General features: G+C 46.9%; 100 protein-coding genes, 18 tRNA genes, 2 pseudogenes, 2 CRISPR repeat arrays and 4 riboswitches (1 of these 126 running past the window's edge). Of the genes and pseudogenes, 47 read left to right on the top strand and 73 right to left on the bottom strand.

Features of this window, described 5'->3' with window-relative positions; all coding sequences use genetic code 11:
- Nucleotides 1-392, top strand: partial view of a hypothetical protein gene (locus ACIFO6_RS14640; RefSeq protein WP_430041379.1) — the 3' portion only. It extends 118 nt beyond the left edge of the window; 392 of the gene's 510 nt are visible here — the last part of the coding sequence; the start codon falls outside the window, past its left edge; the stop codon is at nucleotides 390-392.
- Between the two features lie 9 nt (nucleotides 393-401).
- Here ACIFO6_RS14640 and ACIFO6_RS14635 read toward each other — a convergent pair.
- Both ACIFO6_RS14635 and ACIFO6_RS14630 read right to left on the bottom strand, forming a co-directional pair.
- Nucleotides 402-674, bottom strand: a pseudogene (locus ACIFO6_RS14635) (ADP-dependent NAD(P)H-hydrate dehydratase); the annotation flags it as partial.
- A gap of 51 nt (nucleotides 675-725) precedes the next feature.
- Complete coding sequence (locus ACIFO6_RS14630) at nucleotides 726-1,358, bottom strand: NAD(P)-dependent oxidoreductase (protein WP_430041377.1); 633 nt, start codon at nucleotides 1,356-1,358, stop codon at nucleotides 726-728.
- Nucleotides 1,359-1,654: 296 nt separating this feature from the next.
- On the opposite strand from ACIFO6_RS14630, the gene ACIFO6_RS14625 reads away from it, so the two are divergent.
- Together ACIFO6_RS14625 and ACIFO6_RS14620 are read left to right on the top strand one after the other, a co-directional pair.
- Entirely contained in the window at nucleotides 1,655-2,623 is a 969-nt protein-coding gene (locus tag ACIFO6_RS14625) for a hypothetical protein (protein ID WP_430041375.1), read from the top strand.
- Between the two features lie 273 nt (nucleotides 2,624-2,896).
- Nucleotides 2,897-3,853, top strand: a complete 957-nt coding sequence (locus tag ACIFO6_RS14620; RefSeq protein WP_430041373.1) for an ArsR/SmtB family transcription factor — start codon at nucleotides 2,897-2,899, stop codon at nucleotides 3,851-3,853.
- A gap of 119 nt (nucleotides 3,854-3,972) precedes the next feature.
- Here the strand turns inward: ACIFO6_RS14620 and ACIFO6_RS14615 are convergent, their stop codons facing one another.
- Together ACIFO6_RS14615 and ACIFO6_RS14610 are read right to left on the bottom strand one after the other, a co-directional pair.
- A complete protein-coding gene (locus ACIFO6_RS14615) occupies nucleotides 3,973-5,031 on the bottom strand; it encodes a lactonase family protein (protein WP_430041371.1) in 1,059 nt (352 codons plus the stop codon).
- Nucleotides 5,032-5,200: 169 nt separating this feature from the next.
- On the bottom strand, nucleotides 5,201-6,400 hold the full coding sequence (locus tag ACIFO6_RS14610; protein WP_430041370.1) for an MFS transporter: 1,200 nt from the start codon (nucleotides 6,398-6,400) through the stop codon (nucleotides 5,201-5,203).
- 324 nt (nucleotides 6,401-6,724) lie between these two features.
- Between ACIFO6_RS14610 and ACIFO6_RS14605 the strand changes: the two are divergent.
- The 3 genes and pseudogenes from ACIFO6_RS14605 to ACIFO6_RS14595 form a co-directional block, all read left to right on the top strand.
- Nucleotides 6,725-6,889: pseudogene (locus ACIFO6_RS14605) on the top strand (phage holin family protein); the annotation flags it as partial.
- A 24-nt stretch (nucleotides 6,890-6,913) separates the two neighbouring features.
- The gene (locus ACIFO6_RS14600) at nucleotides 6,914-7,312 is read left to right on the top strand and encodes a peptidoglycan recognition protein family protein (protein ID WP_430041394.1); all 399 of its coding nucleotides are present in this window, start codon (nucleotides 6,914-6,916) and stop codon (nucleotides 7,310-7,312) included.
- A 32-nt stretch (nucleotides 7,313-7,344) separates the two neighbouring features.
- Nucleotides 7,345-7,413: a hypothetical protein gene (locus tag ACIFO6_RS14595; RefSeq protein ID WP_430041393.1), complete on the top strand. Its 69-nt coding sequence runs from the start codon at nucleotides 7,345-7,347 to the stop codon at nucleotides 7,411-7,413.
- 84 nt (nucleotides 7,414-7,497) lie between these two features.
- On the opposite strand, the gene ACIFO6_RS14590 is transcribed toward ACIFO6_RS14595, so the two are convergent.
- Nucleotides 7,498-7,992: a hypothetical protein gene (locus ACIFO6_RS14590; RefSeq protein ID WP_430041368.1), complete on the bottom strand. Its 495-nt coding sequence runs from the start codon at nucleotides 7,990-7,992 to the stop codon at nucleotides 7,498-7,500.
- A gap of 241 nt (nucleotides 7,993-8,233) precedes the next feature.
- On the opposite strand from ACIFO6_RS14590, the gene ACIFO6_RS14585 reads away from it, so the two are divergent.
- The gene (locus tag ACIFO6_RS14585; RefSeq protein WP_430041366.1) at nucleotides 8,234-9,646 is read left to right on the top strand and encodes a transcriptional regulator; all 1,413 of its coding nucleotides are present in this window, start codon (nucleotides 8,234-8,236) and stop codon (nucleotides 9,644-9,646) included.
- 410 nt (nucleotides 9,647-10,056) lie between these two features.
- Nucleotides 10,057-11,103: a CRISPR direct-repeat array (repeat unit 32 nt; unit sequence ATTTCAATCCACGCACTCATATAGAGTGCGAC).
- A 214-nt stretch (nucleotides 11,104-11,317) separates the two neighbouring features.
- Here the strand turns inward: ACIFO6_RS14585 and cmr6 are convergent.
- The 10 genes from cmr6 to ACIFO6_RS14535 all read right to left on the bottom strand — a co-directional run bounded on the left by cmr6 (nucleotide 11,318) and on the right by ACIFO6_RS14535 (nucleotide 22,979).
- Nucleotides 11,318-12,142, bottom strand: coding sequence for a type III-B CRISPR module RAMP protein Cmr6 (gene cmr6 / locus ACIFO6_RS14580; protein WP_430041365.1), 825 nt, complete (start codon nucleotides 12,140-12,142; stop codon nucleotides 11,318-11,320).
- A 1-nt stretch (nucleotide 12,143) separates the two neighbouring features.
- The gene (cmr5, locus tag ACIFO6_RS14575; RefSeq protein ID WP_430041364.1) at nucleotides 12,144-12,530 is read right to left on the bottom strand and encodes a type III-B CRISPR module-associated protein Cmr5; all 387 of its coding nucleotides are present in this window, start codon (nucleotides 12,528-12,530) and stop codon (nucleotides 12,144-12,146) included.
- The gene (gene cmr4 / locus ACIFO6_RS14570) at nucleotides 12,527-13,429 is read right to left on the bottom strand and encodes a type III-B CRISPR module RAMP protein Cmr4 (protein WP_430041363.1); all 903 of its coding nucleotides are present in this window, start codon (nucleotides 13,427-13,429) and stop codon (nucleotides 12,527-12,529) included. The genes cmr5 and cmr4 overlap by 4 nt, the downstream gene beginning before the upstream one ends.
- A 34-nt stretch (nucleotides 13,430-13,463) precedes the next feature.
- Complete coding sequence (gene cmr3 / locus ACIFO6_RS14565) at nucleotides 13,464-14,717, bottom strand: type III-B CRISPR module-associated protein Cmr3 (protein WP_430041362.1); 1,254 nt, start codon at nucleotides 14,715-14,717, stop codon at nucleotides 13,464-13,466.
- Nucleotides 14,686-16,518, bottom strand: a complete 1,833-nt coding sequence (gene cas10 / locus ACIFO6_RS14560) for a type III-B CRISPR-associated protein Cas10/Cmr2 (protein ID WP_430041361.1) — start codon at nucleotides 16,516-16,518, stop codon at nucleotides 14,686-14,688. Before cas10 ends, cmr3 begins: the two co-directional genes overlap by 32 nt.
- Nucleotides 16,488-17,852 carry a type III-B CRISPR module RAMP protein Cmr1 gene (gene cmr1 / locus ACIFO6_RS14555; RefSeq protein WP_430041360.1) on the bottom strand — a complete coding sequence of 455 codons (1,365 nt, stop codon included), beginning with the start codon at nucleotides 17,850-17,852 and terminating at the stop codon, nucleotides 16,488-16,490. Before cmr1 ends, cas10 begins: the two co-directional genes overlap by 31 nt.
- 28 nt (nucleotides 17,853-17,880) lie before the next feature.
- A complete protein-coding gene (locus ACIFO6_RS14550; protein WP_430041358.1) occupies nucleotides 17,881-18,900 on the bottom strand; it encodes a DUF6602 domain-containing protein in 1,020 nt (339 codons plus the stop codon).
- 355 nt (nucleotides 18,901-19,255) lie between these two features.
- Nucleotides 19,256-19,630, bottom strand: a complete 375-nt coding sequence (locus ACIFO6_RS14545) for a hypothetical protein (protein WP_430041357.1) — start codon at nucleotides 19,628-19,630, stop codon at nucleotides 19,256-19,258.
- Complete coding sequence (locus tag ACIFO6_RS14540) at nucleotides 19,623-19,871, bottom strand: hypothetical protein (protein ID WP_430041356.1); 249 nt, start codon at nucleotides 19,869-19,871, stop codon at nucleotides 19,623-19,625. The genes ACIFO6_RS14545 and ACIFO6_RS14540 overlap by 8 nt, the downstream gene beginning before the upstream one ends.
- A gap of 262 nt (nucleotides 19,872-20,133) precedes the next feature.
- Nucleotides 20,134-21,853: a CRISPR direct-repeat array (repeat unit 32 nt; unit sequence ATTTCAATCCACGCACTCATATAGAGTGCGAC).
- Between the two features lie 364 nt (nucleotides 21,854-22,217).
- Nucleotides 22,218-22,979, bottom strand: a complete 762-nt coding sequence (locus ACIFO6_RS14535) for an AAA family ATPase (protein ID WP_430041355.1) — start codon at nucleotides 22,977-22,979, stop codon at nucleotides 22,218-22,220.
- Nucleotides 22,980-23,191: 212 nt separating this feature from the next.
- Between ACIFO6_RS14535 and mprF the strand changes: the two genes are divergently transcribed.
- Nucleotides 23,192-25,834 (top strand): bifunctional lysylphosphatidylglycerol flippase/synthetase MprF, encoded by a 2,643-nt coding sequence (gene mprF / locus ACIFO6_RS14530; RefSeq protein ID WP_430041354.1) that lies wholly within the window; start codon nucleotides 23,192-23,194, stop codon nucleotides 25,832-25,834.
- A 117-nt stretch (nucleotides 25,835-25,951) separates the two neighbouring features.
- On the opposite strand, the gene ACIFO6_RS14525 is transcribed toward mprF, so the two are convergent.
- Nucleotides 25,952-26,578 carry a nitroreductase family protein gene (locus ACIFO6_RS14525; RefSeq protein ID WP_137061387.1) on the bottom strand — a complete coding sequence of 209 codons (627 nt, stop codon included), beginning with the start codon at nucleotides 26,576-26,578 and terminating at the stop codon, nucleotides 25,952-25,954.
- Between the two features lie 239 nt (nucleotides 26,579-26,817).
- On the opposite strand from ACIFO6_RS14525, the gene ACIFO6_RS14520 reads away from it, so the two are divergent.
- On the top strand, nucleotides 26,818-27,294 hold the full coding sequence (locus tag ACIFO6_RS14520; protein ID WP_430041353.1) for a disulfide oxidoreductase: 477 nt from the start codon (nucleotides 26,818-26,820) through the stop codon (nucleotides 27,292-27,294).
- 169 nt (nucleotides 27,295-27,463) lie between these two features.
- A complete protein-coding gene (locus tag ACIFO6_RS14515; RefSeq protein ID WP_430041352.1) occupies nucleotides 27,464-27,949 on the top strand; it encodes a CcdC family protein in 486 nt (161 codons plus the stop codon).
- A 243-nt stretch (nucleotides 27,950-28,192) separates the two neighbouring features.
- On the opposite strand, the gene map is transcribed toward ACIFO6_RS14515, so the two are convergent.
- Nucleotides 28,193-28,939, bottom strand: coding sequence for a type I methionyl aminopeptidase (gene map / locus ACIFO6_RS14510; protein WP_430041351.1), 747 nt, complete (start codon nucleotides 28,937-28,939; stop codon nucleotides 28,193-28,195).
- Nucleotides 28,940-29,303: 364 nt separating this feature from the next.
- On the opposite strand from map, the gene gntK reads away from it, so the two are divergent.
- Both gntK and ACIFO6_RS14500 read left to right on the top strand, forming a co-directional pair.
- Nucleotides 29,304-30,857, top strand: a complete 1,554-nt coding sequence (gene gntK / locus ACIFO6_RS14505; protein WP_430041350.1) for a gluconokinase — start codon at nucleotides 29,304-29,306, stop codon at nucleotides 30,855-30,857.
- Between the two features lie 12 nt (nucleotides 30,858-30,869).
- Nucleotides 30,870-31,043 carry a hypothetical protein gene (locus ACIFO6_RS14500; protein ID WP_430041349.1) on the top strand — a complete coding sequence of 58 codons (174 nt, stop codon included), beginning with the start codon at nucleotides 30,870-30,872 and terminating at the stop codon, nucleotides 31,041-31,043.
- Here the strand turns inward: ACIFO6_RS14500 and ACIFO6_RS14495 are convergent.
- Both ACIFO6_RS14495 and ACIFO6_RS14490 read right to left on the bottom strand, forming a co-directional pair.
- Nucleotides 31,032-31,148 carry a YjcZ family sporulation protein gene (locus ACIFO6_RS14495; protein WP_430041348.1) on the bottom strand — a complete coding sequence of 39 codons (117 nt, stop codon included), beginning with the start codon at nucleotides 31,146-31,148 and terminating at the stop codon, nucleotides 31,032-31,034. The genes ACIFO6_RS14500 and ACIFO6_RS14495 overlap by 12 nt on opposite strands.
- A 150-nt stretch (nucleotides 31,149-31,298) precedes the next feature.
- Entirely contained in the window at nucleotides 31,299-32,120 is an 822-nt protein-coding gene (locus ACIFO6_RS14490; protein ID WP_430041347.1) for a MerR family transcriptional regulator, read from the bottom strand.
- 593 nt (nucleotides 32,121-32,713) lie between these two features.
- Here ACIFO6_RS14490 and ACIFO6_RS14485 point away from each other — a divergent pair.
- Nucleotides 32,714-33,670, top strand: coding sequence for an L-lactate dehydrogenase (locus ACIFO6_RS14485; protein WP_430041346.1), 957 nt, complete (start codon nucleotides 32,714-32,716; stop codon nucleotides 33,668-33,670).
- A gap of 95 nt (nucleotides 33,671-33,765) precedes the next feature.
- Here the strand turns inward: ACIFO6_RS14485 and ACIFO6_RS14480 are convergent, their stop codons facing one another.
- Nucleotides 33,766-34,380 (bottom strand): sensor histidine kinase, encoded by a 615-nt coding sequence (locus ACIFO6_RS14480; RefSeq protein WP_430041345.1) that lies wholly within the window; start codon nucleotides 34,378-34,380, stop codon nucleotides 33,766-33,768.
- A 444-nt stretch (nucleotides 34,381-34,824) separates the two neighbouring features.
- Nucleotides 34,825-35,565 (bottom strand): LytR/AlgR family response regulator transcription factor, encoded by a 741-nt coding sequence (locus ACIFO6_RS14475; RefSeq protein WP_430041343.1) that lies wholly within the window; start codon nucleotides 35,563-35,565, stop codon nucleotides 34,825-34,827.
- A 496-nt stretch (nucleotides 35,566-36,061) separates the two neighbouring features.
- Between ACIFO6_RS14475 and ACIFO6_RS14470 the strand changes: the two genes are divergently transcribed.
- On the top strand, nucleotides 36,062-36,796 hold the full coding sequence (locus ACIFO6_RS14470; protein ID WP_430041342.1) for a YiiX/YebB-like N1pC/P60 family cysteine hydrolase: 735 nt from the start codon (nucleotides 36,062-36,064) through the stop codon (nucleotides 36,794-36,796).
- A 149-nt stretch (nucleotides 36,797-36,945) separates the two neighbouring features.
- Complete coding sequence (locus ACIFO6_RS14465; protein ID WP_430041341.1) at nucleotides 36,946-38,133, top strand: hypothetical protein; 1,188 nt, start codon at nucleotides 36,946-36,948, stop codon at nucleotides 38,131-38,133.
- Nucleotides 38,134-38,458: 325 nt separating this feature from the next.
- Here the strand turns inward: ACIFO6_RS14465 and ACIFO6_RS14460 are convergent, their stop codons facing one another.
- From ACIFO6_RS14460 to ACIFO6_RS14440, 5 genes are read right to left on the bottom strand one after another with little or no spacing between them, the layout of a single operon-like run.
- A complete protein-coding gene (locus ACIFO6_RS14460; RefSeq protein WP_430041340.1) occupies nucleotides 38,459-39,187 on the bottom strand; it encodes an ABC transporter permease in 729 nt (242 codons plus the stop codon).
- Entirely contained in the window at nucleotides 39,187-39,903 is a 717-nt protein-coding gene (locus tag ACIFO6_RS14455; RefSeq protein ID WP_430041339.1) for an ABC transporter permease, read from the bottom strand. Before ACIFO6_RS14455 ends, ACIFO6_RS14460 begins: the two co-directional genes overlap by 1 nt.
- Nucleotides 39,900-40,817, bottom strand: coding sequence for an ABC transporter ATP-binding protein (locus ACIFO6_RS14450; protein ID WP_430041338.1), 918 nt, complete (start codon nucleotides 40,815-40,817; stop codon nucleotides 39,900-39,902). Before ACIFO6_RS14450 ends, ACIFO6_RS14455 begins: the two co-directional genes overlap by 4 nt.
- Nucleotides 40,818-40,876: 59 nt before the next feature.
- Nucleotides 40,877-42,268: a sensor histidine kinase gene (locus ACIFO6_RS14445; RefSeq protein WP_430041337.1), complete on the bottom strand. Its 1,392-nt coding sequence runs from the start codon at nucleotides 42,266-42,268 to the stop codon at nucleotides 40,877-40,879.
- Nucleotides 42,268-42,942 carry a response regulator transcription factor gene (locus ACIFO6_RS14440; protein ID WP_430041336.1) on the bottom strand — a complete coding sequence of 225 codons (675 nt, stop codon included), beginning with the start codon at nucleotides 42,940-42,942 and terminating at the stop codon, nucleotides 42,268-42,270. Before ACIFO6_RS14440 ends, ACIFO6_RS14445 begins: the two co-directional genes overlap by 1 nt.
- Before the next feature lie 151 nt (nucleotides 42,943-43,093).
- On the opposite strand from ACIFO6_RS14440, the gene ACIFO6_RS14435 reads away from it, so the two are divergent.
- The 3 genes from ACIFO6_RS14435 (at nucleotide 43,094) to ACIFO6_RS14425 (ending at nucleotide 46,229) form a co-directional block, all read left to right on the top strand.
- Nucleotides 43,094-44,857 (top strand): alpha-glycosidase, encoded by a 1,764-nt coding sequence (locus tag ACIFO6_RS14435; RefSeq protein ID WP_430041335.1) that lies wholly within the window; start codon nucleotides 43,094-43,096, stop codon nucleotides 44,855-44,857.
- A gap of 98 nt (nucleotides 44,858-44,955) precedes the next feature.
- Nucleotides 44,956-45,435 carry a hypothetical protein gene (locus tag ACIFO6_RS14430; protein WP_430041334.1) on the top strand — a complete coding sequence of 160 codons (480 nt, stop codon included), beginning with the start codon at nucleotides 44,956-44,958 and terminating at the stop codon, nucleotides 45,433-45,435.
- On the top strand, nucleotides 45,396-46,229 hold the full coding sequence (locus ACIFO6_RS14425) for a hypothetical protein (protein WP_430041333.1): 834 nt from the start codon (nucleotides 45,396-45,398) through the stop codon (nucleotides 46,227-46,229). Before ACIFO6_RS14430 ends, ACIFO6_RS14425 begins: the two co-directional genes overlap by 40 nt.
- A gap of 73 nt (nucleotides 46,230-46,302) precedes the next feature.
- On the opposite strand, the gene ACIFO6_RS14420 is transcribed toward ACIFO6_RS14425, so the two are convergent.
- The 3 genes from ACIFO6_RS14420 to ACIFO6_RS14410 form a co-directional block, all read right to left on the bottom strand.
- Nucleotides 46,303-46,455 (bottom strand): hypothetical protein, encoded by a 153-nt coding sequence (locus ACIFO6_RS14420; RefSeq protein ID WP_430041332.1) that lies wholly within the window; start codon nucleotides 46,453-46,455, stop codon nucleotides 46,303-46,305.
- A 193-nt stretch (nucleotides 46,456-46,648) separates the two neighbouring features.
- Nucleotides 46,649-47,314, bottom strand: coding sequence for a methionine ABC transporter permease (locus ACIFO6_RS14415; RefSeq protein WP_430041331.1), 666 nt, complete (start codon nucleotides 47,312-47,314; stop codon nucleotides 46,649-46,651).
- Nucleotides 47,311-48,333, bottom strand: coding sequence for a methionine ABC transporter ATP-binding protein (locus ACIFO6_RS14410; RefSeq protein ID WP_430041330.1), 1,023 nt, complete (start codon nucleotides 48,331-48,333; stop codon nucleotides 47,311-47,313). The genes ACIFO6_RS14415 and ACIFO6_RS14410 overlap by 4 nt, the downstream gene beginning before the upstream one ends.
- Nucleotides 48,334-48,601: 268 nt before the next feature.
- On the opposite strand from ACIFO6_RS14410, the gene pdaA reads away from it, so the two are divergent.
- On the top strand, nucleotides 48,602-49,399 hold the full coding sequence (gene pdaA, locus ACIFO6_RS14405) for a delta-lactam-biosynthetic de-N-acetylase (protein ID WP_430041328.1): 798 nt from the start codon (nucleotides 48,602-48,604) through the stop codon (nucleotides 49,397-49,399).
- Between the two features lie 120 nt (nucleotides 49,400-49,519).
- Here the strand turns inward: pdaA and ACIFO6_RS14400 are convergent, their stop codons facing one another.
- Nucleotides 49,520-51,220: a glycoside hydrolase family 13 protein gene (locus ACIFO6_RS14400; RefSeq protein ID WP_430041327.1), complete on the bottom strand. Its 1,701-nt coding sequence runs from the start codon at nucleotides 51,218-51,220 to the stop codon at nucleotides 49,520-49,522.
- A gap of 273 nt (nucleotides 51,221-51,493) precedes the next feature.
- Here ACIFO6_RS14400 and ACIFO6_RS14395 point away from each other — a divergent pair, with 273 nt between their 5' ends.
- Entirely contained in the window at nucleotides 51,494-52,585 is a 1,092-nt protein-coding gene (locus ACIFO6_RS14395; RefSeq protein WP_430041326.1) for a hypothetical protein, read from the top strand.
- A 104-nt stretch (nucleotides 52,586-52,689) separates the two neighbouring features.
- On the opposite strand, the gene ACIFO6_RS14390 is transcribed toward ACIFO6_RS14395, so the two are convergent.
- The 5 genes from ACIFO6_RS14390 to ACIFO6_RS14370 form a co-directional block, all read right to left on the bottom strand.
- Nucleotides 52,690-52,851, bottom strand: coding sequence for a hypothetical protein (locus ACIFO6_RS14390; protein WP_430041324.1), 162 nt, complete (start codon nucleotides 52,849-52,851; stop codon nucleotides 52,690-52,692).
- Nucleotides 52,852-52,868: 17 nt separating this feature from the next.
- Complete coding sequence (locus ACIFO6_RS14385) at nucleotides 52,869-54,026, bottom strand: SMP-30/gluconolactonase/LRE family protein (protein ID WP_430041323.1); 1,158 nt, start codon at nucleotides 54,024-54,026, stop codon at nucleotides 52,869-52,871.
- Between the two features lie 541 nt (nucleotides 54,027-54,567).
- Nucleotides 54,568-55,629 carry an EAL domain-containing protein gene (locus tag ACIFO6_RS14380; RefSeq protein WP_430041322.1) on the bottom strand — a complete coding sequence of 354 codons (1,062 nt, stop codon included), beginning with the start codon at nucleotides 55,627-55,629 and terminating at the stop codon, nucleotides 54,568-54,570.
- A 219-nt stretch (nucleotides 55,630-55,848) separates the two neighbouring features.
- Nucleotides 55,849-57,894: a bifunctional 2',3'-cyclic-nucleotide 2'-phosphodiesterase/3'-nucleotidase gene (locus ACIFO6_RS14375; protein ID WP_430041391.1), complete on the bottom strand. Its 2,046-nt coding sequence runs from the start codon at nucleotides 57,892-57,894 to the stop codon at nucleotides 55,849-55,851.
- 279 nt (nucleotides 57,895-58,173) lie between these two features.
- Nucleotides 58,174-58,608, bottom strand: a complete 435-nt coding sequence (locus ACIFO6_RS14370; protein ID WP_430041321.1) for a pyridoxamine 5'-phosphate oxidase family protein — start codon at nucleotides 58,606-58,608, stop codon at nucleotides 58,174-58,176.
- 209 nt (nucleotides 58,609-58,817) lie between these two features.
- Nucleotides 58,818-58,927: riboswitch (TPP riboswitch) on the top strand.
- Between the two features lie 204 nt (nucleotides 58,928-59,131).
- On the opposite strand from ACIFO6_RS14370, the gene ACIFO6_RS14365 reads away from it, so the two are divergent.
- The 5 genes from ACIFO6_RS14365 to ACIFO6_RS14345 all read left to right on the top strand — a co-directional run bounded on the left by ACIFO6_RS14365 (nucleotide 59,132) and on the right by ACIFO6_RS14345 (nucleotide 63,363).
- Nucleotides 59,132-60,178, top strand: coding sequence for an ABC transporter substrate-binding protein (locus ACIFO6_RS14365; protein WP_430041319.1), 1,047 nt, complete (start codon nucleotides 59,132-59,134; stop codon nucleotides 60,176-60,178).
- Nucleotides 60,179-60,444: 266 nt separating this feature from the next.
- On the top strand, nucleotides 60,445-60,738 hold the full coding sequence (locus tag ACIFO6_RS14360) for an MTH1187 family thiamine-binding protein (protein ID WP_014279449.1): 294 nt from the start codon (nucleotides 60,445-60,447) through the stop codon (nucleotides 60,736-60,738).
- Entirely contained in the window at nucleotides 60,735-61,511 is a 777-nt protein-coding gene (locus ACIFO6_RS14355; protein WP_430041317.1) for an ABC transporter permease, read from the top strand. The genes ACIFO6_RS14360 and ACIFO6_RS14355 overlap by 4 nt, the downstream gene beginning before the upstream one ends.
- Nucleotides 61,512-61,556: 45 nt before the next feature.
- Nucleotides 61,557-62,516 carry an ABC transporter ATP-binding protein gene (locus ACIFO6_RS14350; RefSeq protein ID WP_430041316.1) on the top strand — a complete coding sequence of 320 codons (960 nt, stop codon included), beginning with the start codon at nucleotides 61,557-61,559 and terminating at the stop codon, nucleotides 62,514-62,516.
- Nucleotides 62,509-63,363 carry a TatD family hydrolase gene (locus tag ACIFO6_RS14345; RefSeq protein ID WP_430041389.1) on the top strand — a complete coding sequence of 285 codons (855 nt, stop codon included), beginning with the start codon at nucleotides 62,509-62,511 and terminating at the stop codon, nucleotides 63,361-63,363. The genes ACIFO6_RS14350 and ACIFO6_RS14345 overlap by 8 nt, the downstream gene beginning before the upstream one ends.
- Nucleotides 63,364-63,538: 175 nt before the next feature.
- Here the strand turns inward: ACIFO6_RS14345 and nfsA are convergent, their stop codons facing one another.
- The 7 genes from nfsA to ACIFO6_RS14310 form a co-directional block, all read right to left on the bottom strand.
- A complete protein-coding gene (nfsA, locus tag ACIFO6_RS14340; RefSeq protein ID WP_430041314.1) occupies nucleotides 63,539-64,282 on the bottom strand; it encodes an oxygen-insensitive NADPH nitroreductase in 744 nt (247 codons plus the stop codon).
- 306 nt (nucleotides 64,283-64,588) lie between these two features.
- On the bottom strand, nucleotides 64,589-65,173 hold the full coding sequence (locus ACIFO6_RS14335) for a DUF3226 domain-containing protein (protein ID WP_430041387.1): 585 nt from the start codon (nucleotides 65,171-65,173) through the stop codon (nucleotides 64,589-64,591).
- A 178-nt stretch (nucleotides 65,174-65,351) separates the two neighbouring features.
- Entirely contained in the window at nucleotides 65,352-66,452 is a 1,101-nt protein-coding gene (locus ACIFO6_RS14330; protein WP_430041313.1) for an AAA family ATPase, read from the bottom strand.
- Between the two features lie 196 nt (nucleotides 66,453-66,648).
- Entirely contained in the window at nucleotides 66,649-69,114 is a 2,466-nt protein-coding gene (locus tag ACIFO6_RS14325; RefSeq protein ID WP_430041312.1) for a heavy metal translocating P-type ATPase, read from the bottom strand.
- 110 nt (nucleotides 69,115-69,224) lie between these two features.
- Nucleotides 69,225-69,425 carry a copper ion binding protein gene (locus tag ACIFO6_RS14320; RefSeq protein WP_025683234.1) on the bottom strand — a complete coding sequence of 67 codons (201 nt, stop codon included), beginning with the start codon at nucleotides 69,423-69,425 and terminating at the stop codon, nucleotides 69,225-69,227.
- Between the two features lie 57 nt (nucleotides 69,426-69,482).
- Nucleotides 69,483-69,833 carry a metal-sensitive transcriptional regulator gene (locus ACIFO6_RS14315; protein WP_283654317.1) on the bottom strand — a complete coding sequence of 117 codons (351 nt, stop codon included), beginning with the start codon at nucleotides 69,831-69,833 and terminating at the stop codon, nucleotides 69,483-69,485.
- Between the two features lie 111 nt (nucleotides 69,834-69,944).
- Nucleotides 69,945-71,180: a multidrug effflux MFS transporter gene (locus ACIFO6_RS14310; protein ID WP_430041310.1), complete on the bottom strand. Its 1,236-nt coding sequence runs from the start codon at nucleotides 71,178-71,180 to the stop codon at nucleotides 69,945-69,947.
- 201 nt (nucleotides 71,181-71,381) lie between these two features.
- Between ACIFO6_RS14310 and ACIFO6_RS14305 the strand changes: the two genes are divergently transcribed.
- The 5 genes from ACIFO6_RS14305 to ACIFO6_RS14285 all read left to right on the top strand — a co-directional run bounded on the left by ACIFO6_RS14305 (nucleotide 71,382) and on the right by ACIFO6_RS14285 (nucleotide 78,371).
- On the top strand, nucleotides 71,382-71,975 hold the full coding sequence (locus ACIFO6_RS14305) for a DUF5317 domain-containing protein (protein WP_430041309.1): 594 nt from the start codon (nucleotides 71,382-71,384) through the stop codon (nucleotides 71,973-71,975).
- Nucleotides 71,976-72,260: 285 nt separating this feature from the next.
- Entirely contained in the window at nucleotides 72,261-74,108 is a 1,848-nt protein-coding gene (locus ACIFO6_RS14300; protein ID WP_430041307.1) for a bifunctional diguanylate cyclase/phosphohydrolase, read from the top strand.
- A gap of 252 nt (nucleotides 74,109-74,360) precedes the next feature.
- Nucleotides 74,361-76,088, top strand: coding sequence for a copper resistance CopC/CopD family protein (locus tag ACIFO6_RS14295; RefSeq protein WP_430041306.1), 1,728 nt, complete (start codon nucleotides 74,361-74,363; stop codon nucleotides 76,086-76,088).
- A 48-nt stretch (nucleotides 76,089-76,136) separates the two neighbouring features.
- Entirely contained in the window at nucleotides 76,137-76,877 is a 741-nt protein-coding gene (locus tag ACIFO6_RS14290; protein ID WP_430041305.1) for a YcnI family protein, read from the top strand.
- Between the two features lie 246 nt (nucleotides 76,878-77,123).
- Nucleotides 77,124-78,371: a stalk domain-containing protein gene (locus ACIFO6_RS14285; RefSeq protein ID WP_430041304.1), complete on the top strand. Its 1,248-nt coding sequence runs from the start codon at nucleotides 77,124-77,126 to the stop codon at nucleotides 78,369-78,371.
- A gap of 124 nt (nucleotides 78,372-78,495) precedes the next feature.
- Here ACIFO6_RS14285 and ACIFO6_RS14280 read toward each other — a convergent pair whose 3' ends face one another.
- Entirely contained in the window at nucleotides 78,496-78,879 is a 384-nt protein-coding gene (locus ACIFO6_RS14280; RefSeq protein WP_430041303.1) for a winged helix-turn-helix transcriptional regulator, read from the bottom strand.
- Nucleotides 78,880-79,066: 187 nt separating this feature from the next.
- Between ACIFO6_RS14280 and ACIFO6_RS14275 the strand changes: the two genes are divergently transcribed.
- Nucleotides 79,067-79,741 carry an NAD(P)H-dependent oxidoreductase gene (locus ACIFO6_RS14275; protein WP_430041302.1) on the top strand — a complete coding sequence of 225 codons (675 nt, stop codon included), beginning with the start codon at nucleotides 79,067-79,069 and terminating at the stop codon, nucleotides 79,739-79,741.
- 132 nt (nucleotides 79,742-79,873) lie between these two features.
- Here ACIFO6_RS14275 and ACIFO6_RS14270 read toward each other — a convergent pair whose 3' ends face one another.
- Both ACIFO6_RS14270 and ACIFO6_RS14265 read right to left on the bottom strand, forming a co-directional pair.
- The gene (locus ACIFO6_RS14270; protein ID WP_430041301.1) at nucleotides 79,874-80,296 is read right to left on the bottom strand and encodes a TIGR02328 family protein; all 423 of its coding nucleotides are present in this window, start codon (nucleotides 80,294-80,296) and stop codon (nucleotides 79,874-79,876) included.
- 41 nt (nucleotides 80,297-80,337) lie between these two features.
- On the bottom strand, nucleotides 80,338-81,594 hold the full coding sequence (locus ACIFO6_RS14265) for a DUF445 domain-containing protein (RefSeq protein WP_430041300.1): 1,257 nt from the start codon (nucleotides 81,592-81,594) through the stop codon (nucleotides 80,338-80,340).
- Nucleotides 81,595-82,320: 726 nt separating this feature from the next.
- Here ACIFO6_RS14265 and ACIFO6_RS14260 point away from each other — a divergent pair.
- The 6 genes from ACIFO6_RS14260 (at nucleotide 82,321) to ACIFO6_RS14235 (ending at nucleotide 93,508) form a co-directional block, all read left to right on the top strand.
- Nucleotides 82,321-83,208 carry an AraC family transcriptional regulator gene (locus ACIFO6_RS14260; protein ID WP_430041299.1) on the top strand — a complete coding sequence of 296 codons (888 nt, stop codon included), beginning with the start codon at nucleotides 82,321-82,323 and terminating at the stop codon, nucleotides 83,206-83,208.
- Nucleotides 83,209-83,307: 99 nt separating this feature from the next.
- A riboswitch (cyclic di-GMP riboswitch) is annotated at nucleotides 83,308-83,388 on the top strand.
- 41 nt (nucleotides 83,389-83,429) lie between these two features.
- A riboswitch (cyclic di-GMP riboswitch) is annotated at nucleotides 83,430-83,511 on the top strand.
- Between the two features lie 13 nt (nucleotides 83,512-83,524).
- The gene (locus tag ACIFO6_RS14255; RefSeq protein ID WP_430041298.1) at nucleotides 83,525-84,331 is read left to right on the top strand and encodes a transglutaminase domain-containing protein; all 807 of its coding nucleotides are present in this window, start codon (nucleotides 83,525-83,527) and stop codon (nucleotides 84,329-84,331) included.
- A 214-nt stretch (nucleotides 84,332-84,545) separates the two neighbouring features.
- Complete coding sequence (locus tag ACIFO6_RS14250) at nucleotides 84,546-88,193, top strand: collagen binding domain-containing protein (protein WP_430041297.1); 3,648 nt, start codon at nucleotides 84,546-84,548, stop codon at nucleotides 88,191-88,193.
- 103 nt (nucleotides 88,194-88,296) lie between these two features.
- A complete protein-coding gene (locus ACIFO6_RS14245) occupies nucleotides 88,297-88,923 on the top strand; it encodes a class D sortase (RefSeq protein WP_430041296.1) in 627 nt (208 codons plus the stop codon).
- Between the two features lie 214 nt (nucleotides 88,924-89,137).
- The gene (locus tag ACIFO6_RS14240; RefSeq protein ID WP_430041295.1) at nucleotides 89,138-92,728 is read left to right on the top strand and encodes a collagen binding domain-containing protein; all 3,591 of its coding nucleotides are present in this window, start codon (nucleotides 89,138-89,140) and stop codon (nucleotides 92,726-92,728) included.
- Between the two features lie 66 nt (nucleotides 92,729-92,794).
- Nucleotides 92,795-93,508, top strand: a complete 714-nt coding sequence (locus tag ACIFO6_RS14235) for a diguanylate cyclase domain-containing protein (RefSeq protein ID WP_430041294.1) — start codon at nucleotides 92,795-92,797, stop codon at nucleotides 93,506-93,508.
- 89 nt (nucleotides 93,509-93,597) lie between these two features.
- On the opposite strand, the gene ACIFO6_RS14230 is transcribed toward ACIFO6_RS14235, so the two are convergent.
- On the bottom strand, nucleotides 93,598-94,062 hold the full coding sequence (locus ACIFO6_RS14230) for a cupin domain-containing protein (RefSeq protein WP_430041293.1): 465 nt from the start codon (nucleotides 94,060-94,062) through the stop codon (nucleotides 93,598-93,600).
- 307 nt (nucleotides 94,063-94,369) lie between these two features.
- Between ACIFO6_RS14230 and ACIFO6_RS14225 the strand changes: the two genes are divergently transcribed.
- The 4 genes from ACIFO6_RS14225 to ACIFO6_RS14210 are packed head-to-tail and all read left to right on the top strand — an operon-like array spanning nucleotide 94,370 to nucleotide 97,333.
- On the top strand, nucleotides 94,370-95,128 hold the full coding sequence (locus tag ACIFO6_RS14225; RefSeq protein ID WP_430041292.1) for an amino acid ABC transporter ATP-binding protein: 759 nt from the start codon (nucleotides 94,370-94,372) through the stop codon (nucleotides 95,126-95,128).
- A 31-nt stretch (nucleotides 95,129-95,159) separates the two neighbouring features.
- A complete protein-coding gene (locus ACIFO6_RS14220) occupies nucleotides 95,160-95,990 on the top strand; it encodes a transporter substrate-binding domain-containing protein (RefSeq protein ID WP_430041291.1) in 831 nt (276 codons plus the stop codon).
- Between the two features lie 18 nt (nucleotides 95,991-96,008).
- A complete protein-coding gene (locus ACIFO6_RS14215; RefSeq protein WP_430041290.1) occupies nucleotides 96,009-96,668 on the top strand; it encodes an amino acid ABC transporter permease in 660 nt (219 codons plus the stop codon).
- A gap of 14 nt (nucleotides 96,669-96,682) precedes the next feature.
- On the top strand, nucleotides 96,683-97,333 hold the full coding sequence (locus ACIFO6_RS14210; protein WP_430041289.1) for an amino acid ABC transporter permease: 651 nt from the start codon (nucleotides 96,683-96,685) through the stop codon (nucleotides 97,331-97,333).
- A 76-nt stretch (nucleotides 97,334-97,409) separates the two neighbouring features.
- Here ACIFO6_RS14210 and ACIFO6_RS14205 read toward each other — a convergent pair whose 3' ends face one another.
- Nucleotides 97,410-97,616: a hypothetical protein gene (locus tag ACIFO6_RS14205; protein ID WP_430041288.1), complete on the bottom strand. Its 207-nt coding sequence runs from the start codon at nucleotides 97,614-97,616 to the stop codon at nucleotides 97,410-97,412.
- Nucleotides 97,617-98,039: 423 nt separating this feature from the next.
- Nucleotides 98,040-98,153: riboswitch (glycine riboswitch) on the top strand.
- Nucleotides 98,154-98,364: 211 nt separating this feature from the next.
- Here ACIFO6_RS14205 and sdaAB point away from each other — a divergent pair.
- Complete coding sequence (gene sdaAB / locus ACIFO6_RS14200) at nucleotides 98,365-99,054, top strand: L-serine ammonia-lyase, iron-sulfur-dependent subunit beta (protein ID WP_430041287.1); 690 nt, start codon at nucleotides 98,365-98,367, stop codon at nucleotides 99,052-99,054.
- Nucleotides 99,044-99,943 (top strand): L-serine ammonia-lyase, iron-sulfur-dependent, subunit alpha, encoded by a 900-nt coding sequence (gene sdaAA, locus ACIFO6_RS14195; RefSeq protein WP_430041286.1) that lies wholly within the window; start codon nucleotides 99,044-99,046, stop codon nucleotides 99,941-99,943. Before sdaAB ends, sdaAA begins: the two co-directional genes overlap by 11 nt.
- A gap of 90 nt (nucleotides 99,944-100,033) precedes the next feature.
- Here sdaAA and ACIFO6_RS14190 read toward each other — a convergent pair whose 3' ends face one another.
- The 7 genes from ACIFO6_RS14190 to ACIFO6_RS14160 form a co-directional block, all read right to left on the bottom strand.
- Nucleotides 100,034-102,370, bottom strand: a complete 2,337-nt coding sequence (locus ACIFO6_RS14190) for an Ig-like domain-containing protein (RefSeq protein WP_430041285.1) — start codon at nucleotides 102,368-102,370, stop codon at nucleotides 100,034-100,036.
- Nucleotides 102,371-102,504: 134 nt separating this feature from the next.
- Nucleotides 102,505-102,966, bottom strand: coding sequence for a pyridoxamine 5'-phosphate oxidase family protein (locus tag ACIFO6_RS14185; RefSeq protein WP_430041284.1), 462 nt, complete (start codon nucleotides 102,964-102,966; stop codon nucleotides 102,505-102,507).
- Between the two features lie 203 nt (nucleotides 102,967-103,169).
- Nucleotides 103,170-104,354: a response regulator transcription factor gene (locus ACIFO6_RS14180; RefSeq protein WP_430041283.1), complete on the bottom strand. Its 1,185-nt coding sequence runs from the start codon at nucleotides 104,352-104,354 to the stop codon at nucleotides 103,170-103,172.
- Nucleotides 104,335-106,131, bottom strand: coding sequence for a cache domain-containing sensor histidine kinase (locus tag ACIFO6_RS14175; RefSeq protein ID WP_430041282.1), 1,797 nt, complete (start codon nucleotides 106,129-106,131; stop codon nucleotides 104,335-104,337). The genes ACIFO6_RS14180 and ACIFO6_RS14175 overlap by 20 nt, the downstream gene beginning before the upstream one ends.
- Before the next feature lie 30 nt (nucleotides 106,132-106,161).
- Entirely contained in the window at nucleotides 106,162-106,977 is an 816-nt protein-coding gene (locus ACIFO6_RS14170) for a carbohydrate ABC transporter permease (protein WP_430041281.1), read from the bottom strand.
- 22 nt (nucleotides 106,978-106,999) lie between these two features.
- Nucleotides 107,000-107,890 carry a carbohydrate ABC transporter permease gene (locus ACIFO6_RS14165; protein ID WP_430041280.1) on the bottom strand — a complete coding sequence of 297 codons (891 nt, stop codon included), beginning with the start codon at nucleotides 107,888-107,890 and terminating at the stop codon, nucleotides 107,000-107,002.
- Between the two features lie 109 nt (nucleotides 107,891-107,999).
- Entirely contained in the window at nucleotides 108,000-109,331 is a 1,332-nt protein-coding gene (locus ACIFO6_RS14160) for an extracellular solute-binding protein (protein ID WP_430041278.1), read from the bottom strand.
- Between the two features lie 292 nt (nucleotides 109,332-109,623).
- Between ACIFO6_RS14160 and ACIFO6_RS14155 the strand changes: the two genes are divergently transcribed.
- Nucleotides 109,624-109,785, top strand: coding sequence for a lysine-specific demethylase (locus ACIFO6_RS14155; protein ID WP_014279404.1), 162 nt, complete (start codon nucleotides 109,624-109,626; stop codon nucleotides 109,783-109,785).
- A gap of 257 nt (nucleotides 109,786-110,042) precedes the next feature.
- Here the strand turns inward: ACIFO6_RS14155 and ACIFO6_RS14150 are convergent, their stop codons facing one another.
- A complete protein-coding gene (locus tag ACIFO6_RS14150) occupies nucleotides 110,043-110,783 on the bottom strand; it encodes a Crp/Fnr family transcriptional regulator (protein WP_283654271.1) in 741 nt (246 codons plus the stop codon).
- A gap of 300 nt (nucleotides 110,784-111,083) precedes the next feature.
- Between ACIFO6_RS14150 and ACIFO6_RS14145 the strand changes: the two genes are divergently transcribed.
- From ACIFO6_RS14145 to ACIFO6_RS14135, 3 genes are all read left to right on the top strand, one after another.
- Nucleotides 111,084-111,533, top strand: coding sequence for a GAF domain-containing protein (locus tag ACIFO6_RS14145; RefSeq protein ID WP_283654270.1), 450 nt, complete (start codon nucleotides 111,084-111,086; stop codon nucleotides 111,531-111,533).
- A 143-nt stretch (nucleotides 111,534-111,676) separates the two neighbouring features.
- Nucleotides 111,677-112,330, top strand: a complete 654-nt coding sequence (locus ACIFO6_RS14140; RefSeq protein WP_044647721.1) for a response regulator — start codon at nucleotides 111,677-111,679, stop codon at nucleotides 112,328-112,330.
- On the top strand, nucleotides 112,323-113,426 hold the full coding sequence (locus ACIFO6_RS14135; protein ID WP_430041276.1) for a PAS domain-containing sensor histidine kinase: 1,104 nt from the start codon (nucleotides 112,323-112,325) through the stop codon (nucleotides 113,424-113,426). The genes ACIFO6_RS14140 and ACIFO6_RS14135 overlap by 8 nt, the downstream gene beginning before the upstream one ends.
- 104 nt (nucleotides 113,427-113,530) lie before the next feature.
- On the opposite strand, the gene ACIFO6_RS14130 is transcribed toward ACIFO6_RS14135, so the two are convergent.
- From ACIFO6_RS14130 to ACIFO6_RS14045, 18 genes are all read right to left on the bottom strand, one after another.
- A tRNA-Gly gene (locus ACIFO6_RS14130) sits at nucleotides 113,531-113,601 on the bottom strand.
- 9 nt (nucleotides 113,602-113,610) lie between these two features.
- A tRNA-Pro gene (locus tag ACIFO6_RS14125) sits at nucleotides 113,611-113,684 on the bottom strand.
- A 22-nt stretch (nucleotides 113,685-113,706) separates the two neighbouring features.
- Nucleotides 113,707-113,783, bottom strand: a tRNA-Arg gene (locus ACIFO6_RS14120).
- 26 nt (nucleotides 113,784-113,809) lie between these two features.
- Nucleotides 113,810-113,881, bottom strand: a tRNA-Cys gene (locus tag ACIFO6_RS14115).
- Between the two features lie 10 nt (nucleotides 113,882-113,891).
- Nucleotides 113,892-113,966 (bottom strand) — tRNA-Gly (locus ACIFO6_RS14110).
- 6 nt (nucleotides 113,967-113,972) lie between these two features.
- Nucleotides 113,973-114,059, bottom strand: a tRNA-Leu gene (locus ACIFO6_RS14105).
- A 14-nt stretch (nucleotides 114,060-114,073) separates the two neighbouring features.
- Nucleotides 114,074-114,149: transfer RNA gene (locus ACIFO6_RS14100), tRNA-Lys, on the bottom strand.
- 4 nt (nucleotides 114,150-114,153) lie between these two features.
- Nucleotides 114,154-114,228, bottom strand: a tRNA-Gln gene (locus ACIFO6_RS14095).
- Between the two features lie 16 nt (nucleotides 114,229-114,244).
- Nucleotides 114,245-114,317 (bottom strand) — tRNA-His (locus tag ACIFO6_RS14090).
- A gap of 20 nt (nucleotides 114,318-114,337) precedes the next feature.
- Nucleotides 114,338-114,423, bottom strand: a tRNA-Tyr gene (locus ACIFO6_RS14085).
- 4 nt (nucleotides 114,424-114,427) lie between these two features.
- A tRNA-Thr gene (locus ACIFO6_RS14080) sits at nucleotides 114,428-114,503 on the bottom strand.
- Between the two features lie 25 nt (nucleotides 114,504-114,528).
- Nucleotides 114,529-114,601: transfer RNA gene (locus tag ACIFO6_RS14075), tRNA-Phe, on the bottom strand.
- 81 nt (nucleotides 114,602-114,682) lie between these two features.
- Nucleotides 114,683-114,759: transfer RNA gene (locus ACIFO6_RS14070), tRNA-Asp, on the bottom strand.
- 24 nt (nucleotides 114,760-114,783) lie between these two features.
- A tRNA-Met gene (locus ACIFO6_RS14065) sits at nucleotides 114,784-114,857 on the bottom strand.
- Nucleotides 114,858-114,883: 26 nt separating this feature from the next.
- Nucleotides 114,884-114,959: transfer RNA gene (locus tag ACIFO6_RS14060), tRNA-Val, on the bottom strand.
- Between the two features lie 6 nt (nucleotides 114,960-114,965).
- Nucleotides 114,966-115,037, bottom strand: a tRNA-Glu gene (locus ACIFO6_RS14055).
- 95 nt (nucleotides 115,038-115,132) lie between these two features.
- Nucleotides 115,133-115,208: transfer RNA gene (locus tag ACIFO6_RS14050), tRNA-Asn, on the bottom strand.
- A gap of 4 nt (nucleotides 115,209-115,212) precedes the next feature.
- Nucleotides 115,213-115,288 (bottom strand) — tRNA-Ala (locus ACIFO6_RS14045).
- Nucleotides 115,289-115,343 lie beyond the last annotated feature (55 nt).

Raw genomic sequence — 115,343 nt, 5'->3', positions numbered from 1 at the left:
GCTATATAACAGAGGCAATGACGGGGATTCCTGTAGCCATAGCAGGCAATAGCGGTGAGCTGACCGCGCAGCTGTGGGCATATGGTTTTGCCCTCCCGGCAGCTCTTACCGCCGATGCGCTGCACGATCTCTTGCCCTGGCTGCGGAAGCCGGAGCGGCTCACCCTGTACCTTGCCGCAGGATTCAGTATTTTCCTCCTGCTTGGTTCTTTTATATCCCCTGAAGGAACGGGTGTCTTATGGAGCAACGGCATCGCGGGTATCGTGATTACGTTACTGTATTATCGGGGAAGGCATTATGCGGGAAGACTCTGGCTGAGTCGTGGATTTGGGGTACAGATCATCCTGGCCTTCCTCCTGCCCTTGCTGTTTTGGTCTATAGGGCTTCAATGATATCCCCCGCAATGACCGAGACAGCAAGCCTGCGATGATCCCTGTCAGCACATCACCTGCGCCGCCTGTCGCCATCCCGGCGTGGCCTGTCGTGTTGACATAGGCCGTTCCGTCCGGGCACGCAATGACGGTACGCGCTCCCTTGAGCACCAGCGTGACCCCGCGTGTCCGGGCGTACAGCCGGGCATGGGCGATGCGGTCACGCTGCACCTCGGCCGTAGATAGGCCCAGCAGACGAGCCATCTCGCCGGGGTGCGGTGTCAGTACAACCGCCGCGCCTCTCGGCGGTCACAATATACATGCTTCTTCGCCTCCCGTAGTGCCATCCCTTTTTTAATACCCGACCGTAAAACGGGAATTTACAAATTCCCCTTCTACCAGCTCATCAATCAGGGCAACTGCATAATCCTCAACCGAGATGCGGCTGTGACCCAATTCATCAACAACTACATGGTCCAAGCCAATGCGAAACTGCCCTGTACGCCGTCCCGGCTCAATGATTGCGGCAGGACTGCAATATGTCCAGTCCACATCCGCAGCACGATACAGCTCCAGTGCATCGGCATGTACGGCAGCCAGTGGCTTGACTTCCTCTGGAAACTCGGCGGTATCCATCAGGCGTTCACCGTTTTCCGTTTTCAGGCTACCAGCTCCGCCAACCACCAGTATGCGCTCTGCGCCGGAACGCCGGGTTCCTTCCAGTAAAGAACGGGTTGCTTCGAGCAATTCTTCCTCAGCTCCAAACTTGGGACCATAAGCGCTGATCATGGCATCATGTCCTTTGGCCACGGCTGTTACGGAATCGGGGTTCAAAATATCCGCTTGAACGACCGTCAAATACTCACTTTGCTCCGTTACACGCTGCGGATCACGCACCGCCGCCGTCACCTGATACTTGCGCTTGATGGCCTCCTTCACCAATGCTTGACCAATGGTTCCTGTTGCTCCAAAAATAATGACTTTCATCTGTACTTGCCTTCTTCCTGTCTATGATTTACTTACTATTACTTATCCGCTTTAGCCTCAGCTTAAACCTGCTTCTCTTACAGCCCGTCCGGGTGATTCGATCCTCTATGATGTTCTGCGGTACTTTCTATATGCTCGTATTGCTCGTTCATGCTGAATCTCCCCTCCCTGCTTGTAATCTTGTCTATTTTACCAAAAAATACTTCATATATCTCTGTCAGACGTGACCAAGCCCTTGAAATGCCTGTGTGGTCTGTGCAATAGTGTAGAAAGAACAATGGAAGGAGGGATTGCGGGTGTCCCCGACGGACTTCGCGGCATTGGCCGCATATATCTCACCCGGTCTGATTGCCGTCCTGCTGGCATTGTCCTTGCTGGTATGGCTGTATGCTCACAGCGCAGCCCAGCTTCGCAATTCGCGTCAGCAGCGGCTGAATGAATTACAGGAATCGCTACGTATCTACGGACGGCTGGCAGGCTTTCTCCAGACCTCTACTCAGTACAGCTTAAGCAGCCACGAAACACGCCAGCATCAGAGTGGACTGATTCATGCCCTTCAGGAAGCGAAGGTTGCTCCCTATTTAACCCCTCACCTTCAGGAACAGGTTCAGGCATCTCTAAGAGAATGTGACGCATTCCGCAGGGAGCTGCTTCTCAAATCACTGGAGCGCGAAATGAGCAAGCTGATCGACGAGCGTCGGCTTGTTCTGCTGGAATCACATGCTCCGGGCTGGGGTACGGCTTTATGGAAGCTGCTGCGTCCCGCTGCCGGGCCGTTGGCTCTGGCGGGTATCGTGTGGCTAATCTCACGGCTGATTGTAGAACTAATGTCGTATAGTACTATCCATTCTGGTCTGTCCGCAGCTGTGCCATCTGCGTCCTGGCTCATAGGGTGTACATGGATGAGATTTGTTTCCGGCTTGATCGCCCTGTTGTACGTATATCGGTTGATGACCCTGCGCAGACAAAATGATCTGGATGTGACGGCATCCCATTTTCCAACGAGCCTGTTATCCATGGTGATCGCTGCCGTTGCCCTGTTTCAATGGAGCGGACCAGAGGCTTCTCCCTACATATTAACTGTGCAGCTTGTCCTGTTTGTGATCGGCTTCCGGCTCACCCGGGGCCGCTCACGGAGTGATCGCCCTTATGTCGGTCATCCCGGCTTGATGAAGGTCGATCCTTCTCAACATCAGGAAATGCACACGACAGACAAAGACAGAACGTCCGACTCTTCTTTGGCGGAGGAACATAACCGTTCCTAGACGCCAAGCGATGCAAAATCGTTTACAGCATGAACGTTAAAACCACATCCCATCACAGGACATCCCGACAGACGCCGAATGGTTTTATGGGGTGTCCTGTTTTTTGAACAATTTTTGACTTTTTCAAGGGTTAAGCTTGTGCCAGCAATCAAGGAAAGGGTATATTGTTTATATAAATGTAAATCATATCGTTTTTTATGTATGAATATTGAAAAAAATCCATATATGTTAAACTATCATCAATTGTTGATGTACGTTAGAATTGGAGGAACTATGCAACTGGACATTTCTGAAAAATCACTTCCCGTATATGAAGCACTGGCCAGTGAGGTTCGGCTGAACATGATTGTTCTGCTTGCGGAGAAGCCTATGAATATACGCGAGCTGGCGGAAGCACTGGGACTCAGCAGTGCCATCATGACCATGCATGTCAAAAAGCTGGAGAGAGCATCCATTATTTCGACCAAAATGCTGCCCGGTCGCGGTGGCGTTCAGAAAGTATGCTCACTGGCTACGGACAAAATTGAAATAGCTATGCCCCGCTATCAGCAGGATGTACGGCAATTTCATCAGACGGAGATTTCCGTCGGGCACTTTACCGATTTTGAAATTCAGCCAACCTGCGGGCTGGCTACCGTCGAGAAAATTATCGGAGAATTCGACGAGCCTCGTTCGTTTCTGGACCCTGAGCGCTTCAATTCCAAAATTCTGTGGTTTAGTCAAGGATATATGGATTATAAAGTACCCAATTTCCTCCTGTCCAGCCAAAAGGCCGAGGAGCTGGAAATTTCGATGGAGCTATCCTCCGAGGCCCCTTTTACCAACGACAACTGGCCTTCGGACATTACCTTTTTCCTGAACGATGTGAATCTGGGGACTTGGACCAGCCCGGGAGATTTCGGCGATAACCGTGGGAAATACACACCTGCATGGTGGCCTGATTTTATCAACCAATACGGTCTGCTCAAAAGACTTCGTGTTACGTCTAAGGGTACCTTTATGGACGGCAAGCAAATATCCGATGTGACCTTAAGCCAGCTGGTGATAGATCAGAAGCAATGGAAATTCCGCATTGCCATTCTGGATGATGCCCAGCATGTTGGAGGGGTTACCCTGTTCGGTACTGGATTCGGTAACTACAATCAGGACATTCTGTTCCGCTTGTACTACAAGCCTGCGGAAAACCATACGAAAACAGCAACAGTAGAAGCTGGCGACAGCAGCAAATAAACTTTCAGAGCCTGTTCTCCTCACACCCTAAAACACGCCCCTTTGCCCCATGCGTTCATGGCAAGCAAAGCGCCGTGTTTTTATTTTTCATCTTCTTTTAACGTGCCTTTTTGCATACGCTATGACTGCCGCACAGGCTCAATGCATACAGGTAAAGGAACTTCCAGCACATATCCTGTTCGAGTCAATCGTCCGTCTTCGCTATGAATAGCAAAGGATACGATGTTATTTCCGTCCTGATTCGCGACAACCAGATACCCGGACAGGATGTTGAAGTTACGCGGCGTGCTGCCAAAAGTCTCCACCCATTCAACCGTCTCCAGCTTACCGCTGTCCAGATCGACATGGTACAGCACGATGCTGTTATGCCCTCGGTTGGACACATACAGATAGCGTCCACAAGGCGTAATCCGAATGTCTGCGACTGTGTTTTCCACATCTATGCTGCCCTCCGGCAGCGTGGACAAGCTTTGCAGCCATTGAAGCTCCCCGTTGCGTTCGTTGTAGCTAAATACAGCGACCGTATTATTTAGCTCGTTAGCCACAAAGGCATAGGGACGCGAAGGATGAAAAACCAGATGACGCGGACCGGAGCCGGGCGGCAGCTCTGCCTCACGATGGGTCACCAGCTTCCCATCTTCCGTCAAACGGTATACCACAATCTGATCCAGCCCCAAATCACATACCATTGCGTACTGCCCTGAAGGATCAGAAATAATCGAATGCGGATGTGCCGCATCCTGACGGTCCTGGAGAATACCTGAGCCGGTATGCTGGACCTGCCCCGACATTTCCCCCAACCCGCCAGCTTCCGTCACCGGGAATACAACGGCATTCCCGCCTGAATAATTGGAAGCCAGCACATACCGTCCATCCGCTGTCACTGAGACATAGCAAGTGTGCGCTCCTTCGGTCCCTTTTCGATCCAATGGGTGCAACTCTCCCGTCTGCGCATGCACCTGATACGCATACAGCTCGCCTTCCTCTGTCTCACTGGCAGCATACAGCTTGGTCCCATCTGGATGCAACGCCAGAAATGAAGGACGCTCTATTCCTTCCACGCCTCCAATGATACGCATATCACCATTTTCCGCATGTAAAGCGCATACATAAATTCCTCTCTCATGGCGATGTGCATAAGTTCCTGTATAAAATAACTGTTCATTCCACTCTTTCATCGGCTCTCGTCTCCTTTGTAAACTTACCATGCATTATTACCCACGATGCAGTCGTTTCATTAACCATTTCTCTATGTATACCAAAAATAGTCTCCTTCGGCGCGACCTGTGGTTCACAAGAACGTCACAGATCGCACCAAAAGAGACTATGTTTACAAGAAAAATAACATTAAACCGCTGTCGTTTGTGTACCTTTGCTGTTCCATTTTACAGCCAGTCCCAAACTAAGGATGAGAATAACCGCCCCGAAAATGTATGGCAGATTGATATGCACCTCAAACAACGTACCCGCCAGCGCAGGTCCTAAAATGTTACCGATACTCATATAGGCATTATTCATCCCGGCTGCAACTCCCTGTTCATCCCCGGCCATTTTGGATAAAGCCGTATTAATGGCTGGTCGCAGCAGCGACGTAGCAGTAAAGAAGATGAGCGATACCCCGAGTACATAATAAAAGTTGCCAGAGAGCAGCATAAGCACAAGAGAAATCGCGGAAAACAGAAAGGAGCCGATAATAACACCTTTTTCACCAAAACGATTCAACAGCGGACTGATCACAACCGCCTGAATCACCGTTCCGACCAGTGCCCCTACCGTAATAATGATCGCAATATCGCGCTCATTGTAATGAAACTTGCCTGTCACAAAGAAAGGAAACATGGTTTCAAAATGCGTCAGCCCAAAGGTTAGGGTGAAAATCATAATCAACAGCATGAAATACGGCTTGCGAAAAGAAAGTGCAAACTGCTTAATGACATTGTCGCGTTTGGCTTTGACATTCCGGAACTTCAACTGTTTCTCCATCGACAAGGTTTCCGGCAGCAAAATCAACGAAACCAGGGCAGCTACACCCGATACTCCAGCCGAAGCGTACAAAGGCGTGCGTATCGAAATATCTGCCAGCAAGCCGCCCACACCAGGGCCGATAACAAACCCGAGAGACATGGCCGCGCCCAACAAACCCATTCCCCGACCGCGATTGTGTACCGTCGTAATGTCGGCAATATAAGCCATCATCGGAGGAATCATAAAGGCAGCCCCTGCGCCTCCGAGCAAACGGGATATATACAGCATCGTCAACGAATGCCCTATAGCAAATAGTACTGAAGAAATCGTCATGATCACCAAACCGATAATGATCATTTTTTTGCGTCCGTATTTATCGGACCATTCACCAGCTAACGGTGAAAACAGAAACTGGGTCAAGCCGAATACGGCAACCAGGTAGCCTCCCGTTTCACCAGTACCTCCGAGGGAACCCATGAATTTGGGGAGGATCGGAATGATGAGACCAATTCCCAGCATGGCAATAAACATATTAATCATCAAAATGACCAACGGTCCCATTTTCAATTGTGACTCTGACATGTTGCGTGTTGTCCTCCCAGATTATATATTTCGCATACGAAAATCTTATTTTGCAACTATTAGTTCAAAACTCTTCACTATATTAATAGACCCACGAGTAAATAACAACCATAAATTACACTAAAATGTTATCAGTAATCTGAAGCCGTTATAAGATTCTTGAAAAATAGAAAAGCAGTCTTAGCAGCTCGCATTGGGCATTGTGGAGCACATAGATAACGCTTCTGCATTAATTATATACAAACATGCGTTCTATATTCAATACACAAAAAAAGGAACTAAAAGCATAACACTGGCAGAACCCTACACGCACTCATATAGAGTGCGACTTTTTATATGGCAAACGAGCTATTGTCGATTATTGAAAACGGTGGGAGACTGGGCGCACCTATCCCTTCGGTTATCCGGCAGGCGGTCGAAGTGTTGAAGGGTAAAGGCGGTTTGGATCAACAAGCAAAAAAGGGAGTTGACGAGTATGACATACCGTAAAGATCACATACCACAAGACACGGCCTGCAACCGTCGTCCGAGGCTTCCGCTGTCCGCTACTACTATTATACCATTCATAATACAGGGAACCCGTCCAGCACGGCAGCGAATGAGCGTGCGTGGCTAACGAACTCTACTAACAAACGAACGGCATCTTTTCATATTGCAATTGATGATCATGAAGCCGTGGAATGTATTCCATTGACAGAAAATGCTTGGCACAGCGGAGACAGGGGCAAACCGGGAAGCGGCAACCGTTCCAGCATAAGTATTGAAATTTGCGAAAGTGGGAACTACGCTAAAACGCTGACCGATGCTGTTGCGCTGGTAGCTGGTATGCTGCGGGAACGTGGCTGGGGGTGTGGATCTGCTGCGGCGACATTACGACTGGAGCGGCAAGATTTGCCCGAGATTAATGTATAATTAACGGTAAAACCTATGTACCGCTGCGTGCTGTGGGCGAGGCATTGGGTGCTGCTGTTGTGTGGGATGGTAAGACCAATATGGCTACAGTTACAAAGTAAATCCTATTGAATAGCAAATCCCCTGCCAGCATATGAATTGGCAGGGATTTTTTTGTTAGGAGTCGTTAACCTTAGCTCTTAAAATTAGAGTTCATCTGGGTTAGTGGCTGATATAGCCCATGCTGAGGCGTCAACATAAGCTCCGCCAGCGCGCCACTGTATTTCATAGTTTCCTGAGCGCAATCCGCTTGAAAACCCATCCGTGCTGTACCAATTAAATGTATCACCAGCACCCACATACTTGGTAAAATAATCTCTCCCACTGTCGACATGCTTTAAGGTAAAAGTAAGCGTCGCCCTGGTGTTGTTTTTTACACGTAGCTTAACATGACCATATCCAGGAGATATGGAGAACTCTGTTAATGGCGACTTGCCGTCAAGGTTCACATTAAAAAGATCTTTTGTTCTAAAAAGACTCACTCTGTCATGATTAACAGGTGTTGTCACCTCATTTTGGGTCGCGTAAGTCGATGGACTTGCAGAATTAGCACCTGAATCCGCAAAAATCGCACTCGGCACGGCAACAGCCCCTAACAAACTCAAAGATAAAGCTGTTGTAATTACTTTTTTCTTCTTCATGGATTATTCCTCCTTATATTATACTACCACCTCAATATACTAAAAGATTCCATATTTTATATATATTCTAAAAAAGAAATCATGAAATTACAATTAATAATTTTTTATTGTAATGTATACTATTTCAAGCGAATACCTCACAATAAGTTACAAAAATTATTGACAACTGTTAAATTGTGGTCAACAATAGAACGCAAGAATATAAAAATCTTGGAATTTTTATGTGAAGGGTGGATATGACATGAAGCATACACCTACGATTCGGACGGAATTAGACAGTTACCTCCAACAGGAAGGTTGGAGCTTAGCACGATTTGGGCAAATTGCAGGCATGAATCGGGGAGCAGTAAGTGCTATCTTGACAAGAAACAAACCTATGTCCGTTAACCAACTGGACCGAATTACTGAGACGATGGGTTTACCGGAAGGCCACTTGTATGACTTGTTTATAGATAACTATATCATCGACTTACCACCGAATATGAGGCGGATCGAGCCATTTTTGTATCGCTGTGCGGAGTTGGACAAGTTGGATGCAATCCGTCGAGTGGTGGGGATCATCATGGACAATCTACTTTACTCGCCCAGACTATATGATATTGCGGAAACTTTATTTGCACAGGGAAGACATGCTGCTGCATTACTACTCTATGAAGGTGTAGCAGAAGCGGAAAAATACCAACATTCGGAACGTTTGGCAATCTGCCATTATCGTATATTCACGATTCAGATTGGAGACGATCAAAGTCGAAACCTCAAAGCTGGTACACGATTTGAACCCTTTGTCGAACGTCTGGATGAGATAGACCAGCTTGACGCATTGAAGGATTTGGCTAACGTGTATAGGTCTTTGCGTCTATGGGACGATGTTGATGAAACAGCGAGAAAAATGAAGGAGAAAGCAAAAATTCAATATTCGATGAAACATCAGGAGAAGCGCAAGAATAGAACGCATGCAAAGAAAACAAAGAGTCCATTATTTGGTTACGTTGCTTATGCTGACCTGTTGTGTGCAAGTGTCTGTGAAGCCCGAGGCAATTACCAACAAGCTCTACAGTATACATACGCCTACGCTGATTTAGATTGGGTCAAAGAGACGGACGAGGATACTCAGCATTGGGTCAACTTGTTCAAGCATTGGTCACACGCTAATGTTATTGTGAATAAGCTTTTATCTGGAGATATAAGTGTGCTACACGAATATCTTAACTATATAGATGCATCGACAGATACAACTCAAGAAGATAGGGTTACTCAATTACTGAACATTATGATAGCGGCTAACCTATATGCAATAGATGTAAATGATATACTTAAACAGTTTGAAACAGAGATTGAGTCTTTTTCACAGCAACCATCGGGTGATATATATGCGCAACAAGTGATGCCGGATTATTTCGCGTGGTTTGGTTACGAATTGGCTTACTATTATTTACATCAAGGGATGTACAGTGATGGTTTTAAATATTTAATGAATGCATTGTTAAAAGCGAATACACTAAATAATGAGACATATTTTATAAACTGTATGGGATTGTTTGCTCGTTTTCAAGCCCATGCGGTTCCTGAAACCAAAGCAGAGTTTTTCAATTTCATTGAGAGGGTGTGGATAAACAATGTTGAGAAAAATGATTCTTCTGATCGTCGCGACTAGCTTTTTGTTTATCTTAGGTATGCCTGTTCAGCCGCATAATCGTCATGAAGGTATTAAACCTCTTGTACAACATGGAGGGTACTAAACGGATAGGAATAACAATCCCCGCTAACCTTAACTGGTCGGCGGGGATATTTTTTTGCTCAATACGGAGAACTATTGTACACCCGTTTTGCATCCTCGACGGATTTAAAATCAAACTTCCTTGAGGTAAAGCTAGGCGAGATACTGGAGCATGTAGAAGAGCAGGAGAAATGATGATGCTAAAAAAATACCAAGAAGAGTGGTTATCCTATAACACACATAAACGTATCGACTGCGTGCTTCGGGGTATAATTGCAGCAGCATTATGGGGATATATCATTTTAATCATTTGTGGGCATCAATTCTAATCAAAAAAGGAGCAGGAGATTTCAATCCACGCACTCATATAGAGTGCGACTGTATGACCTCATTTTCAAGTGTCGATTGGTTGGACAATTTCAATCCACGCACTCATATAGAGTGCGACGGTTGTTCCCCCGGCATTCAACAGTTTTCCAGAAATTTCAATCCACGCACTCATATAGAGTGCGACTGGAGATGGCGCTATACTAGCCGCCACCTCGCAAAGATTTCAATCCACGCACTCATATAGAGTGCGACAAGTGCAGTCATGGCGTCAATCACCTCCTTTGCAATTTCAATCCACGCACTCATATAGAGTGCGACTTTCCATTCTATTAGTAGAGGACAACGCATGGTGACAATTTCAATCCACGCACTCATATAGAGTGCGACAATCGTAGTGACCGTGAACGGGGCAAGCGTTAACGCATTTCAATCCACGCACTCATATAGAGTGCGACCCGTGATTTATGCTGTGGCATCCGATGAAGAAACATTTCAATCCACGCACTCATATAGAGTGCGACCAGCTCTAATAGCTACCCAAGGAGAGGGGATAGAGATTTCAATCCACGCACTCATATAGAGTGCGACATTGGGATGAGCGAATTACACATTCTGCTCCCAGCTATTTCAATCCACGCACTCATATAGAGTGCGACTGTTATTTTCGGGGATTGCAACTACAAGTCAGAAGCGATTTCAATCCACGCACTCATATAGAGTGCGACTAAAGATATACGCTCCTTCATTTGTAATAAAATCTTAATTTCAATCCACGCACTCATATAGAGTGCGACTTAAACCAGAAAAAATCTTTCGATCAATACATTAGAATTTCAATCCACGCACTCATATAGAGTGCGACCCAGGGCGTGCTGGCTGGAGCGTTCGCCGTATACGGATTTCAATCCACGCACTCATATAGAGTGCGACTGAGCTTTACTATGAGGCAACTTTTGATTTAGAAATTTCAATCCACGCACTCATATAGAGTGCGACCTTTTAGCGTAAACAGTCTAAGAGGTTTTTTAACTGATTTCAATCCACGCACTCATATAGAGTGCGACAGCGAAAAGTGGGGTAAATTAATCTTTCGCAGCCCTATTTTATCATAAATTTTAACAATAGGTATCAACTAATGAATTTGCACGCCGCACACGTTCACACTTCATTCACATTCGACATATTTTCGACAAATTTCGAGGTGCGAAGGATCCGGGGTTTTTATGTGAGCTTCACATTCGCACTTCTACGATTTCATTGATTTCTATTTGCGTGTGCTTATTTACCCGCTTTCTCATCACTTATCTGTTCAATTTCCAGCAGTCTACCGTACCCTGCGTTGGTCTTCCCACCGATCCCCTCCGTGTTTAACGCTCCAAGCAGGATCGTCTTGGCCAAGCTTAGCCACTTCGTTGCCTGTTCCGGCTCTCCCTCACAGGTTAATACGATTTGGAAGCAGGCTGACGCTGTAAGAAAGGGAACGGGGATAGGAGAATCATCGTCACGTGGAGCCTTATAATCCAAGCCCTTGTGATAAGGCTCTACTATAATTCCGTTGTAATCCTGATGATGGGGTGTAAGCACATCCTGCCTGAGAGCATGTTCAACACTTTTTGGCGTGGGAAGTGCATCGTGAAATTGAACAAATCCGGCAGACGTCGGTGTACCAAATAAAATGCCAAAGTCATCCCCTGTACGCTTCAATGTCGGATATTGGTCGCCCAGTTGCCGATGTACATAATGTGAGGCTACACCCTTTAATGCAGTTGCTGGCAGGTAAGGAACTCCGTATATGCGGTGCAGAGCCAAGCTTGTCTCCAGCACAGAATGTCCATCTCCAATGACAATCGGTGTTTGTGATTCAACTATGAATGACAACCTTGTAGCTGCTACAAAATGCTCAGGCTTGTAGTATTGGTTAAAATAATGCTTATACCAGTCCATTTTCGCCGTGGTCCAGTTCTTTTGATATTCACAGATCCGTTCATAGAACGCTGCCTTGGTATTGTCTTTGTTGCCCTTTTCCTTCAACACTTGTTCTAAATTTATTTTTTCTCCATGCCAATGCTTGTTACTCTTCGTCATAGCTAGATAGGTATTCATTTTAGAAACTCTCCTGTTCCAGCGTATCCGCTCCTTGCTCAATTTTCAGAATGGCCTCCGCATAACGCTTAAACCAGACAGAAGCACTCAGCACCTGTCGCGATAAATGAAGGTAGGCAGCATTTTGTACTTTGAGCGCATCTTCCCATGTTTGATTCAGAGCGAGCGCATTGTGCAAATGCTTCAAATATACCGTATGTGGATTTTTTTCATCTCCCGCTCCCTTTGACTGAAAAAAAGTAACAGCCAAGAGCAATCCATTGGTCAGGACGAGCGAGGGAAAACGGTGGCAGAGCTGTCCGTATTGCTTGGCAACAGCGGAGTCCGCCTCCAGTGATTTTATTCCTTCAAAAGCGACCCGTGCATACTCATGCTGCGATGATTTCATTGATCCCCGCCTCCCGAGCGTCGGCAACGCACACGTCCTTTGCCAATACTTGCGTTGCCTCCGAGCTGTACGAATATTTCTTTCTCTAATTGTTGAAGATGGGCGGCCCGTTGGGATACATCTGACGATCCATTAACCCGATCACACCAGATCATCCCATAAAAAATGGCTTCCGTGGGGACATACTCCTCATACCATAGCGCGCCTTCTTTAGTTGTTTTCGTCTCTTCCTGTATACGAATACGAGGATTCACTTCACAACACATCGTAGTAAAGTATCTAAATGTGTCATCTGATACTAACACCAACCGCTCAGTGAACAGCTTTTTTGAATCCGTCTCACTTGCTTTGAACAGTTTATTCGCCAGCAAAATTGCCCATTCGGCAAATTCCTGCGATTTTTTAATTTTTCCATAGAACTCATCCATAAAAATCTGCTGCTCATGATCCACTACACCCTGTGTAGTTACCCAAGCTACCTCACCTTTTTTTATATCCTCCTCAAATAGATTCAAATCGGGTATCCCAAAGGACAATCCCATCGCTTCTCCATCACGTGCCAGACGCTTCAAGACCATAGGAGAAGTCACATAAGCAAAGGTTCCATATCGGCTAGCTACTGGAAAAGCAAGGATTCGCCCATCCGAGAAAACAAGCGCCCCAGCCTCTGCTCCATTACTGTTAGATTGACCAAATGCCTGCTTGCACCAAAATTCCTTTTCCTTTTGTGCATGATAATAATCTCTGTTTACTCCTTTCATGCTGCTGCCCGGAATCATGGGCCACTCCGTCACCTTCTCGCGCATGATAGGCAGGTCAATCGCTCCTAGTCCTTCTCCCGAGCCGATATGTAGTGGGGACAAACAGTGAATCCAGTACCACTGGCTTACATTTTCCATTTTTTCTACTCCTTCATGATTAGGTTTATTGATTTTAAGAGAGGTTATCTGTCAAGTTCCAGTTCCCCCATAAAGCCAGCCCATAGCCGTCTTCTTTGTCAAAAGCCTCTTTACGGCGATTCGTGTCAGACACGGATTGCAGCCACATCTCCTTCGCCAAATCAGACGGATTTCCCTCGATAACCTCAAAGAAATATACGCTGCCTGCCGGAACCATACGCCGGACTGCCTTTTCCTTGTATAAAGCATCCTTCGAGTAGCTCCATCCCGAAATCGGCTGCCAACGAGGGACACAAGCCCAGCGCAGTTGAAGCTCTACTCCGCACTTCCATGGATGCTTGGTACGAAGATTTTCGTCTAGCCAGCCAGGCAGCCAGCCTTTGCGAAAATAGGCAGGAGTCGCTAATATCATACGAATATAGGGCGCTCCCTGCATACTTTCTTGAATGGCCTGTGGACAATCCCATGATGAATCTGCTTCCACTTCGCTAAAGTAAGCCAGTCTGCGCTTGCCACCCATGGAATGTATTTCAGATACGGTATCTTCCAAGCTGACTGCTTCCTCTTTCCACTCCATTTCGGCCTCCAACGTAAGCTCCGCGGGAAAAACCAGCGATTCTGTCGAGAACAACTGCTGATCCCTGGCGGTATGTGTCTTGGGATCAATCGCTGTATGTGTGCGTTCCTCGCGGCTAAATGCAGCCATAAAAGGGGACGTTTCACCAGCTACGGGCAGCGGATTGTTTTTTTGTTCCTTGCGCCACTTTGCAAGAGACTGCATCCAATCCTCTTTGGATAGGGAATCTGTCAGCCAACGCTCCATCCATTCCCTGGAGATATACGCAGGTGCATTCTTCATCTTTTTCTGTGTTCCCGCTCCAAGTGGCGGCCAAAGTACATCTACCAGCCGCCCTTCCTGCCCTGTGCCAAAAAAGCCCTGCTCGCCCTGTGATCCATTTGTCAAATCAACAGGTTTAATGTTTTGCACACTAGCTCCGTTTTGCTCTTCATATATTTCGACGTCCTGCGGCATCGCAAAATACAAGCTGCCCTGGTGTTTATATAACGGACCTCGGACGCTCAATTTGGCAAAATGGTTAAGCCCAAGCGACGAATTCCCTGTCTTGGCCTGCTCTCTTTTAGCCAGCACCGTGCGGATCGTGCCTGCAAGCACACTTGGCGTGATATCACTTAAGGTATGCGCCCGAATCCCCGGTGTAGCGTTGAACGGCCTTCCGTCACGCACCATTACAGGGTCAAGGGGTTTTACTTGCAGCCGTTTCTTCATGAACCATTCCCACCTTTTCCAGATGAATCGTTAAAATAAGCTGCTCCGCTAATGTCCGCAACCGTTCCAACGGTTCTTTGTCAGTATCGTATAGCTCCTTCAATTTTGGAATCCAGTTCTGCTGGAGCAAGTCCTTGTCTTTCCCTTCCGGCTTCTTTTTGAACGCCAGACGCTCGATCTCCATCCACAATAAATCCCCAAGCAGCTTACGGTCACGAAGCCACGAAGAGCCTGTATCCATCTCCTTGTAGCTTTGATACATGCTACGCAGCTCATAGGCAAATTGGGATGAAAAATACGATCTGTGCTCGCTTAAAATCTTTATTTTTTCCACCGGATTCTCTCGAAACGGCAGAGCTACTTTCATCAGGCTGCCACCGCCGCGCTTGTAGAAATGAACCTCCAATGCATCACGCGTTTGCTTGGCCCGACTCTCTGCTTCATGCGCCATTTTACGTACCTCTTCCAGCGGCTCGAGCATATGAGTAATCACAATCCCCACAGACAACGTAGGAGCTGTAATCACAGAGCCCATTACATCTATAAAAGCTTGTCGCAATGCATGGGCTGCATTCAGACAGGTGTGGACTGGCAAATAAGCCATCACATCATCGCCGCCACTATACACTAGCTGCCCCTGATGATCTTTCATTATTTGGGCTGCCCGGACAGCGAAGCTGGAGAGCGCCTTGGAAAAACGAATATGGCTCTGTTCATCCTTGATGTCACGAAGATGCTGACCCATACGATCACCATCTGCAACCAGAAAAGCATAATAGGGGGTGGGGCGAACAAAATCCAGTCGATCTTCCCGTGATTTTTTTTCCAATTGGCTATACATATTTTCCAATTCCTTGGAAATTGAATGTTGAAGGCTCTCTTTGTGTTCTCCACCAACCTTAACGCATTCCTCCAGATAGTCCTCGATTCGACGTTCATAAAACAAGCGCGCATCATAGCTATCAGCATGTGATTTACGTGGTGGTTTAATCTTTTGTTCGCCAAGCAACGTATTCACCATACGCAAATAATCGTCCACTGCCGAGCGGATATTTGCCTTGTCGTGAATTTGATTTTCAAAGGGCAGAAAAGCCGTTTCACATACGGAATAAAAGCGTTCCTGTTGCGGATGAAGTAATAAGGACAAACGTTTAATGACAGAAATGGCATCCAGGCTCTCGTTTTTCTTAATTCCCAGTGTGGACAGTCGTTCTTTATCCCTGTCCTGATTGATCCAGACGGACTCACGACCGCCATCCAGTGAAGATTTTTTCTCGCCGTACATGGCCCCTGGATCGTTCTGCTTGAAATCCCGCAGTGTTTTTCGGGCCGCTAATAATTGTTCTGTTTTCGCTAATGCCATGTCGTAGTCAAGCCCTTGCGTTGCAGTCCAGGCCGCTTGAAACTCCAGCAGATCGCTGACCTGACGATCCCATGTGCGTATATTAATAATGCGCCCGAGTTGCTGCTCAGCCGCTCTGGCATACTCTTTCCATTTCCCCTGAATAGCTCTTCTGACCTGCCAAGCTACCTTGTTCGGCTCATTCGTATCTATTAACCCCAAAATTTTGTTGGGTGCGCTGATCTCCTGTTCTTGCTCAGTTGTCGTCTCTGAACCCATTGCAGGAAAAACCAATCGTCCTCCCTGCTCTATGAACTCTTTTGCTCCAGCTTTGCTTAATTCAGAGAGCAGGTGTGAGCCAAACCACAAGTCCCGCGTTCTACGTGCCTGAGCGATGAACTCCTGCACGGGCCCGATAGAAAAGATCATCATGATTTCTTTCGATTCGTGCTGTCGCAAAATTTATTGACCTCCTCACTGTGCAAAAAAGCCTCAACGGCTGATTGATAGTTTTGCATCGGGTTATGCTCGTATAAAGTTTCAGGATAAATTTCTTCAGCTCGCAATTTTTTTATAACGTTATCTTTTTGATTCAAATGAACTTCTTCCAGTGCAGGCTGATTCAGGATAGCGATTATTCCAAGCGACCTATCCAGATTACATGCCAGTGGCTTTACGATGACAGGAGACGCAAGGCGTTCCTTATCTTTTGGAACAAGTTGTGTATCATAGGGCTCTTTTTCCCAAGGTTTTCTTTTGCGGAGTTCTGTAGTTGGCAATTTTTTGTCTTCATCCATCGTTTGCTTAAATTTAAAAATAATAGGCATTCCGAGTTGTGCTCTTGGAAAAGCAAGTAGCTTATCCGGTTTACTAGCAGGGTATTTTTTTATATGTTTAGGATGCTTCATACCTGTAATGTTACGAATAGAATCCGCTTCGGGCCATTGGCTTCTTCCAGGTCGGCTGCTGCTTTTTCCCTCATTCGCACGTCTCCGGAACAAGCGATAGGCCTCAATTGCTTCATCCCAAGCATCAAACATCCCCTCTATACGGGGGCGGAACCTTATTTGTCTACTAAGCGTCGGCCATTCACGACTTTGCTTCTCCTGCAATAATTTCAACTCATACTTTTGAATGTGTTCTTCAAACCAAGCCTGAAATTTTTGATGAGTACAGTGATCTGAGGTAGGAGAGATTCCTTTGCAGTATAAACTCCCGCATCCTCTACGTGTCCTTGCTCCGACTCCACCGAAGTTAATCCAGGCCCATAGTGCAGGTGCTATTTCTGTGCGTTGTATTTCCTCAAGATTAATAGATTTTGTGATATCATCAGTCGGTTGTTTGTAGATAATATGAAGCTTGAATGTATGCCCTATAGTGTAGTCAATGGATTTTCTTTGAGCTTTCTTCACCTCTTCATCCGCTGAAACCAATGAATACTTTGGAAATCTGGCCCTGCGGTTAACATTTTCTACAGCACGCGATTGCTCAATGCGAATTTGTATACAGCTCGGGCGACTGGTGTCTCCAAAAATCTCTGCTTCTCGTTTGCGTAGTTCATACACGTTGTCAAATGCTGCACCCCGTGTTGCTCGCCACCAGAAACGCAGCTGTCCTCGCACTGTGCTGGTACGAACCAAACGGTCTGTATCAATTTTTCCTGCAAGATATCCTCCTCCAAACATAGGCGTTACGATAGTGATGTCATATAGCTTATGTTGCGCTGGAATTTGGGCAATGCTTCTTTCCAGATTGGCGACTATCGTTGCAGGACTTTTCAGCGTTCTTCCCATACGAATCTCCTTTCCTCATCCTTTTAATTTAATCCGCGGTTTGTTCATTCTGGTCTTTCTTAGCTGTTGCAATGTCTCTAAAAGCCTGAGCATACGCCAAATGCGGAAATAACATGGGGTTATTAATCAGCATAAGCAACTGGTTAAGCTGAAAGTTCAAGGTGAGAAGGGGGTTTTCTGGTATTTTCAGATCGCACAGCGTGTTTGCAAGAGATATATCCGAAAATTTCAATTCCTTATACTTATTACTGTCGACTATGCTCTTTTTAAAATTGTTTCTATCTACATCCTTCCAGTATGAAGGTGTCACATCCATAGGACAGTCACGATTTATTTCGGCTTCATTTGCGCCCATATTCAATCGCTTTCCCCACCAGCCAAGCGTCTGCTTCTCATGTTCTACCAGCAAATCAAATGCCCTGTGCGCCCCTTGAGTGCCTGATTCAGCTCTTTTGAACAGAATAAAATCGAATACACCTTCTAGCTTCTCCCCGACATTGTCTATGGCTGTCTGTTGTTCGCGCTGAAGGTTACTGGCGAGAATCAAAATAGGTCGGGTGCGTTGCTGTGATACATTTGTAATTCCTGTTACGTACCCTTGTACCATTCGCGCAATGCCAGTTGGTCGCGGTTGTAATTTTTTAATACTATCTGCCCAATCCTTAATTTTTTTTTCATCCCACTTTGTACTCTTGCACTCAATTGCTACTGCTACAGCCTCAATGGGAATGAACTTGAGCGTATTGTACTGGAACACATAAGGCGTAAATTGCTCATCAAAGACAGCGATATCCACTTCCATAGATCGCTTTTTCTCCGAGTCAATAATAATCACTCCTTGGGCTAAAGAGTATTTAAGCGGGATAATGCTGCGGAAAAATTTGATCCACATCTCCTCGCGATAGTTTCCGCTAAGAGTGCCATGCTCAGAAGCAATGTCGATCTCTTCCACCATCATCTGATTCAAGTAGCGGTAATTATGATGAATGCGCTCAAAAACATTTCCAACCTTTCTATTTTCACCAGCTTCATCTGTAGTTTCGCTCATGTCTTACACCCTTTCTTTCATTTGAATTCGCATTTTCATGAATCTTTAGTCCTATAAATAGGTTAAATCAGATTCAAAAAAGGAAAAAAGTTCAGAACCACATAGGTATTTATATTCATTCTAATTATAATTATCTTTGTATGTATTTTACAAGGATAATTTTTCATAGATCGTGACACCAAAGTAAATAACCGTGCTACATCAGTCATCTGTACTATATACGAAGCCCAAAAAAACAGCCCCCTGTAAATCTCAAACAAGAGATTACCAGGAGGCCACTAGCTTCATTTCGTCACTATGTTTTTTGAACTCTACTTAGAGAGATACGTCGCTGTTTCGGCATGAAATAGGTAGCTTACTTCTCGTCACCATTTATTGTAATGTACTTTGCATTGATTTCAGGAATCGTTACATCACTGCGCAGAATTGTTTTATACGTCTTCAAACCCTCTACAGTCCCCCATAACGTAACAATATCGTTCTCCAGAAGCCTTCCTTCGCCCTCTGACCTACGGTAATTCACAAAAATAGTATCTTGCCAAATACCGTACTTGCCTTTACTAACATTGACCCTCAGAGCAACAGTATGACCTGACTCAAGCGTTTGAATTACCTTCCCAGTAAAGGTGACTTCTTTCGACTTGTAGTTGTCAGGGTTTCTTGCCAAATCAATGTATTTTACATGTTTTGCTGAATTTTTGAATTGTTCTGGTGTTTTTTCTTTAGCCAACAGGTTCTCCGCTTGTGAAAATAGCAATAGCGCCAAACAATGAAATAATACTAACAAGGATATACATGACGACCCGAAAGAATTTAACAAAAGGACTTAGCTTGATCTTTCCGTTTCCGTCCGAATAGTATCCCTTTACGTGCTCATCATGAACGTAACTGTATACCTCTTGTTGCTTGGATTGTTCCTTTTGAATCTTTTCCATTTCTTTTTTGAATCGCCGTTGACTACTGTTCAGCAAGTCCTTCTCCTCCTAAAGTATAAAGGCCAAAATTAACAGCATTATTCTATAGATCAATGAAAAAATCCCATTATTAAAGAAAATGAAATATTCACTATTCCGATTTTTGGCTTTTCGTGGCCGAAGCGTATATTGCAGAAGATCGAGTGAAATTCTTTAAACTGTAGTTTACGTTTGTTACTTTGTGTAATCCCCATCTACATACCACGACTCGCGTGGGGCGTAGCAAAGAAATGGATTATAATGTTATTTATGTAATCAAATTTAAATCCTTTCACTCATATAGAGTGCGACTTGATAAACAGACATCCGAAACCGTTTTTTCAATTTCAATCCACGCACTCATATAAAGTGCGACCTTCCAAGACTTAGCTAAAGAGTTTACAGTATTCCTATTTCAATCCACGCACTCATATAGAGTGCGACGTGGCAGGTGTCTGGTGAGGCAATGGCAGGCAAAGAATTTCAATCCACGCACTCATATAGAGTGCGACGGAATAGTCGTCCGATCACAATGTATTTGGGTAAAATTTCAATCCACGCACTCATATAGAGTGCGACGACATATAATCATCCTTTCAAGATTTTTCCTTCTCGGTTAAATTTCAATCCACGCACTCATATAGAGTGCGACTCAGCAGACTCAGTCTAAGCGCGTAAAGCTTACACAATTTCAATCCACGCACTCATATAGAGTGCGACGGGCACGCTGTACATCAAAGTCATCGTCGGTAACGGATTTCAATCCACGCACTCATATAGAGTGCGACGTGAAACGAAACAATGGATGGGGCACGTGCTTCACAATTTCAATCCACGCACTCATATAGAGTGCGACTACACGGTACGTGGAGTCCTTAGATGACGAATACATTTCAATCCACGCACTCATATAGAGTGCGACTGTATAGCAGCCGCGGCCCGACAAAAGGCAAACTATTTCAATCCACGCACTCATATAGAGTGCGACGTCCGGCGATGCTCGGGTGTCCGGCGATGCTTGGGTGATTTCAATCCACGCACTCATATAGAGTGCGACGATGCAGATAAGCTAATAAGCTGGCTTGAAGCAATTTCAATCCACGCACTCATATAGAGTGCGACTTGGAGTGCATCATTGCTTCGAAGGATGGAGAAAAAAGAAATTTCAATCCACGCACTCATATAGAGTGCGACTGTGTTAGGTGGAGATATCGGAAAACTACCCGTTATTTCAATCCACGCACTCATATAGAGTGCGACGGGGCCGTAGCCCCGTTTTATCTCTCTCTAATTTCATTTCAATCCACGCACTCATATAGAGTGCGACCAAAGAAGGGAGCTGACGAGTAATGCGGAAAATCTCAATTTCAATCCACGCACTCATATAGAGTGCGACTTAGGGACATGTGGCGTAGGGGATTTAGCATTGAGATTTCAATCCACGCACTCATATAGAGTGCGACGGAGACATCTGGAGTACGTCAATGCTGATAGTCGATTTCAATCCACGCACTCATATAGAGTGCGACGGTGTTGTTACTCCCAGCCATGTCCGCATTTGCAGAAATTTCAATCCACGCACTCATATAGAGTGCGACGAATGGTCGCTTTTTAGCAGACATCTTCGGTAAAATTATTTCAATCCACGCACTCATATAGAGTGCGACTATACAATTGGCGGCGGCCTTACGTGGAGGTAATATTTCAATCCACGCACTCATATAGAGTGCGACCATACTAGATTCGTGGTAGACTTTTCTTACAAAAAAATTTCAATCCACGCACTCATATAGAGTGCGACTAATCCCACTTCTCACCACATCCTATAAAACTAGAATTTCAATCCACGCACTCATATAGAGTGCGACAGTAAGCCCATCGACCATATCACTTTCAGTAATAATTTCAATCCACGCACTCATATAGAGTGCGACAACGATAGATTATTACCAAAGTCACTATGAAGAAATTTCAATCCACGCACTCATATAGAGTGCGACAGCGAAAATGCAGTCATTCATACCTTATTGATATAAATTCCATACATTTTAGCAAAAAACGATGCCAAAAAGGCTTGAATCAACCATTGACTTCTACTGAAGAAAGCTGATTTAATGTTTTTCGACAAATTTCGAGGTGCGAAGGATCCGGGGTTTTTATGTGAGCTTCACATTCGCACCTCATGATAAGAGCAGCATGCTCATTTTATTTACCCTTATACATATACCATACATGAGCATGATAACCAATAATAAGGTGTAGAGCCGGTGAATATTTGGGCAAAAGACAAGCTTCGATCTCATCTGCTTAGACCAACGTATAGCTATATGAGTATGGAAAGCCCTCTTGAGGTTCACCCATTCCTTATTGGGGATCTTCGAATAGCTCCTGCATCATCTTTTCTTTATTGTTCAGAAATTGTTTCATGATGATGAAATGATCGGTTTCCTCCAGCGTCCGGGTGTCTATTCCTTCATGTGTCAGGTGGTACAGAACAGAGTCGGGATAGGCCATCAAAATGGGGGAATGCGTAGAAATGATGAACTGTGATCCCTGCTGTACCAGCTCGTGGATACGTGCAAGCATGGCCATCTGGCGCAGGGGCGATAGCGCGGCCTCTGGCTCATCCATGATATACAGCCCCTGACCGCCAAACCGATGCAAAAACGCGGCAAAAAAAGACTCGCCATGCGACTGCTCATGCAACGATTTTCCTCCATAGGAGTCTCGAATGGGGCGGCCACCGTCTTCCCGATCCAGCTCGTCGATATGACTCGCCAGATTGTAGTAGCTTTCTGCACGGAAAAAGAAACCGTCCCGCGGCTTGCGGACCCCTCTCACCAGCCGAACATACTCATGCAGCGAGGAATGCGTGGCCTGTGTAGAGAAATTAAAATTTTGGGTGCCACCCTCCGGATTAAATCCCCACGCGACCGCTATCGCTTCCATAAGCGTTGATTTACCCACACCGTTTTCTCCAACAATATAGGTAACAGACGGGTGAAATTTCAGCTCATTCCATTGATGCATGGCTTTTAAATTAAAGGGATATCGGCTCTCGTCAGCATCCTGCGGCCACATCAGCTCCAATCGGCGTACAAAAAGATCACGATCCCATATACTCATGTCCGTTCAGCTCCATTACCAAGCAAATGACTGGATTTTCCATCATTATATTGGAATTATTTACGGCAATCAATCTGAAATTCGGCTTTCGTAACCCTTCTGTTGTTATTCAGGCGTTTATTACAGGTATAATATATAGTAGCCTTTCATTGGGCATGATATCTCCGTGTATCATTCAGAATCTATTTTATTATTTTCAGGCAGGTGAATCTATGAATTCAAATCACAAACCCATTCAATCCTTTAAAATCGTACAGTTCATGATGACCATCTACAGGCAGCGGCTGACACGTATTTTGCTTCCGCTGGCTGTATTGGCTTTTATTATATGGGAGGCTGGACGAGAGCTGAAAGGCTTCAATCTGGCACGTATGCTTCATGAGCTGCGGCGAATGGATGCTACCTTTCTCATCGAAATCGGCGTGTTCTCACTGATAGCGGTGGCCGCCATGAGCGCATACGATTACGTGATCAGGCATCATTTCAAGCTACAGGTCAAGCCCGGAGCCACATTCCGGTACGCCTGGATTTCGAATACCTTCAATAACGTCTTTGGCTTCGCTGGCTTTACAGGAGCGGGATTGCGTACGGTACTGTACAAAAAAAGCGGCGTGCCGCTGGGGATCATCACCTCTGCGGTTGTGTTCCTTTCGCCTGTAGTCATTACCGGGCTTTCCTTGCTGGCCTGGGGCGGGATTGCCCATCTATATCCGGTACAACCCGTGCTGAATGCTCATCCGTGGCTTCATTGGGCGTTATGGGGAATGGCGCTGTACCTGCCACTGTTCCTGATTATGCAGCGCTCCAAACGGTACGCCACATGGTTCAACAAGGGAGCAGGCCAGCTTTCCTGGTCCACCATCTCCGCCTCCATCGGCGCTTCGCTGCTGGAATGGCTGCTGGCTGGCCTTACCTTTGCATGGATCGGCTCGCACTTGCTGCATGAGCTGCCGATGAATGCCGTGTTCGGCATTTATGTCATTGCCGCGATTGCCGGGCTGATCAGTCTCGCGCCGGGTGGAGTCGGTGCCTTCGATATTATTGCCCTGCTCGGGCTGCAAATGGCAGGCGCCAACTCGGATCGGGCATTGGCTGTGCTACTGGCCTTTCGCGTCTTTTATTACATCCTTCCGTGGCTGATCGGCCTCGTGCTGGCTGCGCTGGAAATGATTCCGCGCAGCGAGCGTCTGAGCCAACTGGCAGAAACAAGCTGGGAAACCTCACTCAACGCTTGGCAAAAGGTATGGGGCTGGCCCGGTCAATTCCGCTTTCTGGCCGACCTGGGGGTATGGGCACTTGGCAAGCTGGTGCTCATCTCCGGCGTAGTGCTCCTTCTGTCGGCGGCTACGCCCGGTCTGCTCTATCGGCTGCGTTTTGCTGAGCATCTGCTCAGTCTGCCCGTCATGCGCCTGTCGCACGAAATTTCCGTCGTCATCGGAATTATGCTCGTGGTGCTGTCTCACGGAATATCCCTGCGCATTCGCAGAGCCCTGCGGCTGACGCTTGTACTGCTGCTTGCAGGGTCCATTTTTACCTTCATTAAAGGTCTGGATTTCGAGGAAGCTTTATTCCTGCTGTTCGTAGCGCTGATGCTGTGGATCTCACGCTCGCGGTTTTATCGGGTTAGTGCGCCGCTGAATCGGCACAATATTTTAATCTGGGGCGGATTGTCTCTGCTCGTGACTGGAGCTTATTTTGTCATCGGGGCAGGCTCCAATACTGCGTTTATGCGCAATCTGCACGCCAAGGTCCATCTGGACTTTTTTATGAACCGAAGCGATTACGGGGTTACAGCGGTGTTCAGCCTGATTTTGGCGTGGGTGTTCCTGACAGTGTATCTCTTCCTCCGTCCCCAGCGTGAAATTGGCAATCTGCCTGACTTGCAAGAGCTGGATAAGTTAAAAGCATTTTTGGACAAGCAGGGCGGCAATTTGGTGTCACATATGCTCTTTCTCGGCGATAAGTATCTGTACTGGACCAAGAACGAGCAAGTGGTTATTCCCTATGCCCGCAGTCGGGACAAACTGATTGTGCTAGGTGACCCGCTCGGTCCGAAAGAACGTGTGAGCGAAGCGATTCAAGAATTTCAGCGCTTCGCAGACCGATATGCGTTAACGGCTGTATTTTATCAGGCATCACCAGAGTATTTGTCCATCTACCACGAGAACGGCTATCGGTTTTTCAAGCTGGGCGAGGAAGCGCTGGTGCCGCTGGAGTCCTTTACACTGACAGGTAAAAGCAATCAGGTGCTGCGCAGCGCCAAAAACCGCTTTGACCGCGAGGGGTACACGTTCGAGATAATCCAGCCGCCTTTAGATGGAGCATTCATTGAGGAGCTTCGTCACATTTCGAATATCTGGCTGGATGGACGGAAGGAGAAGGGCTATTCGCTCGGCTGGTTCAAAGAGCCTTATCTTCAGTTAGCCCCGATTGCGCTGTTAAAGGACACTGAAGGAAAGATCATCGCCTTCGCGACGATGGCCCCTGCCTATGATCGTGGACAAACGGTCTCCATAGACCTGATGCGTCATCTGCCCGATACACCGAATGGCACGATGGACTACTTGTTCACACGAGTGATCGAGTGGGCCAAGGACAGCGGATATACGACCTTCAATCTGGGCATGGCTCCGCTGTCCCAAGTAGGACAAAGCGAAAAAGCGTTGCGCGAGGAAAAGCTGGCTCGGCTCGTTTTCCAATACGGAGGACATTTTTACGGCTTTCAAGGGCTTCGCCGCTTCAAGGATAAGTTCAAGCCGCAATGGGAGCCACGCTATCTGGCCTATCCGGCTTCTGTCTTTTTACCTATTCTGACGCTGGAGCTGGTATATTTGGTCTCCAAACGATCAGATTAGGTAGAAGCATTTCTTGCAACGAAAGCATAACAAAAGGGTGTTCCCCCAACCACGACGGTTGCAGGAACACCCTTTTTATGTGAGGATTTTGCAAAATCCTGATGTTAAAAATTCTTCTTAGAAGCTACCTTTTACAACAACTTCAGACAATGGGAAACGTCCGGATGGACGTGCTGGTACTTGTGCTTTACCTACCGTAATCAGCATCGTTGGCAGGTAACGTGCAGGAATGTTGAATTGCTCAATCAATTGCGCAGGAATGAAACCACCCATAGCGCAAGTATCATAGCCCAGAGATTTGGCAGCCAGCATAATGTTTTGTGCCGCAAAAGCAGAGTTCAGGATCGCTGCATCGCGAGCTACTTGTGCGTTTTGGTAAGCACCGTTGATTTGACCTACCAATGCGTCACGGATTTCCGCAGGCATTGTACCAGCGTCTACCGCTTGATCATAAATCACAGCGTTACGGTTCGCTTCCAGATCACCCAAAACGGCAATGGTCACAGAGCTTTCGGCTACTTGCCCCTGATTGTAAGCGATAGGCAGCAACTTTTGCTTGTCAGCTTCGGTTTCAATCACGAGGAATTTCCAGTGTTGAAGGTTCCAGGCGGAAGGAGCTTCTATCGCAGCTGTCAAAATAGCTTCCAGGTCTTCCTCTGGCAATTTAAAATCCTTAACATAACTTTTTACCGCATGTCTTTCACTAATGACAGACAGAGTTTCGTTTTTTTGGATACTTGACATTCTGGACACACTCCTACATTTCTCATAGTATATATATCTGATCTTGAATCCTTATTAACTTCCTAAACTACTGTAATTATAAAAACGGTAGTGAATGATGTCAATATATTTAAGTATGATCCTGCACTCAAAATACAGTACAATATGGATAAGACATCCATATCAGCAGATAACTGCTGATCGGACAAGACACGGTGAGTTCATTTTGTTCTCATTTGAATCGAAAAAGGAGCGTTACTATGATTGGATCGTTTAAAAAAACAGATATAGCTTTGTTTGCCGCCTGGGTTGTGGCTTGTGTGGCCACATTAGGCAGTCTGTATCTCAGCGAGATTTTGGGGTACGAGCCTTGCAAGCTGTGCTGGTTTCAACGCATTCTGATGTATCCCCTGACCCTCTTGCTCGGAATCGCTTATTTTCGGGGAGATACGGGAATACGTCGTTATGTCATGCCGCTGGCTATTATTGGAGGCGCCATTTCGGCCTATCACTTTACGATTCAGCGTATCCATGCAGCCGCCAAAGCAGCTACGCAAGCTTCAACCTCCTGCGGCAGAGTATCCTGTGAACAGGATTATCTGAACTGGTTTGATTTTATTACCATTCCTTTTCTCGCACTCATCGCTTTTATCCTTATTATTGCAGCCATGGGGTATATCATGCGTCAGGAGAAAAAATCGGTGCAAGGAGAGGTACAAGCAGAGCATCTTGCATAAGTATGAAAGAGGCCCGAGGACGTGGGATCAGTCACCACAATCGAGCGTATAATCCGCTTGCCGGAGGAAAGACTGTAACTAAATATATCCATTACATATGTGGTATAATGAAAAAATATTTGCAGTCTGGCCAATAACGCTTACATTTCTGATAGAGGGGGCCCCGTCCATGATTCATATCAGCACCCCAATTCTGCAATATGGCGCAACCTTCGGCATGATCTTGATCGCTGTTTCGGCTATTTTCATCCGTATGAAGACAGGTCATCGCCCGGTTAACGCCAAAAAGATTATTATCCCTCCGCTCGGTATGAGCACCGGCTTTATGATGTTTATCGTGCCAGAGGTACGAGTTCCCTCGCTTTGGGCAATGGGCGCTTTTCTGGTCGGCTGGTTTATTTTCTCGTACCCGCTGATCCGCAGCACCAAGTTTGAGATGCAAGAAGGATTAGTTTTTGTACAACGCTCACGCACCTTCTTTTTTATCCTGATCAGTCTGCTGATCGTTCGCTTGCTGCTGCATGAGTTTATCCAGCGCTACATTACCATTCCACAGACGGCAGGGCTATTTTTTATCCTTGCCTTCGGGACATTGCTTCACTGGCGACTTCGTATGTATTTTCAATATCGTCAGCTTAATCCTGAAACGGTTTAGTTCGTCTATCTATTGTACTTTCTACCGTCGGGAATCGAATGTTGTAAAATGCTGAACCCAAAAAGACACGATCTTCCAACAGGAGTCGTGTCTTTTGTACTTGTTGTAAAGCTGCATTACACCTGCCCGGAAAAAGCTACCCGATTGCCCCCTCCATCTTCACAGTATACATAACAACGAGGTGCCTATGCTAAAAGAGACTGCCCTCTGGACAGCCCCTTTTCTGTAATACGCCTACCTGGTTTATTGCTGTGTCAAAATGATCGGGCCGTCCGCTGTAATCGCCAGCGTATGCTCGTATTGCGCCGACAAACCGCCATCCAGTGTACGCGCCGTCCAACCATCCGCATCCACCTTGCTGCGGTAGGTGCCTGTATTCAGCATCGGCTCAATCGTAATGACCATGCCTTCCTTCAAGCGCGGTCCGCGATGCGGTGGTCCATAATGCGGCACCTGCGGTTGTTCATGCATATCTTCCCCGATGCCGTGACCAATAAATTCGCGAACAACCGAGAAGCCTTCTGCTTCCGCATACGTTTGAATCGCATGGGAAATATCTCCGATCCGGTTACCGATTACAGCCTGCTCAATCCCTCTGTACAGGGATTCCTTGGTAACGTCCAGCAGCTTTTGCGCCTGCTCGGAAACATGACCCACTGCATACGACCAAGCGGAATCCGCCAGCCACCCGTTCAGGTTTACAACCATGTCAATCGTCACAATGTCCCCGTCCTTCAACGGTGTCTTGTTCGGGAAACCGTGGCAAATGACATCGTTAGGCGATCCGCAAGTCGCAAACTGATAGCCGTTATAGCCCTTTTGTTCGGGCGTTGCGCCATGCTTTTTCATAAATGATTCCGCAAAGGCGTCAATTTCCAGCGTTGTAATTCCCGGCTTGATCATTTTGGCAATTTCCCGGTGGCAAGCAGCCAAAATGTCGCCAGCTTTCTTCATATTTTCAATTTGTTCTTTGGTTTTAATAATAATCATTAAACGGTCTCCTTCTTTTCCGTGTTCGTTCCACTTTTCACTGCTGCTTTTTTCTGCTTCTATTGTAACGCTAAAAGCATTGAAATGAAACCGATGTCCAATGACACCGTTTACAAGCATCTTTTACGGGGTTTATAATACGAAATGACTTGTGACCGCTTTAAACCGAATGATTGACAAAATGAAAGTCGCTCTCAAGCACAGAGACGTCGTTGAATTTTCTCTGCAGGACTTCAATTTCCATGAGGCTTTGGTTCTGGAAGAACCATCGCACCTTTGCAAACGCTTTAAATAAGATTATGCTGCTGAGTGTGTTAATTTAACGATAATGAGCTAATAACGGTAAGTGAAGGGGAGATTGAATATGGCAGACACCCGATATATGATCGGAGTCGATATTGGCACGACCAGTACCAAGGCGGTGCTTTTCGAAGAAAACGGCAATATTGCTGCTCAGCATCATGTGGGCTATCCACTACATACACCTGAGCCGGATGCGGCGGAACAGGACCCGGACGATATTTTCAAAGCCGTCGTGACAACGGTGCAGGAGGTCATGAAACAAAGCGGAGTAGCAGCCGAGCATGTGCTGTTCGTCTCCTTCAGTTCGGCCATGCACAGCGTGCTGGCGGTGGACAAGAACGGCAAGCCGCTGACCGCCTCGATCACATGGGCAGATAACCGCAGTGCCAAATGGGCTGAAGCGCTCAAGCACGAATACAACGGACATGATATTTACTTACGCACCGGGACACCCGTTCATCCCATGTCTCCACTGACGAAGCTGATGTGGATTACACGGGATTTGCCGGATATTGCGACTCAGACGTACAAATATATTTCCATTAAGGAATATGTATTTGCCCGGTTGTTCCAGCAATATGTCGTGGATCATTCGATTGCATCCGCTACGGGTCTCATGAATTTGCAGCAACTGGATTGGGACGAAGAAGCGTTATGTATTGCTGGTGTCACAAAGGAGCAGTTGTCTGAACTGGTGCCGACAACTCATGTCCTGAAGGGACTGGACTCGACCTGTGCACATGATATGGGCTTGCTGGAGACGACTCCTTTTGTCATCGGAGCCAGTGACGGTGTCTTGTCCAACCTTGGTGTGAATGCCATCAAGCCGGGGGTTGTCGCTGTCACGATCGGTACCAGCGGAGCCATCCGTACCGTGGTTGATAAGCCGTTGACCGATGACAAGGGACGCTTTTTCTGCTACGCATTGACGGAAAAGCTGTGGGTGATCGGCGGCCCGGTGAATAATGGCGGCATTGTGTTCCGCTGGATTCGCGATGAATTTGCAGCCTCCGAGGTGGAAACCGCCAAACGATTGGGGCTTGATCCGTACCATGTGCTGACCCAAATCGCGGAACAGGTACGCCCCGGCTCGGACGGCCTGCTCTTTCTCCCGTATCTGTCCGGTGAACGTGCGCCCCTGTGGGACCCGAATGCCCGCGGCTCCTTCTTCGGCTTGTCCCTGCGTCACAAAAAAGAGCATATGATCCGCGCCGCTCTGGAGGGTGTGTTGTTCAATCTGTACACGGTTATGCTGGCCATGGAAGAGGTCATTGGCAGACCTTCGGTCATTCACGCCACTGGCGGATTCGCACGCTCGGAGCTGTGGCGACAGCTCATGGCGGATATTTTCGATCAGGAGGTCATTATCCCGGAAAGTCTGGAAAGCTCCTGCCTTGGCGCAGCTATTTTGGGCTTGTACGCATTGGGACGGATTGATTCGCTGGATGCTGTATCCGGTATGATCGGCACCACTCACCAGCATAAGCCCGTGGCGGAGCATGTGGATATTTACCGTGATTTACTGCCGATCTATATCCGTATTTCGCGTAAATTTGAAGAGGAGTTCAAGGATATTGCCGAGTTTCAGGCCAAATCCTTAAAGCCTTTAAACTAGTGGAACCTGCCTATGTCAGAAAACGATCTAACAGGCATTAAGGAAGCCATTGGCTCCTTCAAACCCTATAAAGCGAAGACCCTTCTCATCAAGGGCCTTCGCTTTATTGTTGTACGCCTGACGTTATGCAAGGCAACATCTGTGCATTTTACGGGAAGCCGTCTATCACCGGAATTACAGAAATAGAGTCTTGGATATGATTACCAGCAAAATAAACAGAACCAGAATTGCTCCTATGGAAGTCCAACCTCCGCCGCACCCCATACCGCCCATTCCACACATATGACTCATTTACAACACTCCTTTCGCTCATTTACAGGATCATTGTATGTAGATATGGTCAGATGCGTAAGGGGGGCATTCCCCCATTTTTACGGCGAATGCCCGTTACCGATATAAGACCACCAGAACCGGGAAGAAGGTCTGATGGTCTTATCATGCCTATGCCTCTCTTCGTCTGCGTGGTGTCAAACCGAGCCAGGACAGCAGCGAACCGCGTGACTTACGCTGTCTACCCTGATAGGTACGCAAATTGGTGATTAACTGCCGATCCCGTTCCTCTTCCACCCGTTCTTTCATCCAGCGCTTTTGGTCCTCCAACTGATTGGAAAGGCTGGTGTTCTTCTCCACCAAACGGCTATGCTCCACTTCCAGCTCTTCCAAACGACTTCGCATCTCCTGTAGCGCGCTCTGAACCATAATCTGCATCTCCGTCAGTGCCTGGGACTCTATAGGCTCCTGCGTTTGTAGCTGCACTGGTGTTTGTTCCAGCTCTTCTTTTTCCCTCTCCCTTGTTTGCTCCAGCCTGTGCTCAATCGTTAGCGCCAAGGTACGCGTTTGTTGTTCCTGCACGCTCACTTCATCCCCTAATCCTGCCGATTCAAGAGTAGCAGCTACTTGCTCCTGCACTACAGTCTCCTCCCTGCTCTCTGCCGCAGCCAATATTTCCTCCCAGGTTGCAGCCAGCGATTCACCATCCGATACGGATGGCAAGCGGATGCCTGCATCCTCGATTTGGAAGGGGGCTGTTACCCTCTCAAGCACCACCTGAACCGCCTGCTCCATCGTCAAATGCTCCTCACGCAACGCCCCTCGCATCACCTTCAAGCACTCTACATCCTCTGCACTGAACATTCTCGATTGGTTGGCGGAGCGCGGGAACACATAGCCCTGCTCCTCCAGCGCTGCCGCATATTTACGAAGGGTACTGGCCCCGATTCCCAACTGCTTTGCTGCTTCCGTCGTCGATCTGCTTTCTTCCATTGATCATTACCTCCCCGGATGGTATGGAAAGAAATAAGCTTGTATATGTACAATTCGCGGAATCAAATGGAAACCCTTTGGCAAAAATGTTCTAATATTGCGGACTGCTAGGAACCTTTGTCATAACCGAATATTTTATAAAAATGCAGGAAACGACTTCAAATCAACCATATACAGTCGGATAAACCAGCAGCATTTAAAATCTGACAAAATATGTGGTGCCTTGCCTGTTTCCCATTCAATAAGGAGCCTTTTTAGAAACGTCACATAAATGTCATACTTCACATAATTACATGGCACTATTCCTACCATCAATGCATCGGAAAGTACAATCAATGCGTATACCACCTCAAAAAGAAGCTACTCACCCCCTGCAATCCACACCTGCAAAAGCACTGCATATTCCACGTATTCTCTATATTTCAGCATATATTTGTGCCTCTGGTCATCGTTGTTTTTATATTTTTCGGAATGAAGGTAAAACAATGGATATTTCCAAAAGCTCAGCAATATGTTATGTTATGTAACGTAAAATGGTTTTTAGACATAATTTATAGCATATTAACGTTCGCTGGAACGAGGAGGAAACATAAATGAAGGGGAAGGCAAGGAAGGTAGCTATTGTCGGCGCGGGTATGGTCGGTTCGAGCTGTGCCTACTCAATGGTCAATCAGTCCATTTGTGATGAAATTATGATGATTGACCGCACATATGATCGGGCTTTGGCCCATGCGCTGGACCTATCCCACTGTATGGATTTTACGTCCACACGTACCAAGGTACATGCAGGAACATTTGCAGATTGCACGGATATGGACGTTGTCATTATTACGGCTGGAGCTAACCCCAAACCAGGTCAAGATCGTCTGTCCGTACTGGATGATGCGGTGATCATTACGCGCGAAATTGTAACGGCGATTATGGAGAGCGGCTTTGACGGCATTTTCGTCATTGCGGCTAATCCTGTCGATATTGTGACCTATCTCGTACAAAGCATATCCGGTCTGCCACGCAACAAGGTGATCGGCACGGGCACCTCCATTGACTCGTCCCGGCTTAAGACGCTGCTTTCCGAGGTGTTTTCCATAGATCCGCGCAGCGTACAGGGGTATGCTCTTGGCGAGCACGGCGATTCCCAATTCGTTGCATGGTCACACGTTACCATTGGCGGCAAGCCAATCCTGCACATCCTGCGTCAGCATCAGGAGCGGTTCAGCCACGTCGATCTGGATGATATTGCCCGCAAAACGAAGGATGCAGGCTGGGAGATTTTCACCCGCAAAGGAGCTACTTATTTCGGCATTGCTAATGCGCTGGCGTATATTACCCGGTCCATTTTAAATGATGACGGTAAAATTATAGCAGTTTCGGCCGTATTAGACGGCGAGTACGGACATACAGATGTCTGCACAGGCGTTCCAGCGATCATCGGCAGTAAAGGAATTCAGGAGGTCATCGAGTTGGAGCTAAGCCCGGAAGAGCAAGCCAGGTTCGACGCCTCCTGCCGCCTCATCAGCGACAATATCCGTGCCCTGCCGGGCTTGGTATAAAATGTGTCATACGCCGGATTGAGATGTATTATCATATTTTATCAATCCGGCGCGATGTATACTTCAAAAAAATCCACTTATCCAATACACTATATTCATTCTAAAAGCTGTAGAGAGACCATGATATTGAATCTGTGGTTCATAGCCTCAATACGTATATTTCCATCGTATTTCTCCGTAACCCTTCGAATGTTAGCTAATCCGTTTCCGTGAAAATCAGGCTCTTGTTTTTTCGTACGAAAACTACATGTGAAATCCTTCATCGTGTTAATAACATTCATAAATAGCGTGTACTCATTAGAAAATATATTAATTTCCACATACTTATCATCTGTCTGGCCTGATAATATCGCTGCTTCAACTGCATTGTCCAGTATGTTTCCTAACAAGACACAGAGATCATATCTTTCGATTTTCAGGTTTTTATCAAGAAGATTAAACTTGTATTTGACGCGTACTCCGTTATCCTGTGCAATATTCAATATATTACTTACCAACGCATCGATGACCAGGTTTCCAGTATTTACTCTCAGATACGAAATGTCTATCTTGTCCAGAGTCAGATGGATATATCCTGAGGCCTCATGCAACCTCCCCTCCTCAATACATCGATCTATAAACAAGAGATGCTTATTGGTATCATGTATAACCCGCTTGATGTCCTTAAAAGAATTAGTTGTTTTATCATAAGTTGTATCCTGATATTCCATTTGTCTTAGCAATTGCACAATCACTTCAGCCAGTCTAAACTTTTCAATCATATTGAAAAACAGATAAAAAACCAACAAATTAACGATCAATAGTCCAATAACAGAGATTACACAAAAAATATTTGTACTGCAATAAAGAAATAACGTGTTTATAATGAGTGTACTGATTAGTATAACAAGTACTATTATTAAATAGTATCCTCCGTGTACCTTAGAATTACCTCCGCGTTTAATGTTTTTTTTAAACATAATAAATATAAGTGTTATTATAAAAGAAACTGACAATACCAGCAGCCTGTTCACATATTCTGCAATCGTTCAGTGAGCCTCCTCCCATAAAACGAATTAAATAACTTCCCATCATCCGCTGATTACCTTCATGTATGTACTTGCTACATTAACTTCAAAACAATATCTCACACAAGAAACTTGTATATCATTAAATCACCCATTTACCTTAAATTCACCAATCATATATTTGGTATAAGTGTTCTTAACCGACTTTAATTTGGACCGACCTATAGGGAATTCTGTACCATTCGACATAAAAACGGAATGGCTAGAGAATTTGTTAATATGCTCCATATTAACAAGGATAGAACGATGAACCTGTAAAAATTGATAATGCCCCAGTCTTTTTGCATAATCGGACAGAATCCCCCTCATGAGGAATTTGTCGCATACGGTTGTAATTTCCAGTTTCCGACGACTCATAGATCCACCATGCATTTCTACAGATATAATATCGGTATATTTCAATACAATCTCTTGACAATCTACTTTAATGACCAGAAAACGCTTCTTTAAAGAAAGAATATATTTTGATAATTTAATGATTTTTTGTTCAAAAATTTCGTAGGAAACAGATTTGAGCAAATATTGAAATGTCTGAACATCAAAGCTGTCCATCACATACTCAGGGTAACTTGTTAAAAAAATAATCTGAACATCATAATCTGGAATTGCACGTACCCTTCTTGCTGTCTCAAGGCCATTCATACCTATCATCTCAATATCCAAAATAAGAACATGAAAAGGATCATTTTCACTTTCTTGATAATATGCTAATAACTCCTCGCCAGAGGAAAAACAAGAAATATGAAATTCTTGGTCCATTTTCAAGAATAGCTTTTTCACATGATTTTGTTGCTCCACTTCATCATCACAAATAGCGACCTTCAGCAAAGTAACATCCCCTTTCAAAACTCCCGACAGATTTTAATGATTGATTACAAACAGCTCTTTTAAAAAAATAACCTGACATAAAGATGTCGTTCATACCTAAAACGAATCCATTTAGACCATTTTAAAGAATTTTATTGTTAAATATGTATATTATGATACCAGATAATGAATAAAAAAGGATACAAGAAATAAAGGGTTTTAAGACCTAATCTTCTTCCGAAAATAGAATGGTTGTATTCAGGTAATACCTCTGACGAAGTGCGTTTACCTGATTCAATATACTAAGGCTGTCACTTCTTCCCTTTGTTTCTTTTTATAACATTACATAAGCTTACTTTTACCATGGTCTTTTATAAAAATATCAAAGGGCTGGATGACCACTTTTACATGTGGAGGTGAATTCTGACTTTGATTCAAACGAAAAACTGAAAACCATGTATCTATGTATGTAGTGTATTGTTTTATCTAATTTATTAACGATGGAGGCTGAGGTAATATGAACAAATTATTTAAAACAATTATATCTTTAAGTGTTGTAATCAGTGTTTTGGCACTCCCTACTATTCAAGTCAGTGCTGAAGAAGTGAATTCATCCATTTCCACTGATGTTTACCAGGAAATGAAGGGTGCAGGAATGTCTGACCAAGATATTGAAATGGTTGAAAAGCATAATATGGAAGAAATTAAGTATATCAATAGTGGAAAATTAAAAGAAAAAGCACTCGAAGACCAGCAAACCATCGCGTTGCAAGGAGATAAATCTGACGAACGGAACACAGCTATTTCGCCGAACGCTACCAAATTGGGTTCCTACGGAGATATTTTAGTAGCCTTTAATGCAAGCTCTTGGGGAATTGATTTTGGTTACCCTGGACATGCAGGGATCGTATCTAATACCAACGGCTACACAATAGAATCATTCCCCGCAGATGGAGTACAGTATCATACAAACGATTGGGGTAGTCGTTCCAATATTTATGCTATGCATGTTAAAGGTGCTAGTAGCAGTAATTATACAGGGGCTGCCAGCTATGCCTATACGAAAATAGGTAAACCTTACAATTGGAATTTTGTTAATCCGTGGTCTGAAGATAAATTTTATTGCTCACAATTAGTATGGAAAGCGTGGAAAACTCAAGGAATTGATGTCGATTATGTCACTATCGATCCTATTGTAACTCCATTGGAAATTGCAAAATCAGGCAATACGAGTATATATTATAGTAATTAGTCATAGTAATCAACTATAACACTTAAAATTCCAGTTAGTTGAAGCACGTGATTCTGCTAACTGGAATCATTTTTTATATTGATATCAAAATTCTCATGGGGGTAAAGACATTGCTAACAAAGAAACAGGTGGTTTGGATCGTCATTGTTATGGCATGCATAATCGGTCTACTTTTAACCCTTTTTATTATTAATAAAAATACAGAAAAAAAATCATCTCAAAATTCTAATCCATCTATGAGTGCTCTCTCAAAAAATATAAAACTGAATACCGCTGAAAAAGGCTTTGTGGCCATCTACTCTGACGCAATGAAGGAAGGTGCTGATCTTGTAAGCTACAGCCCGACTGGAGATATTATAGGTGTGCAGAAACTAGAAAATGGCCGTGCCCTCTATTATTCTACCAAATTGTCTGGCAACTACTATATCACCTCTGAGCGACAAAATCGGCATTATGTTCTGGATAAATTAGGTATACTTCACTCTTTTTTTGGTCCCTCAAAGTATGAACAGGACAGAGCAATCGGCACCTCTTTTGTCAAAAGTAGTGGAGAATATCTATTTTTCTCAATGAATGTGGGTAATAATCCACAATATTCGCCAAAGGTATATGCTAATGAGTTGGTATATTCAAAGACCGGCAATTCGACACTTCATCACATAATGTTACCAGGATATTTCCAATCTGTGGTAGAAAAAGATAGTAAGGCTTATGTACTATACATAGACGGGAATGGAGAAAACGTTGGTATTTATGTAATTGATCTAAACACAAATAGCTTGCTTCATAATTATTCTATCCCAAATCATAAGTCTCAGGAACAAGCATATTATCCAGTGGGGCAAAATAACGGATCGTCCCTTCAATGGTTTCATAATCGTTTAATCGTCATGCTGGATGGAAATCGTCCGGGTATTCAGGATCGGCCTGTTATGCAAATTGTAAATCCCTTAAATGGTACCCTAGATAAAGAAATTTCTATCTCTAACGAATCATTTTCCTTGTATGATACTGCAATACATGACGGAAATTTGTATGTCATATCAAATAATAATAAAATTATGGTTTGGGATGATTCCTTACAAAACGTTAAAAAAATTCAATTAAAACAGAGTAAAGATTTTATTCAAAAAAAGGAGACTGAAAGAGGATATATATCAGGTACACATATTTCTGGAAATTCAATTGATATATTATATGACTTTGTTAAGAAAAAACCTTTGGACCGAGTCAGAGAAATACGACGCTACAGTTTAGAGACAGGTTCCGAGGAGGCTGTCATTCCCTTGAGCTATCATTCCGATAAAGAAATAGTTCGTTTTTTGGGCACAAATTAGCTATGAAGCTGCCATACTCCTTCAAGGCGAGGTGTATTTATGATTTATTTAGTTTTTCACCAACTGAACCCCCTTGTTCCCACTCTGCTCGTATGCCCTCTAATCGCCATTATATTGGGAATTATGTGTGCAATTCTTCATTCGAGGGTTCTGCCAGGTGTAAGTGTAGCTCTTTTACTTCCCCTCCTGTTTATCACAACAAATATAGCCACCTTTAAAGCCAACTTGGACACATGGGCGATGTACGGTATTATTTATGCCCTGATGACCTATGCCGCATTTAGAATAACTTCCCGAGCTAGAAGCTGAATCCTCATATTCCGTCTTATATTTCTTTACGACGGAATACCGTCAGGCCCGCAATCCCAAACACAACAAAGCTACCCAGGACAACCATAATCAGCGTATCGGCTGGTACGATGAAAGCCCCGAAGCTGTCTCTTCCGGCAGGCATCATCGCCAGCACAGGCTGTACCCACGGATAGTACGGACCGTAGGTCTGTGAGTTGGCGACCAGAATATTGGGCACTGTGAAAACAAAGTTCAAAGCGAGCGGCGCGGCAAAGCTGGACCACAGGAAAGACACCATCAGCTGTAACGCAGCCAGCGGCAGACAGGCTACCCAGCCTGCGAGCAGACTTTGGGAAATAATTGACCAAGGAATCGGCCCGTTCATGTCCTGCACAGCTCCGACACCCAGCAGCGCTCCCCCGAACACTAGCTGAGTCAGCCCCACCAAAACCATAATCATCGTCAGCTTGGCTGCGTAGAGACTGGTGCGGGACAGTGGCAACGACAGCAGTTGCTTCCAGCCGCCGCCTCCATGCTCGAATCGGCAGACCATAGATGCAAATACGGCGGTTAGCATCGGCAGAAATAGCAGCGCATGCAATGTGAGCATAGTAGATAACAAGGCAAGCCAATTCCCTCCGGGAGTCGACAGTAGTCCGAACAGAACGGCAATCGCCGGGCTGACGAGCGCAAGCAACCAGACGGGCGACTTGGCTATTTTCAAACGTTCGACAGAAAGCAGTCGTACATATCCTCCGAGCATTACGCCACATCCTTTCTGCTAAAATGAGCCGCCGTCAGCAGACTGAGAAGCGCACCCGTTCCGCAGCCAATGGACGCAAATATCCACGCTTGAGGTGCAACCCATGCGAATTGCGGCCAAGCTAGGGGAAACCATTCAGACAGTTGTGATGCAAACAAACTGCCAATGCCTAGCGTAATGCCCAGTGTTACAGGCAGCGCCTGATTATGAAACGTGACCGTTAGCCACAACAGCAGTACGAGAATGGGCAGTGTACCTCCCAAGGGCCAGAACCCGAGCCGCAGCAATTCTCCTATCGGAGCAGGCTCTCCCCCGAAGCCAAGTATCATGCCCAGTCCCCACGTTCCAACGGTAAGGAGCAGGCAGGATACACACAGCATCCCGATAGCCAGCGTCAGCTTGGCCATATAGACGCTGAATCTGGAGATCGGCAAGGCCAATAGCTGCTTCCAGGAGTTGGACGAATGCTCCACATTCGCCAGCATGGAAGCGACCATCGTGGCCCCTAACACCAGCGCAAGGGGAACAAAAACAGCGATGTTATCCATCAAGGCTTCCCACAGATGACCCTTGCTGCGCGGAATCAGATAATCATAACGAAGCCCGAAATTCAGCGCCTGCATCGCCACCAGCCCAAGGGGTCCAAGGAACACCAGAAACCAGATCCCCTTGCTGCGCGCTTTGAGCAGATCCGCAGTCAGCGCCCGCAGCATCATAGGGAAGTCCCTCCTTTGCCGACGACCTGCATGAACATATCCTCCAGGGATTTGCGACGTTCCTCTACCCGGTATATAGCATGCGTATTTTCGACCAGCCTTCTGACCAGCAGCGCTACAGCCGCATCATTCATGCTTTCAAAATTCAGAGCAGCCCCGTCCCTCACCGAATGATAACCCTGCTCACGTGCAATGAGCTGGGCTGTTTCCGGGTCCGACGTCACAATACGAATCCCCCCTGCGGATTCCTGACGGAGATTGTGAATCGTATTCTGGAAAACCAGTTCTCCTTCGCGGATAATTCCCACCGTATTCGCCATATGCTCCACCTCGCTCAGCAGATGGCTGGATACCAGCACGGTGATTCCTCGTTCCTTGGGCATCGCCTGAATCAATGCACGCATTTCCTGAATGCCCTCCGGGTCCAAACCATTGGTAGGCTCGTCCAAAATAAGCAATTCCGGATTGCCTAGCAGCGCGGCGGCGATACCAAGCCGTTGCTTCATACCCAGCGAGTAGCCCTTGACCGGGCGCTTGGCATGCTTGGTCAGTCGAACGACCTCCAGCACGTTCGCAATGTTCTCCTTGGGCACATTTAAAATGCGACGAATGGCCTCCAGATTTTCCACTGCGTTCAAATGACCGTAATACGAGGGGTATTCGACCAGTGAGCCTACTTTACGCAAAATATCCAACTTATGTTTGCGGATATCCTTACCGAATATGCGAATCGTTCCCCGAGTCGGGCGAATGAGTCCGAGCAGCATACGGATGGTTGTCGTTTTCCCCGCTCCATTCGGGCCGAGAAAGCTGTAAATATCTTCACGCCCTATTTTCAGATCCAGCTGGTTAACCGCAGGACGTCCTTTGTATAATTTGCTGAGACTGCTCGTTTCAATAATGTATTCGTTCAAGTTTCTCACCTCGACACCTATCGTAACGTGCCAAGTTTAAGACCAAGGGAACTCTTAGTTTAAGTTTTGTTTAAAAAACGGATTTGGGTCCCGAAGGATGAACTGACAATGGCCCTCTCCAGATTCATTTCACGGGCCAGCAATTCAGTAATCGCCAAGCCAATCCCGGCTCCTTTTCCACTGGATTGCTGCTCCATTCCCGGTCCTTTATCCGCAATGACTAACGCCTCTTTCCCGTTATGCTCCTCTATATGGATACCGATATATTGGCCTGAGGCGGCGTGGCGAACTACATTTTGAAAGAGATTGTCCAGCAAACGGCGGAAGCCCTGCTCATCGACCTTCCACACGATACTATGCTCAGGCAAGTCGATATCCACCTCAAAGCCTTCCTTTTCCCAAACCGGGTACCAACTGGCCGCACACTCCCGTATCAGCCGCAGGATATCACGCGGTTCGTTATTCAACGTGTATTTGCCGCTGGAGAGAAGATTATAGGCAAGCAGGTTGTCGATCAGACTTCCGAGGTCTTTTAGCTTGTTTTCCATCAATGAAATAGACTGTTTTCCCCTGTCACTCAGGTTTTCGTCGTCCAATGTGTACAGGTGGCTGCGTACGACCGTAAGCGGCGTACGAATATCGTGTGACAGATCAGCGACCAGCCTTTTCCGCAGTTCTTCCTCTTGGCGCTCACGTCCCCGGCTCTCGGCCAGTTGCTCAACCATCTGATTGAACGCGTCCTCCAGCTTGCCGATTTCATCCGGGCGTCCGGTGCTGACGAAAATGGGCAATCCATCCTCTCCCCGTTGCGACATAGCTGCCTGAAGCCGCACCAGTCTGCGCCGAATGCCTCCAAAAAACAGGAGGGATACGAATATAAAAGCTGCAAGTATCAGTAAAATAAAAAAGAGGTAGTACAGCATCATGCTATTGTCCGTACGCTGCTGATCAAAGAACGAACGGGGAATTTTTAATACCATATAGCCCTGATCGGCGTTCTTCTTCCCACCGCCAATAGACGCGACTACAGTAAATAAGTCTGAATTCATGGCTTGCTTCATAAATACAACAGTCTGTGCCGCATCCCATTGCTTTGGAACGTCAGGCTGTGCGGGGAACTCCAGCCTTGTTTTTCCCGCTGCATCTACCCAAAATATCTGCGAATCGGGAAAAGAATCTCCCTGTATTTTGCGTAAATGGGTTGAAATTTGCTCCGGGGTGGCTCCTTTTAAGGCTACGGCCTCACGATGCCAGCTATCTTCGGTCTGAACCCTGGAGAGATAATGTGGATTGGAGGGCTTCATATCCGTACCCCAATCAGACAAGACACTACTTACAATTAACATAGCAGGCAGCATACTCGGCAATAGCGTCATGGCAACCACAATAATGATCAGATAGCGGAACAACAGTGAATTTCGGAAACGTACTCCCTTTCGCAGCCCGTTCATTATGCCTTCACCCGATAGCCTACACCACGGATCGTCTCAATGATGCGGGGAGTGGCAGGATCAGCCTCCAGCTTTTCGCGCAGATGCCGGATGTGGACCATTAGGGTTTTGTCCCCGTCGATATATGGATCGCCCCACACGGCTTCATACATTTGCTCCTTCGTCATAATCTGGCCCAAATGCCGCAGCAAATAAGCAAAAATATGATATTGCTTGCCTGTCAGCGTAATTTCTTCCCCGGTATCACGGTTCACAATACGGTTATCGGGAGGGTACACTGTCAGATGTCCCAACTGCAAGGATTCTTCGGGCACCGTACCTGAACGACGCAGCAAAACCTCCATACGTGCAATCAGCTCGTCCGGATGAAAGGGCTTCGTCACATAATCGTCGGCAAAATCCAGCCCTTGCAGCTTATCGTCAATGGAGGTTCGGGCGGACAGCATAAGAATCGGAAGCTCCGGCCGCTCCTTCTTGAGCCGTTTTCCAATCGTAAATCCATCCAGACCGGGTAGCATCACATCCAGAATCACAAGCTGGGATGTACGGGATACTTCCACAGCTCCATCTCCGCTGCGCAGCCACACCACAGCGTAATTCCGCTCTTCTAAATACTGATGCATCCAAGCACCGATATCCTGATCGTCCTCGATATATAACACATTTGTTTTCATTGGCACACACCTACTTATCGTTTTTCTTTTATGTAATGGGCATTATAGCATTGTTGGTACATAACCCGCGTAAAAAGGTTAATAACTACCTTATACGACATATACTATATGATTTCAAATTCTACGGCTCGTTAATTAGGAGGAATGCCATATGCTGCTGGAAGCGATATACCACCATCCGAAGCGCAATTGGGCTTTTGGTTATGATGATGCAACCCTATTTTTACGGCTTCGTGTGAAAAAAAATGACCTAACCGCTGTGCACGCTCTCACCGGGGACAAATACGACTGGGATCGCACCCGACAGCTCATTCCGATGTCCAAATTTGCCACCGACGGCAGATTTGATTACTACCAATGTACCGTAAAGCCCACTCACCGCCGACTGAAATATGGATTTTTGTTGGAAGACGAAGCAGAACAATTATGGATGAACGAGAACGATTTTACCACCCAAGAACCGCAAAATGCAGACGGCCTGTTCCAATACCCGTTTTTGAATCCAATCGATATTCTCAAGCCGCCTGCATGGGTGAAGGATGCGGTTTTTTATCAGATTTTCCCGGAACGCTTTGCGAACGGTGACCCCTCTATTAGCCCGGAAGGTACGGAGACATGGGGGGACAAGCCGCGAACCGACAATTTTTTTGGTGGCGATCTACAGGGGATCATAGATCATCTGGACCACCTGAACGAGCTGGGGATTAACGCCCTGTATATGACGCCTGTGTTCAAGGCGACGACCAATCATAAATACGATACCGAGGATTATATGGAGGTGGACCCGCATTTTGGGGACAAGGAGATGTTAAAAAAACTGGTGGATGCCTGCCACGACCGGGGAATCCGGGTACTGCTTGATGCAGTGTTCAACCATTCGGGACGTACCTTTAAGCCGTTCGTGGACGTACTGGAAAAAGGCGAAGCCTCGCCTCACAAGGACTGGTTCCACGTACATAGCTTCCCACTGAAAGTGGTGGATGATACACCGACCTACGATACCTTCGGGCTGGAGCCGATGATGCCCAAGCTGAACACCGAGCATCCTGAGGTGAAGGAGTATCTGCTGAAGGTGGCAAAATATTGGATCGAAGAGAGCGGCATCGACGGGTGGCGGCTGGATGTGGCAGATGAGGTGGATCACGCCTTTTGGCGGGAGTTCCGCACCACGGTCAAGCAAGCTAACCCGGATGCGTACATTTTGGGTGAAATGTGGAATGAATCGTCTGAATGGCTACAGGGCGACCAGTTCGATGCGACGATGAATTATCCGTTCACTTATGCGGTGAATGATTTTTTCGTCAAAAAAGAGTCCGATGCCCAAAGCTTCGCTTTTGCTATCGGACGGCAGTTGGCTCGCTATCCGCAGCAGGCCGCTGAAGTGGCCTTCAATCTGCTAGATAGCCACGACACGCCGCGCCTCCTGACGCTGTGTGGCGATGACCAGCGGCTGATGCGGCTGGCCGCTCTGTTCCAGTTCACGTACATAGGTGCGCCCTGCATCTATTACGGTGATGAAATCGGTCTGGATGGAGATGCCGATCCAGGCTGCCGCAAGTGCATGGAGTGGGACCCCGACAAGCAGGACCGCGAGCTGTTCGACTTTTACCGCGAGCTGATTGCGCTGCGCAAGGGGCATCCGGCGCTGCGTGCTGCGGGAAGCCTCACTTTCCTGGAGGCACAGCCGGAAGGCGGATCACTCGCCTATGAACGCCGCAGCGAGGAAGAGGTGCTGCTCGTGCTGCTTAACCGTTCCGGTAAAAGCCACGTGTTTGAGCTGGACAGTCCCGAGCAGGAATGGGAATTGGCTTTTGGCAAAAGCCAGTGGTCCGCAGGAGCGAAGGGCTTCCGCGCTGAGCTTACACCCTACGGCTACGCCGTGCTAAAGGCAACGCCTGCGAAGCGGGTTGAATAGACACTCTCTTTTCTACATACAAACATTCCCAAGACGGTGATATAATATGTTCAGATAATCGCTGATTTAGCATCCGGATTGTGAAAGGGGTGGTTCATTTGGAACATACAACCACGATACGCACAGAGCTGGAGCAATTTATGGCAGGAGAAGACCTGAGCATAACGCAATTTTGCGAAATGGCGGATGTAGAAGCGGAGACAGTCCATGCTATTCTGGGCAAAAAAATGCCCTTCTCTGTAGAGCAGCTGGATCGGGTTACATACGGTATGCGACTGAATCCAGGCCATTTTTATGGGCATTACATCGAGGAATATTGGGTCGAGGCTGTCCCCCATTGGCGCAATATTAAACCTTTTTTATACCGATGTGAAGAACTGAACAAGCTGGATTGCATTCAGCAAATCAGCTATTTAGAGTTGAATAGTACGGCCGACGTTCAGAACGACTGGCCTTGTGCCAGTATCGCTTGTTTATTCTTGGGCTGGGGCCCGATAAAGAACAAAACGTCTACGCTGCTAACCGGGTTTTTCCACTTTTGGATCAGCTTGATGACATCGACCGACTCGACGCATTAAGAGAACTGACGAATGCATATATACATAGGAAATTATGGGATTTAGCCAAAGACCTGGCGCAGGATATGGATGATGAGGCTAATATTCAATACCTTCTTATGCACCAGCCCAATAAAGTTAATCAGGAACCACTCAAAAAGCCACAAAGACCCATGTTCTTTTATATGGCCTATTCTAACTATCTTCGTGCGAACATTTGTGAGGCCCAAGGAAACTACAAGCAAGCACTACAGTATACGTACGCGTATGCTGATCTAAGCTGGGTGAAGGAGACGGATGAGGAAACACAATACTGGCTGAACAAATGTAAAGCATGGGCCCGGTCCAGTCTATTTTTATATAAAATGCTAACCGGGGATGCAAGCGCTATTTTGGATTATGTTAAATGCATTGAAGCTTCACCAACCGGGCTGATGCCGGGACTGTTTAAAATCGTTAGAGTCGCTAATCAACAGGATATCAAGGTAGACTATTTTCTTAAAAAGTTCGACACAGACATTGCAGCCTTTATTGTGCGGGAAAAAGATATTGTTACGTATACGCACAAGATCACGCCAGATTTATATGTTCTTTTTCTGTATGAGCTGGCACACTATTATTTAAGCAGAGGGGCATTTGACGTTGGTTTTCAATATCTGATCGACGGTATGGAAAAAGCCTTTGAGGTCGATAATAAATCCTGTATCATTAATTATATTGGGCTTTATGAGCATTCCCGATTATTTGCGTCCCGTGAAACTGATGCAGAGTACAAGAGATTAATGGACGGAATGTATTTGAATGATGATTACTAACTCAGGCTAAACTCAAACAACGCGTGTCGATGGAGTATTGGCACGCGTTGGCTGCATAGATTTCTTAACCGGATTACTTATTTTGAATATCTGTTCTTACGACCCCGACATCAGAAGCATTAATAGAGATGGGGTTGCCACCTTGTCCAGACTGAGCTGAAGAAGATTGTCTGACGTCTACCGAAATTCTTTTATTTTTAAAGCCGCTTCGTCTCTTTCTTCCCAAAGCAATTACCTCCTAAAAATACGTGATTTTCCTTTCAATCTCTCCATTGCGACTCCTTTGTTTCCTTCGGATATAGAACCATCCCTTGAGTCGATCTAAACTGTGAAGAGATATGCTATATGAATATGCTAGAGTAAGAGAAGTTGTATCGGCGAATAGCAGATCATAGTAGAAAAGAGGCTGTCGGAACACTTCAACCCCTGCGCACTTTACGGGACAATAGGTTACCCAAGGACTGAACAACTTGCACAAATACGACAAGAATCACGACGGTAGTGAGCGTAACGACCGTATCGAACCGCTGATAACCGTACGATATCGCCAGGTCGCCAATCCCGCCGCCACCGACCGCGCCTGCCATGGCAGTGGCTCCAATCAAGCCGATTGCAGCTGTCGTTAACGACAGAATCAGGGAACTGAATGCTTCGGGGAGCAAGAAGTAACGAATGACCTGAAAAGGGGTCGCTCCCATCGCGTCTGCGGCCTCCAATATGCCGGGATTCACCTCCAGCAGCGAATTTTCGACCAGTCTGCCGATATATGGCGCAATATAGAAAATCAACGGAACAATCGCCGCGCTCGTCCCAATCGATGTATTCACAATCAGACGCGTCAACGGAATGATCGCTACCAGCAATATGATAAACGGTAAGGAACGAACAATATTAATGATCGGATTAAAAATGCCGTAAAACCATTTGCTCTCCAAAATCCCGCCCGGACGGGTAATGACCAGCAAAATACCGATAGGTATACCGATCAATGCGCCAATGAACAACGAGATGCTGACCATGAGCAAGGATTGACACAAAGCCTCCCACAGTTGATCCCAGGTTATAGAGGTTCCCGTAATCATCATATGGCCTTCACCTCCTGAATGTTGACCCCTTTGCTCTTGATAAAACCAACAGCCTGCTGGACGGCATGCTCCTCGCCGCGCAGTTGGATCGTCATATAGCCAATGGTCGTCTCTTGTATTTCCGTCATATTGGCAAACAAAATGTTCACATAGACCTCATGCTGCCGAATCAATTCATGAACCACTGGCTCGGAAGCAGCCTGTCCGATAAATTCCAGCTTGTACATCCGATGTGCTTCTTGCTGCTCGAACGATTGCAGCACACTATCCGGCACCGTATCATGAATAACCGTGCGCACAAAGCTTTGCGTCGTCTGGTGCTGCGGCTGTCCGAATACCTCCAGCACATTGCCCTGCTCGATGATTTCACCCTTTTCCATCACAGCTACCTTGTTGCAAATCCGCTGAATGACTGACATCTCATGCGTAATGATCAGAATAGTGATCTTGTATTCCTTATTAATTTTGCGAAGCAAATCCAGAATCGACTGCGTGGTCTGCGGATCAAGCGCCGAAGTCGCCTCATCACAGAGCAGGATAGACGGGTTGCTGGCCAACGCCCGCGCAATACCAACACGCTGCTTCTGACCACCAGAAAGCTCACTCGGATAGCTGTTCGCCTTGTCAGACAAGCCTGTGAACTCCAGCAACTCTTTTACCCGTTGCTCAATCTCCCGTTTGTTGCGCTTGAGCAGCACCAACGGAATCGCAATATTGTCGAACACCGTTTTCGACTCCAGCAGATTGAAATGCTGAAAAATCATTCCGATCTTCTTCCTTACCTTCCGAAGCCCTGATGTCGAATAGGTATTCAACCGCTCTCCTTCGACAAGAACTTCCCCGCTGGTGACCTTCTCCAGACGGTTAACCAACCGGATCAGCGTACTTTTACCTGCGCCGCTGAAACCGATAAAACCGAAGATATCGCCTTTATCTACTTTGATATTTATATTTTTAAGCGCTTCAATGCTTAACCCTTTTCTAACATAGGTCTTGGATACATTTTTTAGTTCAATCATTACTTCTAGCTCCTTCCGATTCCTTTAAGAAAGTAAGATGTCATTGAGCTGTTTGCATCCCTTTATCGTTAATTCACTAAATCCGAGTATTCTAGTAAGTTTTATAAAGTATACTACTTCGATTTAATATTCATGTCAATATGTGTTTTTTGAGGTTGTCCTAAGTTGAGAGCATTTTTTGCATAAACAGGCGTAGTATTGCAGACGCTATGGAATATGCCGAAGCATACACACCTTGCCCAAATGGGACGGAAGCGGAGGAAGTTAAATGAAACGAATATTTGCCTTGTGGCTATGCGTTGCGATTATGGGGATGTTAGCAGTTACGGGTGAATCCGCGCTAGCTGCTCAAACTGTTGACGAACAGCCTTATCATTTTGGATTCAAAAAAAGCAAGGGGGGCGAACTGCCTTCTATCGCACAAGAGGGATTTATGCACCTAGTTGAAAAACAGGGTGGCATCTTTCTCGGAGATACTACCAAAAAAGAAATATTTCTCACGTTCGACAACGGTTATGAGAATGGATATACACCCAAGGTGCTGGATGTATTAAAGGCCAAAAAGGTTCCAGCCGCTTTCTTTGTAACCGGACATTTTGTGAAGGATCAGCCCGCTTTGATGCGCCGCATGGCGAGTGAAGGCCATATCATTGGCAACCATTCATGGAGTCATCCTGATATGAGTACCATATCTTCGACAGAGATCCGGTCTGAGCTGGATCGGGTACGAAATGCATCGGCAGAGCTCACCGGACAAAAGGAAATGAAATACGTCCGCCCGCCTCGCGGCATTTTTAGCGAAAAGGCATTGGCCTCCTGCCGAGAAGCCGGATATACGAGCGTATTTTGGTCTGTGGCTTACAAGGACTGGGACACGAATATCCAGCAGGGTGCAGACTATGCCTACCAACAGGTTATACGTCAGCTTCACCCTGGAGCAGTCATTCTGCTCCATTCCGTATCCAAGGACAATACCGAGGCGCTGGCTTCGATTATTGATGAAGCCCGCAAGCAAGGGTATGAGTTCAAAAGCCTGGACGACCTTAAGGTTAAGCATTACCGCTAAAGTAGCAACTGAAAATTGGACGAATCGCTAAATATAATCAGCCCGATTGACACTGTGTACAGCAGACAGTGTCAATCGGGCTTTTTGCTTTACGATCAAGGAAGGTAGGGGATCATATACTTATTCTAAGGTTAGCTTATACACCCTTGCTTCATAAGGGCGCAGCTTCAAAGCATGCAGATTCTCCCCTTGCGATGGTTCGTAGTTGGACAGAAGCAGCTCCGCTTTGGCGGCAGGATAGCCCTCCTCCTCAGGCCAGTGGAACATCGGTTCACGATCAAAGAAATTCAATATGACTAGCAGATGCTCCTTGCCCAACGTACGGGTAAACACATATAACTCGTTATCCAGCGGCAGCAGCAGCTTATATTCACCATAAACGATCACCTCATGTTGTTTACGCAGGGCAATCAGCTTACGATAATAGTGATAAATCGAATACGGGTTATGTCTTTCCGCCTCAGCGTGGATGTGCGTGTAATTATCGTTGATTTTCATCCACGGCTCTCCATCGGTAAACCCGGCTGCACGCCCTCCATTCCACTGCATGGGCGTCCGCGCATTATCCCGGCTTTTTCTCCAAATTGCCGCCATAATCTGCTTCTCCGGTTCGCCCAGCTTCCGCTGCTGCTCATAATAATTCAATGTCTCCACGTCCCGGTAATCATCAATCGACGGGTAAGCGATATTCGTCATGCCGATCTCCTCGCCCTGATAAATGTACGGCGTACCTTCAAGCATATGTATGAAGGTTGCCAGCATTTTAGCCGACTCCAATCGGTACTGTCCATCATTCCCGAATCGCGAGAGGGCGCGCGGCTGATCATGGTTGTTCAGATAATTCGCATTCCACCCCTCCTGATGAAGCACCGTCTGCCAGCTACTCATCATTTTTTTAAGCTCTACCAGTGTCCACGGCTTGGGTTTCCACTTTTCTGTTCCCTGTCCCTGGGCATCTATAAACATGTGTTCAAACTGGAAAACCATATTCAGCTCATGTCGCTGATCCCCCACATAATCGAGCGCCTGTTCAGGGCCCAAGCCTGATGTCTCACCGACGGTCATTAAGGGATACCGCTCCAGCACCCTTTCATTCAGCATGCGAAGAAGCACATGCACCTGTTCCAAATTGGAAAAAAGCTGATAGGCCCGTACCCATGTCCGTTTCTCGGGATTATCGGCGTCCGGCAGCCCTTCCGCTTTGACAATATGGGCAATGGCGTCAAATCGGAAGCCATCGACTCCCTTTTTCAGCCACCATTCCACCATGCGGTACAGTTCAGCGACCATTTCTTCATTGTTCCAATTAAGGTCCGGCTGATGCTCGGAATACAGATGCATGTAATATTCGTCTGTAAGCTTGTCATATTTCCACACAGAACCGGAAAAATACGATTCCCAATTGTTCGGATATCCGCCATTTTTGCCTGTTCGCCATATGTAGTAGTCTCGTTTCGGATTATCCTTGGACGAGCGAGATTCCGTAAACCACGGATGCTCATCCGATGTGTGGTTTAAGACCAGATCCATCATAATTTTAATGCCTCGTTCATGCGCCTTGTGAAGGAGTTTATCAAAATCCTCCATCGTCCCGAACTCATCCATAATGGCATAATAATCGCTAATATCGTAGCCGTTATCATAATTGGGCGATTTGTACACCGGACAAATCCAGATGACATCAATGCCCAGTTCACTCAGATAGTCCAGCCTGGACAGAATACCCTGTAAATCTCCTTTTCCGTCTCCATCCGAATCCTGAAAGCTAATCGGATAAATCTGATACACAACGACTTCCTTCCACCATATCTTTTTAGGCATGTTTTCCTCCTGTGGTTTCTCTGTACATCCAATAGCATATGCTCTTAACATACACGCAATACCTGCGGGCGAATCGTTGGTGTCACGCGGAAAAGGAAGTTTGAAGCTTGCTTCGACGCAATCGCAGAGCCATGATGAGGCATTCAGATTTTTTTGAATTTTTTTTAAAAAAAACAGGTTGTAAAAGTTACTCTGGCGTTATCTATATATATGAACCGCCCATATCCATGAGCCAGAAGCGGTCCCATTCTCTAAATCAAAGGAGGAACTCACATGAACCATCGCCCCAAAGAGACAAAGGATCTGATTGTGGAGTCGGCTGTGATCCCGCCAAATATCAATGTGGATGTGGAATCAGCCACCGAAGGGGGAAAGCGCCGCCTGATGCTTAGCGATAACCCGGAGACGCTCACCTCCGTGACTGTACCTGTACGGCAAGCCACCCTGTGGCATGACGTAGTACGCACAACAACCCGGACGGTCAAGCATCGCATTTTCGGCTGGCATTACAACAAAATTGGCGCCCCCGTCAAACTGGGCATCACCGTAGAGAACAAAAGCGATGCTGCGCTGGAGGTACGTCATATCGAGCGGGCTTTAGAGATCGCACCTGAGGATGGTAACTGGATTATGGATGTCGGGCAGTCTATTGCCAAAAGCTGTGTGGCGGGTACGATGAAGCGATTGAAGCCGGTAGACCGTCATAAATTAGGCAAAGGTACAGCGCTGCTGGAAGAATTCGAGCTGCCAGAAGGATCGCTGGCCGGATTCACCTATGATCTCACTGTGGAATATGCCGAAGGCCACGGTACGTTGAACTATGTAATCCGCACCGTGGTCAGCAAGGATATACAGACCGACCTGCGCGAGATTCATGCGGAGCCGCTACCACCCGTACCGCCGCCGCAGGCGCATCCGCGCGGTACATGGTCCTTTTCCGAAACAAACGCGCGGATGCCGGAGTACGTGGTCGGGCAAAGCGCTAACTACCGAGCATGTGCCACCAAAAAATTGAACGGTGAGACTCCCGCCGATCTACTATTTACTGGGGCTCGCAGCGAGCTAAGCCCTGGGCTTGATAATCGTGGACAATTCGGTGTCATATATAACGCTACGATTCCCATCGTCAACGACGGTCACGAGAAACGTACGGTCCGCATCTACGCCAATCCGCGTGGGGGAGCGTTCGCCGGGTCTGTGCGTGTGGATGATCATGTATATGGTATCCCTCTGCTACGAGATAATACCAAGGTATGTCGATTGGCTGATATCAGCGTGCCCCCCGGCAAGTCCAGCTATTCTCTAAGTTTTATGATTGCAGGCAGTGCAACCACGCCGTTGGGCCTGTACGTCATCACACTATAGCTATACAGTTTTAAAATTTATTGGACAGTGTACGCTTCGTCATTAGTGTAAAAAAAAGCGCGAGTCCAAGGGTTATTTTCCCCCTGTAACTTGCGCTTTTTGGATTAGCAGAATACATACCGCTCTATTTGAACCGCTGGACCTGCCTCGAAGGCATAATGGTCAACTCCGGAATGTTGACATGCTCCGGCTGCTCCAGTGCATAAAGGGCAGCCCGCCAGGCTTTCCTTCGCTTTCCAGGATAATTTCAACTCATCCAATATCATGTTTAACCCTCCCAAGCTTATTTGGTTAAAAGCACGCGATGAACACCCTGACTGCCTCCAGGAGCTGTGCCTATATATAAATATCCGTCATGGTTTACAGCCGTGGTTATGCCATAAAGCGAGCCTTCAGGATCATGCCAGCTTCCGATGAGTTTACCCTGTGGATGAAGCTCCAAAGCAAGCCCATGCTTCACAGGTGCGCTTGCACCGCTGAGCAGCGATTGAGGCAATTTGGCCATCATTCCAGCTAGCCAAGGACTTTTATGCATCTGATCTACAAAGGGAATACGTGTTGTGAAGAGACCGACCCAGAAATGGCCTTGATCATCACGCGTAATGTTATCCGGAAAACCGGCGAGATTATCCGCAAAAATATCCGAAGTCCCCTTTTTCGGTCCTTTGAGCCAGTATCTGGTCAATTGATAGTGATACGACTCTGCCACAAGCACAAAATCTTCGTCCGCAGACAGGGCAACCCCGTTCGCAAAATATAGGCCTTCCAACAGAACTGTCGTCTGCTTGGTCGCCGGATCATATTTTAGCAAACGTCCATGTGGCTTGTTCTCGGCGATTTCTTTGAAAACTACACTGCCATAATTGGAGGTGTCAGAAAAATAAATAGTGCCGTCTTTGGCAATATCCAGCTCATTGGCCAAATAGATCGGTGTGCCGTCGACTTGATCGGCCAACACCGTCACGTTTCCGGAAGGATCTACTGACAGCAGCCCCTTCTTAACATCCGTAACAATCAGATTTCCGCTTGCGTCAAACATAAGTCCATTGGGCGTCCCTTTGGTATCTGCATATAGCTGGGCCTTTTGCGGATTGCCCTTTGTATCAAAGGCAACCTTATAAATTTTCCCGTCGGAGTCTCCCGTATATAAATTTCCTTTCTTATCAAAAGTGATAAATTCCGGAAACTTAGGGGCATCTGTAACAAGCTCTGCGGAGCTAAGTTTATTGTTTTGTTGCCATGGCCCCGCTTCTTCAAAAGAGGGGGGTGAAGGTGCAAGCCATTTTGCAGGTTGGACAGGGGAAGGGATGAGCATAAAAGTAACCACTCCCAGAAGGATGACCACCAGCAGCGACAATCCGGTTCTTCGTACCCATCTACGCGGCTTCTTATTTTTTCTTCCTTGAGAATCTTTGACAGACAAATCAGGTTTACTGGGCATTAGAGTGCCTCCTAAGTGATGTGAATAATATTTAGATTTGAACGACGATTTTACCGAAATAATGCTTTCCTTCAGCTATAAAGTGCGAAGGCTTCGCCGATTTGGCTGAGCGGGAATACCCGGTCGATGACAGGATGTAAACGATGGCGAGAAATGGTCAAGCCCGGTAAGAACCCGACCATGCTCACAGTCCGTCCCTACGAGTATGTCGAGTTACGCAAGGCTAATTCTTCAAAGCCAAAACCGTTTTTCAGTTGCACTGCTTTCATTTTGGTTATCCTCCCTGCAATTTTTAACTTTTTACTCACCATGGATACACTGTACTGCAAAAGAAACGATGTTTCCTATAAAATACACTGTATCCGATTGTCTTCAAAACGTCAATCTTTACTGATAGCTTTCGCTTGCCCATTACTTGCTCAGGTAGGCAAGCATAGACCAAAAAACGCGAGTTGCAGGGGTGAAAAAACCTCTGCAACTCGCGTTTTTTACATTAATGGTGATATAAGCACTGTCTAATACGGTTTATATTTGTATCTGACTACATTACGCTATTAAGCATAAAATTGGAGGGCGGACTCGACTCCGGCTTGCCAAACAAATAACCCTGAGCCAGCGATACTCCTGCTTCACGACAAAACTCAAAATCTTCCATCTGCTCGACTCCTTCAGCCAGTACTTGCCCGCCAAAATGAAAAGCCGATTCCACGATCCCCGTAATTTGTCGTTGCTGGTCGCTGTTACGGTAGCAGCCATTAATTAAACTCCGGTCAATTTTCACATAATCCGGCTGGAGCCGATTCATCAGCTCTGTCGTAGAATAACCCGCTCCCACGTCATCCAATGCCACCGAAATTCCACGCTTACGATATTGCTCAAAAATATGATTTAAAAAATTCAGATCATTTATTTCTTCCGTCTCTACAACTTCAAATACAAAATCCTCCGTATTCATGGACAACCGATCAATCGTCTCAAAGGTTTGATTCAAACAGTAGGTCGGATTATAAATGGTGGAAGGAAGAAAGTTAATAAAACGTTTGATTCCCGCAGGAAGGCATGTTGCACTTTTTTCAATCGCAGAAATACGGGCCGACCGATCCAGATGTGCGTGTAATCCGGCTTCACGTGCGGTTTCAAACAGCCGAAAAGGCTGAAAGGATCTCTGTGGATGTGACGGACGCAACAAAAATTCAAACCCGATAATGTCCAGCTTGTGGTCAATAATAGGCTGCATATGGCTGGAAAAGCTTTGATCCACAATAACATTCATGACATCTGGATGCTTGATTCGTGCTTGCAGTTGACTGAATGGAAGCCAGTCCTCATATCCTTCGACAGAAAACGATCCGGCCACCACGACCTCCATATGTAACAACCATTCCTTCGGCAGAAAAGCAAGCCTATCCATCAACTGCTCCAGCTCCGCAGGACTGTCATAACGCAACGTAATGCCGTCCTCGCGCCCTTGTTCCTGTTTCCTTTGTTCCGACAGCAAACCCAAGTTACCCAGCACTTGAGTAAGCGACACCCTCGAATGCCTGATTTTCAGCAATCCCTGGTCCTTAATAGGTAATATGATGCTGCAATTGCTGCAAGTCATAATGGTCCTCCTCGGAACAATTTTCCGATTTTTTCACCATTATATCACAAATAACTAGAACAAAAGAACTATATAAATACGTGTTTTAACAAAAAATAAAGTCTTTTGCACCAATTATAAATTCAAGTGCCGTTATACGTGGAACCAAAAAGCAGCAAGTCTCTCGGCTACGGAGACTTGCTGCTTCATTTTGAATTTAAATGGACCAGAAACCCAGACTTATTTGGAAGCCTTTGGTTTGGTGGTTTTAGCTGGTTGAGCTACCGCAGGTTTGGTCGCTTTTACGGCTGGCTTCGCTGTTGCTTTCGCTGAAGTGACTGTTTCCTTTACAGGAGTTGTTGCTGCATTGGGCTTCGCGCCAGCTTTAAGACTATATTTGGCAAAGCCATCAGCCGCACTGCCAAGGAATGAGATTTTCTGGTTTCCGGCAAGTACGTCTTTTGCATCAGGCGAGGATTCGAAGGTAACCTTAGCCTCACCGAAAGGAGCAATAGACCAGTTGCCGTCCGCAGCCGGATTAATCGTTCCGTTCGTACGGATGTAATCAATAACGACTTGGCGGCTTTCGTCCGGTGCTGCCATCACAATACGTTTGCCATCCGGATTCGCCAGTTTGGATGAGGAAGCACGATAGTTGTTGGTCGCTACGATAAATTTCTGTGCAGGATCAATTGCTTTCCCGTTGTATTGTAAATCCTTGATACGATGAGCAGAAGGATTAATAACGGTTCCCTTCGCATCATATCGTGCAGGCTGAGTCACATCAATCTGGTACTTTACACCGTCAATGACATCAAAATTGTAGGTAGGGAAATCTTTGTTAATCAGCGATTGTTCATCGGTTTTCTTTGGATCGATAGGGTTGAACTGGCCAGCAGACCACTCCAGCCATTCCTGAATTTCAGCACCGGTAACTTCTACGGCTTGAACTGTGTTCGGGTACACGTACAGATCGGACACGTTTTTAATGGCTATCGTGCCTTCAGGAATGTTGGTGTAATACTCAGCACCGTTTCGACCACCAGCCTTGAATGGAGCGCCAGCCGACAATACGGGAAGATTTTCGTATTCGGTCCCTTTAAGATGGTTTTGTACATACCATTTTTGTGCATTCGTCACGATCTGAATGGATGGATCATCCTGAACTAATGCAAAATAACTGTTAATCGGTGCGGTCGTGGTTCCTACTGGTTGACGAACATAATCCAGCGTTCCTGTATGCTCTTCATTGATCGCATCTGTCAGTTTGAATTCGGGTTTGATCTGCGCAGTCTGATTTTTGGTATTCACAACCGGACGTACTTCCGACTGAGAGTTGGTTACATTCCACACGCGGTTTTTCTTTTCCAGGCTCAGGTCAATAATGCCCAGTTCCTTGCCCCATGAGGAAGCTTCCACAGCTGGTACACCATTAATCGTTCCTTTATCCAGGTCTACACCACTCATTTCTTTAAAATCAGGGCCGGGGAAGGATTTATGCGCATGTCCAAACAGAATAGCGTTAATTCCGTCCACCTTGCTCAAATATTTAACGGCATTTTCCATCATCGGAGTTTGTGGTACATCCTCATAACCTGTGTGTGCCAGCACAATAATAATGTCAGCACCCTCGGTTTTCATTTGAGGAATAAACTTTTTCGCCGTTTCCACAATATCCTTGGTAACGACCTTCCCCTTCAAATTGCCTTCATCCCACTGCGTAATTTGGGGCGTTACCAAGCCAATCACGCCCACTCTGAGTGGATGAATTTGACCCTTTTCATCCGTCACTTCTTTATCAAGAATCCGATAAGGGGTAAAATAATTTTTAGTTCCTTGGCCCCCATCATCGTAATACACGTTCGCATTTACGTAAGGGAAATCGGCTCCCTTGAGTGATCTTTCCAGAAAGTCGAGACCATAGTTAAATTCGTGATTCCCCACCGTAGCCGCATCATAGCCCATCAAGTTCATCATCTTGTAGACCGGATGGACTCCGCCCTCTTTCTCGAAGGCTTTGCTTCTGGCCATATAATCACCTAGTGGATTGCCCTGCAACAAGTCGCCGTTATCGAACAACAGGCTGTTTCTTGTTTCACTGCGCGCCTGCTGAATCAGTCCAGCTGTGTTAATCAAGCCATATTCATTCGTTTCCCTGTCCGCATAGTAATCGTAATTCATCAAGGCCGCATGAATATCTGTTGTTTCCATGATGCGCAAATTCACTGTACCGCTATCCTTGGATTCGCTGGCAGCCCAGGACGGAGCGGCCGAAAACACCAGCATGCTACAGGCTACAACTACTGCTGTAAGCCCTCTAAAGCATTTTTTATGAAATATCAAAATATATCCCTCCTCATTAAGGTGTAGGCGTCATACACATGCTTTTGCACATATATGTAAGCTTTGAACCCACCATTCCTATTTTAATCCAATGACGGACAAATGAGTAGTCATTTACTCCATTTATTTATGAAAAAATAATTAATTTTCCGTAAACTTAAAAAACCAGCAAACCTCCCAAATAACTCGGAGAATTGCTGGTTTCCTCATATTCTAACCGTTCTATTTCTCCCAAACCTGACGTCCGTTTTGCTTACCCATATACTCAATACGAGTCGGATTCACATCCAGAATGACATAATCGGGGTCATCTGGGCCAGAAAACCATTCCTTTAGCGAATCATTCCACACTTGTTTACGGAGTTCCTCGTCAGCTGTTACCCGGACAGTAGCCTCAACCTCCACGACTTCCTTCGTACCGCCAACCTCATAGCCCAGCAGCAGATAAGCGTTTGGATTATCCTTCAGCTCTTCCACCTTATGTGTTTTGCGATCTGTCGCGAGATGAATGTTCAGCCCTTCGTTAAAAAGAGCCATATAGCGTACCTTCGGCTTGCCGCCCTCCACCGTACCCAACGAGCAAAATTTGTTGTTATCCAAAGCCTTTACAATGGCTTGTTCCAGTTGGCTGCGATCCAATGTTTCCGTTTTACCCACGGTACAACAACTCCTTTTCGCAAATTAGAATTCCTGTGAATGCCATGCCTTGAACCGAAGGATCATAGTCATTTTCAGAACAAAGCTCACAATAAAAGTGTACCCTGACGTGCGGCAAATGAACCGTCACTTCTTCCCCCATGCTGGACAGACCCGCCTTCTAGGCATATAATCGTCGTAGTAAACCCGAATGAATAACCCATTTGACTATACAATGCCAGGGGTGCTGGAATCGGCCGGCTGAGAGTGTGTCCCAAGACACTGACCCTTACAACCTGATCTGGGTAATGCCAGCGTAGGAATGCTTAAGCAAGATGCGCCCCCTTTTTCTTACTACGGTGGGCCATCCCTTACTTTGGTATATACAAGCGCAAGCGTCCCGGAACATCGGGGCGCTTTTTTTTGTTGAGGATGATGTTGTTGTTGGAACAGATAGCGTCCGGCAGAAGTTATTTTTGTAAAATGGGAAACATAAGCTGTCTGATCCGACGGATTACGGGTAATAAAAGGAGAGAAAACAACGATGAAGCGCATGAAAATGTTAAGCCTGGGGCTGATCAGCCTGTTGCTCATGACCCTGACTCTGACCGCCTGCGGCGGAAGCTCCTCCTCTGCGCCACAAGGTGCGGCTCCTGCCGCCAATACCCAAGCGACCTCCCCGACCAAGGGACTCCAGGATGTAAAAGTCGTGCTCGACTGGACGCCAAATACGAATCATACGGGACTCTATGTCGCCAAGGACAAAGGATTTTACGAAAAAGCAGGCTTGAATGTCCAGATCGTTCAGCCCGGTTCGGGCGGAGCCGATCAAATGGTTGCTTCCAATGCTGTACCTTTTGGTATCAGTTATCAGGAGGGCGTCACACAAGCTCGTACGCAAGGGGTACCGCTCGTATCCATCGCTGCGGTCATTCAGCATAATACATCAGGCTTCGCAGCCCCGGTTGACCGCGGGATTAAGAGCCCGAAGGATTTTGAAGGTAAAAAATACGGCGGCTGGGGTTCGCCCGTAGAAGAAGCGGTCATGAAATCCATCATGGACGCAGACAAGAGCGATGTAAGCAAGGTGAAGATCATTAACATGGGCAATGCCGATTATTTTACAGCCGTGAAGCGGGATATCGACTTTGCCTGGATTTTCTACGCATGGACCGGGATTGAAGCCCAACTACGGGGTGAACCACTGGATATGCTGTATGTAAAAGATTATTCCAAAAGTCTGGATTACTATACACCCGTCATCGTGAGCAACGAACAGACCATTAAAAATGATCCCGAGCTGGTCAAGTCCTTCATGGACGCGACCGCCCAAGGCTATGAATATACCATCGCTCACCCGGAAGAAGCCGCAGACATCTTGACCAAAGCGGTTCCGGAACTGGATAAAAAGCTGGTACTCGCCAGCCAAAAATGGCTAAGCCCGCGTTATCAGGACGATGCCGCCCAATGGGGCGTACAAAAAACGGAGGTCTGGAAAAACTACTCGGACTGGATGTACGAGCGCAAGCTGCTCAGCAAGCCTTTGGAAGTCAATAAAGCCTTCACCAACGACTTCCTGCCCAAGCGCTGATCTTGTAAATCGAGCTTAAAAGTAGCCTTTGCGCCACTACGCAGTCGGATGGTGCTTCGCTTGTAAAGCACCATTCCGCCTACTTCGTTCTTATGCTTGTTTCGCTTTTATAAAAATGCCACACCAATAAAACCCAAAAATATGGTGCTTTTAAGGCGGTTGGCAGCGTAGCGTTACATTTGAATCTGAAGAAGCGAAGCGGTCTCCCCCCCTTAAACCACCATATTTCCCTAAAAACACTCCAAATAAAGGACAGGTGAATTCACATGGCTAACACACTGCTCAGTATTCAAGTAATTCCTAAAACCCCCAATAACGAGGACTCTTACGCATATGTAGATAAGGCAATTGAAGTTATTCAGCGCTCCGGTGTCAAACATCAGGTGAACCCATTGGATACGACCATGGAAGGCGAGCTGGACGAGCTGCTAAAGGTGGTTAAAGAAATGCACGAGGCACTGACAGAAGCAGGCAGTCCAAGCATCATTTCACAAATCAAAATCGCACATAACCCGCAGGGCATCAGCATGGATAAGCTGACCGAGAAATATCGCCCATGAATCCGAAAGGCAAAAACGCTTCTTGGTGGAAAAGCGTATGGCCGCCCCTTGTGGCGGTCCTCTTCTTTTTAGCCGCCTGGCAGGGAGCGGTTTCCTATTTACATGTTGAATCCTGGCTACTGCCAGCTCCGTCCCTAATCGTGCAGGAAGGAATGGCCCAGTCGGCGCTACTTGGCGCCCATACTTGGGCTACCGTTCGCTTAACGCTGGCGGGATTTACGATCGGCACAGCAACGGGATTATTGATTGCCATTGTTCTTCATACCATCCCTTTTCTCAAATCGGCTCTGTATCCGCTGCTCATTCTTAGTCAAAACATTCCGACCATCGCTCTCGGCCCGTTGCTGATGGTGTGGTTTGGTTTTGGCGTGTTGCCCAAGCTGATGGTTATTACACTGGTCTGCTTTTTTCCTGTGGCTGTAGCGGCCATGGACGGGCTGACGAGGACGGACCGCACGATGATGAGCTATATGCGCATGTCGGGCGCAGGCCGCATGACTATTTTCATGAAGCTGGAGCTGCCGCATTCCCTGCCACAAGTATTTTCGGGCATCAAGATTGCCGCCACATACAGCGTAATGGGCGCGATCATTGCGGAATGGATCGGCGCCAGTGAAGGAATTGGATATTATATGAACCTGCAAAAGTCGGCCTACCGCACGGATCTGATTTTTGCCGCCATTGGCATTATTGTTACACTTAGTTTGTTAATGTTCGTAGCTATTCTACTGCTGGAAAAATGGCTGGTACGTTGGAAACCCGACCAGGAATAGCTTCCAAGTGGAATCAAAGGATACCAAAGAAAGGACGTGGCATGTATGAGTCTGCATCCTACTAACTTATCACCGCAAAATATGGCTGATGAAAAACGAGTCCAACGAGCCGTGGAACCGCAGGAGCATTCTTCCACTTCTCCAGCCTTGGAACTGGACGGTATTAGCCTGGCCTTCCGGGAAAAGCGAAGCCCGCTGCCTGTATTGCAGGATGTATCCTTGAGCGTTCGACCTGGGGAATTCGTCTCCCTGATCGGCCCGTCCGGCAGCGGCAAAAGCACACTGTTTCACATCATCGGCGGGCTGCTCAAGCCCCAGCAGGGGCACATCCGTATGCACGGACAGGACGTGACCGGCGAACGCGGGCATATCAGCTATATGCCCCAGCAGCCCGCGCTTTTCCCGTGGCGTACCACGCTGGACAACGTGCTGCTCGGGCAGGAAAATGCGCGGCGTAAAGATACAACAGCGCAGCCTCGGCACAGCAGCGAACGCGAACGCCGTAAGGAAGCCCTGCAATGGCTGGAGCAGGTTGGGCTTGGCCCATTCGCTAAGGCGTATCCGCATACGCTCTCTGGCGGCATGCAGCAACGGGCGGCTTTCCTGCGCGCGCTACTCAGTCCGCAAGAGCTGATGCTACTGGATGAGCCGTTCAGCGCACTGGACGCGCTGACGCGCGGAGACATGCAACAATGGCTCCTGCGGATGTGGGAGAAGAACCGCCGCTCTGTGCTGTTTATTACCCACAGCATTGAGGAAGCGTTGCTGCTCTCCGACCGTATCTATGTACTGTCGGCGCGACCTGCTTCGGTGATACACATCGTAGACGTTCCCTTCCCTCGCCCTCGCAGGGAAGAAATCACCATCGACCCGCGCTTTATCGAATGGAAGCGGAAAATGACAGGCTGGATGCGCGAGGAAAAGTACAGACTGGAAGGCGACATGGACAACACTGGAGGCGTCCGTGAGGATGCTTCAGGTAATGGGGCAAGCCGTTATGAATGACTCGAAGAATAAGAAACTGGACACGGCAGCGCCAACGACGACGCCAGTACCGGCGCCTCTAATCGACGCGCACATTCATGTGGATGGCTATCCGTCCGAGCAGCAAGAGCTATTGCTCGCTTCGCTTGCAGATAGCAGCGTCGAAGCCGTCATAGCCGTGTCCATGCATCTCGCCTCCAGCCGGGCCAATTTGTGCTTATCTGAGCGTTTTCCCGGGCTGGTACGACCCGCCTTTGGCTTTCATCCCGAACAGCCTCTTCCATCGCAAGCTGAGCTCGATCTGTTATTCAACTGGATGGACAAGCATGCAGAGCATATGGTCGCCATAGGTGAGGTCGGCTTGCCCTACTATAATCGGCTGGAAGCCTTGGAGAGAGCCGTTTCCTTTGACCTTGCTCCTTACATAGAACTGCTGGAACGTTTTGTCCGATTTGCGGGAAAACATAACAAGCCGATTGTACTGCATGCCGTCTATGAGGACGCGGACATTGCCTGCGACTTACTGGAACGCCACGGCGTTACGCAGGCGCATTTCCATTGGTTTAAAGGCTCTCCCGCCACGACCGAACGCATGGCCCGTAACGGCTATTATGTCTCCTTCACACCGGATCTCTTGTATGAGGATGAAATCCGAGGCTTGGCAATACAGTATCCATCCGGGCAGGTGATGGCGGAAACGGACGGCCCTTGGCCCTTTGAGGGGCCTTTTTCCGGACAACAGACCCATCCATGCATGACCGCCGAAGTCATTCGGGCGTATAGCAGGCTGACAGGTCAAAATGAAACTGTCGTTCGGCAATTATTTTATGACAATACGAGACGCTTTTACGCATTGTCTAATTTATAAAGCCATATCAGCTATTCCCTGAAAAGATATACAAGCCAGCTTACAACAAAAACAAAGAACCTCCTATTACGCGGACTTCATCATGCGCAAAAGGAGATTCTTTGTATTTTTCAAACATACCTATGGCTCATGCCATTTATATGTTGCTGCGTTATTTTTATCGCTTACCCGACCTTTATTGCTTCAAAAATCCCTTTTGCTCCAAAAAAGACTTCATCTGCAAACGTGCAGGCTCGGTCAGTCTTGCTGCCATTTGCTCTGACCATGGAGTAGACCGCTGGCCACCTGTGCGTTCCTTCAAATATTCAGCCGATGTGTGATCATACAGATCCACAGCTTTCATCGTCTGATTTTTGTCGTAGCCGTTCATATGCAAAACACCGGACAGCGGAAGACGTGGACGTAAGCTCCCTTCCTGATCCGGTACACCAATACACATGCCGAACACCGGATATACCAGCTCAGGCAATCCCAACAGCTCGGATACCTCGGCTATTTTTGTACGGATGCCCCCGATGTAGACCATGCCCAAACCGAGTGATTCGGCGGCCACGGCTGCATTCTGTGCAGCTAACGCGGCATCAATGGTCGCAACCGTGTAATTTTCGACGGAACCTTCATAGGAGGACTTGCCCGGTTGATGATGAACCGTGACCTGCTTCAAGCGGTACAAATCTGCACACCACACAAGGAACGCCGGGCATTGCTCAACGTAAGCCTGACCACCTGCCAACTCAGCCAGTTTTGTTTTCAAAGAAGGCTCTGTAACGGCAATGACGGTATAAGCCTGTACATTGCTGGACGAGGAAGCCATCTGGCCTGCTGCCACAATAGCTGCGAGCTGCTCGTCGGTAACGGCATCTGACTTGAATTTTCGTACAGACCGATGATTCATCAACAAGGAAATCGTATCATTCATGACTGCTTCACTCCTAATCCATAATATAAGCTTTTTATCTGTGTCAAGCTGTGCGTATACGAAGAGGTTTTGCATGTTTGCATGGCATTACTACAAGTATTATGAAACTTTCGGGAATGATAAGCAACTATAAGCCATTTAGCAAGGAAGGATTCTATGAAAAAGGGCTGAACATAACAAAAAAGCAAGCACTCAGGAGGTTAATCCTTGTTTACTTGCTAAAAAAATGGTCTATTTGTATTCTAATAATGTCGCTGCCCAAATCTTATAAATATCTATATGAGTCAAAGTTCTTTCTACATTCACTCAGTACCTTAGTAAGTTTTTCAAAAAGTCAGTAATTTCTTTGACTGGTATCAGGACCAATGTGCTTGAGGAAATCCAATCATTGTCTTGTATAGAGACTTGATTTGCTTTTCCTGGTTTTAAAATATTAGCTATGCAACCAACTACAACTTTTGCCTCGTCTGTTACTCCCCAATTATGTCTATACTGGTCATCGATATTATTCACATAGTTTAAGGCACCTTTTAAAATCTCTGGATACACAACTTCAGCACACTGAATTAATGCATCCTCCAATGTGCCTTTATCTCTATTATTAGGGAAAACATGTATTCCTATACGAGGGATATTTTCTATAATCTCACCTGGATATCCTATATTCGAAAACGCTAAGTCGTCATCTCCTAAAGTCTGAATGATATTTTGACAACTTATCTTGGCTTCTTCATCATCCGCGTCAATCAGAACGCCAACTGCACTTAAAAAACCATTTTCCTTCCGCAAAATATTTAACAAAGTTAACCTCAGCACTTTAGCTATTTTGGTTATTCCTCCGGCAGAGTGTACAGCGACTGACAAGTTGTTGCTCTGAAAGAAAACTGGAATAGAAACTCTTTTTAGTAAATCGCCTTCAGGAGGAAAGTTCTTTGGTATTATATCTAGTCAGTACTCGTCTAATTTAGAAAGTTGTTGAACTCTTTTAAAACCATTCGATTTCAAGACTTTCCCCACTACTTCAACATCGTGAGGACCTTCGACAACCAAATATGCATATTCCATTTGCTTACCTCACATCCTGACCCAGCTCATATCTCAATGAGTACATATCCTCACCTATAAACCTTTTTGAATATGTTCTGCTATCTGACAAAAGTTTCTCTAATCTATAGGTAGTAAGCTCGTTTAAATTTTTTGTATCTGCTGACAATATCGCATCAAGGGCTTCTAAACTATGAGTTGTTACAAATAGCTGTACATTAAAATCTTTACAATTGCTGACAAGCCAATCAAAGAACTTTTTAAATAGTTTGGAATGTATGGCAGTTTCAACTTCATCTATTAACAACACACCGTTTTTAGACTGTAATATAGCGGTTGCAATAGTTAAAATTCTCCGCACACCATCACCATAGACCGTAATCGGAACATATCCCATCGTCCTATGCTTAAAATAAGGAGTAGATCTGTTGCCATTAGGATCTAATATCTCTATTCCCTCAATATTTTCATCAAAATCTTGTAGTAAGTTAATAATACTATTTTTATTTCCCGTCATAATAGTTGCTGAAATCGCTTTTGCTGAGATAGGCAATACACGGTGATCCACGGGAGATACCAGATTTGTCTTGAAAATAACATTTTTCCGATCTCTTCGCATAACTCTTTGTGAATCGGTAATCAAATACTTTTGCTCTACTTCATCATTGAGTACTTTAGTTCTAAACATGATTTCAACTGCTCGTTCTTCTTCTACTTCTCCAATGTTCTCCTGTTGTTTCACACTATTCGTTAAATCCATAACAGATGTTTCATGACATTCAATATTACATTCTATAAATCCCGATTCTAATTTCGCTCCTAAATTAATACGTTCCCTGACTAACTCATTAACAGCCCCGTAAAAGGCAACTGGGAAAGTCCATAGAACAGAGTCTACTGTCGATAGTTTCCGAGATAATATTGAAAATGTTCTATCTCTCCCTTTAGAAGTAGCAATAAGCTGAAATATATCCCCTGGACTTGTTATTAATTCAATACTTTCTAAAATGGAAGTCTTACCCACATTATTCTTCCCCACTAAAAGATTGAACTGACTCAAATTCTTCAGTTCTAAATCTTTAATTCCACGAAAATTTTCAATATATAAATCATTTATATGATTCAAAATTATCGCTCCTCCCCATCTTGCTAATACTTAATTATATTCCTATTATTGACTGAATACTCATACAATATAAAAACCTTTAGAAGAATAGTTTATCCTCCTCTTTGAATCGTGTAATTCCATTCTATCAAAGAACCGTTACTTGGGGTTTGAATTTTAAAAAAAGGGCTGCCCTAAGGACAGCCCTTGATTTTATCTACAGTTTCACCCGTTGGAGACGCAGGGCATTCAACACCACCGAAACAGAGCTAAATGCCATAGCTGCTCCCGCCAGCCACGGGGCAAGGAAGCCCAAGGCAGCAATCGGAATGCCGATTACGTTATAACCTAACGCCCAAAACAGATTTTGCCGGATATTCGTCATCGTACGGCGGCTCATTTCGATCGCATCGGGAATGCTGTTCAGGTTGCCGCGCATAAGCGTGATATCCGCAGCCTCCATCGCCACATCCGTACCCGTCCCCATCGCCATCCCGATATTAGCGGTAGCCAGCGCGGGCGCGTCATTAATACCATCGCCCACCATGGCTACGATCAGTCCCTGCTCCTGAAGCCGTTTTACTTCTTCAGCCTTGCCCTCCGGCAGCACCTCAGCCAGCACCCGCTCAATTCCGGCCTCGGCAGCAACTGCCCGCGCGGTCCGTTCATTGTCACCCGTAATCATGATAACCTCAATGTTCATCGCACGCAGACGGGCAACCGCCTCCCGTGACGTTTCCTTGATCGTATCTGCCACGGCTACCAGTCCGGCATAGGAACCGTCCACTACAATCAGCATGGCTGTTTTGCCCGCGTTCTCCAGCTCATGCATATGCTGCTCGGCAGAGTCAGCTATCGCGATGCCTTCCCTGCTCATCAATCGACGGGTACCTGCCAGTACCTGCTTGCCTTCCACATGAGCCATCACGCCATAGCCCGGAATATTTTCAAAATCCGTTGGCTCTGCTAGCTCAATGCCGCGATCCGTAATCCCTCTTACAATGGCTTCCGCCAGTGGATGCTCCGAGCTTTTTTCCGCCGCAGCCAACAACCGCAGCAGATCCGTTTCACTCAAGCTTCCTTCTCCGACCATAACATCCGTCAGCACCGGCTTGCCGTTCGTAACCGTACCCGTCTTATCCAGTACCACCGCGTTGATGGAGCGGGTCATTTCCAGATGCTCGCCGCCCTTGAACAGAATGCCATACTCTGCGGCACGTCCCGAACCCGCCATAATAGACGTTGGCGTAGCCAATCCGAGCGCACAAGGACATGCAATGACGAGAACTGCAATCATTTTCTCCAGGGAGCCTGCAAAATCTGCTGGAGTTACAAGGAAAAACCAGACGATAAAGGCCATTGCCGCTATAGCTACAACGATTGGGACAAAAATTCCTGATATTTGATCAGCGATCCGCTGAATCGGTGCCTTGGAATTTTGCGCATCCTCCACGACCTTAATAATACGGGCCAATGCCGTATCGCCCCCCACACGCTCAGCCTGGATACGAAGTACACCGTTTTTATTGAGCGTAGCTCCTGTGACCACAGAACCCGCTTCTTTTTCCACCGGAAGACTTTCGCCACTCAGCATAGATTCATCCACTGCCGAGCGTCCGTCCACAACCACACCATCGACAGGGATTTTCTCGCCGGGACGTACAATAAAAATGTCCTTCACACGAACCTGCTCAATCGGTATATCAAGCTCTTGCCCATTACGTACCACACGCGCCGTCGTCGCCTGGAGACTCATGAGACTCTTAATCGCCTCGGACGAACGGCCCTTGGCTACTGCTTCGAACCATTTACCGACGAGAATAAGCGTAATCAGCACCGCGCTTGTCTCATAGTACAGCTCAGGCATTTTCATGACAGGCATCCCTGCCATACCTCCCATGCTGTCCATCACGGTAGACGGACGCAGGGTGAGATACAAGCTGTAAAAATAGGCGGAAGACGTGCCCAGAGCAACCAGTACATCCATATTGGAGCCGCCATTGCGCAGCGCCTTATACGCTCCCACGTAAAACTGCCATCCAATGATAAACTGGATCGGTGTAGCCAGCACAAGCTGGAACCACGGATTCAGAAATAAGCCAGGCACATAAATCCATGAGGTAAAGGAGAAATGAGCCACCATCGCCCACAACAGCGGAAGCGACAGCACCGCCGAGACGATCCACTTCCACTTTTTACGATTCATATCCTTGCTGCGCACATCTGCAATGTTATCTTCGGCACTTTGTGGAATGGCTCCATAGCCAAGCTGTTCAATCTTGCTCACCAGATCATTGACTGCAATACTCCCCGCCGCATATTCCACATGAGCTGTTTCCATCGCCAAATTCACCGTAGCTCCTGTCACACCCGGCATCCGATTAAGCCCCTTCTCAATACGGGTTGCGCAGGCTGCGCATGTCATGCCTGTCACATTCAGATTGGCTTCCTCACTCACAGTTCCAAAACCAAGTGAAGCAATTTTATCGCGAAAATCAGGAATATCCACCTGCTTTGGATCATACGAAATCGATGCCTGCTCCATGGTCAGATTTACATTAGCCTGCGCCACGCCGTCTATTCGATTCAGCCCCTTTTCAATCCGGGCTGCGCAGGCAGCACAGGACATCCCTGTAATATGAAGCGTTGTCTGCTTGTCACCATCCGTCACACGGTTTTCCATGATACCCCTCCTCCATATACCCCTATGGGGTATATTTGTGATCAAAAGAAAAAGCTCCTATATGGAAGCTTTTCCTTGTAAAACATGTTCATGTACCCATTTCTTCAATCTTAAACGACGTCATAGCCTTGGTCTTCAATTGCGGTTTTCAACGCTTCCACGTTCAGCTTGGACTCGTCGTATTCTACAGCCACTTGTTTCGCTTCAAGACTGACCTTGCCGGAAGCGCCGACTTTCTCCAAGGCTCCTTCTACTGCTTTCACGCAATGATTGCAGCTCATGCCCTCTACGTTCAATGTTACTTGTGCCATTGTGTTTCCTCCTCCTGGATACTTCGTGTACCCGATTCATGTGTATGGATATTGCTCTTAACGGATCAGCTTCTTGACCGTAACCAGCAGCTCATCAATCACTTCCGGCTCTCCGGCCTGCATGCGCTCAATGACACAGCTTTTCATATGCCCTTCCAGCAGCAGCTTGCCGACACCATTCAGGGCGGACTGGACAGCCGCAATCTGGTTCAGCACATCGTCACAATAGGTATCCTTCTCGATCAAGCCCTTGATTCCCCGAACCTGACCTTCAATACGGTTCAATCGGGATGTAAGACTGTTCTTGAATTCTGCCGAGTGATGACTTTTTCTGACGGTCTTTTCCCCTTCTGTTCCGCAATGAGCCTCATGGACTTCAGCGTTGGAAACAGGTTGCTCTTCAGCCATACATTAGCCTCCTGTGTTGTGTATATGCATCCATGCATTTGTAATATGCTTCTAGCATAATATACCCCTATGGGGTATGTCAACCTTCCAGAAAAATGTCCCCTGTTTGCCTTATTTCAGACCTTCGCGCGCACTTCCTCGGGCAAGTACCATAAAGCTTAACAACGCACCAACTTCCGCTATAGCGATGACGATAGCCATCGGTATGGGGGTTGTTCCACTGCCCAAGCCCACCAGCGGCGAAGCGATGGAGCCAAGCAACAGAGGCAGCAAGCCGAGCATAGCGGACGCACTGCCTGCGGAGCGCTGCTGGCTTTGCATTGCCAATGAAGTGGTGGTGGTACTCACGATCCCGACGCAGGAAACAACAAAGAATAGCGGAACTAGAATAGCAAACAGTTGACCTCCGGTAAAAGCTACAGTAAGCAAGCTAATTCCGGCTACAGCCGCAATCACCAAACCCGATAAGAGCAGCTGCCGTTCGCTGAAACGGCCCACAAGCCTCCCGGTCAATTGAGAAAACAGTACAATCCCCAAACCATTCACCGCGAAAATAATACTGTATGTCTGAGGTGAAACCCCGAAAATATCCTGAAGCACGAACGGCGAGCCAGCGATGTACGCAAACATGGCTCCTGTAATGAGCGCCTGCGAGAAGGCATATCCCATAAAGCGCCGATCCGTAAAAAGATGACCGAGTGTACGAAGCGTCTGCTTCAAACCACCCGATGAACGGCGGCTGACAGGCAGTGTTTCCGGAAGCCCCAACACAACGGCAATTAACATAGCCACACCGACTACGCAAAGCACCATGAACACACCGCGCCAGGATACAAAATTCAAAATTACACCGCCCAGCACAGGAGCAGCAATCGGAGCCACACCGTTCACCAGCATGAGCAGCGAAAAGAAGCGCGTCAGCTCTTTGCCCGAATATAGATCACGCGCAACGGCTCTGGAGATGACGATCCCCGCAGACCCGGTAAGCCCCTGAATAAAGCGCAGCCCGATCAGCACGCCGATATTCGGCGCAAACACGCATAACAGTGAAGCAGCGGCGTACAGGACAAGCGATACGACCAGCGGACCTCTACGTCCTCTTACATCACTCAGCGGCCCAGCAACGAGCTGCCCGACTGCCAGCCCCAACAAACAGGCGGTCAGACTGAGCTGGGCCAGAGAAGTCGTCGTATGCAAATTGTTGGCTAATGTAGGCAATGATGGCAAATACATATCTATGGACAAGGGTCCGAAAGCGCTCAACGCTCCCAGAACAAAGGCAATCCATAAAATCCGGGATTTGGTCATATCTGCGGCAACCATTACTGTATTGGCAAACCGATTCATAATAACAATCATCCTTTTCTGAAAATATAAAATATCACTTCAATTACATCATGATAACATTCATTTTATCCTGGTTCGATCATTTACACGCTAATCCGCAATTTTTTTCGAAACTGCTACATATCAGGCAGGAATTTACCAATTTAAGGTCGAATTATACCTTAACCAAAACAAAAAATTTGCGAAAGCTGGAGAATAACTATGGTCTATGATGGAGTGCTGCTTGGTCTCATTGTAGGACTGTTCAGAGGAGGCTGGCAGCAGGGGTTAATCCGCTTTAGCCAAATTCGCCTCATAGCTGGCTGGATGTTCCCTGTGCTACTGCTGGTGCAGTTCATTATTTTTTATGCTCAGGAAAAATGGGCCTGGCTTGCGTCCATCAACGGGTATCTGTTTATGGGCATCTATGCGGTTGGATTGATTTTTCTCTGGCTGAACAGGCACCACAAGGGATTCAAGCTTATTTTAATCGGAGTTCTGTTGAATTTTGTCGTCATGGCGGTCAATGGCGGCAGGATGCCAGTCTCGTTGAGCGCTTCTGAAGTGCTAGGCCCTTATTATACGGAAATGCTTAAATCTGGAAGCGTTATATCGAAGCATTACATGATGGATGCGGGTACGCGTTTATCATTTTTGGGTGATATTATTCCACTCTCCAAGCCCTATCCCCGTACGCAGGTGATCAGTATTGGAGATGTCATCATGAACTTTGGGATGTTTCTGTTTATTCAAAGCGTCATGGTCGTGAACAAAAAGAAGACCTCTCAGCAAAAAACCCATCCTCGCCACGCCTAGTGTGCGCCTTATTCCAAGGAAGGGAGTGAAACCTATGAAAAATTTGAAATATTCCCGTGTGATTATCAACGCTATTATCGTCGCTTCTGTCGTAATCGCTTTGACTTCCGGTTACAAAATCGGAGGCTAATCACTGATAAGGAAGAGGGAAGCACAGGCTCAACAAAACAGGCTGGATTCCGGCCTGTTTTTTCATGTGAAATATTCGATTACAAAATTGTAAATTACCCATTTACCCCCTGGTAGCTTTGACATCAAGATACGACAAGGCAGGAGAATGAAATAATGAGTATAATAAAAAAGCTGCAAGAACGGGTTAGCGCGACGGGATTATACGTTTTTCTCGTATGTACGGCAGGCTTAGTCGTCCTCTTGTATACGAACCATTGGTCCTTTATGCATTACTCGTCTACAGAGTGGGTCACGATCTACTCCCTGCTGGGGGCAGTTCTGATTTTGGAGCATTTTACCTTCCAGCTGCCGCCAGCCAGTAACAAGCAGTCGATGGATTCCTCCGTGTATCTCGCTTGTATTTTTGTACATGGCACTGAAATCGCTATGCTCGTTTTATTGTTCAATGTACTCATTGCCGCAATCCGGTATAGAGAACTTTCCTGGTGGAAGCATGCCGCCAATTTTTCCATCTATGCGCTCTCCATTTTCCTGTCGTCTGTCGTCTTTGAGCTTAGCGGCGGAACGCAGGGAGGCTTGAACGATGAGCATTTTACTTCCTACCTGCTGGCACTGTTCTGCTACTTTACGGTGAATACCATTACATTGGGTCTCTACTTTTATATTGCTTACAAAGGCTCTCTTCATGAGCTAAAAAAGGCTTTTCTCGCTGAATCCCTGCTTGTTTACTTATGCACACTCATCCTGTCTCTCGTACTGACCACACTGATTTATCATAACGGTATTTTGGGGCTTCTGCTGTTCCTTGCGCTAAGTATGCTGCTATCCCACGCATTCAAGCAGTTGTTTACGATGTACCGGGAAATTGAAGAAAAAGCCAACATGGACCGCAGAACAGGGCTGTACAATCACAGTTATTTTGAAAATGCACTCGAAACCCAACTGAATATAGCCAGATCCCAGAATACGCCTCTCAGCCTTGCACTAATTGATATTGATGATTTTAAAAAGTACAACGATCACTTCGGTCACCTGAAAGGCGATCAGCTGTTGGGATTCCTCGGAGAGATTCTCAAAAAGGAAACCTCCGGCTCCAATATTATCGTCTCCCGCTATGGTGGAGAAGAATTTACGTTGCTTATGCCTGACCATACCGCCGAGCAAGCCTACGAAACGGTCAATGCCATCCGAAAAAGACTGAATGATTCCCGCTACGAGGGCGTGGAAATTTTCCCACACGGCTGCTTGTCCTTCTCCGCAGGCATTGCACAAAGCCGCATTGACATCTACGACAAATCACAGCTGGTTGATCTGGCAGATAAAGCACTGTACTACGCCAAGAAGCAGGGGAAAAATATCGTTCACACACATGGCAGTTTAAATGAACTGGAACGTGAAGTCGATCTGGGACAGGATATTCGTGATATTGAACAGCAGCTTAATCTGTTTTTGTACAAGGATATTAATACCTTCAAACATTCCAAACGGGTATTCAGATATGCAGCAGATATGAGCGAGGTGCTTCAGCTCGGCCCGGAGGATAAACGGCGGTTTATATTGGGTGCTCTCATTCATGACATTGGAAAACTGGAAATTCCTTGGAATATTATCAATAAAAAAGAAAAGCTGTCCTGTGAGGAATGGACGATGGTGAAAGCACATGTCATGTGGGGCAAACGAATTATCGAGGCCAACGAACGATTCGCAGACTTGGTTCCTTTTGTGGAGCTACACCATGAACGCTATGACGGGGGTGGCTATCCGTTCGGCTTTAAGGGTGAGCAAATCCCCCGGCTGTGCCGGATGCTGACGATTATTGACTCCTTCGATGCCATGACCACTGAGCGTCCCTACCAACCCACCAAAACGTTCGAGGAGGCCATCGAAGAGCTGCGGGCCTGCTCGGGTAGCCAATTCGATCCGGAGCTAACGGCTATTTTTATCCGCCATGTCCAGCATAAGCAGCCTGCTTTCATGGATTCTATAGAAGCAGACCACTAATTCCACATAAGGTTGCCCATCACCCCTACCGTTGTTAAAATCGTCCAGATTTCTACATCGGTAGGGGTTTTCATATGGATAGCACATGCAAAATACTATTTATTTCAAATTTCATATAAATGTCATAATTCGCTCCATCTATTTCTGCCACATGCACTATGATTAAGATATGAATTTAGGCTTGACCGTATGAGATGTCGTACTTTGGGACATCCTCGCTTCAAGTAATCGAGAGAAGGTGAATCCACGGGCATGTTGCACCTGTCCAGACCAGCCCGCGCGGCTTGTCTTCTGCTGCTATGTCTACCGTTACTTTTACTGTTTCCTCACTTATCATGGGCCCATGCATTTATCGTTGAATCCAGTCCGACCGAAAATCAGGTTTTGGACAAGCCGCCTTCACAGGTAAAAATCACCTTCAATGAGAATTTGCAATCCGCTTTTATGTCGATGAAAGTGACCGATGAAACAGGAAAACGGGTCGATACAGGAAAAGCGCAGCTCCATCCGGAGTATGAAAACACGATGGAAATCAAACTGATTCCGGGGATGAAAAATGGAATTTATACCGTCAATTGGAGAGCTTTATCCGCGGACGGACATCCGATCAACGGAGTGATTCCATTCCAGGTCGGCAACGGTTCCCATGCGTATACGGACCCCGCTGCCATCACATCCGAAGGCTCGGGAGCATCGCGGCTTGACCTAATTGCTATCCGCTGGCTGCTGTATATAGGACTGTCGTTGCTTTTGGGAGCGCTCTGTTTTCGGCTGTTCATCCTGCCAGGAACGGATCAAAGCAAGTACGCAAGTGAGCATCAAAAGCATGATCAACAGACCGGCATCACGTTACCACGCTGGTCCGCACTGCTATGGAGCGGCTACGGCATCACGTCTGTCGCCATCCTGATCAGTCTGCCGCTTCAGGCATCCTGGGATGCCGGGGTTTCGATCGGGCAGGGCTTTTCGTTCCCGATTCTTGGAGAAGCCCTCCAGTTCACGGGGGCGGGACAAATCTGGTTTATCCAGATGATTCTCGTGCTGATACTGAGCGTAGCGCTGATTTATACGCTGGATCACAGCATTTCCAACCGCCAGCGCCGTCTCTGGGGCTACGGCTCCGTCGTCCTGACGCTAGGCCTCATGCTGTCCAAGGCCTTTATAGGCCATCCGGCGGCGGCTACCCATCCGACTCCAGCCATCGCAGCGGACTTCGTCCACCTGGCCGCGGCAGCCTTCTGGATCGGCTCACTCGCCGTCATGGCGTTGTGCCTGCCTGCTGCCAGTCCAGAGCTGCCTGTGTCCGAGCGGGCAGCTCTGCGGCAAGCGGCCCTGCGCCGCTTTGCCGGCTGGGGCATTGCCATGGTGGCGGCGCTGCTCGCCACCGGCATGTATGGAGCCGTGCTGTACGTCCCGGCTCCATACATGCTGCTGAACACGTCCTACGGACTCGTTCTGCTTGGAAAAGCAGCGCTGCTGCTGGTCATGCTGGCCTTCGCGGCCAGCCAATTTCGCAGCGCACGGCAAGCGGCGGCAGCCAAGCGTGCCGCCGGGGGCTTGCGCATCGAGCTATCCATCGGCCTGCTCGTGCTGCTGTTGGCGGCGGTGCTCACCCACCTTTCGCCTGGTCAGGCACCTGCGGTACCGTTTGAGGAAACTCGCACCGCAGGCAAATATAACGTCACGCTGGCGGTTAGCCCGAATACCGTGGGCAGCAATGAATTTAAGGTAACCGTGCGGGATGCCAAAGGAGCCACCGTACAGGGAATCCAGCAGGTCACACTGACACTCGTTCCGGATGCCCCTGACAAATCCCGACAGGAATTTGTACTCCCTGTGCGGCAGCGGCAGCAGCAACCATTCCTTACTCAAGAGCTGCTGACCGCTGGAGGAACGTGGGCGGTACAGGTACATGCTCTGACCGCATCCTTGGATGCAGTTGACGCCGAATTTACTCTGCATGTCAGCCCCATAAAATAACCTAGGGCACGTAATTACAAATCTTTCAAACTAAAGGAGCTTATTTATATGAATACAAGAATTCAAATGGTAAAATCCAGATTTTCCAGGCTTGCGACCTCGTTGGGTCTGATTGCAGCAGGTGCTTTACTTTTTGCGGGTATGGCCAGTGCCCACGTGACGGTCAAGCCTTCCGTTTCACAGCCTAATGCTTGGGAGACATACACGTTGAAAGTGCCTGTAGAGAAAAACATTCCAACCACCAAAGTGGCTTTAAAAATCCCGAAAGAGGTCGTTTTCAAACAGTATGAGCCTGTACCAGATTGGAAGGTAGCAACCGAGAAAGACAGCTCCGGCAAAGTAACCACCGTTACCTGGACGACCGACGAAGATGGCATTCAGGCGGGTCAATACATGCGTTTCAGCTTCGTAGCACAAAATGCAGATCGGAATACGGAAGCCGCATGGAATGCTTTCCAATATTACAGTGACGGAAGTATCGTGGAATGGACAGGCGATGAAGGAAGCAACAATCCGCATTCCATTACAAAAATCACGGCAGATGCCGCCTCCGAAGCTGCCGCACCTTCCGCAGATCATGGTCATGATTCGGCTGGTGCAGCCGCAGGCGATGCAAGCACAGACACAGCTAAGGATAGCAGCAGCCCGGCACCCGCTTCGAACAATGCTACCGAAGCCGCACCTGCCGCTGCCAGCTCTGCTGCACAAACGACCGCACTCGTTCTGTCGATCATTGCAGTCGTGCTTGGTGCAGCAGCCGTCGGTATTGCGCTCAAGCGCCGCAAGTAATTTTTGTTTGCTAAAGCTGGCACCTGTATTAAAAGGGTGTCAGCTTTTTTGCTGATTTTAATTAAGCTTGCAATATTTATGTAGCAATTAACCATCGTCCCTATATCTTTTTATTTTTCATAGAATTCGAAACTGCATGTACGAACTTAACATTCACCTATCTATCATTTTTTTTGGTAAAATAGTAGAAACCTCACGATTCTAACATGATAGCTTTGTAATCTATGATGCATAGGAGAGTATAAGATGAAAATCGTAAATAAGGCTCTGTTATCCAGCGCCATCTTTCTGAGTGCCGCAGCAGGTATCTATAGCCCGTCTGCGCAGGCAGAAGCGGGGCAGGTCAGCATTGTGCTGGACGGATATCCGTTACCGTTCCCCGTACAGCCCGCAATGATGAACGGCACGACCATGGTCCCTTTTCGTGCTATTTCTGAGGCTCTTGGCATTACGGTGAAATGGGATCAAGCCCGCCAAAGCATTACCGCTACCAAATCACAGGTCTCTGCAACCAAGCAGGTCGTGCTGAAAATGGGTAGCCGCAATGCGACAGTCGACGGGCAAACGGTGCAACTAACAGCCGCACCCCAAACCGTGCGTGGCAGCACAATGATTCCGTTAGGCTTCTTCGGGCAGCAGTTTGGAGCCACGGTCAACTGGAATCAGGGAACGCGGACAGTATCCATTACATCGCCGCGTGAGCCTATGTATACAGTGGGATTTTATGCGCTATCTTCCTTCGACCAAAAATCCAAAATACCGGATTTTAACGCGATAGCCTTCGGCTGGAGCCGAATTGATGCGAACGGACAATTTACGACCAGCGGTAAGGAATACAAATGGCCTCAAGCCGCCGGCACCGTAACACCGGAGTCCATTGTACAGGAGGCAGACAGTCAGGGGACTTCCCCTTACCTGATGGTCTATTCTGGAGACGGCAATCACGAGCTGACCAAAGTTTTGGAAAATGTACAGCTTCAGGAGCAGACGATTTCACAAATCGTCAGCACCGCCACCGACAAGCAGTTTAAAGGCATCACGCTGGATCTGGAGGGACTGGGCTGGAGCGGCGATAAAGCCAAGGCGCGTTCAGACTACAACGCCTTCATCCAAAAGCTGTCGGCCAAAGCGCATCAGACCGGACTCAAGCTCACGGTCGTCCTGCACCCGCTGAACAGCTCTTACTCAGGTTACGACTACAAGACACTGGGCAATCTGGCGGACGATCTGATCATTATGGCCTATGATTACGGACAAAAGGCAACGCCTGAGCCACTCGATAAGGTAGACGAAGCCATTCGACTGGCTTTGAAGGAAGCTTCACGGGACAAGCTGATTTTGGGGATCTCTATGGGTAGCGAAAAAGACAGCACCATCAACGCTAAGATCGGTTTGGCGAAACGCTATGATCTGAAGGGCATCGCCATCTGGCGGCTGGGCATCATTGGAGAAACCGCCTGGACGCAGATGAACGAATCCATCAAGTTTAAATAATCTAGAATAAATAGGTTTACATTTTATAAAAATAACCCTGTCCTTATTCCGCCCGCTGATGAATTTCATGCATCTTCCATGCGAAGCTCATGAGATCATCAACGGGCATTCCTCATTTTTCACTTCAACAAGAAGGCTCCCCACACTTGGAATTTGCCGCCACAGGCTCGCAGGTCTGTTCCCCATAGAAGATACCCCATTCTCTCATAAAATACAGCAACGACCTCAACGTATCCCCCAACGGAGTAAGCGAGTATTCCACACGCGGCGGATTCTCGTTATAGATTTCACGGTGTACGATACCGTCACGTTCCAGCTCACGCAACTGCAAGGTCAGCATACGCTGCGTAATATTGGGCAAGGTCCATCGAATTTCGTTATACCGGCGCGGTCCTGTGGTCAAATGATATAAAATGACTCCCTTCCATTTTCCGCCTATAACCCCTACCGTTTTCGCTACCGGACATCCAAAGTTCACGCTGACTGTATTTTCCATCTCTTGCGTCATGGTTTCCCCTTCTTTCTACTGATTGTAGACCCGAAATCTCAGAGTAATGACAAGGAACAAATATGTGCGTACTTGTTCCTGCGAAAAACTTTTTATATGATGACTATACATTCGATATCAGCTCTCATTATAGTAGCAGAAAATAAGTGGAGCACCAACTTAACCCAAAACGGAAGGAGTACACTTCATGTCCAATACATCAGCTAAAAAACAGGAGATTCTGGATGCCTTTCTGTTCAGACATGCCACCAAGGAATTCGATCCTGATCGCATCATACCGGAGGAAGATTTTCAATTTATTCTCGAAACCGGTCGACTTTCCCCAAGCTCTGTCGGTTTTGAGCCGTGGCGATTTGTGGTCGTACAAAATCAGGCATTGAGAGAAAAGCTGGCTGCGGTTTCAAGCGGGGGCCAAAAACAGATTCCTGATGCCAGCCATGTTGTCCTGATTTTGGCACGCAAGGATGTTCGTTATGATTCCCCGTATGTGGAGTATATGTATAAAGAGATTAAAGGGATGTCCGAGGAAGACTTTGCCTCACTGCCGGGCCGATATAAAATCTTTCAGGGTGAAAATCAACGCCTGCTGGAAAACGAACGTACGTTATTCGACTGGGCTTCCAAGCAAACCTACATTGCCTTGGGCAATATGATGACGGCGGCGGCTCAGATCGACATTGATTCCTGCCCGATTGAGGGCTTTAACTACGATCAGGTGCACGCCATTTTGGAGGAAGAAGGACTGCTGGAGAACGGACTGCTGGATATATCGGTCATTGCTGCCTTTGGTTATCGCGCTCACGAACCCAAGCGGGAAAAATCCAGACAACAGCTGGAAAAGGTCACACGCTGGGTCTTGTAAAAGCATGTCCAACAGGGTTACCCAAGCTTTAAGTATAGTACATCATAACAGGCGAGCTTGCGATCATTCACTTTAACGGTGGACTATTGCAGCCCGCCCTCTTTATATTAAATTCTTCTCCTCTAACAACTTTTATTCATCACCGCAGCCAGATAAATTGTACCTGGACATAGCCATAGACCCTTGCTCCAAGATCAGAATACCCTTGGAGGCCAGATTATCCAGGCATTCCTGCATATAAGCATCGTCATGCTCCGCATACGCTCCGACAGCTTCCAGTTCCTCGCCAAGCTCTGTCGCCCACGGTTCGCACTGCTTGCCGCGATACAACGGCTGCTCCCATAGCGGATCAACGTTGTAACCGCGACTTTTCATTTCGTCCATGATGAGCTTATGGTAGCGGACGAGCAGCATGGGGTGATAGTCGAACACATAATTAACCGTAGCATGTCGCTTTCCCCACCCGTTCCCACGCAGTGCACAGCACTCGCGGTGTTGCCCCAGCAGTTGCGGCCGCGGCAGCTTGTCGATCAACTCTTCGTGCCAAAGCCTCATTGCTTCACAACCTTATCTGTAGCATTTTCTTCTCTAATGAATCAACCGATCAGCATACGGACACCTGTCAGGACAATACCGATCAGGAAGCCCGTAACCGCGCCGTTAATACGTATCCACTGCAAGTCCTGCCCCAGCTTGTCCTCCATCAGAGCAATCAGGGAATCGTTATCCATTTTATCTACATTTTCGCGTACCAGATTACCAATTCGACTATGGTTGGCTTCCACCAGCCCGGTAATGCCTGCCACAATTCTAGAATTGATCTTGTCCAGCAGCTCGGTATTCCCTCTCAAATCAGCCAGCATCCGATCCAGTAGCGGCAAAATATAGGTCGGCACATAGCTGCCGTCTTCCATATAGTCCAATAAGCGTACGCGCAGCTCTTCCATCTTATGAAGCACCGACGCATCGCCTTCCCAGGTTCCCACAAGGTTGTTTTTCCAGCTGTTCAAGCCTTCCTGAACCGTATCTTTCGTCGCCAGACGGGTCAGCTGTGTTTTCAGACCATCCAGCACGGCCCGACGGCGTGGATGTTCTTCCCTTTGCAGCTCCGCAACCTGATCCAGCAGGAAGTGGCGAATCATTTCACCCATGCGCTCTTCGTTCAGATAGCCAAGGAACGCATTCAGGGCAAATTGCATCAGCCCGCTCACTTGCAAACCGCTAATAGCCTGCATTCCCAAGGTACCCAGCGTGTAGCCCGTTTCCGGCTTCAAAAGCCAGGATTCAGCCTGCTCCAGCGAGTCATCCAGCGCGCGGCGGTCATAGCCCTTCTCACTGGTTTGACGGACAAGCGCCTCCAGCAGCGGTCCGGCGTCGAAATCTGTCACCTGCCGCTTGATCTCGGCCGCAATTACTGGGGCCAGCTCCGCAAGCGGAAGCGACCGGACCAGTCGTTTGGCGAGAACATCTATGGATGCGGCCGCTTCCGGCGTGCGCAAGCCCTTTTCCACACCATCCAGCATCAAATCGGCCAGCCGGATATCGGCAATTTTAGATGCGATACTGTCTTTATTAAGCAGGTTATTTTCCACCGTACTCACCAAGGTACTCGTTAGCTTGTCCCTGTTCTTGGGAAGAAGTGCTGTGTGTGGAATCGGAATGCCCAGCGGGTGACGGAACAATGCGGTGACGGCGAACCAGTCCGCCAGTCCTCCGACAAGCCCGGCCTCGAAAGCACCTGCTAACAACCGAGCCCAGCTATATTGCTGAAAAGGCAACATAGCTGCAAAGCCCGCTCCCAGAATAACGAGCGACCAAGCCGCTGCGGTTTTCGTATTTTTTGGTTTTCCCATCCTATTAATCCTCCAAACTGACTGTTGAGTAAGTGAAGCCCTATATCTGTATTACCCATCATATCATTGCCTGTATGAATTCCAAAGCTAACGGCACTCTATTTCCTATTATATTAGAACGCATCGAAGCAGAAAATCACGCAAATAAGATAATGCACTTTTTGTGTTATTTTGTACTTTTATGCTTTTATTTTACATATGATTTGCATATATTTACAGTGCACTAATCAGCACAAAAAGAGTTCATATATCTCCCTCGTGCGTCTACATATTTGTGAACAAAATCACAACATTGGACCCAATCTCATTTTTTTCCATGATAAGCCTAATGAACTATTTCGCTAGAACAAAGACCCATTTTTTTCAAAACAAAAGGATATGCACGTTGGAAGGTGGAATGGGCATAGAATACCTTTAGCATCCTTTCCTGGATTTTATTCCAGAATTGAATTAAATCCATGGCATCTCCGAATTTTTTTCAACATAATTTAACTTTTTCATATGGATGAATGAGTTAAAAATATGGAGGAAACGAGGCTGTTTTCACCATAATAGTACACCTGATTTAGATTGGGAAATAATTCAAAATATTATTCGCTACATGCATTTATATGATGTGATAAAATAAACCGTATTAAGTAGGAAATCATGTGTAAACCACCATTTTGTTTGTTAAACAAACAGTGATTAGCTTGATAAATTTGCTCTTTTGTAAAGGAATTGGACATGACAACAGACCAAAAAAACAACGGGAATGGGACCCCTTGGAGCAGCGATCCAGTCGTCATTGCACGTACTCCCTCCGCTTTTGCCAAGCGATCCCTTTTTTATATACAGGAAATAGGTTATTTCAAAAAAACATCTGCTTATGCCATGGAACGGAAGGAACTCACCTCGTTTCTGCTCGTTTTTACGTTATCAGGACAAGGGGAATTACTGTACCGAGAGAAAAAATACATATTGAAGCCTCATGATATGTTTTTCGTTAATTGTGAGGAATTCGTACAGTACAGCAGTGCTGGTCATGAAGCTTGGGAGTTTATCAGTGTAAATGTGTACGGCAATCTGATCGACAATTTCTACGAACAATTTGCCAAGCACAACAAGCCTGTAATATCACTCAACGATCCAGTCACCATATTGGACAAGCTGCGTTCCCTCTTATGCGTACAATCTGACAGAACTCTCTCTGCTGAACTGTTGACATCCAGACTCATCAGTGAGTTGCTGACTTATATTTTGCAGCACCCCTACGATCATCCGTATGTAAATCAGGATACGATCACCGAGGTACGCAAGGTTCAGCAATATTTGGATCGATCCTACAGTGAACGAATTACGCTGGATTCGCTGGCAGACATGTTTGAGTTAAACAAATTCAATCTCGCTAAAAACTTCAAGAAACAGATTGGATTTTCTCCAATTGATTATCTCATTAATGTCCGCATCACAGCGGCTCAAGGCTGGCTTAAAACCAGTGACGAATCCATTGTGGATATCGCACGGTTTGTAGGGATTCCCAACACTAGCCATTTTATCAACCTGTTCAAGGAACATGTCGGAGAAACCCCACATTCCTTCCGCAAAAAATGGGGGAATCGAACCAAACTATAAACTCATCTATTAGATGACTTTGTCGAAAAACAGAGAAAATCTGAGATTGTGCTTGCCTAATCGGAAGTCCAACTGATAGAATGATAGATATAGACTGTTCAGGATAAATGGCAAACCTGTCGAAAGGCAGGGACGCAAAGCTACAGGGCCTTCTTTTTAAGATGGCAGCCAGCTACCGGTTGGAGAGGCTTTTTGTCGTGTCTTTTTTCCTGAAAAACTTTATACGATAATAGCAAACCTGTCGAAAGGCAGGGACGCAAAGCTATAGGGCCTTCTTTTTAAGATGGCAGCCTAGCCGCCGAAAGGAAGTTTTTCTATGAGGAAAATGTCATCTTTTTTAATTATTTTGGTTTTTTTGTTATCCATCCCCCTACATACGACAGCATTTGCTGCCGAAAGTCAGGCATGGCTGAATCAAAACAACGTAAACCACGGTATTGTTAGTATACGTTATCCTGTCAACTCCAATGTCAAAACCAAGATTGTAATTACCAAGGATGCGGAGAAATACTCTTATTATCTGAATTCGGGCAAGCCTGAAGAAGCATTTGCTCTTCAAATGGGCAATGGCAATTATAACATTCGTTTATTGGAACAGCTAACTGGCAACCAGTATAAAGTGATAGGTGAAGAAACGGTCCAGTTAAATTTGAATGACAGTAAAACCATATACCTCAATTCTATTCAAAATATTGACTGGAGCGATACGAATCAGGCGATTCGGAAAGCCAAGGAATTAACCAAGGGTGCAAAGACAGATGATGAAAAGGTGAAACGTATTTACGAGTATGTCATTAGTCATATTAAATACGATTCCAATCAGCCTTTCAACCTATCAACAGACTACCTTCCACAAATTGATCGTACAATAGTTTCGCAAAAAGACATTTGCTATGGATACGCTTCACTGTTCGCCGCCATGCTTCGAAGTGTGGATGTTCCAACGAAGCTGGTTATGGGTGAATCCTCCTATGTGAAAACTTACCACGCCTGGAATGAAGTCAATATCAACAATCAATGGGTTATCATTGACACTACAGTAGATGCTGCTCTAAAAAGCGGAAAACAGAAGTTTGCAATGGCCAAAGAACCCTCCAAATATACAAAAACAAAACAATATTAATTTTTTTTGTAGAAAGCCCTGATCACTGCGATCAGGGCTTTTTTCTATTATTGTTGAGAAATTGTTGAGATAAGGAAGGTATTGTATATCTAGTCAGTCATTTAAAAACTAAGTTTGTTGAATATACTATTTCCGGGACAAGAAAGAGGGGGGAGCCAAATCCGCCCGGGTACTTTCCATAATATTATGATGAATAGGAGACTTACTTAAGAGTATGAGAACAAAAATAAACGCAACGATCATTGTACTATTGCTTATTTTCCAAAGTTTTTTTAGTGCAGCGTTGGCTTACGCAGACACTTCAACCACGGCTGTACCAGAAAGCGCTATAAGCGATCCTGCGAATACAGTTATGGAAGATGTATACGGTATTCCAAACCCTGAACCGTTAGAGGCACCTCCCAGCATAGCCCCTATGATTCAGGCAGCGACCAACTCAGTTCAAGTAGACAATATTTTAACCAAGCTGATCTTGACGGATGAAACTGGCCGTATCATTGATGCTGTGGATAATCCTGGCGTCCGTGTGGACATTGGCGCGGCAGTCCAGCTAAGCTATGAATGGGAGATTCCGGACAATCAGTATAAAGAAGGTGATACCTTCACCTTTAACTTACCGGAACAATTTGAAATTTACACAGATATCTCGTCTCCGTTGATTTCAACAGATGGAGAGGTTGGTACCTTTACGGTAGATCGCCAAGGGAAAGTCATTATGACCTTTAACGATTACGTAGAGAATCATTCCAACGTAAGCGGAAAACTGCAAGTAAAAACCGAGTTCAGTAAGGAAGTTGCAAAAGGCAGTACAGAAGTCATTATTTCGACTCCAATTAAGATCGGGGTACAAACATCCATCGTCAACATCAAACCCGTGTCCGGTCCCCCAATAAGTAAACAAGGAAAGGCTAACGGCAAAAACAAGATTGACTGGGCCATTAATGTGAATACACAATTGGACACCGTAAAGAATGCGATCGTAACTGACCCGACTCCTCAAGGGCTGGAGCTGTTGCGAGACTCCTTCCAACTGTATAATCTGCAAGTCAATATTGACGGCTCGACGGTAGTTAAGGACCCAATCAGTGGGGACAAGTATACGCTCGAACCAGATCAGGCCGGTACGGGCTTTGTTATTCGTTTTAAAGACGAGAGCATCAGCCCAGCCTATCAGATTCAGTATTCTACAGATATTACAAGTGACGAGACCCGATTCTCCAACACAGCTACTTTTTCGGGAGACTCTATGAATGGTGTCTCTGCTACCGCTACCGTACAGGTTGATCGCGGAGAATTCTTGTCCAAGAAGGTGGAAAGCTACGACCCTGTTACACAAACGGTATCTTGGGTGATCAAGTACAACTTCAGCGAAAAGAAAATACCTGCCGACAAAGCCTTGTTAAGTGATCGGTTCAACAACAGTCAGGTATGGCTTCCCGCTTCACTTGAAATATACAAAGACGATACTCAAGAGGTACTTCCATCCTCAGAATATACCGTCTCTCCGGTTACGAATGATCTGGACAGCAACGGCTTTGATCTCCAATTCAACTCCGATGTGGATACAGCCTATACCATTCGTTATCAAACGAAAGCCAAAGAACGTGTATATCAAGATGATAAGGTAACGAACCGTGTGACTTCAGGTGGAGTCTCTAAGGATGCCACAGCAACTCTTAAAAGTGGAATTATTATTAAAGAATCCAAGGAGCCGAACTATAACGCAAAATTCATACCTTGGGTTATTACCATCAATGAAGATCAATATATTATGAACGATATCGTCATCAAGGATGTATTTCCCAACGACGGCTTGGCCTTGTTGCCGAATACTTTGAAAATCCAATCCGCTGACGGAAAAACGGAGCTTCAAGCTCCCGCAGATTATGAGCTTATTCCGTTATCACCGGATAATAAGCAAGGATTTAATATCATTTTCCATGCACCAATTCAAGATACTTATACGATCAAATATTCAACCGCATTCAATAATGACTGGAAAAAAGATGTGAAAAAGACTGAGTTCTGGAATAAGTCCGTCATTGAATGGCAGCAGGACGGAGATTCAAAATCTGCAGAAGCAGACGCCCGGGTCTTTCCAGACATCATGACCCAGCAGAATGGAGCCAAGCAAGGAAGCTACAATGCCAGCTCCAAACACATCACATGGGACATTAAGGCCAACTATAACCGTAAGACCCTAAAACAACCGGAAATAAAAGATCCATTGCTGCAAGGTCAGAAGCTACTGCCAAACTCCGTTAAAGTGTACAACATGACACTGACTGGATCGAGGAACGGCGTGGAAAAGGGCTCCGAATTACCAGCAGACCAGTACACACTTATTCTCCCATCCGAACAAAATGGCAACACGTTGCGTATCCAATTTAACAATCAGATTCAAACCCCATATTGGATTACGTTCCAAACGACGCTGGAAGGAGAACTTATTGAAAGAGAAATCCGCAATAAGGCCCTTTTTCTGGATGGAGAAAATATAATCTCAGAATGGTCAGCCCAAGTAACCTTACCTCACGGTGGAGAATATGTTTCTAAAAGCGGCAGCCAGAACGGGAATAAAATTAACTGGCAAATCCGTATAAACGAAGGACAGTCTCAAGTAACAAATGCCAAAATTGTGGATCATCCCAGCAGCAATCAGATTCTGATCGAGAATTCCTTTCATCTGTATTCAACTGTGGTGTCTGAAAACGGGAAGGTTACCAAGAGTACAGAACTAACTAGGGATCTTGATTACAAGCTCATTTTCAAGCCAGATGCTCAAGGTCAGGAAACTTTTGAGCTTGCTTTTACGAAGGAGATTTCCTCCGCCTTTATTCTGGAATATCAAGCGTTCATTGATGCAGCTGACAAAGAAAAGGTGAGCAACAAAGTATCCTTCGAAGGGGATCGCTTAACAACAGAACAGAAGGAGACGAATCAAGAAATTATTGTGCGGACTTCTTCCGGCTCCAGTTCAGGCAGTGGTATTAAAGAAAGCCTCGAAATTACAAAGGTTGATCAGGATGAGCCTGATAAGGTACTGCCTGGAGCAAAATTCGCGCTCTATGATAAAGCGGAGAAAAGAGCCCCAATCATTCAAACTACCAATGCGGAAGGGAAGATTGTGTTCTCTGCATTGCTCCATGATGATTACATCTTGGAAGAGCTAGTAGCTCCCCAAGGCTATAAAATAATGGATAGTAAGCTTGAAATCAAAATAGACGATACAATCAAACAAAGCGCTGGTATTAAGAAAGTTGTGGTAACCAACCACAAAGAAAACAATACAGATCCAGGTACACCTACCAACCCGGGTACACCTGGTACACCGACTAATCCGGGCACGCCTGGTACACCTACCAACCCAGGCACGCCTGGTACACCTACCAGCCCTGGGGGATCAGGTAAAAAACGCGACAAAGATTCTGAAACAACAACTACGCCGTCTATATCCGTTCCTTTAGTGGACAATAAAGAACAGACTGTGGATGTTGAGAGCCCAGTATTAGATAGCATCGTGCCTGCATCTACACCTGACAAAAAACAGACGGATGATGATGGGGGCCTGCCAACGGGTGGTATTGTGCCTGCATCTACACCTGCACCGAAAGCAAAACCGAAATTACCAATCATTAAACCTAATAAGGAACCTAATCCCCCCGTGGAAAGTGATGACGACTCTCTGCCTCGTGGTGGAATCAAAGTTCCTGCTGATGTACCGAAAGATCCGAATGTTTCACCATCGGCAAATAAATTGCCACAAACAGGAGAAAACAGCCCTGCTCCCTTCTATTTAACAGGCCTAGCTATGATCATTTGTGGCGCATATCTGAAATATAGACGGATGGGCAAAAAATAAAAATAATCATCCCCTCCCTTTCTCAGACTACACTAAATGAGAAAGGGGGGATTTTTAAAATCAGTACGCGATACACCTTACATATGTTAGGGAGGTTTTTAGATTGCGTAAGCTATCATACTTGTTTATCGCCTTGGGATTACTCATTATTTTGTTTCCTAAAGCCAATGAATGGATCGAAGATCGGAAGCAGGGCGAGCTTTTGAAAGAAGCAGAGGTATTGAACCCTAGCATTATCGACAGCTATAAGCGCTTGTCCAGCAAGCTTGCAGAAAACACGGGCATCGAAACCACACGAGGTCCTTCGGTACCCGCAAATGAACCAGACACCAAGCAACTCCCCATTGCCACCATTAGCATTAATCGCATTGATTTGAAGCTTCCTGTGCTGGAGGGTGCAACTCGGGATAATATGAAGCACGCATCTGTACATATGTCGGAAACGGCAGCTCTGGGTCAGACAGGAAACGCCGCCATAGCAGCCCACCGTGCGCGTACAGCAGGACGTTTATTTAATCGGCTGAACGAGGTGAAGATTGGAGATAAAATCATGATTAATACCAAGGGTGAACAATATAGTTATACAGTCTATAAAATTTCGATTGTCGCTCCTACAGACGTCTCCGTTCTGAAAAGTTTTGAAAATCAAAAGCTTCTCACATTAATTACATGTGACCCTCTTGTAAATCCGACACATCGCCTCATTGTTCAGGCCCGACAAAGCACCTAAAGCTGGAACTGTTCGCCATATCCGAACACCCTTTGCTACTTAGATTTACTTCATTTGCAGCGTTAGAGGTATCTCTATTTCATTGGACAGACTCTTAGTCCGTTGAATATATTACTTCCGTGAAAGAAGGAGGGATGCTATAAACGTCCTGACATGAATACAATATACAGTAATCTTTATACAATAATCTTTAGAAAGGAGAATTAAATAGAGTATGAGAAAAAAATGGAATGTACTAATTATTGCACTATTACTCATTTTACAAAGTTTTTTTGGTATCACCCAAGCTTATGCTCAAATCCCTGCCCCGGATCAGCCGGAGATTGCTGGAACCGAGGCAGAGCAAACCGTTACAAATGATGTATATGATATCGTAGTACCCGAAACAGAACCAGTCATAGAACCAGAACAACAGATGCCTCCTTCCCTACCAGCTCCTGTTGTTCAAGCAGCGGTCGCCACAAATTCTGAAGAAGCTGCTCAAGCGAGTATATTAACGAAACTTACCCTGACCGATGCGACCGGTCAAGTGATTGATGCGGTATACAATCCCGATAGTCGCTTGGACATTGACGATGCAGTCCATCTCATTTATGACTGGGAGCTTCCCAACAATACGTACAAGGCCGGAGACACCTTTACCTTTCAATTGCCCGAGCAATTTGAAATCTACACAGATATCTCCTCTCCTTTGGTTACGACAGATGGAAATGTTGGCCATTTCACGGTAGACCGCCAAGGCAAAGTGGTCATGACTTTTAACGATTACCTGGAGAGCCATTCCAATGTCAGCGGAAAACTGGAGGTTAAGACCGAGTTCAGCAAGCAAATTGAAAATGGCAGTACAGAGGTCATTATCGCCATCCCGATCAAGGGGGGCGTACAAACAGCAGTCGTAAATATCAAGCCTGCGGCAGGCCCTTCCCTGGATAAGCAGGGGAAAGCCAATGGAACCCGTCAGATTGATTGGACGATTGACGTAAATAAACAATTGGATACGGTTCAACATGCTGTAGTCACTGACCCGACTCCCCAAGGATTGGAGCTGGTAAGGGATTCTATCCGGTTATATTATTTACAAATCAACGTGGATGGTTCAACCTTGCTGCGTGATCCGGTGGATAAGGATAAGTATACGCTGGAAGCCGATTCGGCTGGTACCGGCTTCATCATCCGTTTTAAAGATGAAAACATCCGTAGCGCATACCGAATCCAATACTCCACTAACATCACCAGCGAAGAATCACGTTTTTCCAACACAGCCACTTTTTCTGGCAGCAATACGAAAGACGCTTCTGCAACAGCTACAGTAACCGTTCAACGCGGCGAATTCTTGTCCAAAAAAATGGAGCAATACGATCCGGTTACGCAAACGGTATCCTGGGCGATCAAGTATAATTTTGGCGAAAAGAAAATTCCCGCCGGGAAAGCCGTGTTAACTGACCGCTTCAACAAAAGCCAAGAGCTCGTGGCTGGTTCACTTAAAGTGTACAAAGGATCAACTTCTGAGGAACTTTCTTCCTCCGAATATACCGTCTCACTGGTTAGCAATGAAACGGCCAACGGCTTCGATTTACGCTTCAACTACGATGTAGAGGAAGCATACACGATCCGTTATCAAACCAAGGCGGTAGATCGTGTACTTAAAAATGAACGTATAACGAATACCGTAACGTCTGATGGAGTAACCAAAGATACCACCACTGAGCTAAAAAGCGGGGTCATTGTTAAAGGCTTCAAGGAACCGAACTACAACACAAAAACGATTCCCTGGGTTATTGCCATCAATAAGGATAAATATACGATGAATCAGGTTGTGATCAACGATACGTTTCCGAATGGCGGTTTGGCTCTTTTACCAGATACATTAAAGATCCAAAGCGCGGACGGAAAATCAACACTAACATCACCAGCAGATTATGAACTGATTCCTTTATCACATGACTATAAGCAAGGATTCACGATACGTTTCCATAAAACGATCCAGGACGCGTATACCATCAGCTATTCAACAACATTTAACAATGAATGGAAAAAGGATACGAGCAAGTCGGAGTTCTGGAATAAAGCTTCCATCTCATGGGTGCAAAATGGAACGCCCTACTCTGCTGAAGCCGAAGCCCGGCTATGGCCTGACAATCTGACACAGCAGAACGGTGCCAAGCAAGGAAGCTATAACGCTACCTCCAAGCACATCACATGGGACATCTTGACGAACTATAACCGTAAAACCCTGAATCAGGCTGAAATAAAGGATACGCTACAGCAAGGTCAGAAGCTGGTTCCCGGCTCTGTCAAAGTGTATGACATGACACTGCTTGGGTGGTGGAATGGTGTGGAAAAGGGAGCTCAACTGTCGGCAGACCAATACACCCTTGTTCTTCCCACCGCTGATAACGGCAATGAGCTGCGTATCCGTTTTAATGAACAGATCAACACTCCCTACTGGATCACTTTCCAGACCACCTTGGAGGGAGAGCTTATTGATAAAGAAATCAACAATAAGGCTCTGCTGATGGATGGAAAAAACATGATCTCTGAGTGGGCAGCCAAAGTAACTGTGCCTCATGGGGGAGAATACGTTACAAAAGCCGGTAGCCAGAATGGTAATAAGATCGAATGGCAGATCCGGATCAATGAAGGGCAATCTTATGTCTCCAACGCCAAAATCGTGGATACACCCAGCAGCAATCAAATCCTGATTGAAGATTCCTTTCATTTGTATTCCACCAAAGTATCAGCCAACGAAGAGGCTGCCAAAGGCACTGAATTAGTCAAGGATCAGGATTATAAGCTGAAAATTACGACAAACGATCAAGGTCAGCAATCCTTTGAGCTTGGCTTCACACAGGCCATTTCATCCGGCTATATTTTGGAATATCAATCTTTCATTCAAGCGGATGATAAAGCGAAAGTGAGTAACAGCGTCTATTTTGAGGGCGACCGCTTAACTACGGAGCTGAGAGAAACCAGTAAAGAAATCATCGTGCGGACATCCTCCGGCTCAGGTTCAGGGGGAGGCATAACAGGAAGCCTGGAAGTGACCAAGGTTGACCAGGATCATCCTGACAAGGTGTTGCCTGGAGCACGCTTTGCACTCTATGATAAGAACCAAAAAAGAGCCCCGCTCATTCAAACTACCAATGCAGACGGGAAAATTTTGTTCAATTCATTGCTGTATGATGAATATATTCTGGAGGAACTTGCAGCTCCAGCAGGCTATAAAATAACAGCCTCGAAGACAGCGGTCAACATAGACGCCACGGTTAAACAAAGCTCAGGTATTAAGCAGATCGTGGTGACCAATGAAAAAGAGACCCCTGTTGATCCGGGTAAACCTACCGATCCAGAAACGCCTACGAATCCAGGAACACCTACGAATCCGGGTTCAGGTAAAAAGCACGATAAAGATCCTGAGCCCACAGAAACGCCGAATGTACCCGTTAAGCCAGTAACCAATGAGCCACAGATCGTTGAAGATGAAGATGTGCCATTGGGTGTTCCAGAGATTGAGCAGCCTCCTGAAGAACCCGATGCGCTGCCGGAATCGCCAGAAATGGATCCTCCTCAGAAATCGTCTCCACCTGTAGAGATTGAAGATGAACCCATACCCAAAGGAGGCATCAAGTTCCCTGTTGAGGACCCCGAGGACCCAAGTGATTCAGGTCGTACTCCGCAGGTAAATAAATTACCGCAGACAGGAGAAAACAGTCCTGCTCCCTTCTATTTGAGCGGAATGTCTTTCATTCTTCTGGGTGCCTATTTGAAATACAGACGGATGCACAAAAATAAAAGAATGAAATAATCAAACAATCCCCTTTCTGGCTTACACAAAGCGAGGAAGGGGTACTATCATGATATGGGTGGTGACATGAACTTGAATTTAGCTCAAAACTCCTATATGCTCTTGTGTTTATTGATCTTAAACCTGATCGTATGGACATGCCTTGGGATTTTTTTAAGGTCTGTATTTGTGGAAAGAACTATGCTAAGGAAACTTGCTTACCAAGACCCTGTAACAAGTTTGTTCAATCGGAATGCGCTCAACCACTTTTGGAAGCAACATAAAGGCAAAGAAAGCACTGCTATTTTATACATTGACCTGGACGGCTTCAAAGCCATTAATGATGCTTATGGACACAAGGTTGGCGATATGCTGTTACATGAAGTTAGCCTTCATCTGCTACAAGTCATGAATGCGAACCAAAAGGCTTTTCGAATTGGAGGGGATGAATTTTTACTCATTATAAAAAATTTTGATTCCGACCAGGTAAAAATTTTGGCGCAACTCCTCCTAAGAAAAATCAGCAGCGCCTACAGCATTCATGGACACAGACTATCTGTCACAGGAAGTATCGGTATTAGCTTGAACCCATCCCAGAAGGACAATCTGCAGACATTGCTCAAAGAGGCAGATATCGCCATGTACCATGCCAAACGAATGGGAAGAAATCGCTATGCCGTATATTCCAAGATTAACCGGAAACAGAGCAGCTCATACAACACTACACGGATCAAAAACCTCGCAAAAGACATTCGAAAGCGCCATAATGTCCATGCCCCAAAAAAACCTTCACCTCTATAAGCCAGAAAACAATCCAAACCCAGCAGAGAATATAAATCAGGCGGGCCATCCTGTTAATTTAAGGAACACACCCGCCAATAAAAACTTCCTTATTCAGTTTTGTCCTTTGCAATCAGCTTGAAATCGTCAAAGTGGAATCCCGGAGCAACGACACAGGTTACCAGCACAGGCTCATCCCCAAGCGGACGCGCCGTTTGCCATACTGTGCCCGGCACCAGCGCTTGTGGATGCTGTCCTGCCTCCACATCGGCACCGACGATAATCACCGTTTCTTCACCAGGTTGTTCTCCGCTTCCACCCAATTTCAACTCCACAGGGCTTCCGCTATGATACAGCCACAGCTCATCCGAATGCACGACATGCCACTCGGAGAACTCGCCCGGATGCAGCAAAAAATACGTCGATGAAGCTGCAAAGCGCGGACCGGAATACACATCCGGCAGTACAGGCTTCGGAATTTGAAAATGGGACTTCCACATTTCTTTGTACCAGCCGCCTTCCGGATGGGGCTCCATGCCCAATGCGGTTACCAGCGGTGAAATAGCTTTCGTCATTGCACTAACCTTCCTTTACCCTAAATTCCTTCTCCCCTACTGTAAAACATAACGTTGCTTTTGTCACGTTTCTCCCTTGGAATGTCGAAGGAGATTATTTTATGTCAAATTTAATAACATTAATTTGTGCATGCATGCTCATCTACATATGAAAATATCGATTCACTCATGAATAATTACATAAAAATATATTTTGAGTGAAGTTTTATGACATAAAATCTTGTTTTTCATTGTAAGCTTATAGTATCATGAGAGAAAATTTTGAAATTTTGATAGAGCTTTATCATGCCAGCCAATCTACCAAGCTATGTATCCAAGCCTGAAAGGGGTGAGCCTTCTGATCCAGTTTCGCAACGTCAACAAGCATTTTGGTCACTTCCATGTACTTAAAGACATCAATCTTCAGATTAAGGAGGGCGAGGTCGTCGTGATCATCGGACCCTCCGGCTCGGGTAAAAGCACCCTGCTACGCTGCATCAACCGTTTGGAAACCATATCGGACGGGGAGCTGATCGTCAACGAGATACCTGTACATGACAAAAAGATTGATATTAACGCGTTCCGGCGCAATATCGGTATGGTATTTCAGCATTTCAATTTGTATCCCCATAAAAAGGTAATTGAGAACATTGTACTCGCACCCATGAAGGTGCTGGGGATCTCGAAGAAAGAGGCTATCCAAACAGCCATCACCTATTTGAAGCGTGTTGGAATCGAGGAAAAAGCACAGAGCTACCCCGCCCAATTGTCCGGGGGACAGCAGCAACGGGTTGCTATCGCCCGTGGCCTCGCTATGAATCCAAAGATCATGCTGTTTGACGAGCCTACCTCCGCTCTGGATCCCGAAACCATCGGAGAGGTACTGGATGTTATGCGTTCGCTCGCCCATCAGGGCATCACCATGGTCATAGTGACTCATGAAATGGGCTTTGCCCGTGAAGTAGCGGATCGCGTCATTTTCATGGACAAAGGACAGATTTTAGAAGACAGTCAGCCTGCCGAGTTTTTTCAGAATCCGGGTGAAGAGCGGGCGCGCCTGTTCCTGAGCCGTCTGATTCACCATTAAACAGACCTTTAATCGAAAGGAGATTGTTCAAATGAGAAAAAGATATTCATGGAGTGCCCTTATGCTGCTTACGCTGTCCTGTCTACTCGTTTTGGCTGGCTGTGGAGGCAAGCAAGGAACGGCAACGTCGGGGAATGAGGCGGCGGCAGCCAACGGGCTGGAAGCCATCAAGCAACGTGGCAAGCTGGTTGTTGGGGTGAAATACGACACCAAGCTGTTCGGTCTGAAAGACCCGGCTAGCGGGAAAGTAGAAGGCTTTGATATCGACATTGCCAAGGCGGTAGCCAAACATATTTTTGGAGACGAAACCAAGCTTGAATTGAAGGAAGTCACGTCCAAGACACGAATCACCTTGCTGCAAAACGGAGACATCGACGCCATTATCGCAACCATGACCATTTCGGACGAACGTAAAAAGCAGGTCGATTTCAGCGACGTCTACTTTAACGCCGGGCAATCCCTGCTCGTGAAAAAAGGAAGCCCGATTACCGGTCTGGAGTCCCTGACCCCGGCTACCAAGGTACTCGCAGTTAAAGGCTCCACCTCCGCCAAAAATATCCGCGAAAAAGCACCCAAAGCGACTATACTGGAGTTCGAAAACTACCAGGATGCATTCAACGCACTCAAGGCAGGTCAAGGTCAGACGTTGACCACCGATAACTCTATTCTGCTCGGCATGCAACAGCAAGATCCGAATTACACCCTCGTAGGCGGAAACTTCACTGAGGAACCTTACGGCATTGCGGTGAAGAAGGGACAAACGGAATTGCTGCAAGCCATTAACGATACGCTCAAGGAGCTGAAAAGCAACAGTGAATACGATAAGCTCCACGAGCAATGGCTTGGGGTTAAACCCGAATAATGGGGGTGTCATCCGCAGATGCTTACTTTTGATATCAACGTACTTTTCGACCATAGCGACCGCTTCATAGAAGGCTTGCTTCATACCGTTCAAGCCAGTGTCATTGCCTTGATCGGAAGCTTTATTCTGGGAGCGATCATCGCCATCCTCCGAATCGCTCCCTTTCAATGGATGAACTGGATTGGCACCGTCTACGTAGAGGTCATTCGTAATATCCCGTTGCTGATCGTTGTATTGTTTTTTTATCTGGGACTTCCTACTTTGGGTGTTCCTTTGGATGGTTTTGTGTCTGGAACGCTTGGCTTGACCGTATACACCGCCTCCTTTATTGCAGAAGCGATACGTGCCGGCATCCAGTCTGTATCAAAGGGGCAATTCGAAGCCGCACGCTCCTCCGGGCTGAGCTACAACCAGACGATGATCAGTATTATTTTGCCACAAGCGATTAAAATTGTACTGCCTGCGATTGGCAACCAGTTCATCAATCTGGTCAAAAACTCTTCCGTACTGGCCATAGTAGCGGGACTGGACCTGATGTATTATTCGGATCTGATTAACTCGGATACCTTTATGCCCATCACCGTCTATGCCATCACAGCGTTGCTATACCTTACCTTGACGGTTCCACTTAGCTTTCTTGTCCTGTATATGGAACGTCGTCTGTCCAAAACATCCTGAGGAGGGAAGCCCGTATGGATTTCAGCGGCTTGTTTGTATGGCCTAATGTGCGTTTTATACTGGAGGGCTTCCTGCTAACGCTGGAGGTCTCCGTTTATTCCATCATATTCAGCTTCGTGCTTGGTATCGTGTTTGGAATCCTGCGCTATACGCGTTTACCTGTCATTTCACAAGTAGCGGCCTTTTTAATCGATCTGATTCGCAATCTTCCGTTATTGCTCATTATCTTCTTCATCGGTATGGTCTTACCGTCCATCGGCCTGTCCATTTCGCTCAAATGGGCAGCTATTACGGGCCTGTCGATCTTTGAGGGGGCCATGATCGCCGAGATTGTCCGTAGCGGCTTGAACTCCGTCCATAAAGGACAGATTGAAGCCGCACGGTCCTCCGGGCTGAGCTATTCCAGAACGTTATGGCATATCATTCTGCCACAAGCGCTCCGCCGCATGGTGCCACCTATCGTCAGCCAGTTCATTTCCCTGCTCAAGGATACTTCTCTCGCGGTCATTATCAGTCTGCCGGAGCTGACGCATAACATTCAGATTGTTGGCGGTCAAAATCAGTCCTTCGTCATTCCTGCTCTGCTATTCGCCGCCTTCTTGTACTTCGCTGTTAATTACAGCATGTCGCTGCTTGCACGCAGGCTGGAGGTGCGCACTCATTAGCATTCAGCACGCGTAGCATGATCAGGGCTGCCGCCAGCCTGAACGTTTTGTCAGCACAATGCCAAGGTCCATCCGGTTATCCAGCTCCAGCAAAGTGATACCGATCCGCAAGCTTCCATTGAGGTGCGAAGCTCCTCAATGGAAGCTTGCGCCTGCTGTAGGTCCTTGAGCGCATGAGGGGGTTGACCGTCAGATCCAGATGGTCGACTGCGGGGTAATATTCATCCTTAATGCCAAAAGATACCGTTAACCCTTTGATTTCCAACACCGGCTCGCTACTCAATGTATATGCTTCCTCCATTCTCCATGGTCTTGTCCTGCTTATGCGCACCACGCTTGATGTTAAACCTCTCATGAACATTACACACCGATTTAGTCGGAATAATTTGAACTTATCCTATCACCAGTATATGGATATATCAATTAAGAATAGACTATCACGATCATTGAAAAAACCAACCACAGATTAATTTTCAGCACCAAAAATAACCGGAGATGCAGCTTCTTCCGTACTCATGCCTTTGGCTGGATTGGAATAGGCTCCATGCTTTGGTGCTGAAGCGCTTCTGCTACCGTCAACGCGCCCTCTGCCTTGACCTGGCCGAATGGAACGAAGAGTCCTAAATTATGTAAAATCCCAACCTGTGATTGACACCAGGCATGGCATACATTACGCTTAGGAGGAAATGTTGAACGGTATACGCGAATGAAGATGACGGGAGAGCCTGTCTGGGAATCACATCCCGGCAGCACCGAAGGAGCAAGACGTCAGCACCCGGCTGGCGGATAATCTCTCAGGTCCATGTATCGTCATCTGACGCAACTCTGGAGAGAGCGCAAGCCACCCAAGGGGTAAGGCGGGTATGACACCGTACGAAACTCTCAGGTAACGAGGACAGAGATAAGGGAAATTTCCTTATCCTGTCCTTTTTTGTACTCACATGCTGCGTCAGCATTAGAAGCCGTCACACCCGCGCAAAGGCGCGGCAGCACCATATACTATGGTATTCAAACATACAGGGGGCCACACCATGCGTTTCAAGGATGTATTTTCTATTATCGGTCCGGCTATGACCGGACCCTCCAGCTCACATACCGCTGGCGCGGTGCGGCTCGCACGTGTTGCCCGGCACTGGCTCGGTGTGCAACCTGACCGTACCCGCATGACGCTGTACGGCTCATTTGCCGATACGTACAAGGGACACGGCACAGACCTGGCACTCATTGCCGGACTGCTGAATTACGATACAGACGACTACCGGATTCCAGATGCCGAGCAATGTGCAGAGCAGGCCGGGATGGAAGTAGAGTTGGCTGTCAGCGGACTGCCCGCCCCTCATCCGAATACGGTCCGCTTCGAGCTATGGAAGGGTGAAGATCAACGCACGCTGCTAGGCTCCTCCATCGGCGGCGGAAACATTCATGTTCAGCAGCTCAACGAATTCCGGGTCAACCTAACCGGAGAGCTGCCTACGCTGGTGCTTCTCCACTCGGATAAGCCCGGAACATTGGGCGCGGTGACTTCGGCGCTGGGCGCAGCTGACATTAACATTGCCTACATGCACGTGGATCGCAAAGGCCGGGATGGCGAAGCGCTCACTGCCATTGAAACAGATAGTCCCGCTCCGGCTAAATTAATTGCAGAGCTGCGAGCTTTGCCTCATATGTATGAAATCAAAATGATTAACTTGAAAAAAGGAGCTGAATCCGATGCGGTTTAGCCATCTGCATGAATTAGGTGCCTTGTGCGCCGAGGAATCCACTACGATTGGGCGCATGATGATCAAGGAACAGGTGCAAGAGACGAACACACCAGAGGAAGAAATCCTCCGCCAAATGTCTGATTATTACGAAGTCATGAAGGAAGCCGTTCATCGCGGGCAAACACAGGACACTGTATCCCGCAGCGGATTGACGGGCGGCGACGGCAAACGCCTGACGGAATATTTGCGCGCAGGAGAAACCTGCTCCGGCGATGCCTCGGTACTCGCCATGGCGTATGCCCTCTCCGTATCGGAGGTCAATGCGTCCATGGGTCGCATTGTCGCCACGCCCACCGCAGGCTCATGCGGAGTCATCCCCGGCGTGTTCATCAGCGCGCAGGAGCGATTCGGCTGGGATGACGAGCATATGGTGCGCGGACTGTTCGCCGCTGGAGCGATTGGCTACGTCATCGCCAACAATTCCTTCATCTCCGGTGCGGAGGGAGGCTGTCAGGCCGAGATTGGCTCAGCCATCGGGATGGCCGCAGGGGCCATGGTCGAGCTGCGCGGCGGTACGCCAGACCAGGCCATCCATGCAGTAGGCCTCGCGCTCAAAAACACGCTCGGCCTGATTTGCGACCCCGTCGCCGGACTCGTGGAGATTCCGTGCATCGTGCGCAACGGGCTGGGAGCCGTGACCGCGCTTGCCGCTGCGGATATGGCTCTGGCGGGTGTGCGCAGCGCCATCCCGTCTGACGAAGTCATCGACGTGATGCTCGAAGTCGGCAGCGCGATGCCATCCAAGCACCGCGAGACAGCCAAGGGCGGCCTGGCCCAAACGCCGACCGGCAAGCGTCTGACGGAGTCGCTTACGCGCAACATACCAGCCAAGAAGGATAAGTCATAGCTTCTAAGCGGTAGTGCCACCGAATATCCTTCTTAAAGCAAAGGGGCGTCCCATTGCCATTTCCATGGCTTTTGGGACACCCCTTTTTTCTTACTGTACGTTCACCTGTACCTTCGTCGTTTTTCCTGCATATTTCACGGTAATCACAGCTTTACCTTTACCCTGTGCCTTAATGCTGCCGTCTTTGACTGTGGCAACAATAATTCGGGACGAGGACCAGACTGCCGGCTTGGATACATCCTTCTCCGACTCATCCTTATACGTAGCTGTAGCCGTAACCTTGGCTACCTGTCCTGCTTTCAAATTCAGCGAGACTTCGTCGGTTTGCAGATATTTAAGCGTATCGACATCCACAGGTACGGTGATATATTTCCCGCCAAACTTCGCTTGAATATTGGTTTTACCGTAGCCTACCGCGGTAACCTGGCCCTTTTTGACTGTAGCTACCTTATAATTTAACGTTTTCCATTCGGCTTGGGCCGTAACGTCCTTTTCTTTGCCATCACTGGATTTGACCACAATTGCGATGGTTTTTTGATCTCCGGATTTAAGCGATAGCGCGATAGCATCTGCCTCAATCTGTTGCGCTACATCCACTTCTACTGTAAATGTAATGCTTTGCTTGCCATAAGAAGCTGTAACAGTAGCCTTACCACTGCCATTCGCTTTGATCAAGCCCTCGCTAACCTCGACCACCTTCACACTGCTGGTAGTCCAGGTCGCATCCTTGGTTACATCTGTTTTTGTACCGCCGCTCTTGACGCCTGTTACTTTCAACTGCTTCGTTTCCTGGGCACCCAGCGCAATCACGCGTGTGTCTGTTTCCAAACGGTCTACGAGACCGACTTGTACATTAATAGTCAGCTTTTTGCCATTATAAGTGGCGGTAACAACCGCCTTACCCGCTGCTTTACCCGTAATGGTTCCTTTGGACACCGAAGCAACATCCGCCGCACTTGAAGTCCATTCTGCATCCTGTGTCACATCTTCCTTACGACCATCCGCATACGTAGCGGTCAGAGTAGCAACATAATCCTCATCAATATCAATCGTTGCTGTTTTGGAGGACAGGGACAGGTCACCAGGCACATTCACAGATACCGTCGCTGTGACTGTTTTGCCGCCATAGGAAGCTGTGATTGTAGCCTCACCTGTTTTATAGCCCGTTACTTCACCCTTGCTGACAAAAGCAATATCTTCATTGCTGGACTTCCACTCTGCCTTATCCGTGATATCTTCTTCCACACCTGTTACATACGTCGCGGTCAGCTTGAGCTTTTTGGATTCCTTGGCATTCAGGCTCAGCTTGTCCTCACTCAAATTCAGATATCTGGAGGTTTCTACGTCTGTCTTAATCGAAACCGTCTTATCACCATACTTAGCGGTCACCGTAGCCGAACCCGCTCCAATGGCCATAATCGTTCCTTTATTCACTGTCGCAATTTTTTCATCGCTTGTGGACCATGTAGCTTTATCTGTGATATCCGTTACCGTTCCATCTGGGTACACCGCAGAAACCTGTATTTTCTTGGATTCATCCAAACGGAGAAAAATACTGGATTCGCTGGCTTTCAGCTTATTCGTTTGATCGACATCCACCGAAATGGTAGCAGACATCGTACCATATTTACCTGTAATCGTCGCTTTACCTGCGCTGTAGCCGGTAATGGTGCCTTTCAGCACATCCGCTACGGCTGCATTGCTGGAGCTCCACTCGGCAGACTCAGTAACATCCTGCACCGTTCCATCCGGGAAGGTCGCCGTCAATTTGACCTTCTCGGTATCCTTCAGCAAAAGGGAAGCCTCAGATGGACTGACATCCAAGCGTTTAACCTGTTCTACCTGCACAGCAATCGTTACGGTTTGTTGACCGTATACGGCCTTAATGTTGGCTGTACCTGCTCCCTGAGCGGTAACCAATCCGTTAACTACGGTTGCTACCTTCTGGTTATCCGAGGTCCAGGTAGCATCGCCCGAAACCTGAGCAGTTGTATTATCACTGTAAGTCGCTGTCAGATTAATCTGTCCTGTGCCGCTTGAACGCAAGCTCAAGCTTTGTACACTGGATGTGAGCGCCTTAACCTTTTTCGTTACATGTACCTGAACCGATTGTATCTTATCTTTATAGGTCGCAACCACAGTCGCATCCCCTTCGCCCTTACCTGAAACCGTACCGTTATATACCGTAGCAATAGCAGTATTATCACTTTTCCAATCCGTGCTTACCGTTACATTTGAAGTCGTCCCATCGGCATAAATAGCCGTAGCCGTCAACGCAGCCGCATCCCCCTGCTGCACAGTTACCTCGTTAGAGGAAAGGACAATCTTGGAAAGCACCGGATCAGCTGCGGATGCAAACCCTGCGTATGATGTAAAACTTGAGATCAGGATGACCAACGCCAAGAAACCGGACCATCTATTCTTCAAAATCTAATTCCCTCCCATTTCAAAACTTAAAATTAAGGATTTCGCAAAATCCTTATACCTACGTTTTATTTCGACATGTGGAAAAGAATAGTTTAGGCTTTAAAGAAAATTTGGTCCTTATTAACTACTACATTTTACATTAACAGTTCTGCCACTGTTTCTTCCCAGCGATTTAACACTGCTTCTGGCTCCTTAAGTCGGACCGTAACACCTGTCAGGATATCCGCATATTGAGCAGAATCCTCTCTGGCTGCGAATACCTGTGCCGCAAACCGTTCGCGTACATGCTTGGCCCTGGGTAAAGCCGACAAGTGTTCCAGCGACAATCGGACATAATGCGCCTTCCCGCCGATGAACACCGCGAGTGTCGCCTTCCTGGTACGGATCATGTTGCCCGTCGTTGTCGTGCCCGGCCATAGTGCCAGACGCAGATTTCCCTCATCCAGCGCTACAACCTCGCCCACGCTAATCATTGCAATATGCGGCCATTGATCCTCCGTGACCGTCAGCAGCATCATCGCTTCATGCTGCTTGTTCTCCAATGCCTTGCCGTCCAACAGCGTGAACAGCTCCTTGCCGATCCTTGGTGTCTTCATAAAGTATATTCCCCTTTACATTTGGCCTATATCTTCAAAGTACCACAAAGGATCGTTATTTATCTAATGCAGCTCGCAAATTGGTTGAACAGCTACAGGCTGGAGACACGAAAAAGACTGCTCCCAAGTAGATGCTCTACAGCCCTACTCATGAAACAGCCTTATACTGGAGGAACTTCCATCATTCCTTCGTTGATACCGCCTTATTTGACTCCCTGATGCCGATACTCGGTCGGAGTCATTCCACATTTGCGCCGGAACACCTGTGTAAAATGCCGCATGTCCTGATAGCCAATCCGCTCGGAAATATCGGCCAACCGAAGATGAGGATCACTGAGCAGCCGCTTTGCTTCCTCCATCCGCAAGCAAATAACGTAATCCTTGTAGCCTTGTCCAGTTTTTTGCTTGAACAACTGGCTGAAATACACCGGATTCAAAAAGACAACCGAAGCCACCTTCTCCAGCGACAATTCCTCTGTAAAATGTGTACGAATATATTGCAACGCCACATCCACCGTATGCATGCCTTTTCGCAAACATTCTCCCGCGTCCACCGCCGCCGCTGCAATCTCCTCGGGCGTTCGTCTTAGCCGTACCACTTCTTCAGGAATAGACGCAAAATTGTGGTGAACTCCCGAACGCGTAATTTGTAACGGCACCTTCACATAACGCTTCAAGTGGGATTCGAGCAACGTTTCCAGCCGTGCCGCCTCTGCCTCATCCCGCAGCCGTGCAATACCCAGCAGGCTATGGCGGTCGAGACTGACGACAAAGCCACTCCCGCCTGCCTCAACCAGCTCGGATAGTACATTTTCAATCATAAAATGCTCCAGGTGTGTCTGCTTGTGATCAGGTTCCATACGAACCATGAAGAGATGAAACTCCGGATAGTTTTCCACAAACGGCTGTATATCGAGCTTCCCAGTATCCAGTCCAAGTGCATGGCGTTGAAAAACAGCTTCACGCAAATAGACCATATTGGACTTGAGAAGCTTGCCCTCGCTCGCCTGCTGTGAAGCGACAAGTGCTTCGGCCGCCAGCATTTCAATGCATTCGAGCAGCTTTTTTTTGCCAATCGGCTTTAACAGGTAGTCTTTGGCACCCAGCTTTACTGCTCTTTGTGCATATTGGAAGTCGGAATGGGCCGAAATAACAACCCACTGCAGATGAGGATGCTTTCGCTTGGAAATGCGCATGAATTCCAGACCATCCATACCGGGCATCAGGATATCGGTCAATACAATATCCACGGGATGCTCCGCCAGAATGCCTGCTGCTTCCTCGGTGGAAGCAGCGATATGAATGCCGCAGGCTGGCAGAGCCTGACCAATGGTGCGCCGAATCCCCTGCCGAATCATACTTTCATCGTCAGCTATCAGAATATTCATGATTCTCCTCCTTCTGTGGCAGAGGCACACTTACAGTGGCTGTCGTTCCGGCCCCAGGTACGCTGGAGATCCGTAGGCCGTACTCTTCTCCGAACATGTGCCGTAGCCGTAAATTTAGATTTTGCAGGCCGATGCCTCCCACCTGCCCGCTGCCCGTCTGCTTGCCGGGTTCTGCCAAAGCAACCTGAACCACCTCCCATCGTTCGTACTCCATCCCTGCGCCATTATCCATAATATGCAGACTTAATACACCGTCATATTCCTCTGCCCTGACGAGCAGCTTGCCGCCTGTATTCGCATGAAGAGGCTCGAGTCCGTGCTTGACTGCATTTTCAATCAACGGCTGTAAGGTCATTTTCGGCAAGCGGATATCCATCCAGCGCTCATCAATACTGATGTCTACGGATACCCTGCCTTCCAGCCGTGCCTGAATAATCGTGAGGTAATGCCCGATCTGCTCCACTTCTTCGCGCAGGCTGACATCGGTCCCTTCCTCCCAATGACTGCTGTAGCGGAACATATGGGATAAGGAGAGCACCACTTCCCCGAGCTGATCCTGCCCCTTTTCATCCAGCATCCAATAGATCATATCCAGCGTATTATACAGAAAATGCGGATTGACCTGCGTCTGGAGCGCGTGCAACTCGGCATTTTTTTCACTGACCGATGATATGCGTACCAGCTCGATCAAATCGGCAATCCGTCTTACCATATGGTTGAAGGATGTCGCCAATTGGTTGATTTCCTCATAAGATTCAATCTCCACCGTATGGCGGAAATTCCCCGTCTCTACCCGTTTCATTTCGCGAATGACCCGCTTCAGCGGAAGCGAAATACGTCTGGAGACGATGGAGGCAATCAGCGCGGATAAAATAATGAGTACAGGCACCACGATGAGCAAATACCTTTGATTTTGCACCAGCTCCACGTTTAAATCCCCGCTGGGTGTCACACTAATGACCGACCAATCGGCAAACGGCAACTTAGAAGCGATTACAACCTTCTCATTACTCCGATTAACAATGACATCATCCTCAGGCACCTGCTGCTCCAGACTTTGCAGATCCGGTGGCGGTTCAGAGGAAGTAGCCGACACAATCCGATTTTTATGGCCTACCAGATATACCTGACTATTGGTGCCCAGCCGCAAATTATGGAGGGCGGACAGAACCGAGCGCGGTTCAGCTTCAAACAGGACGATACCAATCGGCTTATGCTCATCCAGATCATAGAGCTGGCGCCCGAACGCAAACACCGGTCTGGTTTCCACCTGGTCAATGACAGAGTGAGGATAAACGCCCAACCATGCGATTTTGCCCGCTGACTTTCGAATTTCCTTATACCATTCAGTGTGTTCGTAATCGGTATCAATAACATTCATGTAATTACCGTAGTTGTACACCTTGCCTGTGTCTGTAATGACATGAATGCCTATCAGGTCCTCACGCGAATAATAGATAGCTCCCAGAATATTGGTAATTGTACGTTCATTGATGTAATTGACGGCGGGTAAATCACTGGTATCCGTCGTTAGCAGACGAACCAAATCCATATTGTTGCTGATCGATTTGGACAGACTGTTATAGCTGCTGAGCAGCAGTTCGAACAGTCCTGCCGTTTGAGAAACATTTTTACGAGCCAGCTCACTGACCTTATCATGGAACTGTACTGTAGTACGGTTATAAAATAACAGACTGATCGCCAGCACAATACCGGACATGCTCAAGAGGAATAGAATAAACAAGCGGTGGTGAATAGACTGAAAACGGCGCATCATACCTCCGTGCGCTCCTTTCGAATCGCTCGCCTACCCTTTAATCGCCCCCGCTACCATGCCCTTGGTAATCTTTTCGGACAGGACAAAATAAATAATAATGACCGGTAAGGCCCCCATGACCAGAAAAGCGCCAATATTGCCGTAATTCACAGAATACTGACTGACGAATGTATAGACGCCGAAAGGGAGTGTTTTGAGCTTCTCTGACGAGATAAAGGTGGCAGCCATAATGTATTCATTCCAGATATTAATAAAGGTCAAAATACACACCGTCATCATTGGCGGAATCGAGATAGGTAAGATCACACTGCGAAAAATACGATAAATGCTCGCTCCATCAATGTAAGCGGATTCTTCAATCTCGTGGGGAATGGACCGCATAAAGCCGGACAGGATGAAAACCGCAATCGGTGTCTGAAAAGCAATGTAGGGTAAAATTAGCGAGAAATACGTATTGAGAATGTTGATGTTTTTGAACATCACCATCAGCGGCAGCAGCGTTGCCTGCATCGGAATCATCATTCCGATCAGAAACAAGGTCAGCACAGCAGCTCCAAAGCGCCAGCGGAAACGCGCAATCGCATAAGCAGTCATCGAGCTTAACAAAATGACGAATAACATCGTAACCCCGGTCACCAGCACACTGTTTCCCAAATAGCGCAAGTAGCTCCCTGCTTCATACGCTTCCTGATAGTTGTGCCACTGGGGCACTTGAGGGAGTGCAAAGAAGCTTGCGCTCAAAATCTCTTCATTCGTCTTCAACGAATAGGTCAGCAGCCAGAAGAGTGGGTACAGCTGCGTGACGATCAAGACCGCCAGCAAGGAAAAGACCAATGTTCTTTTCATGGTGATCACAGCTTCATCCCCCTTAGCTTACCTTATTTTCGATTCGTTTGAAAACAAAATTTATCACAATTGTAAATGACAAGCAGATAATCACGAGAAACGAAGCCAATGCACTGCCATATCCATATTTCATGGACAAAAAAGACATGTTATACATATACGTGGACACCGTATCCGTTGCATGAGCAGGCCCTCCACCCGTCATCACCCAGATCAGATCGAACGATTGCAGAGAACCAATAAAGGCCAATACAATGGATATTTTGAAAATAGGCACAATGAGCGGCAGCGTAATATACCGATCTGCTTTAAAACCCTCAGCTCCATCCATTTTGGCTGCCTCGTACAACTCATTCGGAATATTTTGCACCCCGGTAAACTGAATCAGCAAATGATAGCCAAAATACTGCCACAACGACACAAAATAGAGAGCATACATGGCAAGCTGCGGTTCTGTCAGCCATGAGCGTGTCCAGCTTTCCAGCCCGACCGACATCAAAATACCGTTCAGCATCCCACCCATTGAGGCCGGATTATAGATCGTCTTCCACAGCTGCCCGATAATAACCACCGACAGAATGACTGGCAGAAAATACATCGTAACCAGCGTATTCGCCTTACGCACATAGCGATTAAGCAAAATAGCCAGCAGCAGACAGAACGGAATTTCCAGCATGGAGAACACAGCGAACATCATCGTCCGCTTCACAGACGGCCAGAACACCGGATCGGCTGTAAATATTCGCTCGAAATTCGCCAGCCCTACAAACTTCGCCTCAGATATTCCGTTCCAATCCAGTAGTCCACAGTATACCGACACCAGAATCGGAACAAACACCATACAGGTGTACAGCAGCAGGCAGGGCAGCACGAAAACGGCAATGGTGCGTGCCGGCACCTTAAGTACATTCATGCTCCAATCTCCTTTTGTGTTTTTTCTGAACATCTTCTAAGGATGGGCAGCTCATGGTTATCCCAAATCAGGGAAGGAACCAATGCGCCCCTTCCCTGTTCAGCTGCAACTATTTGTTCGCTTCAAAAGCGCTCTGATGCTCCTTGGCAACTTGTGCAGAGTCTTCTTTTTGCACGAACAGGTTTTGAATACTGCTCAGATGCGCCTGCGCGATAGCTGGATTCATCGTATTATCAAATGCGAGGTCGCCGCCCTTCACATTTTTGAACAGCTCATTGAGATTAATTGCCAGCTCGGAGTAGCCCGCCTCCTTCAGATCGCCTTTCATTTTCTGCCCGCTGCCAATTGCATTTTTCAGATCAAACTGGATCTTGGGCATCTCTGTAATAAAATAGTGCAGAAAATCCTTCGTCTCCTGCAAATGCTCACTGTTCGCCGATACCGCAAACGCACTGCCCGGCGCAATCACATACTCATTCACATCTCCCTTGCCATTCACCGTAGGGAATTGGAACGCGCCCACCTTGCCTGCTACCGAAGAAGCATCAATAGACCCTGTTTCCCATGTGCCCATGATATACATCGCAGCTTTTCCTGTTTTAAAAATGTTGCCGCCCGCATTATAGTCAATGGATGTTGCTCCATCCGGGAAAGCCCCTGCCTGCACCAGTTCCTGAAATGCATCCACTGCTTCCACAAAAGCCGGATCATTAAACGTCTTTTTGCCGTCCAGCACATCCTTGAGGAAATTCGGTCCTTCATTCGTACGCAGCAAAATATTCATGAAAAGGAGTGATCCGGTCCACGAATCCTTCTCCCCAATCGCAATCGGGGTAATCCCCTTTCCCTTCAGCGCCTTGACCGCCGTTATCAGCTCATCAAAGGTGGTTGGCAGCTTTTGAATTCCCGCCTGCTTGAACAGCTCTTTATTGTAAAACACCACTTCTATATTGTTGCCGTCCGGAAAAGCATAAAGCTTATCATCAAAGCTATAATAATGGAGCAGTCCATCCTGAAATGTATCTTTTAACCCATCTTTATCCGCCACATCGTTCAGAGGAGCCAGCAGCCCTGCATCTACGAAGGGCTTCATCTGTGCGGCCGGGTTTACAATTGTAATATCCGGAACTTCCTTCGCCGCCGCCTGTGTTTTCAGCTTTAGCTTTTGTTGATCTGTATTCAGCGAATCCAGCTCAATTTTGACATTCGGATGATTCTGCTCATATTGACTTACAATTTGCTTTATCATTTTGTATGAAGGAGTGCTAGGATCAGGATTAATGTTCTGGAAGGTAATCGTCACTTCTTTACTTGCAACGTCTCCACCCTTGCTGCCTGAGTTTCCCGGACTTGCGCTCTGTCCGTTATTACAAGCTGTCAGCGTCAATGCCAAGGCGCTCGCCACCAAAATAGCAAACGCTTTCATTTTTGTTCTGCCCATTATCTTTTTCCTCCTCTTGTTGAAGCATTGCGCGAATTGTCTCCCGTCTGTGAACACTCAATGCCCGCTTGTTTTTTTCATTATGTTCTATAGAAAAGAAGTGAACAATGTGTGAACTTAAGGAGAAGGGTTTGTTTTTTCAAGCCCTCATTCGTGCGCTTCAAAATTCATTCATATCATACCTTGCAATTTATCTCGAACACAGGCATAATATGAATAAGCTCATTCTTTGATAATGATTCTCATTATTAAAAGGGAAATATACATGGACTCCAAAGGAGGCAGGACCGCAGTGAAAGAAGCTTTTAGTAGAACCTCCCTGCATATTGATGATTATTTGGATCTTCTCAATCTTGCGGTACAAGTCGGAGATATAAAGTGGCAAAAGGAAATTACACGTAAACTTCAAGCCTTAAGTGTCCTCCAAACAGAACAGGTTGAAATAGATCAATAATCGTCTCCCCAGCTAATTGACCGCTATACGGCGTTGATTAGCTTTTTTTATATTAAAAATGTGAGCATTTTGCATAAGTCCCAAGAGCGATTTCAAATCAGCAATATAAAGATCGAAATGGTTTAGTTCGTCTATATATTGTACTTTTAAGCGTTCGGAATCGAATGTTGCAAAATGCTGGTGTATAAGTGCAGGTTGTCAGAAGACATAAATAAGGCGGGTCCTCAGGGACTCCGCCTTATTTATGTTCATATTTTTTAGAGTCGGCAAATTTCATGCGCACATTGGCCGTATGAAGGGCAGCAGCACATCATGCGCAGCACCTTGAGATCATGAATGACTATTTTGCCATCCCGCGTATCAAGCGTCCCCTGCTCCTTCAACGAGCTTAGCATCCGATTCACACTCTCCCGCGTCGCTCCAATCATTTCGCCCAGCTCCGAGTGACTCAGCTTCATATTCAGTAAAATGCCATCCTTCACTGCTACACCGCATGTGTTACTCGCCCGGATTAGCGTAGAGGCCAATGCACCTGTTTTACCATACAGCAGCAAATCCCGAAACCGCGATTGCATAATCCGTTGCTTCATAGCCATCCACTGAATGAATTGAAGGCCCATCGCTCCATTTTTGGACAGAAGCGATTCCAGATCCTGAACACGCACGACGCCCAGCTCACAGGCATCGGCTGTTTCTGCAGTGCAGCTATACTCTTCTCCATCTATCCCGCTGAACTCCCCAATCAAGTCGCCTTGATGCTGAATGGTCAAAATCAATTCTTTTCCGTCTTCTGTCGACTTGCGAAGCTTAACATGGCCCGAATGTATATAATATAGCTGCTCCGATTCTTCGCCCTCTCTAAAAAGCGTAATGCCGGCCTTTACCTTTTTCCAGGACATAATATCCTTCAGCAGCCCAAAATGTTCCTCAGTCAAAAAAAGCTGAATTCCCGTGCGTTCCACTTCATCCCCAAACCGTTCCGTACAAGTGGCTTGCATGTTAGTGTCCTCCTCGTGTTTACCTGATATCTATATCATAAAGTTTTGACGCATCAGTTGTTATCAGGAGAACACCTGATTTTACACCTTCCTACTCCCTGATTCGCTGTGATAAATATCACTCCCACCATCAAGCAGAGCCTAATTTATCGGCTTCCCTCCTACTCCTTGCCCCGCATGTTCAAAAGTCAGTGTTTCCTGTACCTATAGATCAGGGGGTTCCCTGACTTACTTTTATAACTGCCGGGACTACAATAAAGTTAGAGCTAAAGGTTTTTTACGAAAAAGGATGTGTCTTCTATGCTAGAAATAACGGATGAAATGCGCAAAACACTGGATCAGTTGAGAGATCGTATCTATGGGGATCTCACAGCACTTGCGCTCATGTCCAAGCCGGGCGGCAGGTTGCAATGGTATTATGCCTCTGGCAGCCGTAGCGAACGCTATCGGCGTATTTCTTTTAAGGTAGGACATGGTATTGCCGGGATGGCTGTTCGTCTGGGGCGTACCGTGACCGTAAGTGCTATGCTCTCCGGCAGCATCCGTTTACGTCAGGAATGTGCGCTGATGCTGGCGGAGCAGCTTCACTCTGCTGTGGCTATTCCCTTTTCCAGCACAGGGGATCTGCCGAACGGTGTATTGCTTCTTGGTAATCGTGATGTGAGAGTGTTCACCGATTCCGACGTCGCAGGGGCCACACAAGTCGCCGAGCAGCTTGGTCAGCTATGTGCCCACACGCTTACTCTATAAGATTAATAGCATTTTTATAGAAAATGAGACGGATATATATTACGAAATATAATTGTATCTAACTGCCTATGTTGATTGGAATCCCTTAAATTTGCTATGATGATGATAAAATGTACGGTTCTACCGTTCGAGGGGATGACAAATTGATTCGTATACTTGTAGTGGATGATCATGTTGTCGTACGTTCCGGCCTCATGGCCCTACTGGACGGCAAACACGGTATTAAAGTGGTAGGAGATGCAGCGGACGGGGATGAAGCGATTCGCAAGGCGATAGAGTTACAGCCCCATGTTGTACTCATGGATTTTAGTATGCCACCTGGCAAAGACGGTCTTACGGCAACTACTGAATTGAAAAAACAGTTGCCCGATACGGAAGTGCTTATTTTAACGATGCATGACGATGAAGAATATCTGTTCCGGGCCATTCAGGCCGGAGCTTCCGGATATATTTTAAAAAGCGCACCTCACGAGGAATTACTTGCTGCCATTCAGTCTGTGGCCGAAGGTAGCGCCTATCTGTACCCGAATGCAACCAAACGACTAATGAGTGAATATCTGGATAAGATCAAAAAGGAAGGCATAGCCGGCCCATATGAGTCCCTTTCTGAACGTGAAAAGGAAATCCTTTCGTGGGTAGCCAAGGGATATGCAAACAAGGAAATTGCCGAGCGTCTGGTGATCAGCGTCAAAACCGTTGAGTCCCACAAAAGTAACCTGATGGAGAAGCTTAACCTGAAAACACGGCCCGAGCTGGTCAAATTTGCACTAAAAAAGGGGCTGCTGCATTATGAATGAACCTTCTAATCCTTTGCTCCAGCATGCTTTTGGCGAGTCAGCCGATAAGCTGCTGGATAATTTGGAAGCGCATATACCGGAATCCCCTTTTCTCCATGCACTGCGTAACTCACTTCACCAGCTATCCAATCTGAAATTTGCGTTGGATACGTCCTCTATCGTTGCTTTGACCGATCACCGGGGCATTATTCAGTACGTCAACGACAAGTTCTGCGAGATTTCGCAATACAGTCGTGAAGAGCTGATCGGTCGGGATCATCGCCTCATTAATTCGGGCTATCATCCCCCTGCCTTTATGAAAAACCTGTGGACCACAATTCGTTCAGGCGAGGTATGGCAGGGAGAGATACGTAATCGAGCCAAAGACAACACCTACTATTGGGTGAATACCACCATCGTTCCATCCATGGACGAAGAAGGTAAGCCCTATCAGTATTTGGCGATCCGTAATGAGGTAACCAAACTAAAAAAAGTAGAGGCTGAGCTTCAGACGATGATGACGCAAGTGATGCAAATACAGGAGGAAGAGCGCAAACGTTTCTCAAGAGAGCTTCACGATGGAATTGGGCAAAGCTTGTTTGCGCTGATTATTCAACTGGATAGCCAGCTTGCTGAACAGCCTAGTCCTGCTCTGGAAAAGCTGCGTTCACAGGTGACTGACATTATTAAGGATGTCCGCGGACTGGCATGGGAACTTCGTCCGTCGGTTCTGGATGATTTGGGCGTCGTACCGGCCATACGGACCTATATTGAAAACTATTGTTCTCATTACGGAATTGAGGTACATTTTCAATGTAATTTGCGTAAACGCCTTGATATCCGCAAAGAAATAGCAATTTATCGGATTGTACAGGAAGCCTTGACGAATGTAGCCAAGTATGCGGACGTAGCAGAGGCACATGTCAACGTAGAGGATCGGAGTGAGACCATACAAGTGACTATTTGGGATGAAGGTATTGGATTCTCCAAGCAATCCCAAGGGGAGGGCGTGGGACTGTTCAGCATGGAGGAACGAGCCAGGGGAGTAGGAGGATGGATGAGCGTAACCTCTGCACCGGAACAGGGGACCTCCATCCAACTGACCATTCCTGTGTAAAGATACAACAGCATAAATAAAAAAAGAGAGAGCGCTGTCCCAGACAGGCTCTCTTTATTTATAAGGTGTCACCACTGAGGCAACAAGAATCCGCTATAGCAAAAAGCGGGTGATGGGAATCGAACCCACGCTATCAGCTTGGAAGGCTGAAGTTCTACCATTGAACTACACCCGCAAATCAGTATCGGGATGACACGATTTGAACATGCGACCCCCTGGTCCCAAACCAGGTGCTCTACCAAGCTGAGCTACATCCCGATATTATACATTTTTAAGAAAATGGCGCGCCCTGAGAGATTCGAACTCCCGGCCTTTTGATTCGTAGTCAAACGCTCTATCCAGCTGAGCTAAGGGCGCAAAATGTAATCCATAATGAGCAGTAAAGGCGCCACCCAGATTTGAACTGGGGAGTGAAGCTTTTGCAGAGCTTTGCCTTACCACTTGGCTATGGCGCCGAATGGATAATGGAGCGGACGACGGGAATCGAACCCGCGACCCTCGCCTTGGCAAGGCGATGCTCTACCGCTGAGCCACGTCCGCAAAATATGGTGCGGTCGAGAGGACTCGAACCTCCACGGGGGTTAGCCCACACGGACCTGAACCGTGCGCGTCTGCCAATTCCGCCACGACCGCAAAATAAATATAAATGGTGAGCCATGAAGGATTCGAACCTTCGACACCCTGATTAAAAGTCAGGTGCTCTACCAGCTGAGCTAATGGCTCTTAATGGCTGGGGATATAGGATTTGAACCTATGCATGACGGAGTCAAAGTCCGTTGCCTTACCGCTTGGCTAATCCCCATTAAATGAAAATAAAGGGCGGCCGATGGGGCTTGAACCCACGAATGCCGGAGTCACAGTCCGGTGCGTTAACCACTTCGCCACGACCGCCATAATGATTATGAAAAGACTGGTGGAGGATGATGGATTCGAACCACCGAACCCGTAAGGGAGCAGATTTACAGTCTGATGCGTTTGGCCACTTCGCTAATCCTCCAAAATGGTGCCGGCGAGAGGACTTGAACCCCCAACCTACTGATTACAAGTCAGTTGCTCTACCAGTTGAGCTACACCGGCACATTACTCATTCCCACTTGAAAGGTGGCTCGGGACGGAATCGAACCGCCGACACGAGGATTTTCAGTCCTCTGCTCTACCGACTGAGCTACCGAGCCATATGTTGTTTTATATCTGTAATATACAAACCCACATTATATGTATAATACACAAAAATGCCAGTTATATATTTCATAAAATGGCGGAACTGACGGGATTCGAACCCGCGATCTCCTGCGTGACAGGCAGGCATGTTAGGCCTCTACACCACAGTTCCATAGATAATCCTAGGGGAAATCAATTGCGGGGACAGGATTTGAACCTGTGACCTTCGGGTTATGAGCCCGACGAGCTACCGAACTGCTCCACCCCGCGACAATAATAGGTATTTACTTTTCAAATGGTGGAGGCTGAGGGGCTCGAACCCCCGACCCTCTGCTTGTAAGGCAGATGCTCTCCCAGCTGAGCTAAGCCTCCATACTATGACCCGTAGGGGAATCGAACCCCTGTTACCTCCGTGAAAGGGAGGTGTCTTAACCGCTTGACCAACGGGCCTTAAAAAAAAATTCCAATACTTAATGGAATAACCATAAGTTTCAACCAGCTCAGCTACGCCACCACTTATATATAAATTATAAATATTTAAGATTTGGCTCCCCGAACAGGACTCGAACCTGTGACAACTCGATTAACAGTCGAGTGCTCTACCAACTGAGCTATCAGGGAATATTGGTGGAGCCAAGCGGGATCGAACCGCTGACCTCCTGCTTGCAAGGCAGGCGCTCTCCCAGCTGAGCTAAAGGCCCTAATATGTATGTCTTCATTATCCTCTAAAGGGACATTGCTTGGCGACGTCCTACT

This window comes from Paenibacillus sp. NRS-1781 (assembly GCF_050467745.1).
GTDB classification, from domain to species: domain Bacteria; phylum Bacillota; class Bacilli; order Paenibacillales; family Paenibacillaceae; genus Paenibacillus; species Paenibacillus terrae_A.
This window is presented reverse-complemented; position numbering and strand designations above follow the sequence as displayed.

What these genes read in the sequence shown, in the direction of transcription:
- ACIFO6_RS14630 (WP_430041377.1), bottom strand. Translation starts at nt 1,358, where the DNA reads ATGAAAGTCATTATTTTTGGAGCAACAGGAACCATTGGTCAAGCATTG.
- ACIFO6_RS14620 (WP_430041373.1), top strand. Translation starts at nt 2,897, where the DNA reads ATGCAACTGGACATTTCTGAAAAATCACTTCCCGTATATGAAGCACTG.
- ACIFO6_RS14615 (WP_430041371.1), bottom strand. Translation starts at nt 5,031, where the DNA reads ATGAAAGAGTGGAATGAACAGTTATTTTATACAGGAACTTATGCACAT.
- ACIFO6_RS14610 (WP_430041370.1), bottom strand. Translation starts at nt 6,400, where the DNA reads ATGTCAGAGTCACAATTGAAAATGGGACCGTTGGTCATTTTGATGATT.
- ACIFO6_RS14590 (WP_430041368.1), bottom strand. Translation starts at nt 7,992, where the DNA reads ATGAAGAAGAAAAAAGTAATTACAACAGCTTTATCTTTGAGTTTGTTA.
- ACIFO6_RS14585 (WP_430041366.1), top strand. Translation starts at nt 8,234, where the DNA reads ATGAAGCATACACCTACGATTCGGACGGAATTAGACAGTTACCTCCAA.
- cmr6 (WP_430041365.1), bottom strand. Translation starts at nt 12,142, where the DNA reads ATGAATACCTATCTAGCTATGACGAAGAGTAACAAGCATTGGCATGGA.
- cmr5 (WP_430041364.1), bottom strand. Translation starts at nt 12,530, where the DNA reads ATGAAATCATCGCAGCATGAGTATGCACGGGTCGCTTTTGAAGGAATA.
- cmr4 (WP_430041363.1), bottom strand. Translation starts at nt 13,429, where the DNA reads ATGGAAAATGTAAGCCAGTGGTACTGGATTCACTGTTTGTCCCCACTA.
- cmr3 (WP_430041362.1), bottom strand. Translation starts at nt 14,717, where the DNA reads ATGAAGAAACGGCTGCAAGTAAAACCCCTTGACCCTGTAATGGTGCGT.
- cmr1 (WP_430041360.1), bottom strand. Translation starts at nt 17,852, where the DNA reads ATGGGAAGAACGCTGAAAAGTCCTGCAACGATAGTCGCCAATCTGGAA.
- ACIFO6_RS14550 (WP_430041358.1), bottom strand. Translation starts at nt 18,900, where the DNA reads ATGAGCGAAACTACAGATGAAGCTGGTGAAAATAGAAAGGTTGGAAAT.
- ACIFO6_RS14535 (WP_430041355.1), bottom strand. Translation starts at nt 22,979, where the DNA reads ATGAGTATATGGGATCGTGATCTTTTTGTACGCCGATTGGAGCTGATG.
- mprF (WP_430041354.1), top strand. Translation starts at nt 23,192, where the DNA reads ATGAATTCAAATCACAAACCCATTCAATCCTTTAAAATCGTACAGTTC.
- ACIFO6_RS14525 (WP_137061387.1), bottom strand. Translation starts at nt 26,578, where the DNA reads ATGTCAAGTATCCAAAAAAACGAAACTCTGTCTGTCATTAGTGAAAGA.
- ACIFO6_RS14520 (WP_430041353.1), top strand. Translation starts at nt 26,818, where the DNA reads ATGATTGGATCGTTTAAAAAAACAGATATAGCTTTGTTTGCCGCCTGG.
- ACIFO6_RS14515 (WP_430041352.1), top strand. Translation starts at nt 27,464, where the DNA reads ATGATTCATATCAGCACCCCAATTCTGCAATATGGCGCAACCTTCGGC.
- map (WP_430041351.1), bottom strand. Translation starts at nt 28,939, where the DNA reads ATGATTATTATTAAAACCAAAGAACAAATTGAAAATATGAAGAAAGCT.
- gntK (WP_430041350.1), top strand. Translation starts at nt 29,304, where the DNA reads ATGGCAGACACCCGATATATGATCGGAGTCGATATTGGCACGACCAGT.
- ACIFO6_RS14500 (WP_430041349.1), top strand. Translation starts at nt 30,870, where the DNA reads ATGTCAGAAAACGATCTAACAGGCATTAAGGAAGCCATTGGCTCCTTC.
- ACIFO6_RS14495 (WP_430041348.1), bottom strand. Translation starts at nt 31,148, where the DNA reads ATGAGTCATATGTGTGGAATGGGCGGTATGGGGTGCGGCGGAGGTTGG.
- ACIFO6_RS14490 (WP_430041347.1), bottom strand. Translation starts at nt 32,120, where the DNA reads ATGGAAGAAAGCAGATCGACGACGGAAGCAGCAAAGCAGTTGGGAATC.
- ACIFO6_RS14485 (WP_430041346.1), top strand. Translation starts at nt 32,714, where the DNA reads ATGAAGGGGAAGGCAAGGAAGGTAGCTATTGTCGGCGCGGGTATGGTC.
- ACIFO6_RS14480 (WP_430041345.1), bottom strand. Translation starts at nt 34,380, where the DNA reads ATGGAATATCAGGATACAACTTATGATAAAACAACTAATTCTTTTAAG.
- ACIFO6_RS14470 (WP_430041342.1), top strand. Translation starts at nt 36,062, where the DNA reads ATGAACAAATTATTTAAAACAATTATATCTTTAAGTGTTGTAATCAGT.
- ACIFO6_RS14465 (WP_430041341.1), top strand. Translation starts at nt 36,946, where the DNA reads ATGGCATGCATAATCGGTCTACTTTTAACCCTTTTTATTATTAATAAA.
- ACIFO6_RS14460 (WP_430041340.1), bottom strand. Translation starts at nt 39,187, where the DNA reads ATGCTCGGAGGATATGTACGACTGCTTTCTGTCGAACGTTTGAAAATA.
- ACIFO6_RS14455 (WP_430041339.1), bottom strand. Translation starts at nt 39,903, where the DNA reads ATGATGCTGCGGGCGCTGACTGCGGATCTGCTCAAAGCGCGCAGCAAG.
- ACIFO6_RS14445 (WP_430041337.1), bottom strand. Translation starts at nt 42,268, where the DNA reads ATGAACGGGCTGCGAAAGGGAGTACGTTTCCGAAATTCACTGTTGTTC.
- ACIFO6_RS14440 (WP_430041336.1), bottom strand. Translation starts at nt 42,942, where the DNA reads ATGAAAACAAATGTGTTATATATCGAGGACGATCAGGATATCGGTGCT.
- ACIFO6_RS14435 (WP_430041335.1), top strand. Translation starts at nt 43,094, where the DNA reads ATGCTGCTGGAAGCGATATACCACCATCCGAAGCGCAATTGGGCTTTT.
- ACIFO6_RS14415 (WP_430041331.1), bottom strand. Translation starts at nt 47,314, where the DNA reads ATGATGATTACGGGAACCTCTATAACCTGGGATCAACTGTGGGAGGCT.
- ACIFO6_RS14410 (WP_430041330.1), bottom strand. Translation starts at nt 48,333, where the DNA reads ATGATTGAACTAAAAAATGTATCCAAGACCTATGTTAGAAAAGGGTTA.
- pdaA (WP_430041328.1), top strand. Translation starts at nt 48,602, where the DNA reads ATGAAACGAATATTTGCCTTGTGGCTATGCGTTGCGATTATGGGGATG.
- ACIFO6_RS14400 (WP_430041327.1), bottom strand. Translation starts at nt 51,220, where the DNA reads ATGCCTAAAAAGATATGGTGGAAGGAAGTCGTTGTGTATCAGATTTAT.
- ACIFO6_RS14395 (WP_430041326.1), top strand. Translation starts at nt 51,494, where the DNA reads ATGAACCATCGCCCCAAAGAGACAAAGGATCTGATTGTGGAGTCGGCT.
- ACIFO6_RS14390 (WP_430041324.1), bottom strand. Translation starts at nt 52,851, where the DNA reads ATGATATTGGATGAGTTGAAATTATCCTGGAAAGCGAAGGAAAGCCTG.
- ACIFO6_RS14385 (WP_430041323.1), bottom strand. Translation starts at nt 54,026, where the DNA reads ATGCCCAGTAAACCTGATTTGTCTGTCAAAGATTCTCAAGGAAGAAAA.
- ACIFO6_RS14380 (WP_430041322.1), bottom strand. Translation starts at nt 55,629, where the DNA reads ATGACTTGCAGCAATTGCAGCATCATATTACCTATTAAGGACCAGGGA.
- ACIFO6_RS14375 (WP_430041391.1), bottom strand. Translation starts at nt 57,894, where the DNA reads ATGCTGGTGTTTTCGGCCGCTCCGTCCTGGGCTGCCAGCGAATCCAAG.
- ACIFO6_RS14365 (WP_430041319.1), top strand. Translation starts at nt 59,132, where the DNA reads ATGAAGCGCATGAAAATGTTAAGCCTGGGGCTGATCAGCCTGTTGCTC.
- ACIFO6_RS14360 (WP_014279449.1), top strand. Translation starts at nt 60,445, where the DNA reads ATGGCTAACACACTGCTCAGTATTCAAGTAATTCCTAAAACCCCCAAT.
- ACIFO6_RS14355 (WP_430041317.1), top strand. Translation starts at nt 60,735, where the DNA reads ATGAATCCGAAAGGCAAAAACGCTTCTTGGTGGAAAAGCGTATGGCCG.
- ACIFO6_RS14350 (WP_430041316.1), top strand. Translation starts at nt 61,557, where the DNA reads ATGAGTCTGCATCCTACTAACTTATCACCGCAAAATATGGCTGATGAA.
- ACIFO6_RS14345 (WP_430041389.1), top strand. Translation starts at nt 62,509, where the DNA reads ATGAATGACTCGAAGAATAAGAAACTGGACACGGCAGCGCCAACGACG.
- nfsA (WP_430041314.1), bottom strand. Translation starts at nt 64,282, where the DNA reads ATGAATGATACGATTTCCTTGTTGATGAATCATCGGTCTGTACGAAAA.
- ACIFO6_RS14325 (WP_430041312.1), bottom strand. Translation starts at nt 69,114, where the DNA reads ATGGAAAACCGTGTGACGGATGGTGACAAGCAGACAACGCTTCATATT.
- ACIFO6_RS14320 (WP_025683234.1), bottom strand. Translation starts at nt 69,425, where the DNA reads ATGGCACAAGTAACATTGAACGTAGAGGGCATGAGCTGCAATCATTGC.
- ACIFO6_RS14315 (WP_283654317.1), bottom strand. Translation starts at nt 69,833, where the DNA reads ATGGCTGAAGAGCAACCTGTTTCCAACGCTGAAGTCCATGAGGCTCAT.
- ACIFO6_RS14310 (WP_430041310.1), bottom strand. Translation starts at nt 71,180, where the DNA reads ATGAATCGGTTTGCCAATACAGTAATGGTTGCCGCAGATATGACCAAA.
- ACIFO6_RS14305 (WP_430041309.1), top strand. Translation starts at nt 71,382, where the DNA reads ATGGTCTATGATGGAGTGCTGCTTGGTCTCATTGTAGGACTGTTCAGA.
- ACIFO6_RS14300 (WP_430041307.1), top strand. Translation starts at nt 72,261, where the DNA reads ATGAGTATAATAAAAAAGCTGCAAGAACGGGTTAGCGCGACGGGATTA.
- ACIFO6_RS14295 (WP_430041306.1), top strand. Translation starts at nt 74,361, where the DNA reads ATGTTGCACCTGTCCAGACCAGCCCGCGCGGCTTGTCTTCTGCTGCTA.
- ACIFO6_RS14290 (WP_430041305.1), top strand. Translation starts at nt 76,137, where the DNA reads ATGAATACAAGAATTCAAATGGTAAAATCCAGATTTTCCAGGCTTGCG.
- ACIFO6_RS14285 (WP_430041304.1), top strand. Translation starts at nt 77,124, where the DNA reads ATGAAAATCGTAAATAAGGCTCTGTTATCCAGCGCCATCTTTCTGAGT.
- ACIFO6_RS14280 (WP_430041303.1), bottom strand. Translation starts at nt 78,879, where the DNA reads ATGACGCAAGAGATGGAAAATACAGTCAGCGTGAACTTTGGATGTCCG.
- ACIFO6_RS14275 (WP_430041302.1), top strand. Translation starts at nt 79,067, where the DNA reads ATGTCCAATACATCAGCTAAAAAACAGGAGATTCTGGATGCCTTTCTG.
- ACIFO6_RS14270 (WP_430041301.1), bottom strand. Translation starts at nt 80,296, where the DNA reads ATGAGGCTTTGGCACGAAGAGTTGATCGACAAGCTGCCGCGGCCGCAA.
- ACIFO6_RS14265 (WP_430041300.1), bottom strand. Translation starts at nt 81,594, where the DNA reads ATGGGAAAACCAAAAAATACGAAAACCGCAGCGGCTTGGTCGCTCGTT.
- ACIFO6_RS14260 (WP_430041299.1), top strand. Translation starts at nt 82,321, where the DNA reads ATGACAACAGACCAAAAAAACAACGGGAATGGGACCCCTTGGAGCAGC.
- ACIFO6_RS14255 (WP_430041298.1), top strand. Translation starts at nt 83,525, where the DNA reads ATGAGGAAAATGTCATCTTTTTTAATTATTTTGGTTTTTTTGTTATCC.
- ACIFO6_RS14250 (WP_430041297.1), top strand. Translation starts at nt 84,546, where the DNA reads ATGAGAACAAAAATAAACGCAACGATCATTGTACTATTGCTTATTTTC.
- ACIFO6_RS14240 (WP_430041295.1), top strand. Translation starts at nt 89,138, where the DNA reads ATGAGAAAAAAATGGAATGTACTAATTATTGCACTATTACTCATTTTA.
- ACIFO6_RS14235 (WP_430041294.1), top strand. Translation starts at nt 92,795, where the DNA reads ATGAACTTGAATTTAGCTCAAAACTCCTATATGCTCTTGTGTTTATTG.
- ACIFO6_RS14230 (WP_430041293.1), bottom strand. Translation starts at nt 94,062, where the DNA reads ATGACGAAAGCTATTTCACCGCTGGTAACCGCATTGGGCATGGAGCCC.
- ACIFO6_RS14225 (WP_430041292.1), top strand. Translation starts at nt 94,370, where the DNA reads ATGTATCCAAGCCTGAAAGGGGTGAGCCTTCTGATCCAGTTTCGCAAC.
- ACIFO6_RS14220 (WP_430041291.1), top strand. Translation starts at nt 95,160, where the DNA reads ATGAGAAAAAGATATTCATGGAGTGCCCTTATGCTGCTTACGCTGTCC.
- ACIFO6_RS14215 (WP_430041290.1), top strand. Translation starts at nt 96,009, where the DNA reads ATGCTTACTTTTGATATCAACGTACTTTTCGACCATAGCGACCGCTTC.
- ACIFO6_RS14210 (WP_430041289.1), top strand. Translation starts at nt 96,683, where the DNA reads ATGGATTTCAGCGGCTTGTTTGTATGGCCTAATGTGCGTTTTATACTG.
- sdaAB (WP_430041287.1), top strand. Translation starts at nt 98,365, where the DNA reads ATGCGTTTCAAGGATGTATTTTCTATTATCGGTCCGGCTATGACCGGA.
- sdaAA (WP_430041286.1), top strand. Translation starts at nt 99,044, where the DNA reads ATGCGGTTTAGCCATCTGCATGAATTAGGTGCCTTGTGCGCCGAGGAA.
- ACIFO6_RS14185 (WP_430041284.1), bottom strand. Translation starts at nt 102,966, where the DNA reads ATGAAGACACCAAGGATCGGCAAGGAGCTGTTCACGCTGTTGGACGGC.
- ACIFO6_RS14180 (WP_430041283.1), bottom strand. Translation starts at nt 104,354, where the DNA reads ATGAATATTCTGATAGCTGACGATGAAAGTATGATTCGGCAGGGGATT.
- ACIFO6_RS14175 (WP_430041282.1), bottom strand. Translation starts at nt 106,131, where the DNA reads ATGATGCGCCGTTTTCAGTCTATTCACCACCGCTTGTTTATTCTATTC.
- ACIFO6_RS14170 (WP_430041281.1), bottom strand. Translation starts at nt 106,977, where the DNA reads ATGAAAAGAACATTGGTCTTTTCCTTGCTGGCGGTCTTGATCGTCACG.
- ACIFO6_RS14165 (WP_430041280.1), bottom strand. Translation starts at nt 107,890, where the DNA reads ATGAATGTACTTAAGGTGCCGGCACGCACCATTGCCGTTTTCGTGCTG.
- ACIFO6_RS14160 (WP_430041278.1), bottom strand. Translation starts at nt 109,331, where the DNA reads ATGGGCAGAACAAAAATGAAAGCGTTTGCTATTTTGGTGGCGAGCGCC.
- ACIFO6_RS14150 (WP_283654271.1), bottom strand. Translation starts at nt 110,783, where the DNA reads ATGCAAGCCACTTGTACGGAACGGTTTGGGGATGAAGTGGAACGCACG.
- ACIFO6_RS14145 (WP_283654270.1), top strand. Translation starts at nt 111,084, where the DNA reads ATGCTAGAAATAACGGATGAAATGCGCAAAACACTGGATCAGTTGAGA.
- ACIFO6_RS14135 (WP_430041276.1), top strand. Translation starts at nt 112,323, where the DNA reads ATGAATGAACCTTCTAATCCTTTGCTCCAGCATGCTTTTGGCGAGTCA.